This window comes from Neorhizobium petrolearium (assembly GCF_017873175.1).
Taxonomy (GTDB): Bacteria; Pseudomonadota; Alphaproteobacteria; order Rhizobiales; family Rhizobiaceae; genus Neorhizobium; species Neorhizobium petrolearium.
Window position 1 is genome coordinate 1 of the sequence record NZ_JAGGJW010000004.1, and the last position, 115343, is coordinate 115343.

Annotated in this window: 100 protein-coding genes, 1 tRNA gene and 1 pseudogene (1 of these 102 running past the window's edge); 44 read left to right on the plus strand and 58 right to left on the minus strand. The window is 59.4% G+C overall.

Annotation, left to right across the window (positions count from 1 at the left end; all coding sequences use genetic code 11):
- The 8 genes from J2046_RS08415 to J2046_RS08450 all read right to left on the minus strand — a co-directional run.
- A partial coding sequence (locus J2046_RS08415) for a phosphohexomutase domain-containing protein (RefSeq protein WP_459213532.1) occupies positions 1 to 834 on the minus strand: 834 nt, incomplete at its 3' end.
- A 30-nt stretch (positions 835 to 864) separates the two neighbouring features.
- Positions 865 to 1923: a hypothetical protein gene (locus tag J2046_RS08420; RefSeq protein WP_210050886.1), complete on the minus strand. Its 1059-nt coding sequence runs from the start codon at positions 1921 to 1923 to the stop codon at positions 865 to 867.
- A 24-nt stretch (positions 1924 to 1947) separates the two neighbouring features.
- Positions 1948 to 3282, minus strand: coding sequence for a glycosyltransferase family 4 protein (locus tag J2046_RS08425; protein WP_210050887.1), 1335 nt, complete (start codon positions 3280 to 3282; stop codon positions 1948 to 1950).
- A 40-nt stretch (positions 3283 to 3322) separates the two neighbouring features.
- Complete coding sequence (locus J2046_RS08430; RefSeq protein WP_210050889.1) at positions 3323 to 4186, minus strand: FkbM family methyltransferase; 864 nt, start codon at positions 4184 to 4186, stop codon at positions 3323 to 3325.
- A 132-nt stretch (positions 4187 to 4318) separates the two neighbouring features.
- Positions 4319 to 5320 carry a polysaccharide biosynthesis/export family protein gene (locus tag J2046_RS08435; protein WP_233469639.1) on the minus strand — a complete coding sequence of 334 codons (1002 nt, stop codon included), beginning with the start codon at positions 5318 to 5320 and terminating at the stop codon, positions 4319 to 4321.
- Positions 5321 to 5551: 231 nt separating this feature from the next.
- Entirely contained in the window at positions 5552 to 6562 is a 1011-nt protein-coding gene (locus J2046_RS08440; protein ID WP_210050891.1) for a helix-turn-helix transcriptional regulator, read from the minus strand.
- 610 nt (positions 6563 to 7172) lie between these two features.
- Positions 7173 to 7904, minus strand: a complete 732-nt coding sequence (locus J2046_RS08445) for an ABC transporter ATP-binding protein (protein ID WP_210050892.1) — start codon at positions 7902 to 7904, stop codon at positions 7173 to 7175.
- Positions 7901 to 9106: a capsule biosynthesis protein gene (locus J2046_RS08450; protein ID WP_210050893.1), complete on the minus strand. Its 1206-nt coding sequence runs from the start codon at positions 9104 to 9106 to the stop codon at positions 7901 to 7903. Before J2046_RS08450 ends, J2046_RS08445 begins: the two co-directional genes overlap by 4 nt.
- A 515-nt stretch (positions 9107 to 9621) precedes the next feature.
- Here J2046_RS08450 and J2046_RS08455 point away from each other — a divergent pair.
- The 3 genes from J2046_RS08455 to J2046_RS08465 all read left to right on the plus strand — a co-directional run bounded on the left by J2046_RS08455 (position 9622) and on the right by J2046_RS08465 (position 13265).
- Positions 9622 to 10974 carry a glycosyltransferase family 4 protein gene (locus J2046_RS08455; protein WP_210050894.1) on the plus strand — a complete coding sequence of 451 codons (1353 nt, stop codon included), beginning with the start codon at positions 9622 to 9624 and terminating at the stop codon, positions 10972 to 10974.
- Positions 10975 to 11039: 65 nt separating this feature from the next.
- On the plus strand, positions 11040 to 12080 hold the full coding sequence (locus tag J2046_RS08460; protein WP_210050895.1) for an FkbM family methyltransferase: 1041 nt from the start codon (positions 11040 to 11042) through the stop codon (positions 12078 to 12080).
- An 87-nt stretch (positions 12081 to 12167) separates the two neighbouring features.
- Positions 12168 to 13265 (plus strand): DUF6270 domain-containing protein, encoded by a 1098-nt coding sequence (locus tag J2046_RS08465; RefSeq protein ID WP_210050896.1) that lies wholly within the window; start codon positions 12168 to 12170, stop codon positions 13263 to 13265.
- 28 nt (positions 13266 to 13293) lie between these two features.
- On the opposite strand, the gene J2046_RS08470 is transcribed toward J2046_RS08465, so the two are convergent.
- Complete coding sequence (locus J2046_RS08470) at positions 13294 to 14433, minus strand: ABC transporter permease (RefSeq protein WP_233469640.1); 1140 nt, start codon at positions 14431 to 14433, stop codon at positions 13294 to 13296.
- Between J2046_RS08470 and J2046_RS08475 the strand changes: the two genes are divergently transcribed.
- Positions 14432 to 15472 (plus strand): capsule biosynthesis protein, encoded by a 1041-nt coding sequence (locus J2046_RS08475; protein WP_233469641.1) that lies wholly within the window; start codon positions 14432 to 14434, stop codon positions 15470 to 15472. The genes J2046_RS08470 and J2046_RS08475 overlap by 2 nt on opposite strands.
- Positions 15473 to 15504: 32 nt before the next feature.
- On the opposite strand, the gene J2046_RS08480 is transcribed toward J2046_RS08475, so the two are convergent.
- The 10 genes from J2046_RS08480 to J2046_RS08525 form a co-directional block, all read right to left on the minus strand.
- On the minus strand, positions 15505 to 16347 hold the full coding sequence (locus J2046_RS08480) for a tetratricopeptide repeat protein (RefSeq protein ID WP_210050897.1): 843 nt from the start codon (positions 16345 to 16347) through the stop codon (positions 15505 to 15507).
- On the minus strand, positions 16347 to 17324 hold the full coding sequence (locus J2046_RS08485; RefSeq protein WP_210050898.1) for a hypothetical protein: 978 nt from the start codon (positions 17322 to 17324) through the stop codon (positions 16347 to 16349). The genes J2046_RS08480 and J2046_RS08485 overlap by 1 nt, the downstream gene beginning before the upstream one ends.
- A complete protein-coding gene (locus J2046_RS08490) occupies positions 17302 to 19620 on the minus strand; it encodes a glycosyltransferase family 4 protein (RefSeq protein ID WP_210050900.1) in 2319 nt (772 codons plus the stop codon). Before J2046_RS08490 ends, J2046_RS08485 begins: the two co-directional genes overlap by 23 nt.
- A gap of 155 nt (positions 19621 to 19775) precedes the next feature.
- Positions 19776 to 20963, minus strand: coding sequence for a Hint domain-containing protein (locus tag J2046_RS08495; protein ID WP_210050901.1), 1188 nt, complete (start codon positions 20961 to 20963; stop codon positions 19776 to 19778).
- A gap of 32 nt (positions 20964 to 20995) precedes the next feature.
- Positions 20996 to 21682: an outer membrane protein gene (locus J2046_RS08500; RefSeq protein ID WP_210051609.1), complete on the minus strand. Its 687-nt coding sequence runs from the start codon at positions 21680 to 21682 to the stop codon at positions 20996 to 20998.
- A gap of 458 nt (positions 21683 to 22140) precedes the next feature.
- Entirely contained in the window at positions 22141 to 23352 is a 1212-nt protein-coding gene (locus J2046_RS08505) for an alpha/beta hydrolase (RefSeq protein ID WP_210050903.1), read from the minus strand.
- Between the two features lie 223 nt (positions 23353 to 23575).
- Positions 23576 to 24940 carry a DUF1254 domain-containing protein gene (locus J2046_RS08510; protein WP_210050905.1) on the minus strand — a complete coding sequence of 455 codons (1365 nt, stop codon included), beginning with the start codon at positions 24938 to 24940 and terminating at the stop codon, positions 23576 to 23578.
- The gene (locus J2046_RS08515; protein WP_210050906.1) at positions 24937 to 25959 is read right to left on the minus strand and encodes a DUF1214 domain-containing protein; all 1023 of its coding nucleotides are present in this window, start codon (positions 25957 to 25959) and stop codon (positions 24937 to 24939) included. Before J2046_RS08515 ends, J2046_RS08510 begins: the two co-directional genes overlap by 4 nt.
- Positions 25960 to 26010: 51 nt before the next feature.
- Positions 26011 to 26802: a DUF481 domain-containing protein gene (locus J2046_RS08520; protein WP_210050908.1), complete on the minus strand. Its 792-nt coding sequence runs from the start codon at positions 26800 to 26802 to the stop codon at positions 26011 to 26013.
- Positions 26803 to 26850: 48 nt separating this feature from the next.
- Complete coding sequence (locus J2046_RS08525; RefSeq protein WP_233469642.1) at positions 26851 to 27687, minus strand: transporter; 837 nt, start codon at positions 27685 to 27687, stop codon at positions 26851 to 26853.
- Positions 27688 to 28073: 386 nt separating this feature from the next.
- Between J2046_RS08525 and J2046_RS08530 the strand changes: the two genes are divergently transcribed.
- The 5 genes from J2046_RS08530 (at position 28074) to J2046_RS08550 (ending at position 33238) form a co-directional block, all read left to right on the plus strand.
- Positions 28074 to 28763 (plus strand): Crp/Fnr family transcriptional regulator, encoded by a 690-nt coding sequence (locus J2046_RS08530; RefSeq protein WP_325169739.1) that lies wholly within the window; start codon positions 28074 to 28076, stop codon positions 28761 to 28763.
- 84 nt (positions 28764 to 28847) lie between these two features.
- Entirely contained in the window at positions 28848 to 30023 is a 1176-nt protein-coding gene (locus J2046_RS08535; RefSeq protein WP_325169743.1) for an MFS transporter, read from the plus strand.
- Between the two features lie 397 nt (positions 30024 to 30420).
- Complete coding sequence (locus J2046_RS08540; protein WP_210050912.1) at positions 30421 to 31443, plus strand: ABC transporter substrate-binding protein; 1023 nt, start codon at positions 30421 to 30423, stop codon at positions 31441 to 31443.
- Positions 31440 to 32480 (plus strand): FecCD family ABC transporter permease, encoded by a 1041-nt coding sequence (locus tag J2046_RS08545; RefSeq protein WP_210050913.1) that lies wholly within the window; start codon positions 31440 to 31442, stop codon positions 32478 to 32480. Before J2046_RS08540 ends, J2046_RS08545 begins: the two co-directional genes overlap by 4 nt.
- A complete protein-coding gene (locus J2046_RS08550; RefSeq protein WP_210050915.1) occupies positions 32477 to 33238 on the plus strand; it encodes an ABC transporter ATP-binding protein in 762 nt (253 codons plus the stop codon). The genes J2046_RS08545 and J2046_RS08550 overlap by 4 nt, the downstream gene beginning before the upstream one ends.
- 128 nt (positions 33239 to 33366) lie before the next feature.
- Here the strand turns inward: J2046_RS08550 and J2046_RS08555 are convergent, their stop codons facing one another.
- Positions 33367 to 33750 carry a hypothetical protein gene (locus J2046_RS08555; RefSeq protein WP_210050916.1) on the minus strand — a complete coding sequence of 128 codons (384 nt, stop codon included), beginning with the start codon at positions 33748 to 33750 and terminating at the stop codon, positions 33367 to 33369.
- A 526-nt stretch (positions 33751 to 34276) separates the two neighbouring features.
- On the opposite strand from J2046_RS08555, the gene J2046_RS08560 reads away from it, so the two are divergent.
- From J2046_RS08560 to J2046_RS08585, 6 genes are all read left to right on the plus strand, one after another.
- On the plus strand, positions 34277 to 34717 hold the full coding sequence (locus J2046_RS08560) for a helix-turn-helix domain-containing protein (protein WP_210050917.1): 441 nt from the start codon (positions 34277 to 34279) through the stop codon (positions 34715 to 34717).
- A 12-nt stretch (positions 34718 to 34729) separates the two neighbouring features.
- Positions 34730 to 36541 (plus strand): peptide antibiotic resistance protein, encoded by a 1812-nt coding sequence (locus J2046_RS08565; RefSeq protein WP_210050918.1) that lies wholly within the window; start codon positions 34730 to 34732, stop codon positions 36539 to 36541.
- A gap of 29 nt (positions 36542 to 36570) precedes the next feature.
- Positions 36571 to 36789: a hypothetical protein gene (locus J2046_RS08570; protein WP_210050919.1), complete on the plus strand. Its 219-nt coding sequence runs from the start codon at positions 36571 to 36573 to the stop codon at positions 36787 to 36789.
- A gap of 18 nt (positions 36790 to 36807) precedes the next feature.
- Positions 36808 to 37959 (plus strand): YcaO-like family protein, encoded by a 1152-nt coding sequence (locus tag J2046_RS08575; RefSeq protein ID WP_210050920.1) that lies wholly within the window; start codon positions 36808 to 36810, stop codon positions 37957 to 37959.
- A complete protein-coding gene (locus tag J2046_RS08580; protein WP_210050921.1) occupies positions 37956 to 38651 on the plus strand; it encodes a TfuA-like protein in 696 nt (231 codons plus the stop codon). The genes J2046_RS08575 and J2046_RS08580 overlap by 4 nt, the downstream gene beginning before the upstream one ends.
- Before the next feature lie 89 nt (positions 38652 to 38740).
- Positions 38741 to 38968 (plus strand): hypothetical protein, encoded by a 228-nt coding sequence (locus tag J2046_RS08585; protein WP_210050922.1) that lies wholly within the window; start codon positions 38741 to 38743, stop codon positions 38966 to 38968.
- A 194-nt stretch (positions 38969 to 39162) separates the two neighbouring features.
- On the opposite strand, the gene J2046_RS08590 is transcribed toward J2046_RS08585, so the two are convergent.
- Positions 39163 to 39450 carry a hypothetical protein gene (locus J2046_RS08590; RefSeq protein ID WP_210050923.1) on the minus strand — a complete coding sequence of 96 codons (288 nt, stop codon included), beginning with the start codon at positions 39448 to 39450 and terminating at the stop codon, positions 39163 to 39165.
- Between the two features lie 720 nt (positions 39451 to 40170).
- Between J2046_RS08590 and J2046_RS33770 the strand changes: the two are divergent.
- A pseudogene (locus J2046_RS33770) lies at positions 40171 to 40260 on the plus strand (IS6 family transposase); the annotation flags it as partial.
- 431 nt (positions 40261 to 40691) lie between these two features.
- Here the strand turns inward: J2046_RS33770 and J2046_RS08595 are convergent.
- The 5 genes from J2046_RS08595 to J2046_RS08615 form a co-directional block, all read right to left on the minus strand.
- Positions 40692 to 41306, minus strand: coding sequence for a biliverdin-producing heme oxygenase (locus J2046_RS08595; protein WP_210050924.1), 615 nt, complete (start codon positions 41304 to 41306; stop codon positions 40692 to 40694).
- 22 nt (positions 41307 to 41328) lie between these two features.
- A complete protein-coding gene (locus J2046_RS08600) occupies positions 41329 to 43899 on the minus strand; it encodes a TonB-dependent receptor domain-containing protein (protein ID WP_210050926.1) in 2571 nt (856 codons plus the stop codon).
- Positions 43900 to 44038: 139 nt separating this feature from the next.
- Entirely contained in the window at positions 44039 to 44971 is a 933-nt protein-coding gene (locus J2046_RS08605; protein ID WP_210050927.1) for a FecR family protein, read from the minus strand.
- Positions 44964 to 45494 (minus strand): RNA polymerase sigma factor, encoded by a 531-nt coding sequence (locus J2046_RS08610; RefSeq protein WP_210050928.1) that lies wholly within the window; start codon positions 45492 to 45494, stop codon positions 44964 to 44966. Before J2046_RS08610 ends, J2046_RS08605 begins: the two co-directional genes overlap by 8 nt.
- A gap of 3 nt (positions 45495 to 45497) precedes the next feature.
- The gene (locus J2046_RS08615) at positions 45498 to 45878 is read right to left on the minus strand and encodes a hypothetical protein (protein WP_210050929.1); all 381 of its coding nucleotides are present in this window, start codon (positions 45876 to 45878) and stop codon (positions 45498 to 45500) included.
- 111 nt (positions 45879 to 45989) lie between these two features.
- On the opposite strand from J2046_RS08615, the gene J2046_RS08620 reads away from it, so the two are divergent.
- On the plus strand, positions 45990 to 46775 hold the full coding sequence (locus tag J2046_RS08620; RefSeq protein WP_210050930.1) for a metallophosphoesterase family protein: 786 nt from the start codon (positions 45990 to 45992) through the stop codon (positions 46773 to 46775).
- A 13-nt stretch (positions 46776 to 46788) separates the two neighbouring features.
- Here the strand turns inward: J2046_RS08620 and J2046_RS08625 are convergent, their stop codons facing one another.
- The 4 genes from J2046_RS08625 to J2046_RS08640 all read right to left on the minus strand — a co-directional run bounded on the left by J2046_RS08625 (position 46789) and on the right by J2046_RS08640 (position 57927).
- Entirely contained in the window at positions 46789 to 47571 is a 783-nt protein-coding gene (locus tag J2046_RS08625; protein ID WP_210050931.1) for an SDR family oxidoreductase, read from the minus strand.
- A 32-nt stretch (positions 47572 to 47603) separates the two neighbouring features.
- Positions 47604 to 48962, minus strand: a complete 1359-nt coding sequence (locus J2046_RS08630; RefSeq protein WP_233469661.1) for an aminotransferase class I/II-fold pyridoxal phosphate-dependent enzyme — start codon at positions 48960 to 48962, stop codon at positions 47604 to 47606.
- 71 nt (positions 48963 to 49033) lie between these two features.
- Positions 49034 to 56485: a type I polyketide synthase gene (locus J2046_RS08635; protein ID WP_210050932.1), complete on the minus strand. Its 7452-nt coding sequence runs from the start codon at positions 56483 to 56485 to the stop codon at positions 49034 to 49036.
- A gap of 254 nt (positions 56486 to 56739) precedes the next feature.
- Complete coding sequence (locus J2046_RS08640) at positions 56740 to 57927, minus strand: polysaccharide biosynthesis/export family protein (RefSeq protein WP_210050933.1); 1188 nt, start codon at positions 57925 to 57927, stop codon at positions 56740 to 56742.
- A 455-nt stretch (positions 57928 to 58382) separates the two neighbouring features.
- Between J2046_RS08640 and J2046_RS08645 the strand changes: the two genes are divergently transcribed.
- Positions 58383 to 59255: a DUF6030 family protein gene (locus J2046_RS08645; RefSeq protein WP_210050934.1), complete on the plus strand. Its 873-nt coding sequence runs from the start codon at positions 58383 to 58385 to the stop codon at positions 59253 to 59255.
- On the opposite strand, the gene J2046_RS08650 is transcribed toward J2046_RS08645, so the two are convergent.
- Both J2046_RS08650 and J2046_RS08655 read right to left on the minus strand, forming a co-directional pair.
- Positions 59233 to 62685, minus strand: coding sequence for a YhaN family protein (locus J2046_RS08650; RefSeq protein WP_210050935.1), 3453 nt, complete (start codon positions 62683 to 62685; stop codon positions 59233 to 59235). The genes J2046_RS08645 and J2046_RS08650 overlap by 23 nt on opposite strands.
- Before the next feature lie 3 nt (positions 62686 to 62688).
- The gene (locus J2046_RS08655; protein ID WP_210050936.1) at positions 62689 to 63924 is read right to left on the minus strand and encodes a metallophosphoesterase family protein; all 1236 of its coding nucleotides are present in this window, start codon (positions 63922 to 63924) and stop codon (positions 62689 to 62691) included.
- Between the two features lie 105 nt (positions 63925 to 64029).
- Here J2046_RS08655 and J2046_RS08660 point away from each other — a divergent pair, with 105 nt between their 5' ends.
- Positions 64030 to 65016 carry an aldo/keto reductase gene (locus J2046_RS08660; RefSeq protein ID WP_210050937.1) on the plus strand — a complete coding sequence of 329 codons (987 nt, stop codon included), beginning with the start codon at positions 64030 to 64032 and terminating at the stop codon, positions 65014 to 65016.
- Between the two features lie 47 nt (positions 65017 to 65063).
- Here J2046_RS08660 and J2046_RS08665 read toward each other — a convergent pair whose 3' ends face one another.
- The 6 genes from J2046_RS08665 to clpP form a co-directional block, all read right to left on the minus strand.
- A complete protein-coding gene (locus tag J2046_RS08665) occupies positions 65064 to 65528 on the minus strand; it encodes a GNAT family N-acetyltransferase (RefSeq protein ID WP_210050938.1) in 465 nt (154 codons plus the stop codon).
- Positions 65529 to 65594: 66 nt separating this feature from the next.
- Positions 65595 to 67787 carry an esterase-like activity of phytase family protein gene (locus J2046_RS08670; protein ID WP_210050939.1) on the minus strand — a complete coding sequence of 731 codons (2193 nt, stop codon included), beginning with the start codon at positions 67785 to 67787 and terminating at the stop codon, positions 65595 to 65597.
- 180 nt (positions 67788 to 67967) lie between these two features.
- The gene (hupB, locus tag J2046_RS08675) at positions 67968 to 68243 is read right to left on the minus strand and encodes a DNA-binding protein HupB (protein ID WP_007753405.1); all 276 of its coding nucleotides are present in this window, start codon (positions 68241 to 68243) and stop codon (positions 67968 to 67970) included.
- 200 nt (positions 68244 to 68443) lie between these two features.
- Positions 68444 to 70864, minus strand: a complete 2421-nt coding sequence (lon, locus tag J2046_RS08680; RefSeq protein WP_210050940.1) for an endopeptidase La — start codon at positions 70862 to 70864, stop codon at positions 68444 to 68446.
- Between the two features lie 422 nt (positions 70865 to 71286).
- On the minus strand, positions 71287 to 72564 hold the full coding sequence (gene clpX / locus J2046_RS08685; protein WP_210050942.1) for an ATP-dependent Clp protease ATP-binding subunit ClpX: 1278 nt from the start codon (positions 72562 to 72564) through the stop codon (positions 71287 to 71289).
- A 272-nt stretch (positions 72565 to 72836) separates the two neighbouring features.
- Positions 72837 to 73469 (minus strand): ATP-dependent Clp endopeptidase proteolytic subunit ClpP, encoded by a 633-nt coding sequence (gene clpP / locus J2046_RS08690; protein ID WP_037150763.1) that lies wholly within the window; start codon positions 73467 to 73469, stop codon positions 72837 to 72839.
- Positions 73470 to 73833: 364 nt separating this feature from the next.
- Between clpP and J2046_RS08695 the strand changes: the two genes are divergently transcribed.
- The 3 genes from J2046_RS08695 to J2046_RS08705 all read left to right on the plus strand — a co-directional run bounded on the left by J2046_RS08695 (position 73834) and on the right by J2046_RS08705 (position 78199).
- A complete protein-coding gene (locus tag J2046_RS08695; RefSeq protein ID WP_210050943.1) occupies positions 73834 to 75084 on the plus strand; it encodes a GGDEF domain-containing protein in 1251 nt (416 codons plus the stop codon).
- Positions 75085 to 75151: 67 nt separating this feature from the next.
- Complete coding sequence (ggt, locus tag J2046_RS08700; RefSeq protein ID WP_210050946.1) at positions 75152 to 76909, plus strand: gamma-glutamyltransferase; 1758 nt, start codon at positions 75152 to 75154, stop codon at positions 76907 to 76909.
- 42 nt (positions 76910 to 76951) lie between these two features.
- Positions 76952 to 78199 (plus strand): cytochrome P450, encoded by a 1248-nt coding sequence (locus J2046_RS08705; RefSeq protein ID WP_210050948.1) that lies wholly within the window; start codon positions 76952 to 76954, stop codon positions 78197 to 78199.
- 6 nt (positions 78200 to 78205) lie between these two features.
- Here the strand turns inward: J2046_RS08705 and J2046_RS08710 are convergent, their stop codons facing one another.
- Complete coding sequence (locus J2046_RS08710) at positions 78206 to 79021, minus strand: SDR family NAD(P)-dependent oxidoreductase (protein ID WP_210050950.1); 816 nt, start codon at positions 79019 to 79021, stop codon at positions 78206 to 78208.
- A 154-nt stretch (positions 79022 to 79175) separates the two neighbouring features.
- Here J2046_RS08710 and J2046_RS08715 point away from each other — a divergent pair, with 154 nt between their 5' ends.
- On the plus strand, positions 79176 to 79652 hold the full coding sequence (locus tag J2046_RS08715) for a MarR family winged helix-turn-helix transcriptional regulator (RefSeq protein WP_411828481.1): 477 nt from the start codon (positions 79176 to 79178) through the stop codon (positions 79650 to 79652).
- Between the two features lie 2 nt (positions 79653 to 79654).
- Here the strand turns inward: J2046_RS08715 and J2046_RS08720 are convergent, their stop codons facing one another.
- Positions 79655 to 79999: a cupin domain-containing protein gene (locus J2046_RS08720; RefSeq protein ID WP_210050954.1), complete on the minus strand. Its 345-nt coding sequence runs from the start codon at positions 79997 to 79999 to the stop codon at positions 79655 to 79657.
- Between the two features lie 8 nt (positions 80000 to 80007).
- Positions 80008 to 81291, minus strand: coding sequence for an O-acetylhomoserine aminocarboxypropyltransferase (locus J2046_RS08725; RefSeq protein WP_210050956.1), 1284 nt, complete (start codon positions 81289 to 81291; stop codon positions 80008 to 80010).
- A gap of 131 nt (positions 81292 to 81422) precedes the next feature.
- On the opposite strand from J2046_RS08725, the gene J2046_RS08730 reads away from it, so the two are divergent.
- Positions 81423 to 81851 (plus strand): DUF6455 family protein, encoded by a 429-nt coding sequence (locus J2046_RS08730; RefSeq protein WP_210050958.1) that lies wholly within the window; start codon positions 81423 to 81425, stop codon positions 81849 to 81851.
- A 5-nt stretch (positions 81852 to 81856) separates the two neighbouring features.
- On the opposite strand, the gene J2046_RS08735 is transcribed toward J2046_RS08730, so the two are convergent.
- The gene (locus J2046_RS08735; RefSeq protein WP_210050959.1) at positions 81857 to 82285 is read right to left on the minus strand and encodes a CoA-binding protein; all 429 of its coding nucleotides are present in this window, start codon (positions 82283 to 82285) and stop codon (positions 81857 to 81859) included.
- 86 nt (positions 82286 to 82371) lie between these two features.
- On the opposite strand from J2046_RS08735, the gene J2046_RS08740 reads away from it, so the two are divergent.
- From J2046_RS08740 to rpsI, 4 genes are all read left to right on the plus strand, one after another.
- The gene (locus J2046_RS08740; protein WP_210050961.1) at positions 82372 to 82725 is read left to right on the plus strand and encodes a hypothetical protein; all 354 of its coding nucleotides are present in this window, start codon (positions 82372 to 82374) and stop codon (positions 82723 to 82725) included.
- Between the two features lie 422 nt (positions 82726 to 83147).
- The gene (locus J2046_RS08745) at positions 83148 to 83573 is read left to right on the plus strand and encodes a PaaI family thioesterase (protein WP_210050963.1); all 426 of its coding nucleotides are present in this window, start codon (positions 83148 to 83150) and stop codon (positions 83571 to 83573) included.
- 255 nt (positions 83574 to 83828) lie between these two features.
- Entirely contained in the window at positions 83829 to 84293 is a 465-nt protein-coding gene (gene rplM / locus J2046_RS08750; RefSeq protein WP_037150730.1) for a 50S ribosomal protein L13, read from the plus strand.
- A gap of 2 nt (positions 84294 to 84295) precedes the next feature.
- Positions 84296 to 84763: a 30S ribosomal protein S9 gene (rpsI, locus tag J2046_RS08755; RefSeq protein ID WP_210050964.1), complete on the plus strand. Its 468-nt coding sequence runs from the start codon at positions 84296 to 84298 to the stop codon at positions 84761 to 84763.
- 76 nt (positions 84764 to 84839) lie between these two features.
- Here rpsI and J2046_RS08760 read toward each other — a convergent pair whose 3' ends face one another.
- The gene (locus J2046_RS08760) at positions 84840 to 85301 is read right to left on the minus strand and encodes an Lrp/AsnC family transcriptional regulator (protein WP_210050965.1); all 462 of its coding nucleotides are present in this window, start codon (positions 85299 to 85301) and stop codon (positions 84840 to 84842) included.
- A gap of 151 nt (positions 85302 to 85452) precedes the next feature.
- Between J2046_RS08760 and J2046_RS08765 the strand changes: the two genes are divergently transcribed.
- The 4 genes from J2046_RS08765 (at position 85453) to J2046_RS08780 (ending at position 89124) form a co-directional block, all read left to right on the plus strand.
- Positions 85453 to 86244: a phenylalanine 4-monooxygenase gene (locus tag J2046_RS08765; protein ID WP_210050966.1), complete on the plus strand. Its 792-nt coding sequence runs from the start codon at positions 85453 to 85455 to the stop codon at positions 86242 to 86244.
- An 84-nt stretch (positions 86245 to 86328) separates the two neighbouring features.
- Positions 86329 to 87279, plus strand: coding sequence for an agmatinase (gene speB, locus J2046_RS08770; protein ID WP_210050967.1), 951 nt, complete (start codon positions 86329 to 86331; stop codon positions 87277 to 87279).
- Between the two features lie 73 nt (positions 87280 to 87352).
- Positions 87353 to 88285: an N-acetyl-gamma-glutamyl-phosphate reductase gene (gene argC / locus J2046_RS08775; protein WP_210050968.1), complete on the plus strand. Its 933-nt coding sequence runs from the start codon at positions 87353 to 87355 to the stop codon at positions 88283 to 88285.
- Positions 88285 to 89124, plus strand: a complete 840-nt coding sequence (locus J2046_RS08780; RefSeq protein ID WP_210050969.1) for an aminoglycoside phosphotransferase family protein — start codon at positions 88285 to 88287, stop codon at positions 89122 to 89124. Before argC ends, J2046_RS08780 begins: the two co-directional genes overlap by 1 nt.
- 5 nt (positions 89125 to 89129) lie before the next feature.
- On the opposite strand, the gene J2046_RS08785 is transcribed toward J2046_RS08780, so the two are convergent.
- Together J2046_RS08785 and J2046_RS08790 are read right to left on the minus strand one after the other, a co-directional pair.
- Positions 89130 to 89546, minus strand: coding sequence for a DoxX family protein (locus J2046_RS08785; RefSeq protein ID WP_210050971.1), 417 nt, complete (start codon positions 89544 to 89546; stop codon positions 89130 to 89132).
- Positions 89547 to 89632: 86 nt separating this feature from the next.
- Positions 89633 to 90733 (minus strand): COX15/CtaA family protein, encoded by a 1101-nt coding sequence (locus J2046_RS08790; RefSeq protein ID WP_210050972.1) that lies wholly within the window; start codon positions 90731 to 90733, stop codon positions 89633 to 89635.
- 149 nt (positions 90734 to 90882) lie between these two features.
- On the opposite strand from J2046_RS08790, the gene J2046_RS08795 reads away from it, so the two are divergent.
- Positions 90883 to 91095, plus strand: coding sequence for a DUF2842 domain-containing protein (locus tag J2046_RS08795; RefSeq protein ID WP_210050973.1), 213 nt, complete (start codon positions 90883 to 90885; stop codon positions 91093 to 91095).
- Positions 91096 to 91199: 104 nt separating this feature from the next.
- Entirely contained in the window at positions 91200 to 92447 is a 1248-nt protein-coding gene (locus tag J2046_RS08800) for a GNAT family N-acetyltransferase (protein ID WP_210050974.1), read from the plus strand.
- A gap of 5 nt (positions 92448 to 92452) precedes the next feature.
- Here the strand turns inward: J2046_RS08800 and J2046_RS08805 are convergent, their stop codons facing one another.
- On the minus strand, positions 92453 to 94660 hold the full coding sequence (locus J2046_RS08805; RefSeq protein WP_210050975.1) for a GumC family protein: 2208 nt from the start codon (positions 94658 to 94660) through the stop codon (positions 92453 to 92455).
- Positions 94661 to 94845: 185 nt separating this feature from the next.
- Here J2046_RS08805 and J2046_RS08810 point away from each other — a divergent pair, with 185 nt between their 5' ends.
- The 6 genes from J2046_RS08810 (at position 94846) to J2046_RS08835 (ending at position 100325) form a co-directional block, all read left to right on the plus strand.
- Positions 94846 to 95421, plus strand: a complete 576-nt coding sequence (locus J2046_RS08810; protein ID WP_210050976.1) for a polysaccharide biosynthesis/export family protein — start codon at positions 94846 to 94848, stop codon at positions 95419 to 95421.
- Positions 95422 to 95434: 13 nt separating this feature from the next.
- Positions 95435 to 96595: a glycosyltransferase family 4 protein gene (locus J2046_RS08815; protein ID WP_210050977.1), complete on the plus strand. Its 1161-nt coding sequence runs from the start codon at positions 95435 to 95437 to the stop codon at positions 96593 to 96595.
- A 79-nt stretch (positions 96596 to 96674) separates the two neighbouring features.
- Positions 96675 to 98228: an undecaprenyl-phosphate glucose phosphotransferase gene (locus J2046_RS08820; protein ID WP_210050978.1), complete on the plus strand. Its 1554-nt coding sequence runs from the start codon at positions 96675 to 96677 to the stop codon at positions 98226 to 98228.
- Positions 98225 to 99481 carry an O-antigen ligase family protein gene (locus J2046_RS08825; RefSeq protein ID WP_233469644.1) on the plus strand — a complete coding sequence of 419 codons (1257 nt, stop codon included), beginning with the start codon at positions 98225 to 98227 and terminating at the stop codon, positions 99479 to 99481. Before J2046_RS08820 ends, J2046_RS08825 begins: the two co-directional genes overlap by 4 nt.
- A 31-nt stretch (positions 99482 to 99512) precedes the next feature.
- Complete coding sequence (locus J2046_RS08830) at positions 99513 to 99809, plus strand: helix-turn-helix domain-containing protein (RefSeq protein WP_210050979.1); 297 nt, start codon at positions 99513 to 99515, stop codon at positions 99807 to 99809.
- Between the two features lie 327 nt (positions 99810 to 100136).
- The gene (locus J2046_RS08835) at positions 100137 to 100325 is read left to right on the plus strand and encodes a hypothetical protein (protein ID WP_037150696.1); all 189 of its coding nucleotides are present in this window, start codon (positions 100137 to 100139) and stop codon (positions 100323 to 100325) included.
- A 340-nt stretch (positions 100326 to 100665) separates the two neighbouring features.
- Here J2046_RS08835 and J2046_RS08840 read toward each other — a convergent pair whose 3' ends face one another.
- Complete coding sequence (locus tag J2046_RS08840; RefSeq protein ID WP_210050981.1) at positions 100666 to 101463, minus strand: class I SAM-dependent methyltransferase; 798 nt, start codon at positions 101461 to 101463, stop codon at positions 100666 to 100668.
- A 574-nt stretch (positions 101464 to 102037) separates the two neighbouring features.
- Between J2046_RS08840 and J2046_RS08845 the strand changes: the two genes are divergently transcribed.
- Positions 102038 to 103336, plus strand: a complete 1299-nt coding sequence (locus J2046_RS08845; RefSeq protein WP_210050982.1) for a hypothetical protein — start codon at positions 102038 to 102040, stop codon at positions 103334 to 103336.
- Here the strand turns inward: J2046_RS08845 and J2046_RS08850 are convergent.
- Positions 103333 to 104586 carry a glycosyltransferase family protein gene (locus J2046_RS08850; RefSeq protein ID WP_210050983.1) on the minus strand — a complete coding sequence of 418 codons (1254 nt, stop codon included), beginning with the start codon at positions 104584 to 104586 and terminating at the stop codon, positions 103333 to 103335. The genes J2046_RS08845 and J2046_RS08850 overlap by 4 nt on opposite strands.
- 366 nt (positions 104587 to 104952) lie before the next feature.
- Between J2046_RS08850 and J2046_RS08855 the strand changes: the two genes are divergently transcribed.
- Entirely contained in the window at positions 104953 to 105663 is a 711-nt protein-coding gene (locus tag J2046_RS08855) for a class I SAM-dependent methyltransferase (RefSeq protein ID WP_210050984.1), read from the plus strand.
- A 208-nt stretch (positions 105664 to 105871) separates the two neighbouring features.
- On the opposite strand, the gene J2046_RS08860 is transcribed toward J2046_RS08855, so the two are convergent.
- Positions 105872 to 106561, minus strand: coding sequence for a class I SAM-dependent methyltransferase (locus J2046_RS08860; protein WP_210050985.1), 690 nt, complete (start codon positions 106559 to 106561; stop codon positions 105872 to 105874).
- Between the two features lie 547 nt (positions 106562 to 107108).
- A tRNA-Pro gene (locus J2046_RS08865) sits at positions 107109 to 107182 on the minus strand.
- Positions 107183 to 107443: 261 nt separating this feature from the next.
- Between J2046_RS08865 and J2046_RS08870 the strand changes: the two genes are divergently transcribed.
- Positions 107444 to 107743, plus strand: coding sequence for a hypothetical protein (locus J2046_RS08870; RefSeq protein WP_210050986.1), 300 nt, complete (start codon positions 107444 to 107446; stop codon positions 107741 to 107743).
- A gap of 133 nt (positions 107744 to 107876) precedes the next feature.
- On the opposite strand, the gene J2046_RS08875 is transcribed toward J2046_RS08870, so the two are convergent.
- The 7 genes from J2046_RS08875 to J2046_RS08905 all read right to left on the minus strand — a co-directional run bounded on the left by J2046_RS08875 (position 107877) and on the right by J2046_RS08905 (position 112875).
- Positions 107877 to 108311: a BA14K family protein gene (locus J2046_RS08875; RefSeq protein ID WP_210050987.1), complete on the minus strand. Its 435-nt coding sequence runs from the start codon at positions 108309 to 108311 to the stop codon at positions 107877 to 107879.
- Positions 108312 to 108415: 104 nt separating this feature from the next.
- The gene (locus J2046_RS08880; protein ID WP_210050988.1) at positions 108416 to 108952 is read right to left on the minus strand and encodes a MerR family transcriptional regulator; all 537 of its coding nucleotides are present in this window, start codon (positions 108950 to 108952) and stop codon (positions 108416 to 108418) included.
- Between the two features lie 156 nt (positions 108953 to 109108).
- On the minus strand, positions 109109 to 109447 hold the full coding sequence (locus tag J2046_RS08885; protein WP_210050989.1) for an integration host factor subunit alpha: 339 nt from the start codon (positions 109445 to 109447) through the stop codon (positions 109109 to 109111).
- A gap of 119 nt (positions 109448 to 109566) precedes the next feature.
- Entirely contained in the window at positions 109567 to 110538 is a 972-nt protein-coding gene (locus tag J2046_RS08890; RefSeq protein WP_210050991.1) for a beta-ketoacyl-ACP synthase III, read from the minus strand.
- Positions 110539 to 110558: 20 nt separating this feature from the next.
- Positions 110559 to 111605 (minus strand): phosphate acyltransferase PlsX, encoded by a 1047-nt coding sequence (gene plsX / locus J2046_RS08895; RefSeq protein ID WP_037150950.1) that lies wholly within the window; start codon positions 111603 to 111605, stop codon positions 110559 to 110561.
- Between the two features lie 148 nt (positions 111606 to 111753).
- Positions 111754 to 112320, minus strand: coding sequence for a YceD family protein (locus J2046_RS08900; protein ID WP_210050992.1), 567 nt, complete (start codon positions 112318 to 112320; stop codon positions 111754 to 111756).
- A 6-nt stretch (positions 112321 to 112326) separates the two neighbouring features.
- A complete protein-coding gene (locus J2046_RS08905; protein ID WP_210050993.1) occupies positions 112327 to 112875 on the minus strand; it encodes a ubiquinol-cytochrome C chaperone family protein in 549 nt (182 codons plus the stop codon).
- 224 nt (positions 112876 to 113099) lie between these two features.
- Between J2046_RS08905 and J2046_RS08910 the strand changes: the two genes are divergently transcribed.
- On the plus strand, positions 113100 to 113624 hold the full coding sequence (locus tag J2046_RS08910; RefSeq protein ID WP_210050994.1) for an outer membrane protein assembly factor BamE: 525 nt from the start codon (positions 113100 to 113102) through the stop codon (positions 113622 to 113624).
- Positions 113625 to 113697: 73 nt separating this feature from the next.
- Here the strand turns inward: J2046_RS08910 and J2046_RS08915 are convergent, their stop codons facing one another.
- Positions 113698 to 115343 carry the 3' portion of a sodium-translocating pyrophosphatase gene (locus tag J2046_RS08915; RefSeq protein ID WP_210050995.1) on the minus strand. 496 nt of this gene lie beyond the right edge of the window, so the window shows 1646 of its 2142 coding nt (coding positions 497–2142); its start codon lies off the right edge, out of view; it ends in the stop codon at positions 113698 to 113700.

A 115343-nucleotide genomic window follows, 5' to 3' on the forward strand; every position in this document is an offset into this window, starting at 1 on the left:
GGAGGTGACCGGCGTCACCACCACCTTCGCCTCCAGGAACCGGGCGGCGATCAGGCCGAGAAGATCGCCGCGTAGCACCTCTCCCGTCTCGTCGGTCATCAGCGGCCGGTCGCCGTCGCCGTCGGCCGAGACGATCGTATCGAGCTTGTGTTCCGCCGCCCAGCCCTTCAGGAGGGCAGCGGTCTCAGTCGAGACCGCTTCCGTGTCGACGGGAATGAACTCCGCGGAGCGGCCGAGCGGCACGACATCGGCGCCGTGACCTTCAAGCATCGTCACCAGCAGGTCGCGGGCGACGGTGGAATGCTGGTAGACGCCGATCCTGAGGCCGGCGAGCGCGCGCTCCGGCAAGAGCCCGGCATAACGGGCGAGGAACAGCGCCTCGGCCTCCGCCGAGTGATCCGGCGCCGTGCCGGGTGTCGCATCGATCTCCTGCTCCTCGAACCCGGCCGCGATCGCGCCGATGCGGGCCTCGTCCTGCTTGTCGATCTCGCCGTCGGGGCGGTAGAACTTGATGCCGTTGCGGTCGGCCGGGATATGCGACCCGGTTACCATCAGCGAGGCGGCGCCGAGCTTCAGCCCGTAAAGCGCCAGCGCCGGGGTCGGCACCGCGCCGCAATCGACCGGCGACAGGCCGGCACGCTGCAGGGCGCCAACAACGGTCGCGGCAATCCCCGGGCTCGATGCCCGGAAATCGCGACCGACCAGCATGACGTCACCCGCCTTTGCCGCACCCGTTTCGATCAAATGCCGCGCAAACGCTTGCGTATAGAGCGACGACGCCCGGCCCTCCAGGGCCGCCACAAGTCCACGAAGACCACTTGTGCCGAACTTCATGAAGTACCGCCTAACAGAAAGAGAGAGAGATCATGCGGCCCGGCGCCAATCAGCCGACCAGCGTGAGAGGCGACCCTCAATCGCGCCACCGTCCATCAATACCCGGACTTCGATTGCCGTCCTGGGCTCCACTATCTCCACAGGGATGACCGCTTCGAACGAGCCGACACCCTGTGGGCAGACTCGACGCGTGGCGAGCAGGTCCGACGAGTGGACCTCGATCGAAAATATCTGGCCATAGCAGTCCTGTTCGACGTCGAAGAGCAGCCTGACATCCCAGTGCCCAGCGGGAAGATGGAAATAGGGGCCATAGACGAGGCAGCGGGCGCCACCGGTAAGATCGATCGTCTCACCAATTAAATAGTCTCCAGGCCGATCACCCGAAAAAAATGTCCAGGCGGGCCACGAGACGGTTCGCGCCTGCATTTCCGGGCGCCCGAGCTCCAGCGGAAGCAGAACCTTCTCGGCAGCCTCACGCAAAGACGGATCGAGATCAGCGCCATTTCCTAGCGGTGGCATGTATCCCGCAATGATTGCCGCAGCAGCCTCTTCAAGCCTCGGCGGAGCCAGGGGCCTTGCCTCGCCCGACACCGCCAATCCGATATGCTGCAGGGCCGATGTCATTTGATTGCGGGTGAGGCCGATACCGTAGTGCTGATCTATTCGCTGCAACAGCCAGTCGATACCACCCATTCCCCTAGCGTCGTTACGACGCATGACGAGTGCGGCGGGCGCCGTGGCAAAGGGCTCCAGACAGGCCAGACTCGCCGAAACCGCCCTGACCAGCGCCAGATCCTGCTGATCGGAGGAACGGGCAAGGTAGGATACGGCGTCGACAGGATTTTCAAGAAAAAGCAGGAACGGCACGTTCATTCGCATAATCAGTTCCGACAACCTCGCTTCCGGAAACTGGGAGAGAAGAAGGGCATGCTTTTTCTCTCGCTTCTGGACAAAATGCCTGAGGTCCCCGATCGTGTCTGCGGATATGATCGCATAGTCTCCGAAGACTTCACGCGCCACGGCATGCAGTGCGGCAAACCCCCAGGACGACATCACACCCGGCATGCCGAAACCACAAAGGACGGTCATGATGAGACTCCTTGCGCCATGGTTCTAGAGCGATCCCCGAAACAGGGAATCATAAAACGTTCCTACTTTCTTTTCATATTGATCGGCGGAGAAGCGGTCTGCCTGCGCCGGTCCGGCGCGGGATAGCTCGAGGCAGAGATCATCGTCACCCGCGAGGCTGGAAAGCGCCTTGCGCATCTCGTCCGTATTATATGGATCCACAAGCAAGGCGCCTTTGCCCGCTATCTCGGGAATCGATCCTTCCGTCGAGCTGAGAACCGGGGTTCCAAGTTGCATCGATTCCAAAACGGGCAGGCCGAACCCTTCATAAAGCGAAGGAAAGACAACGGCCCGCGCCCCTCTTATGAGGCTCACAAGCATGGGATAGGATACAAAATCGAAGCGCTGGATACGGCGTTGCGGAATGATCCTGTCCCTGTCACGCAAAAAGAAGCGGAACCGCTCCTCCTCGATGAGCTGTTGGGTTTCGGCTCCCTTCCAGCCCGGCGCGCCGACGATGATAAGCGGCAGGTCCACCTTAGCCGACAGATAGGCGTCGACTAGACGCGAGATGTTCTTCTTCGGCTCGAAAGCCCCGAAGAAGAGGAAATATTTCTTCCAGTCCAGACGGAAGATTCCCGCCAGCTCATCCGCTACCATGTCTTCCGGTTTGTCGCGCAGCGCGTGCGGCACATGAACAGCCTGGTAGATGTTGCTGACTCGTTTTTCCTCCACGCCGAGCACCTTGATGATGTCGGCACGGGATGTCTCGGACACCGTGACAATATGGTCTGCCTTTCGTACCAGCGCGCGCAACATCTTGTAATGATAACGTTTATCGTCTTCGGTCAGGTAGGGCAACCTGAGCGGAACGAGGTCATGGATCGTATAGATATTCAGCGCCTTCCTGGCCGCGAGAGGCATGGGATAAGTGCAGTGTAGGAGATCCGGCTGCTTCTCGAAGCTCATGGTGAGTCTGCCGCCGTAGCGCTTGAAGTGACGGCGGGAAAGACTGAAGAGATCGCTGGCGGCATAGAGGAATTCGGCGTCGCCGATCTGCGCCTTAAGCGACTTCAGGATGACCGTTCCGTTCAAGGGTATGGGAACAGGCCTGATACCGAACGGAGCAGCGACGCGTCGTCTCAGCCAGCGCCGCGTCGTGGAAAGCGGCCCGGCCGGCTCCTGCTGCGCATTGTCGTCGAAAAGAACGATCTCCCGCAACATCGGGTCGCGCGGGATGTTGCTCTGAATACCGTAGACGACCCCCGTATGGTAACCGAGCGCGCGGGCGGTCGTCAGCAGGCTCCTGGCGTAAGTGGCGACGCCGGTGCCCTTCTTGAGCGAAAGGTTGAGCCCATCATACAGGATCGTCCGGGACATCGTGCTTTCTCCTACGCGTTCTGGCTGCCCCGATGTCATCTCAGGCCGGCTCATCACGGGAAAGGACCAGAAGGCAATCATCCTTGGCATAAATGGACAGGAGATCGCCTCGCTGAACCGAAACGGCCTTGCCGCTGAAATCAAGGCGCCGGAGCGTGCCATACACGGCCGCAAGCCGGTCGATGAACCCGCCCGGATCCACATAACGCGCGGCGTTGAATTCCACGACGATGATCGGTTGATGACGGGTGATGGTTTCCTGCATTCCCTCAAATATGCCTTCCTCGGCACCCTCCGCATCGATCTTGATGAAATCGATCCGCGATGACGCAGAGCTAAGCCTGTCGAGTGTCGTGAGGGGAACCCTGACGATCTTTCCGTGCTCGGCGCCAGTAGTGAAACCTTCGGAAACGATCAGAGCATTCTTCGGCTCGTTATGCGGGACGTAAAGCGGAGCCCAGCCTTCCGCAGAACGGCCGAGAGCGGCCCGCTCGATCCGTGTGCGCCCAGAAAACCCGTTGATTTCGATGCTGCGGCTCAACATGTCCGCCGCATGAGGGTTGGGCTCTACCGAAATAAGCCAGCCGTCCTCCCCCGCAAGCTCGGCCAAAAGAACCGAGTAGTAACCGAAATTCGCGCCTACATCGACGGCGGTCATCCCTCGTTTCACATTACGGGCGCAAAAGAGCGTCAGCCAGATTTCCCAGAAACCATCCAGGAGAATATGTGAGCCAAACCCCCTGTCGCGCGTGTCGATATAAAGCTTGTAGCGGCCGAGCACACGGACTAGGGCCGTATGGTCCCCGAGATAGGCGCTCGCCACACGCTGCAGGATCGCCGCCTCGGCCTGATCTCGATCGAAAGCCATGAGCTCATGGAGATGAAGCAGGGTGGAAGAGTTCATGTCAGGCCTCCATCGCAATCGCCTGCCCCAGGCATGCAACAAGCCCATCGTCAATGCGGTCCCTTCCTTTCGCTCCGGCACGCGTCTCGGCACTCTCGATCGATAAACCCAACAACCTGGCCTCCATTGGCATCAATTCGCCGCAGCTATGCCGATAGACGTGGCGGAGAGTGCAGGTCCGCTGATCCCCTGGAACAGCGAAAGAAACTTCTGCAGTTCGATACCGGACGCATTGGAAACATAGATGATATCGCGCGGCTGAATGTCGAAATCCTGCATAGCAAGCAGCGTCGCCGCGCTCTTCAGATTGAAGCGATAGACGATCGGAACCGGATCGGCCCGGTGCAGGATCGGGTTTCCGGAAGGTACAACGCGGCTTGCGATGGCACGCGGTTCGTAGCGAAGAAGGAATACACCAGCCGCATCGGCACGATTGTCAAGCAGCCCACCTGCGCGCGCCAACGCGTTCGCCATGGTGACGCGCAAGGAGCTGAACTGCACTTCGGCATTTTGGCCGGTTGCTCCCAGAATCGTATAGGTCCGTGGCTCCTGCACGACCGTCACCACGTCACCCGGGCGTAACCGAACATTCTCATGCGGATTGCGGACAATCGCCTCAAAGGGGATGCTGAGCGTCGTGCCCTTCCGCGTCAGGTATACGACGCTTTCGTTCACGCTCGCCCGCAATCCTCCGGCGGCGGCAACCGCGTCTAGTATGCGATCTCCCGCCGGCGACAATGCCACGCGGGCGCCACCTGCAACCTCGCCCGTGACCGTTACCGTGTTGGCCGTGCTCTGCTGTACCGTCACTAGAGCCTGTGGCATCACGGCCTTGCCGGCCAGTGACGATACCACAAGTCGTTCGACCTCGGCAGGTGTCCGACCGGCGGCGACGACGCGCCCCACATAAGGCACGGCTATCGTCCTGTCGCCATTGACGACCTGCTGCGGAATGGTCACAGAACCGCCCGACGCTTGCTGTTGTCCCGCCGCCGTGGCCGCAGTGCCAAAAAGGGTGCCGGGCGGGGCCTCCCAGAGACTGACCGAGACCACATCCCCGACCGAAATTCGAAGACCCGGATCGCGCGCGCCCTCACCGAAATGGGCAACCAGGCTCGATTTCGGTCGCGCCATGTTCCTCACCTGCACCTGCGATGTGACATCGACCATGGCGAAGGCTGGCGGTGTCCCGCCTGTGCCGCTTTTGGCCTCTTCCAAAACGGCGGCGGTTTTCGGGCCAGCCGCTGGTAACGCGCAACCTGTCAAAAGGGAGGCGGCAACACACAAGACAACTAATAGTAACTGCATCGCCTATCCTGATAGGTCACGAGAGGTCGCGGGGTGGGAATGCGGTCCTGAACGTAGTCAGGTCCCGATCTCGTCTTGATACCCCCGAGCGAAGCGGAGATTGGATGAGGGGCTGAGGCCGTAAGCGCTTTTGTAAAGGACAGAAAATCTTCCAGGATTGGAGAACTGCAGACTCATTGCCAAATCGGTTATGCTTTCCGCCTGACCGCCTCTGATTGCACCATGAGCAGCGGCAAGCCGGTAGTTACACAATATGCCCATCGGCGTATCTCCGCGATAAATCCGGAACATCCTCTGCAACGCCCGGGGGCTGCACCCTGCTGCATTGGCCAAATCTTCCAGCATGACGGCATTGCGGAGATTGTCCCTCATGAAAGCTTCCGCCTTCAAAAGCTGTCGCGGCGCTTCCTTGAGTGCCGCTCGGCCGAAGGCGTACGCCAGATTATGAGGGAGTTTGGCGAATAATTTGGCTAGGATAAGCTGCTTATAGGCTTTGGCCAGCATCATCCTTTCGGCGGGGCGGGCGAGTTTCAAGTCCTTTTCCGCCTGACGGAGGGTCTGATAGAAGCCTTGAGCGTCGCCCTGGCGGAAGTTTGTCGGCGGCAGCGCGAACTCCTGCACGTAAGGCGCCCCTGTCAATTCCTCGAAATGCTCCCGCAGCCCCGTCGTCGATATCCGCAGCAGGAGCCACGAACTTCGTGATTGAATGCTGACCCGGCTCCCAGCCAACTCGTTGACGCTCGCGACCTGGTTCGGCGCGACACGCAATATCTTGCGCGTTCGCCTATTATGCATTTCAAGGCCACCCGCCAGCAGGAACACGATACTGACACGAGGCGCATCACGCTTGACTACGGCTTCAAGACGGGAGGAATGCTCCGCACTGACTATCGCTACCGACTCGACGGACTGCCGATCGATCTTGAAAGAGTAGTCCCCGCCCTCCTCCTGAGGCGCCGTCCATCTCCAATTCGGCTCAAAAACCTCAAGGTTACGAACAATTGCATCGCGCGAATATGCCTCAAAGCCGCTGACGCACTGCTCGACAATTCTCCCCAATTGGACCATTGTGCTATCCCGAATAAAATCTGACGTTGCAGCCTTTTCATCGCCGCCAACAGTTTTTCGACTAGGTCAGATACCGCATATGCTGTCATGACTAAGTCATATGCGCAGCCCCCCCTGACAACCTCACATGCAATATACCAAGCAGCTAAACTCCATAATTTATTGCTGAATTAGCATGGGCTTTCGGCTTTGACAGTACAAATAATGCCGCGACTATACAGATTGGTGCCTCTCGGCTTTTCCCCGGCGATTTCAAATTACGATCAACAAAGGGTAAAATCAGCTGCACTTTCTCCACCTCATGCAAAGCGACCGAAAAACATCTTATAGTTGTATTTACTATGCAAATATAAGAGAAACTCGAGCTGGTAAGTTCTGTCCCAGCGCGAGGCCGCAAAAAAAGAGCCCGCATGCGCAAGAGGAGTGGCCGACATCAATATATCTGACCAACTCCTCTATCGAGGGAAATGAGATATTGATCGCCCCATGGCGATCAAAGTATTTACTTAAATATATATAATATTTCCTGATATTTTTACATAATAACACGCAATAAGATTGACCTTTTTTGGGTCGATCTTATTTCCCACTGACAAAATTCAGAAGATACTTATAAAGTGGAATAGATGGCAAATGCCTGTTCGATATTTTTAAACACGCGGCCCCGGCCGTTTCGCAACACCAGAGCCGACGTGCAGAGATCACCAATAACATTGAGGTTATGACCGACAATGATCATTGAGCGATCCTTGCGCTTAACGAAAAGCTCCTCGAACGATCGAGTCTGAAACCGCCTGTCACCGACGGCAATCACCTCATCGATAAGATAACAGTCGAAATCAATGGCAAGCGACATGCCGAAGGCAAGTCGTGCACGCATTCCTGACGAATAGGTTCTGATAGGCATGCGCAAGTATTTGCCAAGCTCGCTGAAAGTTTCTACCGATTCGCGAATTTCTTCGAATGGCTTGTCGTATATGCGGCACAGAAAGCGCATGCAGTCGAAACCCGTCATCGATCCGCTGAAACCGCCGCTCAACGCGATCGGCCAAGACATGGACATGGTTCGCACAATCCTGCCGGACGTGGGTTCTTCTATGCCGGCCAAAAGGCGGACCAGCGTCGACTTGCCGGCACCATTGTGGCCCAGGACCGCGATCTTCTCGCCGCGCCCAATCTTGAAGGTTATGCCATCCAGCACGCGACGCATCCGCCCGTGAACCGGGTACTCCTTGACGAGATTTAGGACGCTGATACCCCCTTGGGATTCTGGCAGGTCATTTTTCCCGACCGGCTCGAAGGCCGGCGCGAACTTGGCAAGACTTGTGGGGATATCGTTCATTGCGAAGCCGCATGCTCCAGAACCTGAGCAATCCAAAGACGCACGATCCAATAGGCTGCCCCACACAAAGCAAGAAACATCAAGAATGACACTATGCGCTTTGGGTACAATGGATGGTCAGGCAGGCTTGGATCGGCGATGCGCTCGAGATAGAGTTGCTGACGCTGCGCATCGATTTTTGCGTTTTCCAGCGAAGCCGTTGCAGATGTCAGCATTTTGGCTGCCATCTCGCGCTCCAGCAAAAGCTGTTCGTACTGAGCGATCCTTGGCGCCATGGAATTGTCGCTCCCAACAATTTGGGAGCGTTCGTTACTGATCTGCCTCTCCACGGCATCCACGCGCGCGCGCAACGCTTCTCTCTGAGGGCTCTGCGGTGCCTGCTCGTCAAGGGCCATCAGGCGCGCCTTATTGGCGGCCACTTCGTCCGAAAGTCGTGCAATCAGGTCAAGAGCTGTGGCCGATTGCTTGGTCGGATCGACAAGCGCTTCCCGATTCCGAAAATCCGTCAGGCGGCTTTGCACAAGGGCCAACTGAACTTCGCTGTCTTCCATCTCGGCCTGCGCATAGCGGATGGCATCCAGCCTTGCCCGATCGTTGAGCCGATTGATAAGCGCCTCGGCGTGCTGAAGGAGGGCCTCGCCCAGATTGCGGGCATCTTCCGCCCGAAAGGCACGCACCTCCAAGGTGCTTACGCCACTGCCGCTATCGGTCTGAACCTTGACAAAGCGCAGGTAGTGCCGGAAGAGATTCTCACTGTTCTCTTCACCCCAAGGCAGTGGAAAACGTGTCAGGAAATCCGCCTCGGGACGCGATAGAATATCCTTCAGCCCGTTGTGTTCTATCAATTGATCCAGGGCAGCCCGAGACAACATGAACTCGCTGACGATATAACTGTCGTCCTGGGCCCGAACAAAACCCGTGCTCTGCAACAAGCCGCTCAACAGCCCCGTTGCGTTCCGATTGGGGCTTCTTATCACGAACTGCGTTTCGGAGACATATTGATCGGCACCGATGAAGGCATAATAGGCGCCTGCGGCCACTCCCGGAATGATGACCATAAGAAGGAGGAGGAGGTGGTCGCGAAGCCATCGCAAGGCCAGCCTCCATGGAGCGATCTGTTCGCTTGGCGCCTTGTCCAAAGAGCGCAGGCTTACCAGCGTGACAAAATCGGTGAATTCCTTGTTGTTCTCAATACGGCTCATCAGAAATCCGTCGGTTTCACCGCAATCTCGCCCCTGCCTCGATCCGCCTATGGTGACATTCCCATTGGATGCAAATCTTCAATGTCGAACGGGGCATAATTCTGAAATTTTTGCACGCCCGAAACGAAAGTCAAATATATTTTGCATTTTCCGTCAGGAAATTACATGAAATGTCGCAATATATACTTACAAGTCGCAATATGTATAGAAACAATCAAATATGGTCGCAATAAATTCCACGACAACATGTTCCTCTTATTGTGCTGAATTAGGGAATTCGGAATGTTCGAAGGTGCGCGGGACGGCGGCGGCACATCTACTGACCGATACGAACACACGGCTCCGGCCGCGTTTGGCTCTCAGCCCACCGACCGCCATGCGGCCCTGTCAGGATGCCCCCCCTCGTTGCGACGCCCTCCGCCTGGCCCGTTCTTCCTTCACAAGAGGAGGTGTGATGCGTCGGTTTGCCCACAAGCGCAACTTCGGCTGCCCGATGCGCAAAACGGAAGACCGCAATGAATGCGATCGTGATGGATATTTCCCGGCTGGTCGAGCGGGAACATTATTCGACGCCCACCGGCATCGATCGCTATGCGCTCCATTATGCAAATTGGTTGAACGAGCGACGAAAGCGGGGGGCAGATACTCGGCTTCCACAGTCCTTGTGGTTCATTGAGACCGGCTATCGCGGAGCGATACCTGTCGGAACCAACCGAGCTGACAGGCTGATCTCAACTGTCAATCGCCGCTGGGCGACAACGGAACTGTCGCCCTCACAGGCTGCCCTTCTGGAACAGATTTTCGCGGCCATTGATGGTAAATCCGCTTGGCATGCAGCAAAAGAGGAAACGCCGGCGAGCAGGGTCTCCCTGGAACGGCTGCGAAAGAACGCGCGCCTAATTGCCGGCAGCCTCTTCGACCGGCCGGCCGTTCCAGGCAACACGTCGCTTATACACGTTTCTCATAGCCGACTCGACTGGACTTCCGCTTTCTCCTGGCTCCAGGAGCCGGGTCGGAAGGGCATTTTCTACGTGCACGATCTCATTCCCTTGTCGCACCCGGAATACGTTCGGCCCCATGAGCCTCGGCGCCATCGCCATCGAATGGAAACGGTGCTCAACCACGCAGCGCTCGTTCTCTGCAATTCGCAGCTCACTGCCCGCGACCTATACACTTTCGCCCAGGAGGAAAACTTGCGGCTGCCGTCGATAGCCGTGCTTCCACCAGGGGTGGAAGAGAGCTTTATGAATGCGCCGCAGGACGTGCCCCGCCCGTTGACTCCCTATTTCGTGGTCGTGGGGACGATCGAACCGCGCAAGAACCACATGCTGTTACTCCATCTGTGGCAATATCTGGCGGAGCGCGACGGCTCCCGGGCTCCTCGTCTCGTCATTGTCGGCAAAAGAGGCTGGGAAAACAGCCAGATCCTGGCAATGCTTGAACGCTGCCGTGCCTTGCCGGGACTCGTCATCGAGGTCCCGGGGCTTGGGGACGCCGCGCTGGCAAGACTGCTCGGTGGCGCTGCCGCGCTGCTTTCTCCATCCTTCGTAGAAGGATACGGCATGCCGGTAACGGAAGCGCTTGCCCTGCATATACCGGTCATCGCTTCCAATATTCCATCGCATCGCGAAGCTGCCGGCAACGGAGCGATCCTTCTGGACCCGCTCGACGGCCGCAGTTGGCGCGCGGCGATTGATGCAGTCGTTGCCTCGCCGCGCCGCCTGTCAACCCCCAGCGCGATCCATCGGTGGGAAACACATTTCAGCGATCTGGAAGCCCTGATCGAAAACGATGTCGCCACACGTCGTTATGCAGCTCAGCGCATGCCCCAAAGGGCCTTTGCGATGCCGAACAATGTAATGTCTTGACATCAGCACGGAGCTCTTCCGTGCCGCATGCCAAGGAAAGAATCTGCCGGTGAGGGATCAGCAAGGTGACAAGCTATTACGATATTGAAAATTGCTACAAGTTCATCCTGGGCCGCTCACTGAACAAGGATGAAAAGGAAGCTATTGGCCGCAATCTCCTGCAGCTTGCGGACATACCACTCGAAGAACATCGCAAGCGCTTTCTCTCTTCGGCGGAATTTCACCAACGCCACGGGGAGCTTCTCTTTAACAATTTTGTTCCCAAATCCGTAATTGTTCTTTTTGAGACAAAAAACGATTTCAAGATGTATCTGGACCTGCGACAGTATCACATCTCCTTCGGCATCATGAGCGGAGAGTACGAGAGGTTCGACATCGATCTTATTAAGTCGATCACGCCGGATGACGGTCACTTCATCGATGTCGGCGGGAATGTCGGCTACTATTCGCTCTCTATGGCCGCCCGTCCTTCCTTCCGCGGCAAGATTCTGGCATTCGAGCCCCTCCCAACGCTCCACAGCCTTTTCGAACGTTCCGTTATGGAGAATGGTTTCAATGCTCGGATCAATGTTCGCCGGCTGGCACTCGCCGAGGCGCCAGGCAAGATGCAACTCAGTAACGCCGAGGAAACCGTTAACGCCGGCGCGACAAGACTGATTGCCAAAGCCGTCAATGATGGCGCCGAACGGGTGGCCCAGGTGGAGACACTCGATCGCGTCGTAGGCGAATTACGTCCGGACACATTGAAAGTGGATATCGAAGGTGCCGAAGGGCTCTTCTTGAAGGGAGCTACCCTCACCCTAGCCAAGCACAGACCGACTCTGTTGATGGAGATCAACCGCGACATGCTCACTGTCCTGTCAAGGATGGCGCCAGGGGAAATCCACCAGGGATTGCAGGAATTGGGTTACAATATCTGGAATTGCTCCAACCGCAGCCTGAAGCCGGTCGCAACAGCCTCAGCACTCGATATTGACTTTCCCAACGGCGCGGTGGCGAACATCCTCGCCGTCCATAAGGACCGCATGACGCAAGTAAGGGAGCGGCTTCAATCTCTCAATATCGAGCTGGAGCGACCGCGCAGCAGGCGGGGCAAAAGAAAGTGACCTCGACAATCAATCCTCAATTGAGACCGCTACGGCTGTAAGGAGCGCTGATTTGAAAGCAATGGTCAATACAAATGAGTCGAACGCATGAGCATCATCGCCTATTACGGCTCATGTCCCAGTGAAGAGTTCGTGAAATATGCTTTTCCCGAAAGCAACCTGGCTTTCTTCTGCTACGGGATAAATACTGCCAGCTTCATGGATGACACCAAGATTGAGCTTGAGGGGATAGAAAAGTGGCCTGAGCCGGTCAGAAAGAAAATGCTGTTCGAGGCCAAGCGCGGCTTTCGCGAAAGACTGAAGAACGCCAATCCCCATACGCTTGTGATCGATTTCACACGCGCCTCGCGTGCTTCTCTCATGCGTTTCAAGAACAGTCTCCTGACGGTCCCATATGAACTGCTTGAAGCAGGTGCAGAGGCTCAGCGCCAAGCCTTCACTCTCTTTGAAATCATACCTTTCGGCAGCCGTGAATTCTGGGCGCTCGTGATCGATTCTCTGATGGAATTCTGCCGTTTCATGTCCCGCGAACTGCCGAAGACAGAGGTGATTTTTCTCGATGTCCCTCCTGCATCCGAATATCGAGGAGTTATTGTCGACAGCGACACCTACGCGATGGATTTTTGCCGCTGGCAAATCCGCTATCCGATCTGCCGCATGCTGATCGATTTCTGCCTCCCGCGTATCGAAAACAGCCGGATACTGATGCCGTTCATCACCCCTTTTTCCGATGACGCAGCGGCCTACGGCCCCGCTCCGATGCATTATTCACCACAGGTTTGGCAGGAGACGGCGAGGCTTTTCCATGCCAATGGAGGCTTCGCAGGGCTGGCGCGCTCCAGTGATCCTGTCGTGACGCTTACTAGCTATTCCGGACTTATGGATGCTTTCACCAGGACGGCCTCTTCGTCCCGTCCGGACCTTCGCCGTTTCGGCCTTGACATCCTGCACGGCGCGCTGCCCTTCCTGTTTGCTAAAATCAGAGAACCTGCCGACCGCTATTTCCGCGATCCGATCGATTCCCAGGACGTCGTTGCGGCCTTTCGATGGATACTTGGGCGAGAACCGGAGTCGGCGATGACGTTCCTGAACCACTACGCCCTGGCCGACCGCAGGGAATTGCGCAACACGCTATTGCGCTCCACCGAATTCCAGAATCAGGTCAAACACTATGCGCAAACCTAGCTTCAATGGAGATGCGCTCGATGGCGTATCATTCGAATTTGATGTGATGGCGCGCCTCCTTGACGAAGTAGAGGCCCGCGGCGGTCGTGAACAAGCACGCTTTGAAGAGATAACCAATGTCGTAGTAGGTCTTGAGCGTATCTCCGAATATTCCGGCCCGAAAAAGCTCGAAACAATGGACGAGCGGCACGTAGAGCGCCAGCTTCTGTGCGTCCGCAGGCAGCCAGGCGACCATGAAAAACATACCCGAGATGGGAAGCATAAGATACTGAAAGGGCTGAACAAGCTTGTCGGCGAACTCGAACCTTTCCGACGCTGCGGCGAAGATCAGCCCTACAGCAAAGGCAAACCAGGCCATGAACATCCATCCCGCAAGGATCAGACCCAAATCACGGTAAGGTTCGATGAATCCCAACAGCCGGACGATGACATAGGTGATGATCAAGGCGGCGGTGATCCCGCCGATCTCCATGAGAGCGCGGGCGATGAGTGCGTCATGCAGGCGGATCTGCCGATAGTACATCAATGGCAGATTCTGGCGCAGGCAGGAGACAGAATGAGATGTCACATGCCTCCAAAGGGTCAGGGGCATGTATCCACTGAGCGCGAATGCGACGATGACAAGCCCATGCGATTCGTGCTTCAGCAAGGACCACATCGCCATGACGCCGCACGTCAGAATCATGGGCTCGACGATCAGCCACAGGAAACCGAGGTTTTCCCGACCATAGCGCGCCAGCACTTCGCGCATGATGAGCGCGCCGAGAACACGCGCCTGAATTTTCAGCCCCACGATGAATTGCGTGGAGCTACGCGCAGCGCCGTAGTTCGTGTTCATGCAGGGAGTTCCCCTCTTCGGTTCAGCTTCGGTGACGGCACCGTTCCACGATACCGGCGCCGCCCCCTCGCTCAATCTTCTTTGCGTCAGCTTTGGACAATTACCGCACCCGGCAGAAAGGCCTGGCCGGCGAGTGCCGGATCGTTTGCGGATAACCGACAGGAAAGGTGCCGCCATGGCACAGGTAGTTGACAGAACTAAATCGCAGGACTGGCAGACGCTCAGCCGCAGAATCTCGCGACTAGCTCCAGGACAGTCTGGAGTGGGAAAGGGCCCAAAACGCCCGGGGCGGCTGGCTGTCTTCCTTACCGTCGTGGGGCTGCCGGTCATGTTCGTAAGCTTCTACCATACCTTCATCGCCGCTCCGATCTTCGTCTCGGAATCTTCCTTCGTGGTCCGAATGGCAGCGCCGCCATCATCGAACGCCTTCGGCTCGCTGCTGCAGAACAGCGGGATTACCCGTTCGCAGGACGATACGTTTTCGGTGCAGGAATTCATGCGTTCCAGGCAGGCCCTCAAAGAGCTTGGCGAACGGCTTCCGGTGCGCGCAATTTTTGGGAGTCCCGAGGCCGACTGGTTGATGCGCTATCCCCGTTTCTGGGAGAGTAACAGCGAGGAGGAACTCTACCGCTACTATTCCAACCGTATCTCCGTCATACACAACGATACGACCGGCATCACCTTGCTGCGCACCACCGCTTTTCATGCAGAAGACGCGTACAACCTCAACCAGACGCTGCTTGCGCTCAGTGAAAGCCTCCTGCAACGCATGAACGAACGCGCGCATAACGATGCCGTCGAATTCGCCGGCAACGAGGTGCATCAGGCTGAACTGCGGATGATCGCGGCACAGAAGAGCATCACAACCTTCCGCAATAGGGAACTGATGATCGATCCGAACGCGAGTTCCACTTCGATGGTAGAACTCATCGGCCAACTGTCCGCCGAACAGGCAAACATGCGAGCCCGCCTGGCGGAAATGCGGGAGACGACCCCCGACAGCAACGCGATACCCTTCATGGCCAGCCAGATTGCCGCGCTCGAGCGGCAGATCGAAACGGAGCGTCAAAAGATGGTCGGCTCCGATAACTCCATCGCTCCGAGAATTGCCGATTACGAGAGCCTCGTGCTGATGCGGGAATTCGCCGACAAGGCGCTCGTCTCGGCCCTCGATGCCCTTGACATCGCCCGATCCGATGCGCGGCGGCAACAGCTTTATCTCGAAGTTGTCGTGCCGTCACACCTGCCCGACGAGGCGGAACTGCCCCTGGCTTTGAAGAATATCTTCATCACCTTCCTCGTTATGTCTTTCGCCTATTTGGTAGGCTGGCTGCTGGTGACAGCCGTCCGCGATCACGACAACGGCTGAAGATATGCCCTGCGGAAATGCCGTCGAGCATCTCAGGCGGCATGCCAGAAGCAAGTGTAGATTTCGGCCATGCAGGAGCGGATTTCATGGCCGCTGACGGAATCCGGCGCGACGTGATCGTAAAGCTCGAATTCCGTATCCCGGGCGCGGATATAGTGCTGCAAGGCGGAACGGAAGTCGCCCATTGCCTTGTGAAGGTGACCGATCTGTATTTCCACGTCGATAAGGGCCTTCGGATCGTTCGCCTGGGCGTAGCTGCGGTAGTCGCCGTAGAGGCCTAAGGCCTGTTCGAAGGCTCCGGTTTCTTTCGTCACATTCGCATAGATGGCGATCAGATCGGTTTCCCCGTCAACCGTCACCAGTTCCCGCAGCAACTCACGCGCCGGCTGCCAACACCGGGCTCGCACGAGTTCCAGGGCTTCTTCGCGCTTGCGCTCGACTTGGAGGCGGGACAGACGCAAACCGGCCGCCGCGAAATGATGCCCCACTTCCGGATCAGCAGGCGCCAAAGCCTGCGCCCGGCAATACCATTTGAATGCAGTTTCGGGCTCGCCCATCCGGTTGTACAAATGGCCAAGCTGCAGATGAATATCCGCATCGTGCGGCTGCTTGTCGAGGAACTGTCGGTAGGCTTCGAGGGCCGCGTCAAAATCCCCCAATTCCTTCCAGGCATGACCAAGCTGAACGAGCAGCTCGATACGCAATGGGTCATGTTTCACCGCCTGGCGATAGTACAGCGCCGCATTCGCCCAATCCTGCCGATCGCGGGCTGCATCAGCCGCAGCAAGCGCATCGGCTAACGGCAGAAGCTCCGTTGTTTCATCGGCACGACGACCGGCCCAACGGAGTGGAGAGGTCAGACGAAACTCACGCATCACGACGACTGCCGCAAGGAAATGTTACGGGGACGCAACCAGGCATCTTCAGGCGCCCGCTCGTGAATTCTGATACGCAACTCGATGAACCGGTGTTCCGGCCTAATATTGACGCACAATGCACCTGAGAACGGCCCCGCTATCGTTAGCTGTTGCAAGAAATCCAGGCCGGAATTGGCAACGATCTCCACGTCTAGTCTGGCGTTCGCCGGCTGAACGAGATCGAGATCCAGCAGCCAGATGCCTTCCGCGAAGCTACGTTTAGGGCCGACCAGAAGCCAACCGGGTTGCACATTCCACCCCTTGTCCGTGACCCGGAGCGGCTGGCACAGAAAGTCGGCGCCGATCATCCAGCCAACCCTCTCGACCTCGCGCACAAAAACTGCCGTCGCTAGGCCTTCCATATCGACAAGGAGCCCGGCCGGCATGATGCGGGCATCGGAGGGGTCGATGCTCTCGGGGAGATCGTCTTCGTCTCTCGGCAGCAAGGTATCCCAGAAGGCGGCCTGCCCATTCCTTCTCGCGATGGCGACGATCTTCTTTACAACCTTCGCACGGGTGGCCACACCACGCCTGAGATCGAATTCAAGTCCAAGACGTTCCGCCGAGTCTGGCTCACGCCCGCATATGCGCGAAAAGCTGTAACGGAGGAACGCCGCGTCATCGTCCGGCGCGAAGCGGGTGAAATTCTCCAGGATGGCGAACTGGTCCGGCTCGCGCTGGAGGGCTTGCAAAGCCGAGCGGTTGCCCAATGCCACCGGCACGGGGCGCCGCGCCTTCAACGCATCGACGACACGCAATCGGTTGGTTCCCTCGCGGATCGCGTTAGCAAGGGAAGATCTGTCGTCCTGGGAAAGCTCGCCTTCGGTCAGATCCAATGCCTTCGCCCAAGCATCCACGAAGGATTCCGCCGGCAACGAGAATACGTCCCTTGGCAGTGCCTCCAAGGGTTGTCTATGCAACTCGGCGATGGTCAATATTACCCCCTAATATCTGTTCGATCGCTATTACATGCCGTTCCGCCACGCGCGGATAGGAATACCACTGCGCTGCCTTGCGCCGGTCGGCATCGCGCATATGCCGCAATTGCGAATTCTGGGAGAGGCTCACGAGAGCTTCTGCGACACACTCCACTTCGGTGCTTTTCACGACATGACTGATGGGCCACATGTCCCGCAAGACCGTAGAACGCGAGCAGAGCATCGGCCGATCCACGCTCATGGCGATGCGTGCCGCGCCGGTCGCCGTTTCCGTCGAATGCCCGTATAGGAAAGCCAGCATGTCACAGGTGACGAGTTCGCTTCGCAGTTCCTGCTCGGAGATGAAATCGAAACGTGCCGTTACATGATCCGACAGGTCCAGATAATCGATCAGATTTTCAACGGTCGCGCGCGCCGCGCGGGATTCATCGTTCGGCACCATGCAGTTGAGCAGCTTCAGCCGCAGCCTCAGATCGTAGGTGCGCGCTTCGGCAAAGGCGAGTACGAGCCGGTCGATATTCTTGTGCGGCATCAGGAAACCGAAGGAGCCGATAGTAAACAGCGAAGGATCCGGCGCCAAAGCATTCTCCGGCTCCGGAAGAATGCCGTGCGGAATCACCACCGCATTGGGGTGCCCGGCGGCTGAAAGGGCGCCCGCATCCTCCGACGAATGCACGAACACGATGTCGAATGCCTTCGTCCACTGCAAGGAGCCGCCGCGCAGAGCTTCCTTGATACTGTGCATCGTGACAGCACGCAGCTTGTGGCCGGTCGACGGCAGCGCCTGCACCAGCAATTCCATGTCGGGCGTGGAGAAATGGCCAGGATGATGTTGCATCCAAAGGACATCTGCGCGCCCTTCATCCAGCTTGGCGACGAGACGCTTGAGGGAGACCAGATCGTATCCCCAAAGTCGGGAAAGCCTGCGGGGTACCGCGCCATCCTTCTGTGCCGGAGCTTCCGGCAAGGCATCGTTCATGATCCGACGCGCGAAGACGTGGTCGAGCCTGCCCGCGAATGCCGGCGTGGCATAGAGATGCTCTGAGTAGGTAGCGATGCCACATTGCTGCTGCCACGACGAGATCAGGTCGATGCTCCAGGTCCGCTCGGGCTCGGCGGTGACGGGAGCAGGCTTGGCAAGGGCAGCCAATACGCGGCGAGCCACGGCGGACCATGTGAAATGAGCGGCAAGCAGCTTCTGCGCCTGCCGGCTGCGGGCCTGGGCCTCTTCAGGCTGACTGAGCACGGCGCGCATCTGCGCGCCCAGATGTTCCAAGGAAGGTTCCGCCCAAAGGCTAAAGGAACCGGCGACATGCGCACGCGATGCCGACATATGGCAATCAACCAACCACGCGGTGTCGGCACGGCAAAAATCAAGCTGCCCGCTATAGTTCGTCGTCACAACGGGAACGCCGAGCCGCATCGCTTCGGCGAGAGGCAAACCAAAACCCTCACCTCGGCTGGGCGCGACGACCATGGCAGCTGAATGATAAAGTGCCAGAAGCTGCTCATCGTTATAGTAACGATTGATGACGGTGACCGGAGGAGCGCCGGCGAGCCGCTCGTGCCTCTCAGCAAGCACGGCCTCCAGTATATTGTCGGGATTGGGAAAGGTCTTGATGACCAATTCCACCGGCTCATCCGATCGGAAGGCGCGGAGAAACGCCTCGACGAGGACATCGATGCCCTTGCGTGCGAAGCAGGAGGAAACATGAAGGATGCGCGTACGCTGATGCTCCTGTGGCGACCTCAACGTAGAATCGACGGCAACGTTCACGTGATCACAGCCATTCCCGATTACTTCGATCGGGATCTTCACGCCAGATTGCACGAGCGCATCGCGGACGAAATTCGCCGTCACCATCACGAGGTCCAAATCGCGATTAAACCGGTCCACCAGGTATTGGGGAAATTCAAGCTCTTCCCATGCGAATCCCACATAGGCATTCATGTTCCCGACCATATCGTGGGTCGCGGGTGGCCAGGTGTTTCGCAGGTGAATGTCGAAACGCTCCGTCCCAGGATAGGCTTCGCGCATCCGGCGCTTGATGTCTGGGACAGCACCGAGACGAGCATCCGTCTGCCAATCCTCCTCCGCCGTATAGCAGACGACGTTCATACCGAGCGCGATTAGTGCCTGAGCCAAATGGCGGTTGACGATTGCCAAGCTGTAGTCGCCCTTGAACACACCGTCGAAGAATATCGTCTTGCCTGAAAATTTCTCAACCAGCAATTTTTCATCGATGTCCCCTGCATCAAGCGTATAGGGCGACACGGTTGCATCGACGTGCATACACTACTCCAAAGCCGTTGCTATCTCTAAGACAGAGGACGCCTTGCCACAAAGCAAGGCCGTAGACGAACAAGATGGTATCCTTGCGGCTCGCCTCGGCTGCTCTCGATTCGAGGCGGGCGACTTGCGCCGCCCACCTCTCCCCGCGCCGCAATTTAGGAGGCCTTAGCCTCTTCAACGATGTAACCCAGTTCTGCAGCACGCTGGGTAAGGGAGTGGCGTACCTTTTCGAGGACACCCCCGGCATAGACCGGCGGATAGCACCAGTCGTTCCAGGAGCGCGTGGCAGTCAGTGCACCAAAGCGCAGAACACCCGGCTCAAGGAAGGCGACGCGACCTCCGAGATCGAGATAGGTCTCGGTAAGCGCGCCTTCAGCAAGAATGATGTTATGACGTTCAAGTTCGATATGGAAATACTCGAACGGGGTCAGCATCGTATCCTGAGTGATGGTCGTACCGTTGACCAGGAATTTCGCCGGAATGAGCGAATCCTCGAAGAACATGCAGTGGTCCGGGGAGACAAGCAGATCTCGTTCGGGAACATTCTCGGCGATCGCACCTGCCTTGATGCGGATCGGCATCGTATCGCGCGGCTTGTCCAGTGCCTTCGGGTCGAGCATGCGGCGACCAACCCACTTGATTTCCGACACGCCTTCGCCGTTATAGGTCACGACAAGATCGCCAACCCGCAGTTCTTCGACAGGCACTTCTCCTTCCGGGGTCCGGATATAGGTGCCGCGCAGGAAGCAACTGGTGAACGTCAAAGTGTCGGTGCCGCCGTCGTAGTTGTATGTAACGCCATCCGGGATCGAATAGGAGCCCACCGGGAGGAGGTGCAGCGGATCTGAGTAGAACGTTACGACATTTCCGATCTGCCCGACATAGTTGGAACCAACTACCTCGATCCGGTCGCCGGCGCCGACATTGATGACATTCGGCGGGGTCGAAAGGTTCAGGTTGATCAACCCCGAATCATAAGTGAACAAGCCGGTTCCGCCGGAACTCGCGAAATCGACCGTAACGCCGTTCAAAAGGCCGAGATTGAGCGTGCTTGCCTGCACTTCAATGCTGGAATTCGCACCGATGGAATAGGTGAAGCTCGAACCTGCCTGGACGCCCGCAAGACCCGAGTCTACGACGACGTTAGCCCCATTGATGGCCTGGATCGTCGTGTTCGACAGAAGGCCACCCCCGACAATGCTGGTCAGGTTGACATCGACGCCGTCGACAACCAGCGTGCCGCTGGAAACGAGCGAAAGCTGGAGCGTGTCGGCACTGTCCCAGTTGCTGGAATCGATGACCGTCGTGCCCTGGTCAAGCAGATCAATATTAATCAAAGCCATGCTACTACCCTCTTTTTACAGTGATGCGGTTTTCAGAATTTGTAGTTCAGACCCACTCGAATGCTGTGGAAGTCAGGAGTTGCCCTTGTCCAGAAGGCGTCGCCTTCAGCATCGAATTTGTCGAATTTCACGTATTGGTATTCGAACTTCGCAGTCAGATGGTCGGTGAATGCGTGCTCGACGCCGGCACCGAGAGCCCAACCGACACTGGTCTTGTCGTCATCGATCAGCGTCACCCCTCCGAAGGAGGTCTTGTAGTCGATGTGTCCGTAGGCGAGACCGCCCGTGCCGTAGAAGAGCGTTCGGTCAACGGCGTAGCCCACACGAGGTCGAAGGGTGCCGTACCAATCGATTTTGGAAGACGTATGCAGGCCGCTCTCCGTCACGGAGTCGCTAATGTCCGCCCCTTGAAAATCAGCCTCGATCCCAACGACCCAGTTGTTGTCGAACTGGAAATTGTAGCCGATCTGCCCCCCACCTGCGAAGCCTGAGACATCCACGGAACCGAAATCACCGATATGGACGTCCCCTGAATGAAGGCCCACCTTGTCGTCACCGGCAAAGCCTCCGCCGGCATTCGCCCCGAGATAGAATCCGGTCCAGGAAAATACAGGCTGAACAGGTGGTTCAGAGGGAGGGTTCACTACTGTGGGATCTGCAGCATACCCCTCTCCTGCTGCGCCTATCGTCAGTACAAGAGCCGCAAAAATGCGCTTCATATACACTTAATCCCCTCCAATTAAAGTTCAAATGGCGACCAATGTATCAAATAGATTGGCCTCGCCTATAATATATCGACATCAATGCGTGTAAATTGAATCTGAAAATAATTTTTTGCGTAAATTATACCTTATGTGTATAATGTAGTCGCATTTTGTATTGATTTATACATCAGTCGCATGCGCCGGAGCCGACTCATAGAAAACGGACGGGATCCGGTTTCTGTTGACGGATTAGGAACTCGTGGGAGCCGATATCGTGTCAATCGCGTCGTAACGAGGTCTGCCTCGCTTTCGATGATCGCCTTATCGCCTGGCTGAACAGAATGACCAGCGGTCCGTCAGGTCGGAGACTTAGCCTCTCGGCCAATGCAATAACCACTTTCCACTTAGACCGGCGATGGACGGTGAGCCGTGCCGCTCATCAACCCGACGCAGATATCGTTGATGGCGAAGAGTCAATCGATAAGAGGTTTGGAATCGGGCGCTTCAGTGAGCGTTTGAGCGATATCCGGCAGCGGTGAAGCTTGTTGCCGCTTCTCCACGGCATTTAATGGCGCGGAGATTGTTGTTGCCGCAACGGCGCCGATCGTGCGTGCCGTGCCTCCGATGACCGCAGCCACCCCATCTCCCAAGGTCACGTTGGAATCCGTCAACGTCTGTCCCTTCATCAGCCGCTCGCCAATGAGCTGGACGATTTGCGGACTTTCCGCAAATTTCCCGTGATTAAGGCGATCGCTGGTATCGAGCTTCGTCAAATCAACGACGGTAATGCCTGCCTTCTCAAATTTCGAGCGGTAGACTTCTTCTGCCGGATTGACTGCGCCAAGACGCTGCACCTTGCCGGTAAGGAGGCTGGAAACCGCGAGCGCTTTGTCGTCTTGTGATACGAAAATCGTGAATTTCGCGGTGTGTGGCCCCATCTCGACGAACTGCTTCGCAAAAACCTGTATGTCGATATCGGGCGAAGCAAGGATGACATTGGCAATTTTCGGATTCACGCGACCGTTGCGGATGCCCATCTGACGCAGTGCCTCCATCGTGAGCCACGTTCCCATCGAGTGGGCAAGGATGGTAATGTCCTTGACATCTGGGTTCGACGCCAGAACTTGCAGTGATTGCTCCAAGGCCGTGCGGGAGTAGTTGGCGCTCTCCTTGTCATATTCATACGCCATCAGTTGAGCCCGCGATGGCCAGGTGAAAAGGATCGGGGTGGCCTGCATGCGGCTGTCATGGACAATTTGGGCCAGGCGGAAAACAGAATCCTGATATCGATTGTTATATCCGTGAACGAAGACCAGAGCATGACCGCCTGCCATGTGCTGCCTAAACCATGCAGTTGCCTCGGAGAGGGTCTCGACCTGCTTGACCTTCATAACCGCGAATTCGCTGGCCGGGTTCGGCGGCAGTTGCCGAGGCCACTGAACAGCGCCTTGCTTTCTCTCCTGCGGGATGGAAACGGCGACCTCCGTCAGATACGGCTTCGGGCTGCGCTCGCCGTTAAACAGTGTCTCCGGGTCACCAGAAGGCTGACGGTTGGTCGCGACCAGCATCTCCACCTGGGATGTTTTCTGGGCATTTGCGGCCAGCGTGACGGGTTGCATGACACCGAGGGGATGGCCGCAGCTTGAAAGAGTAAGCAAGATGCCGAGGAAAAGCGCCTTGTGCATGGCCACTCCGTCGAGGAGCCACCCACGATCCGGTGACCCAGGTTTTGAGCAAGAAGGTTCGCGCGGCGTGCTTCGAACCGTCGAGCTCGCCGCGGACCACGAATTAAAAGCGCTACTGATGCTAACCTTGGACGGCAAGTTGGAGTGGAAGCGAAGACCCCCCCAACGCCTTCGAGGACGTTTGGAACCGGCCGCTGGTCAAGGGAGCGTCTTGGCCTTGCGACTAAAGCGTTTCGACTGCCGGCGGCTTCCAACGGCCGTCCAGCGCCTCGGGCTTCGGCAGATACAATCTCATGACCGCGTAGAAAGTTTCGCTCGGCGCGGGGAGCCAGTTCGCTTCCAGTTCCGCACCCGGGCTTTCGTGCTGCAGGTAGAGGACAACATCGCCCTTGTCGTTTTTCTTGAGGTCGGCAAGCATCGGCGAGTTGATCAGGTAGCGATCAATTGGATTAGGCACCAAAAGCTGCTTGGGCTTGTCATACATTGTGATTGACCAGAAAGCGTCGACGGGAGGTAGCGTGTCGGCGGAGAAGGTTAGCGTATATTTTCCCTTCCTGCCGTCCAATAGCTGACGATTCCCGTCGAAAGCGTAGATGACGTAGAGTGCCTCCTGCACGGAGTTGCCATAGATGCCGCCCTGCGCCGCTGCGGCGCGAGTCATGTATTGGCCTTTCATGAACTCGGGCGTACCGAATATCTTGGACGAATCCGTCAGCCTGGCAGCGACGTCACGGATTTCCTTTTCCGTGGCAACCACCACCTCTTTCATCAACGCTACGATATCGGACGAAAGCGCCATCCCCGGCCACGTTACATTTTCCTGGATACCGAGCTTGGCGAGGTTTTCCCGCTGTGCATCATCGCCCGGATAAGGTGGAGCGAACTGCAGCAGGAAGGCAGCAAGCGGCCAGTAGTTCGTGGCCATCAGTTCGTCCGAGATAGGCATCCAGTCGACCGGCGGCGGGGCGGCGGGGGCCGGCGTGCCGGCATAGACGGAAAGCGGCTGCGCCTTATAGCCGGCCTGAACCTCCTTTATCCTCTCAAGATCGTCGGGCGAAAAGAGCTGCGTCCTGATGATGCCCATGGCGAGCGTCGTCGGCATTTCGATCACGCGCTTGATGCCCTTCGGCATGTCGCCCTTCCAGCCTGGGCCGGCGATCAAAAAGTCGCCGCCGCCATTGCCGTCAACCCGAGTTCCGGGATAGTCGACATTATTGGTGTAGAGGTCGATGAGTTGTAGCGAATAGTAGCGCTTCCTCTCGATCGGCGGCATCGTCACCACGACGGGCTCGGCTCTTAGATCGAAGACGATGAAGGAATAGGGCGTGTCGGAATTCGGCGTGATGATTGCCGTGTCTTCGGGCGTGTAGACCCTGGCGATACTGACCAGGGTGTTGAGCGGCCCCTTGTATTGGTGGCCGTCGGGCTCCAATGCGTACTGATACATCGTGAGGTAGTTCTTCACCATCGGATAGGTATAGATATACGCCTCACGGGCGGCCGCCCTGATGTCATCCTGCGCGAAAGCCGGAAGTGACGGCAGCGCCATTAATGCAGCGGTGCCCGTCAGAAAGCGACGACGTTTCATTTCATTTCCTCCAAAACGGGGAATTTCCAGCTTCCGTCGAGAATTTGCGTCTCGGGCCGATACAGGCGAACCATGTAGTTCCAGCCCTCGGGCGTCGGCAGACAGTTGGCTATCTTGCCGTCGCAGCCTCCGAACTGGATCGTGATCGAGCCATCCGTGCTCTTCTGCGCGGTTACGTCATTCAGCGAGTAGGCATTCAACTCGTTCGGCGTGAAGAAGCCGTCCTTGTTGTAGACCGTGACCGACCAGAAATCTTTGACCGGAACATCCTTGACAGTCAGCCGATAGATGCTCTTGCCATCGTTCTTTTCCGGCGTCACGTTGAGATAAAGCGCTTCCTTATCCGGGTTTCCGCCCCATCCGAGCGCTGCTCCAATCAGATGCCGGATCGGATCCACTTCGTCGCGCGATCCGAACATCTTCGCAGTGTCCGGGAGGAGCGCGCCGAGATCCAAGAGCGCGCGGCGGGTCTTGTCCCGGCTTTTGCCGTCCCACTCGGGAATCTCGAAACGACCCCCTGCCGGCTGCTTGACCGTAACCGCATCCTGAAGCGCATGAACCTTCTTCATGTCTTCGGAGTTGTTGGGATCAGCAAAGAAACGGAAGGCAGCCACGACATAGCGGGTCCCTATGTCCTTGCGCGTCAAGGTGTACGAACCAGCGCCGTAATATACCCCATGGGCATAGTGATCCTGGTCGATTATAAGAAGCGACACGAACCGGCTTCCGGTATCCGGCACGTTGATCGTCACCGGTCCCGCATCCAGATCAAACACAGCGGAAGAATAAAGTGTGTCGCGGTTCAGGCGGATGACCGTCTGCTTGTCAAGCGGCGCCATTTCCCGCGTATGGTCGAACTTGGCGAAGCCTCCGTTCGCGGCGATGCCGGAGAAGTAAAGGTCGCTCTCGGCGCGCACGAAGTTGTCGCTATTGACGAGGATTGGATCGGCTGCAACCGGCAACGCATGAAGCATTGCCGCCGTCGCAATTGTCGTAAAGCTCAATCTTGCAAGAAACATGGAAGCCCTCCAAGGCTAGTTCTGTAAAGAAGCGGATTGATCGACGAACGGTCAGAAGCGCACGACCAGGCCGAGAATCGGGCCTTGCTGCACCACATCGAAGACAAAGCCGTCGTGGCTGTAATCGACGCCTAGTGCGCGATAGCCGGCCACCGCCGAGATCCTGTCACTGAACTCGTACCCGATACCGGCAGCGAGATCCCAGTCGAGGTCTGCCTGCCCGGCCCCCACCAATGCCCAGGCGCTGAGATAGAGATTGTCCGTCAGGAAGTACCGGCCGCGAACACCCGCCATCGCGTCGACCCAGGTGGCGCTGTCTTTGGCTGAAACGCCATCCAGAAGACCGCCGGAAAACGAGATTTCCGTGCTCGCGTGCCAGACGCGCGCGCCGGCGACGAGATCGAGATTGCCACGGCCGTCCTGAAAGACAGCATAGCCCGCGCCGACAAGTCCGGCGAATGTCTCCGACGTGGCGTCGACCCGTTCTGCGACGATGCCGAGCGGCGTGGATGCCCCCGACGAGACCTTGGTGTAGATGACATCGCCGAAGATGCTGAACCGATCGTAACGCGCTTCACCAACCGCCATGAATCCGAAATCCAGATCCTTTAGGATGTCGCCGAAATCGGATTCAAGATGAACGGCCGGCAGACCGAACTGCCCGACATCGCCAGAGATGCCGGCGCCCCAGAAATAGGGGCTCACCGCAAAGGTCCAGCCGTCACTCACAGCCGGCTTAGCCTCGGGGATGATAAACGGCGACTGAAGGTCTGCAGCGCTTGCGGCCGAACCCGCTGACGCACTGATCAGTACCATCGCCGTGAATATTCTATGGACTTTCATTGACTGGTCCCTCTGCCAACAAATATCAATCTCGATCCGGCTCCGCATTTATGTCGGGAACAGGAATGTGAGCGTGGTCCGCCCTCGCCATTCCGGGCCGCCCGACGGTGCGTCGGCGTAGTACCGTCCTCCGATCGGGAAGCTCCTGGCCTGAGAACCCAAGGTGAAAATCTGGGAAACGCCGAAATTGACCGGAATAATCCGCTGTTCGTTGTTCCCGTCATGATTGGCGTCAACGCTGAGGGACACCGACCTTCCACCGCCGAAATTATGAGATGCGAAGGGCTGCAGGAGACTGACGCTGACGTCGGGCCGATCATTCGGTCCTGCGATCGAACAGATATGGTTGGCGAGTGCTCCGACCATCCAAGGACCCTGCTGAACAAGACCGACGGCCGTCGGTCCAAGGCCAAATATTCCTGATCCGAGGAAGTCGTCCGTGGCTGTCGGCAGCAAAGCAACGGGGCCAGCACCCCAGATCAGTCCGCCGGGTCCTGGATCCTTGGGCGAAAAGAAGAAGCTCGCATTGACGTCATCCAGACCCGAGACATCTGCGCCGGGCAGATAATCGCGATAGCCGACGGGGATTATGGTGCGTGTGATCAGGTTCCAGTCGTCATTCAGCTCGAACGGTATGACCGGCTGGATATTCGACGTATAAGCGAAACCCTTGCCCTCGACGCTTGCGCCGAAATCGACGTTGTTTTGGAGCGGAACGCTGGTCAGACCTGCAAGTGGATTGGCCAGTTTCTGCGAAAGGTCGTCCGCAGTTGCCTGCGCCGTGGCACTGCCGCTAGAGAAGCTGACGAATAGGAGAAAAACGGAAATAAACGCGGGTTCACCGCCGCTGTATTTGCGAATCACGAAGGGTGAATGTCCCGACATTCCAGAATTCATCTGCCGCCCCAAAAGTTCTTTGGCATAGTTTGGTCGGCGAGAATTGGTAGGAAGATCTCGCGAAGCTCACCGAAGGTCCGCGCTATTTCCTGACGGTAATGGTGTGTCGCGATCTAAGGAGTTTCGATTTCTTCTCTACAAATCAATGCTTGCGCCACACCATGACAATTCATCATCGACGGGGTCAGATTGCATATTCGCCGACATCAGATTGTCCGGATTCGGACATTCTCAGAAAATTTGGACAAGTATATCATCACCGGTATTCCCCGGCTGCTTTATTTGCGACCGTGGTGCAAACGGATGTGTTCGAGTGCTTTGTAGCTAATCGGCGACATCTATTCTGTCCGGATTTTGGCAATGTGGAGGAAATCGTGCTGGATCTGACGCGAAAAAAGGCGGAAGAGGTCATGAGCCAGGGCGCCTGGCTCGCGAGCATGAGCGAGACCTTTAGGACAGAACTGCTGCGTAACGCGCATTTGCAGAAGTTCACTGCCAACCAGATCATCTACCGATACGGCGATCCGGTCGGTGGCATGTATGGGCTAGTCGCCGGCTCCCTTACCATCAATTCAGCACCACCGGACGCGACCCCCCGGCTGATCCATCTCGGGATGCCGGGGGCATGGACAGGTGAAGGCCCCTTCTTGACCGGCCAGCCACGTAGGGTCGAGATGAGGGCGCTTGGTGGCGCGTGGATGATGCATGTGCCGCTCGATGCCTTGGAGCAGATGGCGGCACGCGATCCTGGTGTATCGCGTGCAATTGGAATGAACACTGTATTTACAGTTGATGTTCTGCTCCGCATTGTCCACGATTTGCAAAAGCGTGATGTTGGGCGCAGGATCGCATCGGTGCTTCAAAGAGCTGGCTGGCTCGGCGACATGCCTATCGGCCTGTCTCAGAGCGATCTTGGCGTCATGGCGAATGCTTCACGGCAGCAGGTGAACATGGCAATGCAGCGTTTCGTTGCCGCTGGTTGGGTCGACTACACCTATCGATCCATCACCGTCGTCAACCCGCAGGCGCTGCGACAGTTTTCCGAAGGCGACGGTTCGGAATAGTAATAGGTGGGAAAGCGTTAGCTGGGGGAAGCTTTGGACGTTGAATCTCGGACATCCAGGACGCAAACGCAATTGGCACTCTTTGTGAGCTTGGCGGTCTTCACCACCGGGCAATCCTTTCTTCTTGTCGTCCTTCCTCCCTTGGGTCGGCGTCTCGGTTTTGCGGACCTCCATATCGGCAGCATCCTCAGCCTGTCTGCCTTGCTGATCATGATATCGGCGCCCGCTTGGGGCTACCTCAGTGAGCGTGTCGGGCGCCGCCCGGTTCTGCTGATTGCTCTTGCTGGTGCCGCGTTAGGGTCGATCGGCTTTGGAACAATCGTCCACTTTCGGTTGTCAGGCGCTTTAAGCGTATTTTCTGCGCTCATGTTGATAACCTTCGCTCGGGCGGCCCAAACCCTGGTCACGAGCGGCATCTTGCCCGCTGCACAGGCCTATATGGCGGATATTACCGCTCCAGCGCAGCGGGCGAATGGCATGGGTACCCTTGGAGCGGCTATCGGCGTTGGCGCCATCGCGGGAGCGGCGCTTGCCTGGCGCGTTGCGGGAACCAGCCCAATCGTCGCTTTCGCGGTGATTGCGATGCTAGCTGCCATCGCCTGGCTGGGCATCCTCTGGCTTGCAAAAGAACCCGCTCGCAAAGTTATAACAGTCGTCTCGGATGCCTGTCTGCCTCTTCGGCGCATATGGCCATTCCTGGCGATCACGCTGGTCTCGATCTCCGCCTACAGCATCCTGCAACAGGTGACGGCGCTTCGCCTGCAGGATTCGCTAGGTTTTACGGTTGAGGAGTCGATCTCGGGCGGAGGCGCGGCGCTGATGGCAACGGCGCTTGCGATGATCGTGGTGCAGGCCTGTGCGGTCCGGGTTTTCCGCTGGAAGGCTGCTCGCTTGCTGGGGGTCGGAGCGATCACGGCGGCCATTGCCATGTTGATCTGCACGTTTGTGACAACGTATTCGGGGATTTTCGCCACATTGATCCTGCTCGGCATTGGTTTGGGCCTGATGTTGACCGGCAATCTCGCTTCGCTTAGCTTGCAGACCGGGAGTGGCGCCCAAGGCAAGGTTGCGGGCGTCAACGTCCTGGCACAGGGCCTCGGACAGGCAATCGGTCCAATCGCCGGCGCGGGCCTTCACCGGATATCGCCACAGATCCCGTTTTTCGCGGCAACAACCTTGCTTTTCGTAGCGTGTTTCGTTGCGGCTATTTCATGCAGATCTACCGCGACAGACCCGACAATATCCGCGGAATTCTCCTAAATGGACATAGGGAAATGTCAGCCATATCAACGGACTGTCATCAGCGCCGATAAAATTCTGCCGCGGACATGATTCGACATCGGAGAGACTTTGCAACTGGCGCAATCATCGAACAGCTACCACTTGGAAGCGTTAGAGAAGCGTACCGGTTGGAACTGTTGATGACAGCGAAGGGCTGCATGCGGTCTGATTGTCAGAGTCTTAATGGCCGCCACATACCGGCATACCATTTATACCCTCGGTATCCCCTTTAAGAGCAATCCTGAACACCATCGGCAAGTGCGACGGAGTGGAGGTTGCGGAACAAATACTTGACTTCAACAGTCTTGTTCAAGCGGGTCGTTCACGTTATAGGCTCAGCACCACAACTAAAAACTCCACTGATAGGAACATGAAAGTGTCTGCGTTCAGACCTCTTCTTGCCGCTGGCCTCGCAGCTGTGCTCGGTTTTCCCTTAACCGAAGCTTCAGCAACGCCGACGAAATATCCCCTGGTGCTCGACAATTGCGGAGCCCAGGTTACGATCAACAAGGCGCCGCAGCGGGCGATTGGACTTGGCCAGAACAGCGCCGAGATCATGCTGCTGCTCGGCCTGGAAGACAAAATGGCTGGCACGGCATTCTGGCCGAGCAAGGTTCTTCCGCAACTGGCCGCAGCCAATGCGAAGGTCAAGCTCCTGACTGTCGAATTCCCGACTTTCGAAGCGATTCTGGCCGAGAACCCGGATTTCGTCGCCGCAGCCCTCCCTAGCCTGCTCGGCCCGACCAGCAAGGTCGCAAAGCGCGAGGACTTCGATAAGGTCGGCGTGCCCAGCTACATCTCGCCCAGTACCTGCCTCAGCACCGAAAAGGCAAACGATCAATATGGCAGCCGTGATCAGCTATGGAGCATGGACCTGCTCTATAAGGAGATCGACGAACTGTCGCAGATCTTCGACGTCGCCGATCGCGGCCAGGATTTGATCGCCGACTTCAAGAAGCGCGAGGCGTCCTTGCGCGCTGGCGTCTCGAAGGACGGGGAGAAACTCTCCTACGTCTTCTGGTTCTCCAGCCCGTCACCGACAGCCGACGCGTATCTCGGCGGCAAGAATGCCGCATCGGGCTTCATCGCCGATCTTCTCGGCGGCAAGAATGCGATCATGGCGGAAGCCGAATGGCCGACGCTTGGCTGGGAAAGCATCATTGCAGCCAATCCCGACGTCATCGTCGTCGCCAGTCTCGACCGCAACCGCTGGGAACTCGACAAGCCAGAAGCCAAGATCAAGTTCCTGAACAGCGATCCCGCAGTCAGCCAGCTGCCGGCCGTCCGGAACAATGCGATCGTCGTCATGGACGGTCAGGCTATGAACCCCACGATCCGCACGGTATACGGTGCGGAGCAGGTGGCCGAACAGCTGAAGGCCCTCGGTCTGCTCAAGTGACTGCCTCTCACCGCCCTCTCCCGCAGGCTGTCGTCTTTGGTGCCCTCCTGCTGGCCTCCCTTGCGGCGATCGGATTTGTCGTAGGTGTCAGTGTCGGGATTGGCGACCTGCCGATCCCACTCGCCACGACGTTCGCCGCCGTCACGAACAGGCTGGGATGGACGTCGGTGGAACTGAACCGCATCCATGAGACCGTGATCTGGGATTATCGCCTCAGCCGTGCACTCGTTGCCGCCTTCTGTGGCGCGGGCCTGGCGCTTTCTGGCGCGATCATGCAGTCGCTGCTGCGCAATCCGCTGGCAGAACCCTATGTGCTGGGCATTTCCGCCGGCGCATCGACCGGGGCCGTCGCCATCGTCATCCTTGGCGTTGGCTCGGCGGCCGTCTCGTTGTCGGCGGGGGCCTTTGCTGGGGCGTTTGCCGCCTTCTTCTTCGTGGCCCTCCTATCGAATGGAACCCGCGGGGGCGCCGACCGGACAGTCCTTGCCGGCGTTGCCGCGTCACAGTTGTTCAACGCCGCCACGTCCTATGTCGTGACGACGTCTGGCAATGCTCAGCAGGCTCGCGACGTGATGTTCTGGTTGCTTGGCAGCTTCGGTGGCGTGCGGTGGCCGGAATTCATGCTGGTCTCGGTCATCGTCGGCCTCGGGCTTGTCGCTTGCCTTGCCTATACCCGGGTTCTGGATGCCTTTGCCTTCGGCGACGAGGCTGCCGCTTCACTTGGCGTCGATGTCGGGCGAGCGCGCATTGTGCTCTTCGCCCTGACCGCGATGATGACGGCGACGATCGTCAGCATGGTCGGCTCGATCGGTTTTGTGGGATTGGTGGTGCCACATGCAGCACGCTTCGTCGTCGGGCCTCTCCACAGCCGGCTGCTTCCGGCCTGCGCCGTCGTGGGGGCTATCTTCATGGTGCTCGCCGACATAGCCTCGCGCGCGCTCGTCCCTCAGCAGATCCTGCCGGTCGGCGTCGTCACCGCACTCGTAGGCGTTCCCTTCTTTTCCGTCATTCTGTACCGGTTCCAGCGCGCATCATGAGCATCAGGACCCAAGATCTCGTCTGGAAGATAGGCAAGAAGACCATTCTCGATCGCGTTTCCTTCGAAGCGCGGCCGGGAAGAATGCTCGGCCTGCTTGGCCCGAACGGGTCCGGTAAAACCTCGCTCCTGCGGCTTCTCGCCGGCCTGAAGCGGCCGCACTCCGGCGAGATCACGCTCGACGGGAAGGATATAGGCAGCATCGGTCGCCGCAAGATCGCGCAACGCGTCGCCTTCGTCGAACAGCATGCGACGACCAACGCGAACCTCAGGGTCGTTGACGTAGTCAAACTCGGACGCTCTCCGCATCGCTCGATGTTTTCCGGCTGGACACTCGCTGACGACCGGGCTGTCGAGCAAGCGCTTGAATGCGCCGGTATGATCGATAAACGAAATGCCCCCTGGCAGAGCCTGTCCGGCGGCGAGAAGCAGCGCGCTCATATTGCCAGAGCTCTTGCACAGTCGCCAAAAGAGCTGATCCTCGATGAACCGACCAACCATCTCGACATCCAACACCAGATCAGCCTCATGCGGCTTGTTGCCGATCTACCAATTACCAGCATCATCGCTCTGCACGACCTCAATCACGCAGCGATGTTCTGCGACGAATTGATCGTCATGCAGCGCGGCAGGATCGTTGCGTCGGGCACACCCGACGAAGTCATGACCGAGACGGTTTTAAGGGACGTTTTCGCGGTAGATGCGCGTGTCGAGACCTCACCGCATCACGCACGGCCGCATATTCACTATCTTCCCTGAGCTGCCCACCCAAAATATCAAGGTGAAAGAGATTGCGTCCCGTTCGCCGATCGTGCTGGAGGCGAGAAGGAAAACCCGACAGCCTTGAAAGACAGCCAGGTAAATCGTGATTTATCGGCGGCGGCGCATTAAGTTGCTGCCTTCTTCGCCGCCGTACCCGGCTTCACCGGCACCGGCGATGAACTGCATCCCTTGCTCATCATCGCGGACTGAATTGCCTGGACTTTCCCCTTGGCAACCGCCACTTGCCCTTCCTTGTCACCGCCGAACGTCGAGGACATCGGGACGCCGAGGAGGAAAACGCCAAAGGCATCGCCTGTCGCGGCGTCGTGCTGTTGTTTGGATACACTTGCCAGAGCCGTTTGCTCCTTGAACATCTCCTGGCCAAGCTGTTCGCAAGACAAGTTGGTATATGCCGCCATCGGAATGTCGGCAGGCACAATTGCGTCAGGCCTTTTTGCGCAGCCAGAAACCGCCAGCACAACCGCCAGCGGCATGATATGGATTTTCATGTAGTCCCCCATGTTGCCCGCGGGAGGATAAAGCATGTTTCAGCCAGAAGTGGAAGCGTCCACGGCAAGACATGGACCAAAATACATCCGCGTCATGGTCGATCGAAGCGCCTCTGCGAGCCATCCCGCCGGCTCCTCCGCCTTGCCTCCCACCAAAGCCGAATTTCTTTTAAAATTGCGGGCATCACGGGGATCGCTACGACCGCCAACATCAACCAATCCATCTTAGTCATCAAACCGATCTCCAACGGAGGATTTAAACACTCTGGGAGGGTATGACAGAAATGACCGAGGGGGATTTCCGGCTGCTAGAAAATCAGGGCGGCTTTATTCAAAACATTGATATGTCTGCCTTTATCGCCAGAAAATGTTGCCCTCAAGCACGCTCAACGTCCCCGGGAGCTTGCGAGCTCGGCTATTCCAGTTGCTCAGGCGCCAAGCTCAAGCCCGGAATAAACCCTCCAGTAATAGTTGCATGAAGGTCACGTTTGTATCACTCTTGTGATCGCGACGGAGGGCTGCAGTGATGGATCAGAAAAAACCAAATCCCATTGACATTCATGTTGGATCACGGATCCGGCTCAGGCGCACGATGCTGAAGATCTCTCAGGAGAAACTGGCCGATGGGCTGGGGATCACCTTTCAGCAGGTGCAGAAATACGAAAAGGGAAGCAATCGGGTCGGCGCCAGTCGCCTCCAGAACATCGCAACCCTATTGAATGTGCCCGTCAGCTATTTCTTCGCGGACGCCCCGAATGGTTCGCCGCTGGTCGACGGGAAACCCGTGATGCAAGAGGAAGACGCGGTCACCGCGTTCCTGATGAGCCGCGAGGGGATGGAGCTCAATATCGCCTTTCAAAGGGTGGCAAATGCGAAGCTGCGCCAGAACATTGTTCAGCTGGTCAAATCGTTGGGGAGCCCCCAAGAACTGGATCGCGACCGCGCGGATTCAGACGCGACGCGTTGACGGATCGTTCCGGTGCTCCGGCTTGTAACTTTTGGCGGCCTTCGGCTTGCCGACGACGAACGAGGGACAGTCCCGCTACCGCAAAAGGCGTTGTTTGCTGTTGTCTATATGCTGGCCAGCCGTGAGTTCGAGCTGCCTCGAGATTATCTCGCGAGACTGCTTTGGGCAGGCGACCAGGATGCCGCGAAGATCAACCTCCGCAAGATGATCGAGCGTGTCCGCAAATGCGCCACGGAGGGCTGGCCCATTCCTCTGGATTTCACGGCATCGACTATACGCCTGTCAGCAGAAGCCATTGACCCGGACTTTTCTCTCTTTTCCGCTGATCTTGAACCGCTGCGGCGACTAACCGTGATATCGAAATTGATGAGGCATCAATTTCTAGACGAGGCGAACTTACCCGTCGGACTAAAGTCATGGGTTGGGAAGCAACAGTCGGCCCAGTGGGAACACTTCAGGGTGGCATTCTTCGATGCGCAAGCCGCGGCGGCAAGCCGGTCGCATTGGGCCAGCGTCAAGGATAGTGCCAAACAACTGCTTGAGCGCTATCCGGATGATACCGCTGTTCGCGAAGTGCTGCTTCGGGCACATCGCCACGGCGACCAAACTGGCCCCCCGATGCACGCCACACTCCAGGTCGAATTCCCGTTGTCTGGAGAGACTGCCGTCGTCCCTTCGACACTGATAGAACTCCCCCGGCTGGTTTTGCTTCCTCCCCAGGAGGCTCGGGAAAACCCTGCTTACCCGGCCCGGGCACTGATGGAAGATATCACGATAAGCCTGTGCGCCTTGAGGACGGTCGCGGTCGTCGCCCCTTATACGGCTGCCCGCATTCGGCAGGATGCGGACAAGGTCACGCAGTTGGAGAGACATTCCATCTCCTATGTGATCGATACGACCATCAGTGGCGAGGGCCTCTTTGTTCAGATGATCTTCCTGCCATCCGACAGTGTTTTGTGGGCCGAGCGTTTTCGCCTCAAACCCGGCTCACTTGCTTCACATCGCAAGCAAATTGCGCAGATGATCGTCAATGCAATCAGCAATCATCTTCAGCGCACCGAACCGGTGCTCGCCGACTTCCGCGCTCACCCCGACGTCTACCGTTCCTATCTTGCAGGCGCTCAGCATCTCAACAGGTTCACACTCCCTGACCTGCGCCGGGCCAGAAATGCCTTCAGGGGAACGCTGAAAGCGCGCGCGGATTTCGCGCCAGCATTGGCGGGCCTGTCACGTACCTATTCCTGGGAATGGGTGTTGACGGCTCAAGGGGAGAGAGAGCTGCTGGTTAAAGCAGAAGAGGTCGCCCAAAAGGCAATCGCACTTCAGCCGGAATTGGCATCGGCGCATCGAGAACTTGGGCTATCAAAGCTCTACCTTGGCGATGTCGACGGCAGTCTGGAGGCATTCGATCGGGCGGAAGGACTGAGCCCGCATCTCGCCGACGCGATCTGCGGGTATGCCGATGCCCTGGTTCATGCATCGAAGCCCGCCGACGGTTTGGCCAAGATCGGCAAGGCTATCCGTCTCAATCCCATCTGCCCTGACGACTACTTCTGGATTGCGGCCGGCGCCAGCTATTTCCTGGGCGAATTTCGTCAGGCGATCAGCTATATTGACCGAATGGGCGACTCCTCGTCGGCCCGGCGATTGCTTGCGGCAAGTTACGCGATGGCGGGCGATGCCGCAAAAGCGCGTATCCATCGGCGCAAGGCTCAGGAGCTCAATCCGCAGTTCGATCTCCATACATGGCTTTCCGTGCTTCCGGTGAAGGAGCAATGGCAAAAGGACCTTTATCGCGAGGGCTTACTTAAAGCTGGATTTTAACTTTAATACCAAACCTGAGGGGGTAAGTGATGGCAAGAGTGGTGATAATCGGACTGCCCGGAGACGATCAGCTCTATGTCGCGGACATCGACGCGGGAACCGTTCAGCCTATGCAGCCGCCGGCCTCCGGACCGCTGGCCTCGGCAAACGATCTTCGAAATGTCGGAGGGACGATCGTCAAGGACGTCAATCTGGCCGTTGCGGTCTCCTCCTCCGAACAGGCTTTCTCCGGCGTCTTCGACGGCTAGGTGGCAGGTGCGTCAGCAATGGAGCGCGCCTACCCTCCCGACGAGACCTATGAGCGGGTGCGTCCTTTTCTCAAGACGCTGGGGATCACCCGCATAGGCCGGCAGACCGGACTTGATCATATCGGCATTCCGGTCTGGTGTGCCTACACGCCGAACGCCAAGTCGATCGTCGTTGCCCAAGGCAAAGGGCTTACCGATGCTGACGCGAGAACATCGGCGGTCATGGAGGCGATCGAACGGGCTGTAGCGTGCGATCCGTTCCTGGCCCGCAACGATACATGCGCGTCAGCTCTAGCGGATGCCGGCGAGCGGGTAGATCTCCTCGTTCCGCTGATCGCCAAAGGCCAGCCCCCTCCCCATCAGACCGACAACATGACATTTGCTGCGGGAGAGGACCTACTGAACCATGGCCGGGTCTTCGTCCCGGTGGAAGCCGTCTCAATCGACCGGACGCTGTCGAACTGCCGCTACTGGCAGTCTTCGGATGGCCTTGCATCGGGCAATACCCGTGACGAGGCGATTGTTCACGGCCTTCTTGAGCGTATCGAACGCGATGCCCATGTCTTGTGGCAGGTTCTTCCTGAACCGAAGCAGCACTTAAGATGTCTGGCACCTGACGCATTTGACGACGAGAATGTAAGCTCCCTTGTCACAAGGATCGAAGATGCAGGTGTCATGCTGCGCATGTTCGACATGACAAGCGATGTTGGCATACCGTGCATCGGTGCCTTTCTTGCGGCCAAGACCGCGCTTGCGTCCCCGGCGCCGCGTTATATTGACGTGACTTTCGGCTGCGGTGCCCATCCATCTCCCGAGCGGGCAGCCATACGGGCGTTGACGGAAGCCGCGCAATCTCGTGTCACCTATATCAGTGGCGCGCGCGATGATGTGTTTCATGAGACATATCGACGATCGCTGCCGGAGCGATTGCACAGGCTGTTTGATGCCGATCCTATAGGCCGTCTGCCCTCGTCCGGCCCACAGACGCTTCCAGGAATCCTGACGAATTTGAAGGGGGCGGGTATAACTCAAGCGGTTGCCATACAGTTGAGCGCACCGGCACTGCCGTTTGTGGTCGTCAAGGTTCTGGTGCCTGGACTGGAAAATCCGCAGGGAGAGCGACGGCAAAGATTTGGCAATAGGGCGATGGCAGCGTCGTTCGCATTATGAAAGTCATCTTCGTCGGCCCAAGCCTTCCGGACGCGAGGCGTTTCGTTGCGGAGGATGTGATTATAAGACCACCCGCGACGCAGGGCGATGTCCGGCTGGCTGTCGATGAGGGTGCACGAGCCATCGGATTGATCGATGGCGCTTTCGAATATGTTGCCCCCGTCTGGCACAAGGAAATTCTTTATGGCCTCTCGAAAGGTGTGGCGATCTTTGGGGCAGCAAGCATGGGCGCCTTGCGGGCGGCTGAGTGCCATCCCTTCGGAATGACCGGCATTGGAGAAATTTTCAAAGCCTACGCGACCGAAACTCTGGTCGACGATGCGGATGTCGCGCTGCTGCATGGACCGGAAGAGCTTGGATATGTTGCCATCACCATCCCCATGGTCAACGTGGACGCGACCCTCGCCCGATGTTGCGCGGACGGTCTTGTCTCGGATCGGGAGGCGCGGTGGCTCAAAGAGATCGCCCGTTCCTTGTTCTTCAAGGTCCGCACCTGGAACACGATCGTGAGAAATTGCCCGCAAATCGGCAACACCCGCATCGAAGAATTGTTGCGAATTCTGAACGACAACTATGTCGATCAGAAGAAGGCAGACGCCATAGCCTTGATTGAAGCTCTGCGTCGGAGTGATGGACGTTCACCACCTCCGTCGTTCGTCTTCAACCAAACATCTCTTTGGGGTGACGGCTGACGTCATCAGCCATGCGTTGTGTCACGCTGATGTCACACCCGTCGCCCCCAAATCGTTTTACGCTGGGGCCTCAGTCGAGGGTGTGATTCATGGAATGTCTGGATTTTGAAGGCGTTGACAGGAAAGCAGAACTCGTCGCTTTGGCGAGATTGGTGATTTACGCGCGAGAGACCGCAAAGGGTCTCAAATCAATAGAGGTGGAGGCAGGGCTTTCCGTGACGCTCGAAGCGATCACCAGGGAGCTCACCGACAACATGGATATAGACGTGGGGGCGATCGAGCGATCATCCAAGACGCCGGGCCAAACTTACCAATGATAGGAAAAGATGCAGTATGGGGCGGCACGAAGGGCTCGACAAGCGGCATTGAGAGAGCCTGTCGAGCCCTTGCCGCAGTGGGGGTAACCGCTGGAGCGGCCTGCGGCAGTGGAACTGTCACGGTCGTGGGCTTCGTCCAGTTCAAAGAGCAAATTAAGCGAGCTGTGGACAAATTTCCACTACGGCGAGTAGCTTCACTGGGCCAGTCTCTCCAGCCGGGTAATCTCATCAGCGCACCGAATGAGCACGACAGCAAGCAGCTCCGGCGGAATCCTGTCAAGGTTGGCGAGGAGTTTCGGGAGGTCAGCCGTAAGATCTTGCGTCAACGGCACGACATTGGTGGAGACCGCCAACCGTTCGCGCTGATCGTCAATAGTTGTTGCTGCCCGTTCAATGAGACGCTGGGCTTCCAACCGAGACATCAGATGGATCTGGTTAGCTGCGGCAAAGAGTTCACGGACAAAGTCGGATGAAACTGGCATGAATGGAAGACTATCAGACGTAGCTTCGGCTGAGGAGAGCGGAACGGCCGTTAGGGTTTCAACGTTTTACAGGCAAGGGACCACCATAGGCCTGCGAGTTCATCCTCAAGGCGCGTGCCTTGAGGGGACGTGAGAGGTGTTGTTGACCCCTTCCTGTCTAGCCGTCCGACGGGCATTCGCCAGCACCGCGTTTGGGAATGGATTGAAGACCGCCCTTGCCCACGGTCACTCTAACGCTGCCCAACTTTTCCCCCGCGGTGGATGTCAGCCGTATTCCTTTGATGGACATCGGATCATAGGAACGCTCGTGGAGCGTGGCCTCGGAGAAGCTATGCGACCGAACTTTTCGCAAGATACGTCATCAGAGTTCCAGCGCATTTTGAGACTCATCCTCTTCGGATTGCTCGCCATTCTACTCTCGGTGATAATCTACGGCAGCGGTCTTGCGGCCAGGTCCCGATGCATCGTCAATGACCAAGTAACCAGCGAGAACGGCGAACGCTTCTATCACGCGCCATGGCAGCAACATTCCGAGCGGTTCCATTTCAATCCATGGCGTGCGGAACAAGGGTATTGTACGCCATCGGAGACTCACGCCGCGGGTTGGCGACCGACAAATGCGTGAGTACCTATGCGCTTGATGCCGGCTGCCGCGTAGATCTCAACTTAACGAAATACCCGCATCGATACGAGATGACGGGCCATGACGAACCGTGATCGCTGTATCGTCGCCATCGCTTTCCTGCTGCGATCATCGCGCACGCAGTGCGGATTTATTTACCCTTCCCTCTGAGCCTGCGGATGGTCGAGCAGTCCGTTCTGCACGAGGATCGTGGTTCCTCGAGATATTCGATGCCATTGAGGTTGCCTAATAAGCGGGTTGCGATTCGACAGCGTATTCTTTCTTCGGATTCGCCGAAATTCGAGGGAGTTTACGATGTCGCAAACTGAAACTACCCGCCTGACAACATGCCCGGCGAACCGCACGCGACGTAAGCGATATGACGGATCGGGAGTGGGTGCTGCTTCAGCCTTTTCGGCCGAAGCCCGTCGCTAGTTGTCGACGCCTCCAGGGCAGTGACGTCAGTTTTCGTGCTAACCCGGTAAAAACCAAGCCGGGGCCGGATTTCACTTGCCCATGCCGCATCACTCCATGACTGTGCTGGAAAAAGCCAACAAACCCTGGAAGACGTGCCTCCGACAGAATTTTGTCGAATCATTGCGAATTCGCCACAGGCCATTCAGTGCCTCAGCGACCGGATTGGATCACTCAAAATCTGCTCCACCAGGACATGCACGCGGCGGAAAGCCGCTTTAGCGGCCTCGGCCATTTCCATTTCATCGGCATCGGAAAGATCGAGCGCATTGAGGGCCGAAACAAAGGTGCGCCAATGCAGACCACGCCCGCTCGGATGCGGCGCGAGGTGACGGGCGCCGAATTCCACCGACAGGCCGAGCCTTGCCGCCTCCTTCAGAAGGAAAGCCGCGCCGAGGTTGGAGCCCTCGGCAACGTAGAGCCAGCCAAGCGCGACTGGTACCGTCTGAAGCGGAGCCGTGACGCGCGAAACCGCCGGCATCGTGCCACGGATATCGGCGATATCCTGGCGGAGAAGCGAAAGCCGCGCACGGCTGGCAAGATCCGGTAGCAGTCGGTTGAGCCGCGGGTCGTTGTAGTGCGGATCGACATCTGCGTGGAAATGATGCTGGACGTCCAGGAGCAGCGCATAGCGCTCACGGTCTTCAAATGGGTTCGCCGCCATGATGCGCTTGTCGAGGCGCTCATGCGTGGCGGCAGTAAGGGCATTGAGGCGCTGGGCCCGACTCGGGGTTGCAGGGGTTTCAAGTTCGATCTGCATCGTATTCCTTGTGTCTGGATTGTCAGAACTTGGCGGTCAGCATGGCCCGGATCGTCCGGCCCGGCGCGGGGTTCCAGCCGTCGAGAGCGTCGATGTAATAACGGTCCGTCAGATTCTCAGCCTGGAGATCGAAGGTGAGGTTGTCGGTGATCTTATAGGTCGCGAAAGCATCGACGACCGTATAGGGCACCCACATGCCCGTATACATGCGCGCGCCCGGCGTGACCGGCGAGAGACGATCCCCGGCCTGGGTGACGCGGATGCCGGCTGTCAACTTGTCATCGAAGAGCCGCGTGCCGATCGTCAGCCGCTTCATGATCTCGGGCGGCATGTGGTTCGCCGCATAGTCCATGTCGACCGTCGTGTCGGCGCAAGTCGAGGACGTGCGGCAGAACGCATAGTCGGTATAGTAGGTGAGCATTCCCTCAACGAACAGGAATCCGACGTCATAGGACACGGATGCCTCGACGCCGGAGAAGCGCGCTTTCTTGAGGTTGTCGAAGGTAAACACCGGCTGGCCGGGACCCGCATTCGACGGCACGCGAGAGATGTAGTCGAAGTAATTATTATCGAAATAGGCGAGCTTGATCCGTACCGAATCGTCCGCCGTGAAAATCCCGTCCCGGCTATAGTTGATCCCGATCTCCCAGTTCTTGGCGATCTCCGGCTTCAGATAGGGGTTCTCGATGACATTGCCGTCGTTGCCCATCGTCTCGCGCATGGTCGGCGGGCGCATGCCTTCCGCATAAAGCGCGTAGAGCTCGAACCCGTCGATGGGCTCGATGACCGCGCTGATGGAGGGATTGAGGCGACCACCGTCTCGCTCGCGCACGCCCGTTCGCGAGGTGACGCCGCCGTCTTCGAGCCGGTAATGGTCGTAACGCAGACCGGCATTGAACTTCAGCCAATCCGTTACCTGCCACTCACCTTGCGTAAAGGCGCTGGCGATCGCGCGACTGCCGACGCTCGGGTTCATTAGCACGCCGATGTCGGTCGCGTAGCCGCGGCTGCGGTAAGGCCGCGAATCGATATCTTCTAGCAAGTAGGAGACACCGTAATTGACGTTGAACTTACCATGGGCGGTATCGAACGTGCTCGCGTTGGATATGTCGCCACCATAGGTATGCGTCATGGCATAGCGCGGATCATCGCCCGGCGGGCGGGTCTCCGGCGTGATCCACGGCGGCAGGTAGAATGCGAGGCCGGTCGAGATGTTGGTCTGGTCGACGATACTCATCCAGGCATTGACCTTGAGGTCGACCATGTCGTCTGGATTGTAGCGGTAGCGGGCGGTGAAGGTGTCGGTCACCACATCGGAAAGAGCTGCCTGTCGGAAGGTCTGATCCTGAGTGAAGAGCAGCGATGGCAGCGCCTCGCCGAACGTGCTCTCATAGCGCACATAGCCGAGTTCGAGGCTCTGGTCGTCGTCGAGACGCAGCGTGCCCTTGGCAAGGAAGGACGTCGATTCGTCCGACGTATTGAACACCTCCTCGCCCGGCTTCGTATAGGAGAGCGGATAGTCGCGGCCATTGAAATGGTAGGTCGTGGGACCATCGGAACCGGCGAAATAGTTGCCGCGGTAGCGGCGTGCGGCGGCGATGATGAAATCGAAATTGTCCTGCACGGTGGCGAGCGCGACGCTGCCCGAGCCGTTCTTGAAATCGAAGAAATCAGCGGGCTCCGTCTGCTGCGTCATGGAGTTGATGGTGAAACCGGAGGTCGTGTTATCCTGCGCGCCGATCCGGATGCGGCCGCCGTACCGTTTGCCGTCCTCGACGATGTCGGTGGCGCTCAGCGTGCGGATGCCGACAACGCCGCCGTTGACGCCAGCACCGGCTGCCCCGCCCGAAGGACCCTTGGAAATGGCAACGCCGCCGATCAGGTCCGGATCGATGTAGGTGCGGTCGTCGACGCCGGCGTAACCGCGCCAGGTGGTGGTCGTCTGCTGCGTGCCGTCGATCGCAACACGGACGCGGTTCTGCCCCTGCAGGCCGCGGATATTGACGTTGACAGCGCCGCCATTGTGGTTGTTGGCGGAAATGACGCCTGGTGTGTTCTTGAAGACATCGCCGGAGGTGGAACCGCGAAAACGCGCGATCTGCTCGGACGAGATATAGCTGGTCGAACCGGCCGTTTCATAGGGCTTGTCGGCGGGATTGTCGCCCCCATTGCGAAGTACGATCGGTGCGAGCGTCGTATCGCCGCCACCGGGCGCCGCCGCATCCACGCCCGCGGCCTCAAGTGTAACGGTGTTGCCGCTGCTAAACCGGTACGAGACGCCAGTGCCGGAAAGCAGTTTCGCCAGTGCTGCGGCAGGAGCCAGCGATCCGGTGGCGCCGTCCGTCACCTTTCCCGCCGTGATCTCACTGCGATAGACAAGGCGCAGGTCGGTCTGACGCCCGAGGGCGAGAAGTGCTGTCTCTAGTGACCCGGCGGGAATGGAGACGGCCATCGCCCGCGACGGCATGCCTGGCGGCACAGCCTGTTGCGCGACTGCCGGCAGTATGCCGCCAAGCAAGGATACACCGGCAAGCGCAACCGTGACAGGCTGCCACAATATCGACCCAGCCGGACCAATTTTGACCAAACTCATTTCCACCCCCTGCACTCAAAGCAACATCCGCTCTCGCCGCGGTCCTGATGACTACGAGCAAAGGAAGGCCTCGCCTCCTGAGGTCGATTCTCAAAAAAATGATTTTTCTACTCAGTTTTTTCTCTGACAGGCGCTCCAGTCAGCGCGAACGCACGAGCGTGACCCAGCCCGCAAGCCGCGTGATACGGATCGGCAGGCTCTGCTCCAGTGCCCGAAGGATCTGGTCGATATTGCCCGCGCCGAACACGCCGCTGACCCTAAGTCCCGACGCCCGGTCATCGAGCACGACGATGCGGCCACGGTGATAACGGTCGAGTTCGGCCAGCACCTCGCCGAGCCGCTGCCCGGAGAAGACGAGCTTTCCGCTGCGCCAGTTCGTCAGGCCGGCGACATCGCCGGTGCGCGTCCTCAGACGGCCATTGTCGTCGAGTTCGGCCATGCCGCCCGCCTCCAGCACTGCGCGCTGCGATCCGAAAGTGACCGCCACATGCCCCTCTTCGACCATTACCTCATCATGCCTGCCGACCTTGACCGCATAGTGAGTGCCAAGCGCGATCGCCTCGGTTCGATCACCCCTAACGACGAAGGGCCGCGCCGGATTCGGCGCCACATCGAAAAAGGCTTCGCCTCGCAGGAGAATGATTTGCCGCCGCGTCTGGTCATATTTCACCTGGATGGCACTATCGGTGTTGAGGGTGACGATCGATCCGTCGTCAAGAGCGAACCGCCCGACCGTACCTACCGGAGTATGGAAGTCGGAACGATACCGGTCGATGACACCGGTTTCATCGGCCATGTAGCCAAGACAGCCCAAAAGAAGGAGCCCGGCGACGCCTGCGCCCGCAACGCGCCTGCCGCGATGGGGAGCGACGGATTTCGGCACCTGAGCGAGATCGCGCCAGAGGATGCTCATTTCTTCGAAGGCAGTTGCATGAGCCAGATCTTTCGCCTCCCAGTGCGCGAAACGCCGGCGATCTTCGTCCGTCGCGTCGCGCGAACTCAACCGGGCGACCCAGCCAGCCGCCTCTTCGGCAATAGTCTCCTCCCGTTCCTCGTCCGACATATCAGCCATGCACGCCCTTCTCGCAAGCCGACAGAGTTGTCTGACGGGCCTGACGGCACGCCATCAGCGCGCGGATGATATGCTTTTCGACCATGTTTCGGGAGACGCCGAGCTTTTCGGCGATCTCGCCATTGGAGAGCCCCTCCAGTCGGCTCAGCACGAAAACGACGCGGCACTTCGGCGGCAGTGCCAAGATCGTCTCGATCAATAAGGCCAGTTGCTGGCGCGCGGCGACCACCCGCTCGGGGCCTGGCGCCTCATCGGCAACTTGTGTCTGATCTAAGTCTTCGCAGAATAGCGCACTATCGCGCATCAGCCGCGCGGTGATACCGTGGGCGACGGACTTCGCCACCTGGAAGAGGTAGGCATGCGGATTGCGCAGGTCCTCCTTTGGCGCTGCCGTTAGCAGCCGCAGAAACGTCTCCTGTGTCGCATCCGCTGCATCCTCCCTGTTGCGCAGGCGCCGTAGAAAGAACCGCCGCAACCTGCCCTCCTCAGTCTGCTGCAACTGCTCGACAAGACTGATATCCAAACCTCAAACCTCAAGGCGGCACGAAAAGCTGATTGACCTGCGCTTAGATCCCCTCAAAAAGTAATTCAATGTCAATGATTTGGAATGAATCAAAGCTAACGCATAAAAAAGATGAGTTTTATAGTCATCTTTTTGTGCAAAATCAGCGGGTTGTCTACTTAGCCAACCAATAGGCGGGCAAATGTCGCTTCCTTCAATATGCAGGTGCCGTTGCATATTGGCAACGGTTTCGCCCGGGCCCGAAGAATGTCTCATGTCATCTACCAATGGGTTGAAACCGGCATTTACGAAGTCGCGGGCCAGTTCGATGCCCTGTGCCTGTGACAGCCCGTGCGGAATGGTGAACTCCGGGCCGTTCGCGATTGCTCCAAGGGTCGGGCGCATCCCCGCTTCACGACATGATTGACGCTGTCACCAACATTAATGTTAAGACTCCTTTAGGCAGCTATCCCCATTGTCGGATTCATTTCTTTTAGAGGCTCGGCGGCAGCGCGCATGCGCAAATTCATTGACTGGTTTTCGAGGCGCGGCGCTGAGAGCCCCAGTTCCCCCAAACGCCGCCGGATCGACCTCGGTTCGACTTCGCCCAGCTATCCGATCTATGTCATCGGCGACGTTCACGGCTGCGTCGACGAGTTGAAGGCGGCCGAAACGCGGATCATAGCGGATATGCAGGCAACGAAACGCACCGGGCTCGTCATCCTGCTTGGCGATTATGTCGATCGGGGGCCGAGCTCGCGCCATGTCCTTGAACATCTTATCAGGCCCAGCGAACTCGGCCTGAAAAGGCTCCCGCTATGTGGCAATCACGACGACATCTTCGCCAAATTCCTCAGGGAGCCAGAGCTCTATTCGGATTGGCTGAGTCTGGGGGGAGAACAGACCCTGATCTCCTATGGGATCGATCTTCATCACCTGAGAGCCCGCGGACGAGGCCGCAGTGCGGAACTGAGCGACCTCTTGGCAGAGGCAATTCCGGCATCGCACAGGCAATTTCTAGCCGACCTGCCAGTCTGCCTGAGCATCGGCGAACTGCTTTTCGTTCACGCCGGAATAAGGCCCGGCATCCCGCTCGACGAACAGCATGACGAGGATATGCTCTGGATCCGCGAACCGTTCCTCACAGAAGGGCCTCGGCTTCCGCTTCTGGTCGTCCATGGCCACACGCCACAACCTGATCTCGATCTCGGGCCAGGCAGGATCGGCATCGATACGGGCGCCTATTACACCGGCAAACTCACCATCCTGAAAATAGACGAAGGGCGCGCCACGGTGCTCTGAGCAATGGCGGGCCTTATGCCGGTTTTCGCCGATACCACCACGTCACAAGCGGCTTGACGAGCGAGCCGAAGAGGCCGAGACCGGTGATCGAAAAGCCGAAGTAAAGCCTCGGCGTTCCCCGGTCGATCGCTCGCACGATGCGCCTCGCGACGTCCTTTGCGGGCCAGGGCGAAGCCTTGCCTATGAGGGCCTGCGCCTCAGGCGGACGTTTTTCCAGTTCCCGTTCGAGCTGCGGCGTGAACGTATCGGGGGGAAAGCAGATCGCGATACCGACGCCTGTTCCTGAGGCCTCCATGGCAAGCGCCTCGGCAAAACCCGTCAGCGCCGATTTCGAGGCGCAATAGGCGGTGTAGCCATAGATGCCGATGAGGCCCGCGCCGGAGGATACGATCATGATGCGGCCGCGGCCGCGCCCCTTCATGCCCGGGTAGACAGCCCGGACGGCATTGGCCACACCGAGGAGATTGGTCGTCACCTGTTCGGCGAAGGCGCTGCCCGAGAGCTTTTCAAAGATCTCAGGTTCGACGACACCCGCTGCCGCGACCAGGATGTCGCAGGGTCCGAAATCGGTCTCCGCGGCTGCAATCGCGGCGGAAAGAGCGGCATCGCAACCGACGTCGGCCGCGGCGAAACCGATATCCGCCTGCACATCTCCCGGCTGGAGAAGGTCCTGGCAGGCCTCCTCCAGCTTTGCAGGATCGCGTGCGATAAGCGTCAGCCGCGCACCGCGGGCCGCATAAAGCCTTGCGACCTCCAGACCGATCCCACTCGATCCGCCGGTGACGATGACATGCATTTGATCCCGCTCGTCCGGAATTGGCATTAGGTTCAGGATTTGCCGGCCGCCTGCAGCAAAGGCGCAAGCTGCATCACCTTGTCCATGTCCAGTGAGGCTAGGCCGAAATTGCGATCCTGTAAATCTTTGAGCTTGCGGGCCGTGACCTCCACGGAATGACGGATCTGCTCTTCCGTATGGTTGCAGGTGATGAAAAAACGCAGCCTCGCCATACCTTCCGGCACCGCCGGATGGATGATCGGCAGGACGTTGATTCCCTCATCCAGCAGATCGTTGGAAAGCTGCACGGCGCGCAGCGAATCGCCCACGATCACCGGCACAACGGAAAAGCCGACGCTCAGGCCCGTGTCGAGGCCCGCCGCCCTGGCGCATTCGAGGAAGAGCGCGCCGTTGCGGTGCAGCCTTTCGGTCCGCTCCGGCTCGCTGCGCAGTATATCGAGGCCCGAACGCGCCGCGGCCGCCAGGACGGGCGCCAGGCCGACGCTGTAGACGAACCCACCGGCCTCCGCCTTCAGGATATCGACAAGAGCCTGGGAGCCGGCGATATAACCGCCGCAGCTCGAGGTCGTCTTGGAAAGCGTTCCCATCCAGATGTCGACATCGCTCGGGTCGACGCCGAAATGCTCGAACGTGCCGCGACCGCTCTTGCCCAGCACGCCGAGCGCATGGGCCTCGTCCAGCATCAGCCAGAAGCCGTAGCGAGAGCGCAGTTCCAGAAGCGCCGGCAGGTCGGCGATATCGCCGTCCATGGAGTAGACGCCTTCGACGATCACCAATATCCGCCGGAAATCGGCAGACAGCGTCCGCAAGACTGATTCCAGATTGGCGATATCGTTATGCCGGAAAAGCCGCCGGGTCGCCCCGGACTGCTTGATGCCCGCAAGCGCGCTGTTGTGGATGAACTCGTCATGGATGACGAGATCCTGCGGTCCCATGAGACAGCTTATCGCAGCAACATTGGTAAGATATCCGCTGACGAAGCAGACGGCGGCATCGACGCCGTAGACCGAAGCCAGGTCCTGTTCGAGTTCGGTATGAACCGGCCGTTCACCGGCGACGAGCCGGCTCGCCGAAGCGGAAATGCCGAACCGGTCGATCGCCGCCTTGGCCCTCTCCTTCGTCTGCGGATCACTATTCGTCGCGAGATAGTCGTAGGATGCGAAGTTGATGAACTGCCGTCCGCCCATGGTCGTGGTCGCACCGGCCGCCCCGTCGTGGGAGCGGTAGAAGGGATTGGCAACCCCCGTCAGGTCGCCGGCCATACGCTGAAGCTGAACACGCTGATATTCCGGCAACTCATCAAAACGCAGGGCCTGGCGTGCCGGAGGCTGAGACTGCCGGCTCAATCGTGCGGCCCGGTTGCGCCCGGACGATTCGCTTGCCTGACGCATCTTGTCCAACAGACCGCGTTTTCCCTCAACGCCGAGCCCTGAGGAAATTTCGTCGTCCGGACCTTCGTTCTTCACTGCGTCGCTGCTTTCTGCTCTCGGGAAACCGAATGGCTCTTCACAAGCCTGTCGACCACCTCGCTCTGGGCGGGGGACGCGTCTTCGGTCTCATCGTTGTGCTTCGACACGCGCTCACGCAGGCGCGTGACGACATCGCCGACGGTCGTATCGTCACCGACGCCGCTTAAAGGAATATCGAATCCCGTCTTCTGTTGGAAGCCCATGCCGAGTTCCATCGCCATCAGGCTGTCGAGACCGATCTCCTTCAGGACCTTTTCTGGCGTGATGGTATCTTCCGCCACGCGCAGGATCGCGGCGATCTCGGCGGCCACCAGATTATGAAGGATCTGCTGCGACTCCTCCGCCGATTTGCCGTGGATCATTTCCTCCAGATCGATCGTATCGCCGTCGGCCACGGCGCTGTTGCTGCCGGCCTGGCGGATGATCGTCTCGAAGATCGCACCTTTGGCGATCGGCAGCATACGCACGGCGCTCCAATCGACTTCCGCGATCATCACGGTGGCCGCATCGATGCTGCCGGTATCGGCGACCATGTAACGCTCGACCTGTTCCAATGCCTCGCGCGCCTTCATCGCCGTCTTGCCGATGCGCTTGGCAAGTATCTCGTTGACTTCGGCATTGCGGGCGAGGAAGCCCGTATCGGCGATCGCGCCGAAGCCAACCGCCAATGCCGGAAGGCCAGCGGCACGGCGCGCGCGGGCCAGGCCTTCGAGGTAACCGTTGGCGATGACATAGTTCGCCTGGCCCGGATTGCCGATCATCGTGGTGGCGGACGAGAAGAGCAGGAAGAGTTCGAGATCGTCTCCGGCGGTCAGGCGGTGCAGAACCTCGGCTCCCCTCACCTTCACGTCCACGACCGGCTTGTTGCGGTCGGGCGTCAGGTTGGCGAGAAGCGCGTCGTCGAGCACCATCGCCGCGTGGACGATGCCCTTCACGGGACCTTCGGACCGCAGGAGTTCCAGAAGCGAAGCAGTCGCGGCCTCGTCGGTAATGTCGCAGGCGTGCACGGTCGCATTGACGCCCTTCTTCTGCCATGCGGCGATTGCCGCATGCGTCTCGGCGTCCGCGACCCCGCGGCGCGAGCAGAGCGCGATGCGGAGCGCACCTTTTGCGACCAGCCAATCCGCAGCCACGAGGCCGAACCCACCGATGCCGCCGGCGACCAGGAAGACGCCGTCGCCGGAAAAGCGCAGCGGCTTGCCCGGCGCGGCAAGAACCTTGTCCCTGCCAATTGCCGGCGGCCGGACCACGATCTTGCCGATATGGCCGGCATTCTGCATCAGGCGGAAGGCGCTGCCGATCTCGTCATGGGCGAAAGCGCGATAGGGCAGCGGCGTCAGCTTGCCATCGGCAAACAGGCGCCCGATCTCTGCAAAAATCTTGCCGGTGACCTTCGGCAGGCTGACCAGAAGCTGGTCCGCATCGATGCCGAAATAGCTGATATTGCGGCGGAAGGGTCTGAGCCCGATCTTGCGGTCGGAATAATAATCGCGCTTGCCGAGCTCCAGGAAGCGGCCGAACGGCTTCACCAGTTCGATGCTGCGTTCCATGGCCTCCGAAAAGAGCGAGTTGAGCACCAGGTCAACGCCCTCACCGTTGGTGACGCCCCGCACGCGGGAAACGAAGTCGAGCGATCGCGAATCGAAGATATGATCGGCGCCCAGCGCTTCGAGGAACCGACGCTTCTCGACAGTGCCGGCAGTGGCGATAACGGTCGCTCCCTTCAGCTTGGCGATCTGCAGCGCCGCAAGGCCGACGCCGCCGGCGGCGCCGTGGATGAGGATCGTCTCGCCCCTCTCGATATGGCCGAGATGGACCATGGCGTAATAGGCAGTCAGAAAGGTGACTGGCACCGTTGCAGCGGCGCAAAAGCCCATCCGGTCAGGGAATTTCGTGACACCGTCACGGCGGACCCGGACATGGGTCGAGAAGGCAGCCGGCGCAATCCCCATGACCCGGTCGCCCGGGGCGAGATCGGTCACCGCCGAGCCAACTTCAACGACGCGTCCGGCCAGTTCCATACCGATCGTCGCGCCTGCGAAGCCGTCTTCGAGCGCCTCTTCCGGCAAGAGGCCCATGGCCCACATCACGTCGCGGAAGTTGAGGCCGGTCGCCTCGACCGCAATGACCACCTCGTGCTTGTCCGGCACCGGAAGATCGCATGCCTCCCAGGCGATGCTGTCGACGCGGCCGCTAACGAACTGACGGATGGTCGCCGCCGGATAATCGGAACGCATGACGTCGGAAGACGGGAACGGGCCGGCAGCGGCGCGGACTTCCCGAACGCGGTTGTCCACCACCATCCATTCGCGATTGGTCGTGGATGCAGCAAATATCTCTGCGGGAAGTGACGATGCAGTGATCTCGTCGGTTTCGGCATCCAGCAGGTGGACATCGAAGGCATCGTATTCGTTCTGCAGAACGCGGGCGAACGTCCACAGGCCGGCATTGGCTCCGTCCGTCCTGTCACCGGCAAGCGGAGAACCGCCCGGCGCGACGATCAGAAGCGTCTGCCTGACAGCCGCCGTCCCGATATTGCGGGAATATGCCGATAGCGTTTCCGCCAGAAGGCCCAGCCTGCGCAAGCGGTCCTGCGCAAGCGCCGAGGCGTCGCGGGCCCCCGTGCGCTCCGCAACATAGACCAGCCGGAGCGTCTGGCCTTCAAGGCGCGCGAAGGCATCGGCAAGCGCGGCCTCGTCGGCGTCGATATCGACGGCCTCGATCGCTGCTTCGTCAGCGGCGATGCTGCGATCGGCTTCGGAAAGCATGAGGATCGGAGTGGCGGCTTCGTTTGCGGCATCTTCCTGCGGCAATGCTGCCGATGTCGCCATCGCCAGGATGAGCGCGCCTTCCGGGTAGGCCCGTTCCTCCGCATGCGGCCTTTCGAAGCCGAGGGTGGCGATCAGGTCTTCCACCTGACGCGAAGCCCCAAGCCGGCCGATCGGGAATTCCGAAGGCTGGCTGCTTTCGAACCAGCCTTCCGATTGGCCGAATACGAAGTCGTTGAAGGCGGACGGCGCACGATCGGCAAATAACAGGGCAGCGCCTTTCGCGGATGCCAGCCGGATCGCCGCACGGACTTGCTCGTCGCTCGCCAGAAGTCTCTGGCTCTCGGTGCCCGCGGCAATCACCAGGTCGACAGTCGGCTGTTCGCCAAGCTTCTCGATCTCGGGAAGGACGACATGCACGTCATGCTCGAAGGCGATTTCGAGGGTCCGGCGCACGCCTTCGCGGGGCTCGGCGATGATCAACATCGCCCCCTTTTCCGCGGCGATCGCCGCCAGGCGGCGACTGAACGCCACGGAGGTCGTTCCGGCTTCTAGGATGGAGCGAACCGCGTCATTCCGTTCGGCAAGAGCCGCTTCAACCGCTTCGACCACGGCGGAAAGGCGTCGTTCAGCGAGCGGCGAATGCACCAGCACGTGGTCGAGCATCGCCTCGCTGGTCGTCTCCGCCTTTGCGACGCTTTCATCGCCACCGCGCAGAGAGGCGATGGAGAGACGTGCGAGCGCATCCCGATAAGCGTTTTTGACGAGCACCGCTTCCGCGACGCGGCCGGCATCTTCGCGATAGATCTCCTGCAGGATCTCGCTCACCGGCGGCAGGGTGAATTCCCGCGGGATATGCCATTCGCCTTCATCCGCCATCGCAATGCCCGCGTCTTCCAGAACGAACAGGCAATTGGTCAGGAAGGAGCGGAACTCCGCATCTCCCGGCAGACGGCGAGTGGAAATAACGCCTCTGTTATCCGCGAGCATGGCCGCGATCTCGTGACAGGCCCGGTAAATGGCCGCATCCAGAAGCAGCGTCGCATTGTCAGACGACTGGCCGCGTGCCGACCCGAAAACGGTGGCGAGGCCGGGCCGGTCTCCGCTTTCCGATGCGAACAGCGTCGACGGAACGGACTCATAGTGAAACGCGACAGAGGCCAAGGTGTGATGACGGCGCAGCGACGTGCGGCGGAAACGGCAATCGTCGAAGGTTGCGACGACGTTTCCCTCCGTGTCGAACATCCAGAACCGGACCTTGAGGGAAAATCCGCTGAACCGCTCGATCTCGATCATTGCCCTGGCGATAGGCCCGCCCGTGCCGGAAACGCGGATCGAACCGAAGCGCACAGGAATATAAGGCGCGCCCGTCTCATTGCCGGAAAGCTGGTCGAAAAGCGCCACAAGGCCGTGGAACGCGGCATCGACCGAGAATGGATTCAGATTGTATTCGACAAAGGGATGGGCCGGCGCCTCTGCCGGTTTCAGGTTCACCTCGACAAAGGTGCGGCCATAGGCGGTCGCACTGGAAAGAAGCTGGAAGCGGGCGCCATACTGGAGACCGAAGCGCTCTGCCGTCTCATAGGCTTCGCCGGAGGTCACGACCGTACCCTGTCCGCCTTGCGGCAGTTCCATCGGCACGCCGTTCTCGCCGTCGACGGGGCGGCGCGAGCGTGCGATCGCATGCACCGTCCAGTCGTCATGGCTCAGCCTTTCGCGCGAGCGAATCTCGATATAGCCGGTCTCCGGCGACAGCAGGGTCGACAGCTCGACCATGCGGTCCTGGCGCAGTTCCAGCGGCCGGACGATCTCCAGATTGGAGATTTCGACTTCATCTGTGCCGTGATAGCGCTGTGCCGCCGTGACGGCGATCTCGATAAAACCGCTGCCCGGCAGGATGGCGCGCGAATCCACCACATGCTCGGCAAGGTCCGGGAAAAGCCGCGCATCGATATGATTCTTCCAATGCGGGGCATTGGGGTCGCTCCGCCAGCCGAGCAGCGTGTAGGGTTTTCTGTTGTTGCGCCCGAAAACATCGATTTCGTCGGTTGTCGGCGGGCTTTTCAGCTCGATCGGCTCGAACGGCAGGCTCGGCAGATCGACGGAGGCGTTGCGCTTGCCGCTGTGGCGTGACTGGAGCGGCGAAGCACCGTGGGCGACCGCGCGCGCGAAGGATTGCGCGACCGGGTCCCGGCCCGGCATCGGCGCCTCGCGCTGCAGCGTCGCGCTGACGACGGCCTGGACGGACTGATGCTTGGCGATATCGCTCAGATAGTTCGACAGGATCGGGCGCGGCGAAATCTCGATGAAGAGGTTGCAGCCCATCTCCATCGCCACCTGGGCTGCCGCCTTGAACAGAACCGGTTCGCGGACATTGTGCCACCAGTATTCGGCATCCAGCCCACGACCATCCTGAATTTCACCGGTCACAGTCGAGATATAGGCGCAGGTCCCCGTTTCCGGCTCGATCTGCGGCAGGTCGGCGAGGAAAGCGTCTCTAGCCTCGTCGATAATCGGATGATGGAACGGATAGTTGATGTCGAGGACGTGGGCGACGATCTGCGCCTTGCGGGCCGCATCGCGGAATGCATGGATCTCTTCGGTCGGACCGGAAATCGTTACCGAATTCGGCGCATTGATCGCCGCAACGCAAATGTTGTCGAGGCCCTGCGATTTCGCAAAGGCGCGTGCGGCCTCCTCGTTCAGGACGACCGCCGCCATCTTGCCCTGGCCGGCGAAAATATCCTGATACTTGGAGCGCTTGGCAACAATTGCGACCGCCTCGGCCGCCGTCAGGGCCTTGGCCGCATAGGCAGCTGCAATCTCGCCCACCGAGTGACCGAAAACCGCGTCCGGTCGAACGCCGAGCGCGACCAGGCAATCCGAGAGCGCGGCCTGGACCGCGAACAGCAGGGGTTGGGCGATCTTGGTATCGCCAAGCCGAAGCGCAAGATCCGAAGCCTCGAGGAGGTCGGTGAGCTTTTCCCCGAGGTGATATTCGAAGAGAGCGCTGAAGGATTGGAAACACTGCCGGAAATGCCGGTTTTCCCGGTAAGCCTCGACGCCCATACCCGCCCATTGAGCACCATTGCCGGAAAAGACGAAGGCGATTTTCGCAGTCTGAGCCGGCGCCTCGCCGCGCTCACCCTGTGAGGCCTCGCCAGCGAGGTGGGCCTCGATCGCCGTCAGCACGCCTTCGCTGTCCCTGGCCTCGACGGCGAAGCGATGGCGCAGGATTTCCCTGTTGGCGGCCGTGGCGCTGATGATGCGGCGCGCCTGCTCGGGCTTGGACATGGAAAGACACGTCTTGTAGTCTTCGAGGAGCCTCGACAGCGCCGAAACGGTGTGGGCGCTCGCGACAAACAAAGAGCCTTCCGTTTTAGGCGTATCGAGAGGCGCCTGCCGCTCCGGATCGCTGATCACGACATGCGCATTGGTTCCGCCGAAACCGAAAGAATTGACACCGGCGAAACGGGCCTCCTTGGCCGGCAGCAGTTTCACCGCTGATGTGTTGACTCGGACGTTCAGGCTATCGAAATCGATATCCTCGTTGACCTTTTCTATATGCAGTGAGGCCGGCAGGAAATTTTCCTCGAGCGCGATCATCGCCTTCAAAAGGCCGAACAGGCCGGATGCGGGCTCGGTATGGCCGATATTCGTTTTGATCGACCCGATCGGAACCGGTGCACGGCGGTTTTGCCCGATCACCGTACCGATCGCCCATACTTCAGCCGGGTCGCCGACACGCGTGCCCGTGCCATGGCCTTCGATAAAGGCGAGACGGTTCACATCGATCGCATTGTTCTCGTAGATCGAATGCAGGAGCGCTGCCTGGGCTTCACGGGACGGCAGGCTGATAAAGTTCGTGCGGCCGGAGGAATTCACTGCAACCGCATGCAGACGCGCATAACTGCGATCCTGTTCAAGCCGCGCCCTGTCGGACCGGCGCAGTACGATCGCGACGCCACCTTCCGAGCGTACATAACCATGACCATTGGTGTCGTAGGCACGGCAGAGCCCTTCCGGCGACAGCATGCGCGCCTGAGCAAAGCCCACGAAGGACAGCGGGTGGACGAGCAGATTGACGCCGCCGACGATGGCCGTATCGATATCCCCCTTTTCAAGGGCAGCGGCGGCCTGATCGAGTGCAACGAGCGAGGAGGAACAGGCCGTGTCGATCGTCATGCTCGGCCCCTTGAGGCCGAAGACATGCGAGATACGGTTGGAAACGATCGACAGCGTGTTGCCCGTCATGAAATACGGACTGCCGGAGGCAGGGTCTTCCGAGATCAGGTTGCCGGCTTCCAGGCTGGAAGCCCCGATATAGACGCCGACACGCTCTTCCGAGAGCTTGCTCCAGGGCAGATTCGCGTCTTCCAGCGCCTGCCAGACCAGGTTGAGAAGAACACGCTGCTGCGGGTCCATCTGCATCGCTTCGCGTTGCGACAGACCGAAAACTGCCGGATCGAAGGCGTAGATATCGTCGAGAACACCGGCGGCAAAGGTATAGGTCTTTCCGAGAACGCCCTGGGCCGGGTGCCAGAAGCGGGCACATTCCCAACGATCATCGGGAATCCGAGTGATTGTGCAGCGCCCCTCACTCAGAACCTTCTGTAGCTCCTGTACAGAATTTGCGCCTGGGGCAACGCAGGCCCTGCCGATGATTTCGATCGTCATGGTCACTCGGTGTTCGTCACATTTACCGTGGCAAAGCAGTCGCGCCATCTCGCCAGATGACTCTAACAACACACTTATTAAGGGTTGTCACGAAAAAAACTGCATATATTCAACCTTTCGCATAAAACAGGCATCGCCTATTCATACGCCATTTGCACAACAAAAATCCACATGCAGCATCAAAAGCCGACGAATCCTGTCCGTGACTGGATAGATCCGAAAAATTATTCCACTCACTCTAGGCTGTGAACAGCCTAGTCACTGATCCGCTCGAGATTGTAGGCGACTCCCGCCCCTTGCGATGCGATGCCGATCGGTGCGCCGATGAGCGCCAGGAATTTCCGCAGATCGACGGAAGTATGACGGGATGCATAGATCACGTCACGGTTCTTAACCGGGAAGGTCTGCCCCACGAGCAGGCTATCCGGGTGGGTCATGTCGAAACTATAAACGATCGGATAACGGCCCAGCCTATCAGGCTTCATCCCCTTGGTCAGCAATTCGTTGAAACGTTGTCTGCCGAGCAGGCTCATCACGATATCCGCTTCCTCATAACGGAAGAGGAAATAGCCCTTGGCGTCAACCGCTGCATCGTTGCCGCCGCCGCCAAGCGCCACGGCTTCAAGCAGGTTGAGGTCGCTGGCTCCGAAATTGATGCGGGCGTTCGCCCTGACAGCACCGAGCAGAGTAAAGGTCCGCGGATCGCGGGCTACGAAAATCTGATCCCCCGGCTGGACATAGATGTTCTCGCTCGGATTATCGATGACCGACGACAGAAGCGCCGTACCCGTCCTTTTGCCGCGGACAAGCGTGACATAGGTCTCGTAGGGCTGGCCGCTGGGACCGCCCGCCTTGGCAATCACGTCGGTGATCTTTTCTCCGACCAGGCCAAGCGGCACTTGCGAGGAACTCCCCACAGCTCCCGAAACGGTGACCTTGCGCGATGCCGTGTTGACGCTGGAAACAATGACGTCCGGCTCGACGGCTCGGCTCCTCAATGACGAGAGAATCTCCTGCCGAGCCTCCTCAAGCGTCTTGCCTGCAAAACGAATGGAACCGACATAGGGGATGGCCGCCGTACCATCCTGCTGCACGACGACATCAAGACTGGTCTGTTTCGATTCCGTTGTGGAAAACAGGCCATCGGCCCCCGCTTCGAAGATGCTGATCTTCAGTTGGTCCCCCACACCGATGACCGCACGGCCGGCGCCGCCGCCAAATCCGAATCGGCGATTGAGAGCCGTGGCGATATAGTCGGACACAAGCTTTGCCGTTCGGTTGTCGACATTGACGATGTCGAATACTGCCGCATCGATCCGTCCGATCTGGGTGGGAGATTGACCTGCATCCTTCTTGATATCCGCCGTCAAAGGTCCTTCACCAGGTACGGCCTGGCAACCCGCCAAAACCGCACAGATCATGATTGCAGTCATTCGAACCAAATTCGATACTCCAAGTCAGGCCCATGTGCCCAAAGGGCAACGCGGACACTTCGGGGATTCCGACCGCCTTTCAAAAGCACACCAGGCTCTCGACAACAAGCCGGATCGCACCGCGCCGTCGAAAATAAAATTTCTGTGCGCTTTTAAGGCCATAGTCCGCGGCACCTTAATATTCACGGGCGAACCTAAACAAGTTGAGTTAAATGCCTTCTAATGAATTTGGTTAACAGGCCGGCGTCCGATATTTCCATCCAGCAGCTATAGAGCGTTGCGTATTCCGGGCTCGTTTCCGGCCATCCCGAGAAAGCTTGCCGCCAGTATGCACCACCATTTTTCCGTCCCGATCCGGAGTAATCTTGCCTTAACCGGACCGACACGGAGCAGTTTCCGGTTGTCCGGTAATGTGTTATGCGCGTGGCCACCCGCCAGAGATTCCTCGATCGGAAATGGAGCCCATGCCGGAAGAGGACCAGGCAAGAATCCTGACGCCAGCCGACCGACGCCGCAGACAGCGCACGGCAGCCTTCGCCTTCAGCCTCTTCCTTGCCGGCGTGCTTCTAGCACTTGCGGCGACCGTGCTTGCCGTCAACAACGGCCGCAATTTCGAACGCCTCGTCCGGCAGGTCGGCCTTGAGGACTATCTCCTTGCCGCGCCGCCGGCACTGCGCATCGACAGGCAACGCCGGCAGCCGCCCGCTAGTCGCTTTCCGCCCTGGCTTCTCAGAGCAGGGCTGGAACGCATGGCGCTCTTCGAAAAAGCAGCGACTTTTTCCGCCGAAGAACGCTGCAATCTCCTGCGAACCGAAAAGGGTACACAGCCAACCTTCACCACCTCGGACGATGGCTGGGAGTGCCTGATCTTCGAGGAATTCGATACCTCGCCCGAACCGGCCTCCTTCTTCATCCAGGCGAGAGGCGGCTTGCCGGATACCTTTCGCAATTTCCGGCTCAAGTTCAGCCTGACAAATCCGCTGACGGAGACCGTTGTCCTCAACGAGGCGATCGCCGCGATGCAGCGCTTCGACCTGCCGATGGCGCCGGAGACCCGTGCCTATCTCGCGGAAAAGCTCTCCGCCCGCGTCGAGTTCACATCGACCTCGGAAAACTACTGGATGTCTTTCAGACAGGAAATCATCGACAAGCGGCGGTACAATCTCGTCATCCTGCCTCTGCCGCAGACGATCACCTGCGGCGACCCCGAATTACCGCCGCCGGACAGGGCAAACAGGCCGATCTATGGCATGACCGTCGGTTGCCTCTCCCTGCAATCCGCCTCTCCTCAGCCCCAACCTGCGTCTTCGCCGCCTAGCCTCTTTCCAGCTGGATGAGATCGAGCTCACCGCCGATTTCGCGGCGGGCAGTTTCGACAAGGCTCATCTGGTGGGTGAAAAGGATCGTCTGGAATGTCTTGCCTGCCGCAGCCAGCGTGCGCAGGCCGGCCGCGGTGCGCTCGTCGTCAAAGGTCTGGAAGATGTCGTCGAGAACGAGCGGTGCGGGTTCGTTGCGACTGCAATAGTCCTCCAGGAAGGCGAGCCGCAGCGCGAGATAAAGCTGATCACCGGTGCCTTCGCTCAAGCCCTCGAGCTTCACCTTTTCCCCGGTGCGCCGTTCGACGGCAAGCTGCAGTTCGTCCTCATCGTCGTAAAGCTGGACGAGACGCGAAAAACGGCCGCTGGTGAGATCGGAAAAGACCTGCCCCGCCCGCTTCATCACCGGATCGGCCTGCCGTTCGCGATAAGCCTCCATCGAGTTTGCAAGGAGGCCCGAAGCAAGCTTCAGCACCACCCATCGTCGCGCGAGTTCCTTCGCTTCGGCCTCGGCCGCGAGCTTCTGAAACACCGCGCGTTCCGCGCCAATGCTCGTCTCCAGCTCCCGCCGGCGGCGGAGATTATCCGCTTCGGCAGTCCGCAGCGCCGAAATCCTGTCGACCTGACGACCATCTTCAGCCTCCAACCGTTCGATGTCCAGCCCGGCTGCCACCCGATCGAAGCCGTCAAGCGCCGCACGCACTCCCTCTTCATCCAAACCATCCGCCTGCTCGGCAAAGCGCACGCGGCACTGGTGAAGGCTGGCTTCAATCCGGGCGCGCTGCCTTAGATCTTCGAGCACGGCGCCGAGATCGGAAGGGGATTTCGAAACCGACCCGGCAAGCTCTGCGAGCTCCACCTCAAGTGCCGCCCCTTCTGCGGCGTGCCGCGCCAGCGATGATTCGGCACGCTCCAGCGCCGCCGACAGCGTGGCCCGCTGGTTTTCGGCAGTCTTGGCGGCCACGGCCCGTTCGTTCAACAGGCCTGCCGCGACATCGGCCGGGACAGAGGCAATATCCGGCGCGATCTCCGTACAAAACGTCCGGACTTCCTCCTCGAACGTCTCCATATCGCGCGCCATGCCGCGTACCCGGCGGTTGCGGTTCTCCCGCTCGGAGAAGAGATCGGGCACCGTGCGCCAGACATCAAGCGCGGCGAGCGCCATATCGACTGTCGCATCCTCCGAAAGACCTGACAGAGCAGCAGCGTTGGTGAAGTCCACACGCCAGCGATCGATCTCGCAGCGCAATTCAGCTTCCCGCTGCTCCAGCCGCTGCAATGCCTCCTCGGCGGAATGGCGCTTGCCCTCCAGAGAGCGGCTTTCCGTCCAGCGATCGGCGATATCACTGATCCGGCGATCGAGCGCCCGTGCAAGAGCGGGCGACGGCAAGGCCGCGGAGTCCAGGCCGATGCCATCGGCCAGGGCCAGAAGCACGGGCTTCAGCTTCTCTTCCTTGAGGCGAAGCGCCTCAAGCCCGTCCCTCGCCTCGTCCAACGCTTCCGCCAAATGGGAAAGCCCGTCCACGGCGCGGCGCCATTCGATCATCCGTTCCGGCGTCGACGGCGAAACGGGCGCCGCATGGAAAAGGTCCTCGAATTCGGTCACTGCATCGGAAGCTGCGATCTCGGCCTCTTTTGCCGCGGCTTCGGCTGCCGCAACGCTTTGCTCCAGTTCCAGCTGCCGCAGGGTAAGCTGTGCATGGCGGGAGACGCGCTCGGCATCGGCAAGTGCCGCATCGGCAAGCCGGTCGGATTGGTCGATTGCCGTTTTCAGCTCTTCGAGCTTGTCCGCGGAGGGCTTTGCACCCAACATTTCGAGGAGCTCGTCGCGTCGGGCTCGAACGGCTTCGATATCTTCGCGGGAGACGATCTTGCCCTGCCCTTCCAGTGCCGCAAGCTGCCCGGCAACCGCTTTCGCCTCATCGCGCAACGCCGTCCGCACCTGTTGCACCTTGGCGCTTTCTGCCCTGGCTTCCTCGATCAGGCGGCGATGGCTCACCAGTGTCGCGATATCCGGCATCGGCACGGTCCGGAGCTTTTGGATGTCGCGTACGGGCGGGTCGAGACGGTCGGCTGCAGCGTTGAAATTCGCCTCGGCCCTGGCCACCCTTACCTGCAGGTTTTCGAGCTCCGTCATCGCATTGATATCGGGCCTCAACGCCGCAAGCTGTTCCGCCCACGGCTTCGGATCGATGAGGCGACCATCCGCCCCGGCCGTCTCCAGCCGCCGCAGCGCGTCGCGTTCTTCCTCGATGCGCTGGCGGAGCTGCTTCAGGCTACGGTCGAACTCGCCTCCCTCTTCCATCAGCTTTTTCAGCCGCGCCAGATCGGCATCGGCCGGCTGGGCACGCTCAAGTTCCTGGGCGCTTGCATAACCAAGCCGACGGGCGGCCTGAAAAAGGCGCAGGTCGAAGTCATCGACCTCGCCGCGCACCCGGGCAATGTCCTCCCGTGCCTTCAGGTATGCGCCCTTTTCCGCATGGGTTGAAAGGATCTTCGGTGCCGCGGCGATCAGCGCCTCGTCCACATGAACGGCCTCGATCTCCTCCCTGAGCCGCGCCACGTCCGCTTTGGCCGCGCCACGGGCCTCACCGTTCCTCCTGCTGGCTTCCAGCGCCTTCTCAAGCCGCTCCTCAAAACCGTCCGGTAGTACGGCAAGCGCTTCGTATTGGGCAAGAAGCTGCTGCTCCCGGTCGATCTCGCGCAGCAACGGCTCCAGCGCCAGAAGCCTGCGCAACCGGTCGAGCGAGTGCCTGGTCTCCTGCCGTTCGGCCCGGACCGCCGCGAGATCAGCGTCGATCTCCACTTGTTCGGCCAACAGCTTCTTCCAGTCGCCGGATCTCAGCTCATTGTCGCGCTCGGCCTTGCGGGCTTCATCATGTGCGTCGATTACCTGATAGAAGAGGCGATCCTTCGAACGGCGTTGCGCATAGATGCCATCGGCCTCCGCTTCCAATTGCTTCCGCAGGCCAGAAAGCCCAGTCAGACCGGACGCCGCGGAAAACAACAGACTGCCGATCTCACCGCCGCTTTTCAGCATGGTTTCCCCACCAGCCCGCAGCGACAGGGAATCGAGCCCGAAGGCGCGCTCGAAGACATCGCGGGACAAGGTGCCGAGAAACGGCGCCAGCGCATCTTCAGGCAGCGCCTCTTCCGCCTCCGTCGAAGAAAGCAGCGTATTTTTGCGGCCGCGCCGGCGGCGAAAAGCGAGCGTCTGTCCTTCGCGCGCGACGATCTCGGCGCCGACCCTCAGCGAAGTCGGATCGTGCAGGAAACTCATTTCGGCGGTACTCGGGAAACCGAAGAGCAGATCGGAAATTGCCGAAAGAGCCGAGGACTTCCCGGCCTCGTTGGGACCGTAGATCACATGCAGCTTCGCATCAGGCCGGAAGGTGAGAGCCCGGTCGGTCAGCGCGCCGTAGCGCATAATGTCGAGACGGTTGAAACGCATCTGTCAGCCAGCCCTCGCCGCGCGCGCGAGCAAAAGATCGCGGGCTTCGGCCAGCAGCGTTTCCGCGTCGTCACCCAGGGCAAGATCGCCGGCGCCGATGCCACCCGGCAGACGCGCGGTGATCTCGGCGATCCTGGCTTCCGCGTCGGCCAATAGTTCCGGCGGGAATGTCCCCATGGGGATGAGGCCTGCCAAGCCGAGCATGTCCACCGGTACCGCGGCACCGGCTGTTTCCGGCTCCAGCCGGACGTCCAGCTTCTCCAGCCAGATGTCCGCGTGGCAGCGATGGCAGGCGGCCTGCACCTCGTCGCGGAAATCGTCGGCGCGCGCCGTCAGCTCGTTGCGGAAACGGCTCCTGCCGGTCAGTAGGATACGGAGCGCCAGCGGCCGTCCTTCCATCTTCTCGGCAACGGATTCCAGTGCATTTTCCAGTCGCCGGAGAATGGCCGGGATATCGTCGTCCGGTTCGACCATCGCGGCAAGCTCGCCGAAACGGGCGCTGTCGGTGATGATCCGCTCATGGGTGACGCGACCGTCCTCGACCGTGACCAGCACGGCGCCCTTCGCCCCCTGCTCGCGGATCGAACGGCCCTGCAGGTTGCCCGGGAAAACCACCAAGGGGTCTTTCGCGACGATCTCGAAATCATGCACATGGCCGAGCGCCCAATAGTCGTAGCCGCGCGAGCGCAGATCTTCGACCGAGCACGGCGCATAGGGCGCATGCGGCTCGCGGCCGGTCAGTGAGGTATGCAGCACGCCGACGTTGAACCAGCCGGGCTCCGGTTTCGGATAGGCAAGCGCCAGGTTTTCGGTTGCCGAGCGTTCGGCAAAACCTTGGCCGTGCAGCGCCACCTTCAAGTGTTCCAGCTTGAACGTGCCGGGCTTGTTGACCGGAAATTCGCTGACATTCTTCGGCAGCGTGATCGTCCTGGTGATCACGCTCTCGGCGTCGTGATTGCCCTTCAGGAGGAAGACTGGGATGCCGGCGCGCTCCAGCCGTGCCACCTCGCGGTTGAAGAACAAGCCGATCTTGTTGTCCTTCCAGTCACCGTCGTAAACGTCACCGGCGACGATGAAGAAATCCACCTTGCGCTCCACCGCCTGATCCACCAGCGCCGAAAAGGCCTTGCGGCTCGCCTCAATGAAGAGTTCCGCGATCGCCGCGTCCTTCATCGCCAGCCCCTGGAAGGGACTGCCGAGATGCAGGTCGGCGGCATGGATAAAACGGAAGGACGTCATCGAATCGCTTGTTTTGATTGCCCAGCTTGAGCATGTGTTTTAGGCAAATGCCGGGCGCGACGGAAGCTCCGGCTTGAGCGGCCTGTGGATATATCGGAGGACATCATGAGACAGCACGCGTTCGGACGCACATCCTTCACCGTCAGCGAGGTCGGCTTCGGCGCCTGGCAGATCGGCGGCTCCTGGGGCGATGTCAGCGAGGCGGATGGCCGGGCGGCGCTGGAAGCCGCGCTCGATTCCGGCGTCACCTTCATCGACACCGCAGACGTCTATGGCGACGGCCGTTCGGAAAAGATCATCGCGAGCGTTTTGAAGTCGCGTGGCGGCACGCGCCCGATGGTCGCGACCAAGGCCGGACGGCGGCTGAACCCGCACGTCGCCGACGGTTACACCAGGGCCAATCTCGAAGGCTTCGTCGACCGCAGCCTCAAAAACCTCGAAGTCGACTGCCTTGACCTCGTGCAGCTCCATTGCCCGCCAACCGAGGTCCTTTACCGCCCGGACGTCTTCGGCGCGCTCGACGATCTTCGCCGTGCCGGCAAGATCAGGAATTACGGCGTCAGCGTCGAAAAGGTCGAGGAGGCCTTGAAGGCGATCGAATATCCCGACGTCGTCAGCATCCAGATCATCTATAACATCTTCCGCCAACGGCCGGCCGATCTGTTCTTCAAGGAGGCCAAGCGGAAAAACGTGGCGGTTATCGTCCGTGTGCCGCTCGCCAGCGGTCTGCTGTCCGGTAAGATCACCCGTGAAACTGCCTTCGCCAGGGACGACCACCGCAACTTCAATCGCCATGGCGAGGCCTTCGATGTCGGCGAGACCTTTGCAGGCGTGCCCTTCGAGGTGGGCCTTCAAGCCGTCGACGAGGTGCGCAAACTGGTGCCGGCCGGCGCTGCCATGGCCGCCTTCGCGCTGAAATGGATCCTGATGAACGAGGCTGTCACAGTCGTCATCCCCGGCGCGCGCAACGCCGAACAAGCCAGGGCCAATGCGGCGGCGGCCGATCTTGCCCCGCTTTCCGACGACGTAATGACGGCGGCGAAGGAAATCTATGCGCGGCTCATCACCCCGCATGTGCATCAGCGCTGGTGAGGGATCGGATGAGGGGCTATCGCCGACGGTATTTAGCCTTTCTTCCGTTAGCCGATCCTAAACCGGTAAATCGTCTCGCTATCCGATTTCACCCGCTCCAAGGCCCCTCCTCCGGCAGCATCGATCGCCCGCGGCCAAAAGGCTTGGGCCGGTGTGTTCAACGCCATGACGCTCAATTCCCAGAGGCCAGGATGGGCGCGCAGAACGGCGGTGGCGGCGGCGCGTCCAGCACCATGCCGTCGCGCGTCCGGAACGATATAGAATTCGGCTATCGAGAAATCCGTGCCTTGGCCCGACGGGGACCAGGTATTGACGAAGGCCAAGCCGATGCATTCGCTGTCTCGTCGTATGAGATAGGGCCAGCGGCTTTCGGTCTCCTGCCAATAGGCATCGAAATACGGGTAGTCAGGGGCGGAGCCACCATATCTTTCGAACTCTGCGAGATATTGGGAAAGAAGATCTCTCAGCAGAGGCTTTTGCGCCGCGGATGCCAGCTCTATACCAATATCCATCACATCTCCTTACACGAAAAGGCCGGATAAAACCCGGCCTTTCCTTATCTTGGCATCCGTGGATGCTTAGTTCGTAACCTTCAGCTCAACCGGGAAGAACAGCGTCTCGCCGGAGCTATCGTCGACGCCGTCGTTGTCGGTGACGGCAAAGGCCTTGCCCGACTTGTCAAAGGCAAAGCCTTCGAGCTTGTCGAGAACATAGCCGTTGGTCGCTTTCAGATCCGGGATGAAGTCGTGGACTTCTTCCTTCTTCACCAGCGGCAGTTCGCCGCCGAGCTTCACCGGCTTCAGGTCGGCGATCGCGACGCGATAGAGCTTCTTCAGCCTGGCGTTGTCGCCGATCTGGTTGTCGCGCTCGACGATGTAGACGTGGTCACCGTGCGCGGTGATTTCCGAAAGGCCGACCCAGCCGGCATCTGCCTTCTCCAGCGGATAGCGGACCGCGCCCCATTCCTTGCTCTTCGGCTTGTAGGAAACGAGTTTTACGGTGCCCTTGGGATCGTCCTTCCATTCGCGCTGGATTGCCATCCAGAGTGTCAGGTCGTCGCCGGAGCCAACGGTGGTGATGCCTTCAAAGCCGAAGCGGGTCTCGCCGGAAAGCAGTTCGGCCGGCAAGCCGATCTCGGCCTTGATCTCGCCCTTCTTGTCGACGTTGTAGAGTGCATGCGGCACAAGCTTGGCCGCGTCCCCTTCCGAGGCCAGCCAGAAGCCACCCTTACCGTCCGTAGCCAGACCCTCGATATCGAGCTTCTGGGCCGGCTGGCCCTGACGGCTCACGCGCAGGACACCGGTGATCTCAGCGGGCGTCTTCGTCGTGTCGATGGTGAAGATCGAAGGCTGCATACCGTAGAAGGAATCGTTTGCGGCATAGAGGATGCCCTCCTTTTCCGGATCGCCGGCCAGCGCGGACATCGCACCCCAGCCGATGATCTTGCCGTCCTGATCCTTGGAGACCAGCGTCGGATAGGCTTTTTCGCCCTCCGCATATTCGTAGATCATAACATGCGAGCGGACGCCGCCGTCCTTGCCGAGATCCACTTCGTTGGCGGTGGCGAGGAGGTTGCGCCCGGGAATGGCGACCGCTCCTTCGGGGGAGACGCCGGAAGGCAGGAGCTGCGTGAGCTCGGGCTCGGCGCCGGTGTCCTTGTAGACGCCGACAATGGATGCGCGCTCGGACAGAACGAAGAAATACTTGCTGGCGCCGAAGGTGGCCGCCTCCAGGCCCTCGGGCTCGACACCCTTGGACTTGGCGCGCTTGTCCGGAAAGTGGCCGATGCGGGCAATCTCGTGCTCGAACGAGGCGCCGGCTTCATAAAGAACCTTCCCGGATTTGTCGAAGATCGTGAAGCCGCGCGAACCGCCTTTCCAGTCGCCTTCGTTGGCGACGACGAGGCGGTCATTGTCCAGCCACTTCACCGCATCGGGCTCGCGGGCGACATTCTCCACCTTGCCGGTGAAGGTCAATGCACCGTCGGACTTGGTGTCCACGCCTTCGACCGTCGTCGTGCCGGCAGAGAAATGCCCCTTCACCGCAGCTGTCCTGCCGTCGATGATGACGATCTCATTGTTTTCCTGGAGCGTCAGCGCGATCTCGCCGGCATCGTTGATGGCAACGAATTCCGGCTCCGGGTCTTCCGGGGCGACGCCAGCAAGTCCGGTCAGCGTGACGTGCTTGATGGAGTCGCAGTCGACGGCACCATCCTTCAGCGATACGATGACCAGATCGCCGGCCGGCATCTGGGGGATGGCGCCGTCGTTCACGTCCTCGTCGCGCTCGTTCTCGATGGCGATTGCGGCAAAGGTCTTGTCCTTCGAAATAGCGATCGAATCCGGCTGACCGCCGAGGTCGCAGGTCGCCTCGATCTTCTTCGACGCGATATCCACGACATTCAGCTTGCCGGACGGCTTTGCGTAGCTTTCCGACGTATTGACGGCGGCAAAAACCTTGGAGCCGACGGCGGCTACGGATGTCGGCTCGCCGTCAAGAGACAGCGCGCCGAGCGCCTTCGGAGTCTTGGGATCGGTGATGTCGATGAAACCTATCGCGCCGAGCGGGCTGTCGGAATAGATCAGCGTCTTGCCGTCCTCGCTGGCGGTGATGATTTCCGCCGACGTGGTTGCCAGCTTATCCTTGTCCGCAGGAAGATTGCTGGCAATGGGGAAGGATGCGATGCGGTTGAAGACCTGCTCTGCGCTGGCAGGCGCTGCGACCGAGGCGAGAAGCACTGCCGTCAGCGCGGCGTGAATACGGAATGTCATAGGAGCCCTCCTGTCCATAAAACCGTTGGTGGTTATTGGAGCATGCGTATGACAGAGGGATGACGGTTCTCACACGTTGGAGCTGTCCAACCTACGATGTTCTGAGAAAACGAAAAAGGCCCGGGAAACCCAGGCCTTTCCGTTATTGAGACTGCTACAGGGTTGCCCGGAGGCAGCGCGTTAGCTGTTGACGGCGTCCTTCAGGCCCTTGCCGGCCGAGAACTTCGGCACGTTGCGTGCCGGAATGTCGACTTCGGCGCCGGTCGACGGGTTGCGGCCCTTGGATGCCTCGCGACGGGAAACGGAGAAGCTGCCAAAGCCGGCAAGACGAATGTCGCCACCCTTCTTCAGCTCAGCCTGTACGGTCTCAAAAACGGCATCAACAGCAGATGCGGCATCAGCCTTGGAGAGACCGGCTTTTTCGGCCACTGCGGATACCAATTCGTTCTTGTTCATGTTTCCACCCCTTTCAGCGGTTTTGGAACGACTCATGTATTTCGGCGCCGACAATAGTTCGGTGTCGGGCCTTGGCAACCCAAAAGCTCCGCAATCGCCTGAAAAACAAGGGGTGTCCGGCAGTTTTCACAAAAAAAGCCGGCTTGAAACCGGCTTTTTCCGTGGATAGTGCCAATTTGGCATGACCAAAAGACGATCGATCAGTGGGCGATCGCAGTTCCGACGTCGTCGACCCCTTCGACGGTCGCAATCACCGGCGTTTCCACCGTGCCGTCCCATTCGATCGGCTCGGGCTGGCGGACAAGCGCCTGGCGGATCACTTCACCCATACGCGAGACAGGAATGATCTCCATGTTGTTCTTCACATTGTCCGGAATCTCCGCCAGGTCCTTGGCGTTTTCCTCCGGGATCAGAACCTTCTTGATGCCGCCGCGCAGCGCCGCAAGGAGCTTCTCCTTGAGACCGCCGATCGGCAGAACACGGCCGCGAAGCGTGATCTCGCCGGTCATGGCGACGTCCTTGTTGACCGGAATGCCGGTCATGACCGAGACGATCGCGGTGGCCATGGCGACACCCGCCGAGGGCCCGTCCTTCGGGGTCGCCCCTTCCGGAACGTGGACGTGGATATCCGACTTGTCGAAGCGCGGAGGTTCGATGCCGAAATCCACAGCGCGCGAACGGACATAGGATGCCGCCGCCGAGATGGATTCCTTCATGACTTCCTTCAGGTTGCCGGTGACCGTCATGCGGCCCTTGCCCGGCATCATGACGCCTTCGATCGTCAGGAGCTCGCCGCCGACTTCCGTCCAGGCAAGACCGGTGACGACACCAACCTGATCCTCACGTTCGGCCTCGCCGTGGCGGAAGCGCGGAACGCCGAGATAGTCATTGATGTTGGCAGCCGTGACCTCGACCGACTTCGTCTTGCCCTTGATGATCTCGGTCACCGCCTTGCGGGCGAGTTTCATCAGTTCACGTTCGAAGTTACGGACGCCCGCTTCACGGGTGTACTGCTGGATGATCGCCATCAGGGCATCGTCGCTCACCGAGAATTCGTTCGGCTGCAGCGCATGCTCCTTGATTGCCTTCGGCAGAAGGTGACGCTTGGCGATCTCACGCTTCTCGTCCTCGGTGTAACCGGCGATGCGGATGATTTCCATACGGTCCATCAGCGGTGCCGGGATGTTCAGCGTGTTTGCCGTGGTGATGAACATCACGTCGGACAGGTCGTATTCGACTTCCAGGTAATGGTCCATGAAGGTCGAGTTCTGTGCCGGGTCCAGCACTTCGAGCAGCGCCGAAGACGGGTCGCCGCGGAAGTCCATGCCCATCTTGTCGATCTCGTCGAGCAGGAAGAGCGGGTTGGACTTCTTCGCCTTCTTCATCGACTGGATGACCTTGCCGGGCATCGAGCCGATATAGGTGCGGCGGTGACCGCGGATTTCGGCTTCGTCACGGACGCCGCCGAGCGCCATGCGGACATATTCGCGGCCGGTCGCCTTGGCGATCGACTGGGCAAGCGAGGTCTTGCCGACGCCCGGGGGGCCGACGAGGCACAGGATGGGTCCCTTGATCTTGGTTGCGCGCGCCTGGACGGCCAGATACTCGATGATGCGTTCCTTGACCTTGTCGAGGCCGAAGTGATCGGCTTCGAGGATCTTTTCGGCGTTGTTGAGGTCGGCCTTGATCTTCGACCGCTTGCCCCACGGAATGCCAAGCAGCCAGTCGAGATAGTTGCGCACGACGGTGGCTTCCGCCGACATCGGGCTCATCTGCCGAAGCTTCTTCAACTCCGCATCGGCCTTCTCGCGGGCTTCCTTCGAAAGCTTCGTCTTGGAGATGCGCTCCTCGAGTTCGGCCATCTCGTCGCGGCCTTCCTCGCCGTCGCCGAGTTCCTTCTGGATCGCCTTCATCTGCTCATTGAGGTAGTATTCGCGCTGGGTCTTCTCCATCTGGCGCTTGACGCGGGAGCGGATGCGCTTTTCCACCTGCAGGACGGAAATCTCGCCTTCCATGAAGCCGAGCGCCTTTTCGAGACGCAGCTTGACGCTGACGGTCTCCAGCATTTCCTGCTTCTCGGTGATCTTGATCGACAGGTGCGAGGCGACCGTGTCTGCCAGCTTCGAGTAATCCTCGATCTGGCTTGCGGCGCCGACGACTTCCGGCGAGATCTTCTTGTTCAGCTTCACGTAGTTCTCGAACTCGGAAACCACCGAACGGGACAGAGCCTCGACCTCGACGGCGTCCTCTTCGGGCTCGTCGAGAACATTCGCCGTTGCCTCGTAAAATTCATCGCGGTCCGTATAGCCATCGATCTGGGCGCGCGCGCGGCCTTCGACGAGCACCTTCACGGTGCCATCGGGAAGCTTCAGGAGCTGCAGCACGTTGGCAACCGTGCCGACCTTGTAGATTGCCGAGGGTTCGGGATCATCGTCGCCGGCATTGATCTGGGTGACGAGCATGATCTGCTTGTCGGACCCCATCACTTCTTCGAGCGCGCGAATGGATTTCTCCCGTCCGACGAACAGTGGCACGATCATATGCGGAAAGACCACAATGTCGCGCAGAGGCAGCACCGGATAGGTTTCGCCGCCAGGTGCCGCAGACGTTGAATTCGTCATTTCAATTCCTTTCCATCGTCCCGTTTCCGGGATACGTCGCCTGGGCAGATCACAGGGCAATCACCCAGGCACTTCACTCCCGCCCAAAGTGGCGTTTCCGAAATTTGATTTCAAGCCTTGCAGTGCTGCCGTCGCATCAGCATTGTGACAGTAGCATTACAAAGCGCGCACTCGAAACGCTCATACGGGACGCCAAGAACACAGCACGCGGTCACCGACCGTCAACAACTATAACCGAAGCAGGCCACGCCGCTATAGAGCAGCGGCTAATCTTCCTGCGCATTTTCTAATGCAAGATGCACCAGGCGCAACTCTTCGCAATGCGAAAATGGTGGAATAAATAAAAAAAGCAAGTGTGTATATCGGCACGAAAAGAGGCCCCTGTCAGGGCCTCTCCAAGATGATCATCCAGCTTGCGTAGCTCAGGCCGAGACGTTGGCCTTTTCTTCCTGCCGGTCGGCATAGATGTAGAGCGGGCGAGCCGTGCCTTTTACGACGTCTTCGGAGATCACCACCTCGCGCACGCCTTCCAGCGCCGGAAGCTCGAACATCGTATCGAGCAGGATCTTCTCCATGATGGAGCGCAAGCCGCGTGCGCCGGTCTTGCGGACGATCGCCCTCTTGGCGATCTCGCGCAGTGCATCCTCGTGGAAGGTCAGTTCCACGTCCTCCATCTCGAAAAGCCGCTGGTACTGTTTGACGAGAGCGTTCTTCGGTTCCGAAAGGATCTGGATCAGCGCATCCTCGTCCAGGTCTTCGAGCGTCGCCAGGACCGGCAGACGGCCGATGAATTCCGGGATCAGGCCGAACTTGACCAGGTCTTCCGGCTCCAGTTCACGCAACACCTCGCCGACCCGGCGCTCGTCCTGGGCGCGCACCGTGGCGGCAAAGCCGATCGACGTCTTCTCGCCGCGGGCGGAGATGATCTTGTCGAGACCGGCAAACGCGCCGCCGCATATGAACAGGATGTTCGTCGTATCGACCTGCAGGAATTCCTGCTGCGGATGCTTGCGGCCGCCCTGGGGCGGGACCGAGGCGACCGTGCCTTCCATGATCTTCAGCAGCGCCTGCTGGACGCCCTCGCCCGACACGTCGCGGGTGATCGACGGGTTGTCGGACTTGCGGGAAATCTTGTCCACTTCGTCGATGTAGACGATGCCACGCTGGGCGCGTTCGACATTGTAGTCGGCCGCCTGAAGGAGCTTCAGGATGATGTTTTCGACGTCCTCGCCGACATAGCCGGCTTCGGTGAGCGTCGTGGCATCCGCCATGGTGAAGGGCACGTCGATGATGCGGGCGAGCGTCTGGGCAAGATAGGTCTTGCCGCAGCCGGTCGGGCCTACCAGCATGATGTTCGACTTCGCGAGCTCCACATCGCCCCCCTTGGAGGCATGCGCCAGGCGCTTGTAGTGGTTATGCACCGCGACCGACAGGATGCGCTTGGCCTGCTTCTGGCCGATGACGTATTCGTCGAGAACCTTGATGATGTCTTGCGGTGTCGGAACCCCGTCGCGGGACTTGACCATCGAGGTCTTGTTCTCTTCGCGGATGATGTCCATGCACAGTTCGACGCATTCATCGCAGATGAACACCGTCGGCCCGGCGATCAGCTTCCGGACTTCGTGCTGGCTCTTTCCGCAGAAAGAGCAATACAGAGTATTCTTGGAGTCGCCGCCGTTGCTGCCGCTGACTTTGCTCATATCACTTTCCTTCCAGCACTCCGCGCTCAAGTCAGAACGGGCGCGGTCCACTCTACAAGCCCGCCAAACCCATCTGACGGGCTTCACGTGCCTGCCTGCCCTTAAGGGTACTCTACCGATCCGGGCACATCATGCAGATCGACGGCAACGAAACCCTCAGGAAACGCATGCTATGTCATAAAAGTTCAACACAGCATTAATAGCGCTTTCCGTGCGACTTGAAACCCTTTTTTGCTCACAACGGGGTGAGACGCACAGGTTCACGCTTCCACTCAATCTCCCGAGCCGCCTTCGATTTCCTGACGCGAAGTCAGGATCTTGTCGACGACGCCCCATTCGCGGGCCTCGTCGGCATCCATGAAGTGGTCGCGGTCGAGCGTCTTTTCGACTTCTTCGTACGTGCGGCCGGTATGCTTCACGTAGACCTCGTTCAAACGTCTTTTCATCTTCAATATGTCACGGGCGTGGCGTTCGATGTCGGAGGCCTGTCCCTGGAACCCGCCGGATGGCTGGTGCACCATGATGCGGGAGTTCGGCGTCGCAAAGCGCATGCCTTTCTCGCCGGCCGCAAGCAGAAGCGAGCCCATGGACGCCGCCTGACCGATGCAGAGCGTCGAGACAGCGGGCTTGATGAACTGCATCGTATCGTAGATCGCCATGCCGGCAGTCACGACGCCGCCGGGCGAATTGATGTAAAGGGCGACTTCCTTCTTCGGGTTTTCCGCTTCGAGGAAGAGAAGCTGGGCGCAGACGAGCGACGCCATCTGGTCCTCCACCGGACCGGTCAGGAAGATGATCCGCTCCTTCAGGAGGCGCGAAAAGATGTCATAAGAGCGCTCACCGCGATTGGTCTGCTCTACGACCATCGGCACCAAGGCCATTGCGGTATCAATTGGGTTTCTCATGTCCGTCCTTTGTCAAGCACTTGCCGAAGGCAGAGAGGCGCTCCGGAATCAAATGGAATAGGTCATTCCCTACATAGAGTGTCAACGCCCGGTACTTCAAGACGGAGCACCTGATATCCTTAACTGCCGCGTGGGATGCGTGAGATCGAGCGCTAGTATGATTCCTCCGACATTGCAGCCGGCCGGGATTCGTTTCCGCTCGCATGCACAAGTTTTTGCCCGATCACGGTAAAGTGTGTGTGAACACATTCGGGCATTGCTTGTTCCGCTTCGCGGCCGGTCCCGGATTCTGTCATCCCGGCAACCTCGTTTTAAAGAGTCTCAGCCATGCTGCTCCTGCCCAAAGTCGGGCGCGGAGGGGCAAGTGGACATTTTGACGGGCCTGATGATCTGGTCAGTGGAGGCGATGACGCTCGCCGTCCTCCTGTTTTCGCGCTGGTTTCACGAGCGGGACAACTTCTATCTGACCTGGGGCTGCGGCTTTGCGCTGCATAGTCTGGGCGTCGCGCTGGTTGCCTTGCGCGGCGACATTCCCGACTTCCTTTCCATCCAGATCGCCAATACCGTCATATTCGTGGCCATCGGCCTGTGGATCGCCGGGCTCCTGCAATTCGATCGCAAGCCGGTCCAGGGTTTTGTCGCCATTCCGGCACTTATCTGGATCGCCGGCATGTTGCTGGACCCGATCCGGGAGAACTTTGCGAACCGGGTGGTGCTCTACAATGCCGCGGCCATGGTCGGCTATGCGATCATGATCGGCACCCTTGTCAGGAACAACGGGCCGTCCCGGTCCACACGCCGCTTCATGGCCAGTTTCATCAGCGTCCAATTCCTGGCGAACGGCGCCAGCGCCATCCTTGCCGTCGTCAATCGCCCGACCTCGTTTGCCACCGCGCCGAATGCCATATGGCTTTTCTTTCCCGCCGCCTTCTGTTTCGTCGCGGGCATCATGAGCGGCGCAAAACTGCTGACAGAACGATCGGAGGAGAAACTGAAGATGCTCGCCGTGACCGATCCGTTGACCGGCGTGCTCAACCGTCGCGGCCTCATCGATGAATTCCATGGCCTGCGCATGGTCCAGAAGGCTAAGAAGCCACTGATTGCGTTCCTGCATTTCGACCTCGACGGCTTCAAGCAGATCAACGACCGCTGCGGACACCAGGCCGGCGATGCGGTTTTGGTGGCATTCTCGCAGGTCGGCCAGACCTCAATGCGCGGCCGCGGCTTCTTCGGGCGCATGGGCGGTGAAGAATTCGCTTCGATCCTGCGCGTCGGCGATATGATCGAGGCCGCCAGCATAGCGGAGGCGATCCGCCTCACCCTAAAGCGTCAGGTCATCACTGCCGGCGAGCATCGGATCAGGGTCACGGTGAGCGCCGGCATCGCGCTTGCGACAGCCGACGAAGCCGATCTCGACCTGCTGCTGAGCGCCGCCGACCGAGCTCTCTATGCCGCCAAGGAAAGCGGCCGCGACCGCACGGCGATCGATACAGGTGCGGAGGCCTCCATCATTCCCGCCGCCGACCGGCAGGGCGAAGACGAAGCACCGACCGATATCCGCGCCAACCGACAGGTGGCGGCCCTCAAACGCCTCGCATTGCTCGGCAAACGCTGACCCTCTTGTCCTTCCTTCCGTAAGGTCCACATTCTCCGTCAGGGATCAATGGCGGAGGGAGTGCCATATGCGAGCGACATTTTTCACGAGCCTTGCGCTTTCGCTTGTGCTTTCGGCAGGTGTGATCGGGGCTCAACAGGCATCCGATACCCTCGCACCGGAACGCGCGACGGGGATGGCGACCGCAAAGCGCGTCGAAGCGAAGAATTTCATGGTCGCGGCGGCCAATCCGCTGGCGGCAGAAGCAGGGCGAGATGTGATCGCCAAGGGCGGCAATGCGATCGACGCCATGGTAGCAGTCCAGACCGTGCTCGGTCTCGTCGAACCGCAGAGCTCCGGCCTCGGCGGCGGCTCTTTCCTCGTCTTCTACGACGCAGCCGCCAACAAGCTTACAACCTTCGACGGCCGGGAAACCGCGCCGATGGAGGCAACGCCGAAACTGTTCCTCGATGCGCAGGGCCAGCCGCTGAAATTCATGGACGCCGTGGTCGGTGGCCGGTCGGTCGGCACCCCCGGCACCGTGCGGCTGCTGCACGAGATCCATAAGCGCTACGGCAAGGCGGAATGGACGAGCCTGTTCGAACAGGCGCAAACCCTCGCCACAAATGGTTTCGAAGTCTCTCCGCGCCTGGCCTCCCTGATTGCCGCCGAAGGTGACCGGCTGAAGAAATACGAAGGTCCGCGCGGCTATTTCTACGACGCTTCGGGTGCGCCATTGAAGGTTGGGGCCATCCTCAAGAACCCCGCCTACGCGGAGACGCTGAAGGCGATCGCCACTGGCGGTGCCGATGCCTTCTATAACGGGCCAATCGCCGAAGCCATTGTCAAAACCGTACGGGAAGCAGTCGGGAATCCGGGCGTGCTGTCGCTTACCGACCTCGCCAACTATCGGATCAAGGAACGCGAGCCGATCTGCTTCAACTATCGCGCGCTCGACGTCTGCGGCATGGGGCCGCCGTCTTCCGGCGGGGTCGCGGTCGGCCAGATTCTCGGCACGATCGAGAATTTCGACATCAAAGGCCTCGGGCCGCAAAGCGCCGAGAGCTGGCGGATCATCGGCGATGCGCAGCGCCTCGCTTTCGCCGACCGCGAACGCTATCTCGCCGATCAGGACTTCGTCCCCTCGCCTATCAAGGGTCTCGTCAAGAAGGACTATCTCGGCACGCGGGCTGCACTGCTCGACGGCGAGAAAGCGCTTGCCGCCGACTCCGTGAAGGCCGGCGAGCCGGAGTGGGACCACGCCCTACTTTTCGGGGACGGCGAGGCGATCGAACTCCCCTCCACCAGCCATTTCGTCATCGTCGACAAGGAAGGCAATGTCGTGTCAATGACCACGACGATCGAAAGCGGTTTCGGCTCGCGGCTCATGACCAACGGTTTCCTGCTCAACAACGAGCTTACCGACTTTTCCTTCAAGACCCACGACGGGAGCCTGCCGGTCGCCAACCGCGTCGAGCCCGGAAAACGGCCCCGCTCCTCCATGTCGCCCACCATCGTCATGAAGGACGGCAAGCCGCTTCTCGCCATCGGCTCGCCCGGCGGCAGCCAGATCATCGGTTACGTGGCACAGGCGCTGATCGCCTATATCGATTGGGGCATGTCGGTAGAACAGATCGTCGCCCAGCCGCATTTGATCAACCGCTTCGGAACCTACGACATCGAGGCCGGCACGGACGCGGAAAAGCTCGCCGAGCCGCTGCAGGCGCTCGGATACCAGGTGAAGGCCGGCGAGATGAACTCCGGCCTGCATGCGATCGAGATCACCGCGAACGGCCTTGTCGGCAGCGCCGATCCGCGCCGCGAGGGTGTGGCGGTCGGCGAATAGACGGGACTTCCCCGTTTCACGGTATTGCGCTAGGCATCGGGCATGCACGCTCTGCCCGATTTTCTCCGCATCGATTCCGAAACCCGCCGCGTCTTTCTCGACGGACGCAATCCCGCCTTCTATAGCGATCCGAACCGCGTCTACGCGCTTCTCCACGAACACTGCCCGACCTTCTACTGGGAAGAGCAGCGACAATGGTTCTTCACCGGCTACGACCATGTGAACGCGCTCTTGCGCGACCGGCGGTTCGGCCGGCAGATCCTGCACATCGCCGGCCGGGAGGACCTGGGGCTTCCCGCTCCTCAGCCGCATCTTGAGAACTTCGATCTTGCCGAACGCCATTCGTTGCTGGAACTCGAACCACCGGAGCACACGCGGCTCAGGACGCTCGTCAACCGCGCCTTCGTCTCCCGTCACATCGAAAGGCTGAGGCCCGAGATCGCCGAGCTTGCTGAAAAGCTGATTGATGGTTTCGAGAAGGACGGCGGAACAGAACTGCTCTCCTCCTTCGCCGACATCATCCCCGTGACGATGATCGCAAGGATGATCGGCATTCCCGACGAGATGGGGCCACAGCTCCTCGATTGGTCGCATGCCTATGTGGGCATGTACATGTTCAAGCGGACAGCAGAGGACGAACATGCGGCCGACCGCGCCGCGAAGGAATTCGCGGATTACGTCAAGGACTTGATCGCCGAACGGCGCAGGTCACCACGCGGGGATCTGCTCACCCACATGATCCATACGGAGCACAAGGGCCAATATCTCACCGACGACGAGTTGGTTTCCACGACGATCGTGTTGCTCAATGCCGGACACGAGGCGACCGTGCACCAGATCGGCAATTCGGTGAGGGTGATCCTGGAAAGCGGGCTGCCGCCATCGGAACTCTTCCGCGACGATGCAGCGACAGAACGGACGGTGGAAGAGACGCTGCGCATCTGCGCTCCGGTGCACATCTTCCAGCGATGGGCATTGGACGATGTCGAGATGGACGGCCTTTCCTTCAAACGCGGCGAGAAGGTGAGTCTCATCCTCGCCGCCGCCAACCTGGACCCAAAGAAATTCTCCGACCCGCTGACCTTCAAGCCGAACCGCCATGAGGCGCCGAACCTTTCCTTCGGCGCCGGTATCCATTTCTGCATCGGCGCGCCGCTTGCCAGGCTCGAACTCAATACCGTGCTGCCGATCCTCTTCCGTCGCCTGCCGGGAATGCTGATCGCGAAGACGCCCGTCGTGAAGGACGTCTATCATTTCCACGGATTGGAGAGGCTCGAACTTTCCTGGTGAAGCCGATCAAATGGTTTGCGAAGAGGGAATCCCGAAGCGCGCGGCCGGCTTGTTCAGCGACAGATGGGGCCGCAATTCACCGCGAGCATTTTCGAACGCCTCATAGAGCGTCTTGTCTGCGAGCGATGGGATGGTGATCAGTTCGCCCTGGTCGAAGCCCGCGAGCGCCGCATCGACGAGATCGGTGACATCCATCACCATGTTCGGGTCCATGTTGTCGAATGAGCCGCCAACACGGTCGAAGATTTCCGTCCGGGTGAGCCCGGGAAGAACCGCCTGGATGCGGACGCCGGTTCCGGCAAGTTCACTCGCCAGAGATTCCGTCAGGACAAGAACGAAAGCCTTGCTGGCGCTGTAGGTGCCGCTGAAGGCCTGGGGCCACAGCGCGACGACCGAGGCGGTATTGATGATCGCCCCCTCGCCCCGCCCCACGAAAGCCTGCGCGGCTGCTACGGCAAGCCGGTTCGCGGCAGTGACGTTGAGATCGACCATCTGGTCAAGATAATCGGCATCGCTCTGGAGCAGCGATCCCTTCGGTCCGATGCCGGCATTGTTGACGAAAAGCGTGATTGAACCGTCCTCGCGCAGGCGCTTTTCGACCGCAAGCACATCAGCCCGCTGCGTCAGGTCAGCGCGCAGCACCTCTGCCGTTACACCATGGCCCTGCGACAGGCGCTCTGCGAGCGTTTTCAGCCTGTCTTCATCGCGGGCAACAAGAATAAGGTCATAACCGCGCCTGGCCAGGCGGTCGGCGTAGGTCGCACCGATTCCGGACGAAGCGCCGGTCACGAGGGCAGTTCCGAGTTTGGATGACGTCGTCATTGGTTCATCTCCTTTGATTGGAATTTACTGGCATATGCCACTATATATGAAAACGGGGTTTCGAAGTCACAAGAGGAGAGCAGAAATTTTTATCGGGAGTGGAAGCGCCAGCCAAAAGCGGGCATCCTCTCCGCGGAAAGCAGGTAAGGACATGGTGAACGACGAAAAAATGCGGGAAGACGGCATCTGGCTTTACTGCAGCAACAGCGCAGTGCGCCGCGCTTCGCGGCAGCTCGGTCAGCTCTATGAGGATGCGATGGGTGACACGGGGCTCAAGGGCACGCAATTCTCGCTTCTGTCGCAGATCGCACGCTCAGGAGAACCGACCCTCAAGAGCCTGGCAGAGGCGATGGTCATGGATCTTTCCGCGCTTGGCCACACGTTGAAGCCGCTGATTCGCGACGGGCTGGTGGAACTGATGCCTGACGACAAGGACCGGCGGGCAAAACGCGTGGGACTGACGGAGACAGGAATTGAAAAGCAGAAGGATCTGACCACACGCTGGCAGATCGCTCAGGACCGCTTCGACAAGGCTTTCGGCAAGGAAAAGTCGGAGGAGATGAGGCGTACGCTCGCCTTCATCTCGTCGCCGGAGTTCGCAGAGGCGTTCAATAGCGACAAGAAGGACTGATTTCAGACCCGGATCACGTAATCCTTGCGAGTCGTTTCAACGACTTCCCAGGTTCCCTTGAAGCCAGCTCTCAGGACCATGCTGTCGCCGGCCCTCAGATGGATGGGCCGGCCGGCCTCTTCCATCACGATCGAATGGCCGGAGAGGATGTGGAAATACTCCCACTCGTCGTAGGCGATCCGCCACTTCCCCGGCGTCGCCTCCCAGATGCCGGCGTAGAGCCCGCCATCGGCCTCCTCGACATTCCAGGTGCGGAAGGTCGGATTGCCGGAAATCAGGCGGTCGGGCGCCGGAGCGCCCTCCTCCGGTTTGATGGCCGTGATGTCGAATCGAACCCAGGATGCCATGCCGCGCCTCAGACCTTCGACAAGGCCTGATCGAGATCGGCGATGATGTCGGCAGCATCCTCGATGCCGATCGACAGCCGCACCACGTCGGGACCGGCGCCGGCGGCGATCTGCTGCTCTTCGGTCAACTGCCGGTGCGTCGTGGAAGCCGGATGGATGACCAGCGAGCGGGTGTCGCCGATGTTGGCGAGGTGCGAGAAGAGCTTCAGACCTTCGACCAGAGCTTTGCCCGCCTCATAGCCCCCCTTGACACCGAAGGTGAAGACGGCGCCCGCGCCTTTCGGCGAATACTGTTGCTGCAAGGCGTGGTTCGGATCGTCCTCGAGGCCGGCATAGTTCACCCAGGCGATTTTCGGATGCTTCTTCAGCCATTGCGCCGCGGCGAGTGCATTATCGCAATGCCTCTGCATTCTGAGGGGAAGCGTCTCGATGCCGGTCAGGATCATGAAGGCGTTGAAAGGTGAGAGCGCCGGGCCGAGGTCGCGCAAACCCAGCACGCGGGCGGCGATCGCAAAGCCGATATTGCCGAAAGTCTGATGCAGCACGATGCCGGCATATTCCGGCCGGGGCTGTGAGAGCATCGGGTAATTGCCGGATTTCGACCAGTCGAACGTGCCGCCATCGACGATGACGCCGCCCATCGAATTGCCATGCCCGCCCAGGAATTTCGTCAGCGAATGGACGACAATGTCGGCGCCGTGCTCCAGCGGTCTGACGAGATAGGGAGTTGCCATCGTGTTGTCGACGATCAGCGGAATACCGCGCCGTTGCGCCACGTCGGCGATCGCCGCGATATCCACGAAGGTGCCGCCGGGATTGGCAAGGCTTTCGATGAAGATGGCGCGGGTGCGTTCATCAATCTGTTTGTCGAAGCTCTCCGGCTCGTCCGTATCGGCCCAGCGAACCTGCCAGTCGAAACTTTTGAAGGCATGACCGAACTGGTTGATCGAACCGCCGTAGAGTCTTCGCGCCGAGACGAAATTATCGCCGGGCTGCATGATCGTGTGGAAGGTCAGCATCTGAGCCGCATGGCCGGAGGCAACCGCAAGCGCAGCCGTGCCGCCCTCCAGCGCCGCCACCCGCTCTTCGAGCACCGCCTGAGTCGGATTCATGATGCGGGTGTAGATATTGCCGAACTGCTGCAGGCCAAAGAGGGCCGCCGCATGGTCCGCGTCATTAAAGACGAAGGACGTCGTCTGGTAGATGGGCGTCGCCCGGGCACCCGTGGCGGGATCGGGCTGGGCGCCTGCATGCACCGCCAGAGTTGAAAAGCCCGGATTGATCGTCGGCATGGTCTCTCTCCCTTATTGCCCAAGTGCTTTTTTCAACCTTTTATCACACCTGGGAAATGCGGCCTGGTTGATCTTGATCAACGATCTCCGCTTCTCCGCACGTATGCTCCAGGTGCGAAGAGGAGTATGCCATGAATAATCAAGCCTCCACCACACATGAAAACTTCGTTTCCCGGATCGCCCGCTGGTGTTCCACAACCTGGGACGCCATCGAGGAGGCAAAGGTCCTCGCGAGTCTTGATGAGGAAACCGTCAAGATTCTCGCGCATGACAACGCCATGTCCAGGGATGAGTTCATTTCTCTGATCAGGCGCGGACCTCACGCCGCCGACGAAATGGTATCACTGATGCGCTTGCTGAACATCGATCCGGAAGAGGTCAGGCTCGCCGAACCGCTGGAATTCCGCGACATGCACATCACCTGTTCCAAATGCCAGGAAAAGGCCCGCTGCCGCCGGGAACTCGTCGATGGCGCCGCCGTCGCAGACTTTGCTGATTACTGCGCCAATGCCGAGTTGCTCAACGAGATGCGGGCCCGGCCGGAACTGCTCGCCGACTGAAGGCATCAGGCGACAAGCCGGGGATATTCGATTGCCGGGCAACGGTCCATGACAACCTTGATGCCGGCAGCTTCCGCCTTGGCTGCCGCCCCGTCGTCGCGGACGCTGAGCTGCCCCCAGATCACCTTGGGCAAGGTCTCAAGGGCGAGTGCTTCATCGACCACGCCATCCAGGTATTCGGCGGCGCGGAAGACATCGACCATATCGACCGGCTGCGGCACGTCGGAGAGCGTCTTGTAGACGGTCTGCCCCTGGATCTGCTTGCCCGCCTGACCCGGATTGACCGGAAAGACTGTATACCCCTTCGACAGCAGAAAACCCATGACGCGATTGCTCGGCCTATCCGGATTGGGAGATGCCCCGAGAAGCGCGATGGTCTTCACGGTCCTCAAGATATCGGCGATATAGGCATTGTCGTAATGATCATGATTCATGGATGGCAGCCTCCCTGATGATGCCTCTGGCGGCACAATCCTCGCGCTCTATGTAAGTCCGTGTCTCGATAAAAGGGATGCAGGTCATGAAAAAATTTCTCGCAAGCCTCACCGTCATGGCTTGCGCCGCCGCCCTCCTGCCGGTCGAACCGGCCTTTGCCATTTCCCGGTATAATTCCACCAGCATGTCCTGTGCTGCCGTGCAGCGCGTGATCAGACGCGAAGGCGCGGTCATCCTGCGCTATCCATCCAGAAACGTGCGCGGCATGACCCTCTACGACCGCTATGTCGTCGACAGCAGCTTCTGCGACGGCCATGAATTTGCGGATCGCGTGACGGTGCCGTCGGCCGATACACCCCGCTGCCCCGTTCGCGCCTGCAAACTCAGGCCTGATCGGGAAGACTGCTTTCCGCTGCAGCCAGGCTGTCTCGGATTCTGACGTGCAGATTCCTGCCCGGCAACCGCGGCGGCCGTTCTAGGAACGTTCTTGCTATTTTCCGCTTCCGTACAACGCATATTAGCATCATCTACAGTTGAATTAGGGGAACCTACTATTCATGATCCGTGATAATTCGCAATCTCATCAACTGTGACAAAACCAGGTATCCATCACTGCGTCATGTTGAAACCACAGGGGATTTTTTTGATCAAGCCGCGGCTGCCAGATCGCTCTCTCCTCGTGCCGTTCTTGAGGCCTTGTAGACGGAGCCCAGACAAATGACCCCATAGGTTGTATACACAAACCTTCATCCCGCCCCACCAATGGGGCCATGCGCCTAATTACATAGCCCGAAAGTGGGGGTGTCGAAAACCTGTCTGTATTCATAAAGAAAACATTCCAGGCATCTCGAAAGGAAGAGAATGCGGCCTATCATGACAGCAGAGGAGATCCATGCCTTCCTGGATCGCGAATTTCCGCAAATCCACGTGGATGGACGAGCACTTGCCGTGACGGATGTTCGACCGGGTGAACTCTCCATGCGCTTTGATCCGAGCGACCGGCACCTGCGCCCCGGCAATACGATTTCCGGTCCGTCGATGGTCATGCTGGCGGATGTCGCGGCTTATGCCGTCATCCTTGCCCATATCGGACCGGTGGCGCTCGCCGTCACCACCAGCCTCAACGTCAATTTCCTGCGCAAGCCGCAACTCGCTCCGCTCTTCTGCGACTGCAGGCTTCTCAAGCTCGGCAAGCGGCTTGCGGTGATCGACTGCCTGCTGACCCAGCAAAGCGGCGGAGAGCCGGTCGCCCAGGCGACTGCCACCTATTCGATTCCGCCACGATAAATTGTGGTACCATAAAACCACATATGTAAACCTTTGATTTTGCTGTGTCTATTTTTCAATCTTGCAAATCCGTCATCTTGACGCTTCGCATCCGCACCGGTATAAGCCGCCACAGATTGCGGACCTTCATGGCCCGCATTCTTTTTGTCGGTCCTTCGCTCTTTTTTGGGGGATTTCGGCCGACAATCCAAGCAACAAGAAACGCCCTTGCATCCGGTTTTCGAATGCCACGGGTCCCAAATGAAAGAGAAAACCATGTCAACCTTCGTTCAGAAGCCCGCCGAGGTGGAGAAGAAGTGGGTGATCATCGATGCCGAAGGCCTCGTTGTCGGTCGCCTCGCCACCATCGTTGCAAACCGGCTCCGCGGCAAGCACAAGGCCACCTACACCCCTCATGTCGATGACGGCGACAACGTGATCGTCATCAATGCGGAAAAGGTTGCCCTTACCGGCAAGAAGTATTCCGACAAGAAGTATTACTGGCACACCGGCTATCCGGGCGGCATCAAGGAGCGCACCGCGCGCCAGATCATCGAAGGCCGCTTTCCGGAGCGCGTCATCGAAAAGGCCGTCGAGCGCATGATCCCGCGTGGCCCTCTCGGCCGTCGCCAGATGAAGAACCTGCGCGTTTATGCCGGTTCCAACCATCCCCATGAAGCCCAGCAGCCGGTCGCTCTCGACGTGGCTTCGCTGAACAAGAAGAATGTAAGGAGCGCCTGAACATGGCCGATCTCTCCTCTCTGAAGGATCTCGCTCCGGCGGCCGAAAGCCAGGCCCCGGTTCACGTCCGCAAGGTTGATAACCTTGGCCGTTCCTATGCGACCGGCAAGCGCAAGAACGCCGTCGCCCGCGTCTGGGTCAAGGCCGGCACCGGCAAGATCACCGTCAACGGCAAGGATTTCTCCGCCTATTTCGCACGCCCGGTCCTGCAGATGATCCTGCAGCAGCCAATCGTCGCTGCGAACCGTGGCGGCCAGTTCGACATCGTCGCGACCGTTGCAGGTGGCGGCCTTTCCGGCCAGGCCGGCGCGGTGCGCCACGGCCTTTCCAAGGCGCTGACCTATTTCGAGCCGGGCCTGCGTTCGGTTCTCAAGAAGGGTGGCTTCCTGACCCGCGACAGCCGCGTTGTCGAGCGTAAGAAGTACGGTAAGGCCAAGGCCCGCCGCTCCTTCCAGTTCTCCAAGCGCTGATCGCCTGCTGCGATTACGGATTTGCGAAGGCCGGGTTTTCCCGGCCTTTTCTTTTGCCGGCGCTTGCGGGCATTTCTCAGATCGGCAGTTCGGTCGTCGACTTCAGTTCGCGCAGGACGAAGCTGGAAACCACGTTGCGCACATGCGGATTGCGCATCAGGTGGCGGGTCATGAAAGCCTCATAGGCCTCGACGTCGCGTGCCCTGATCTTCAGCATGTAGTCGAACGTTCCGGACAGCGCATAGCACTCCATGATCTCCGGTCGGTCCCGCACGACGCCGGCAAATGCTTCGATCGCCTCCTCGTGATGATCCTCCAGGGTCACATGAGCGATGATGCAGAGCTTGAGGTCGAGCTTTGCCGGATCGAGAAGAGCAACCCTCTTCCGGATGACGCCTTCGGCCTCCAGCTCCTGCATCTTGCGCCAGGCGGTGCTTTGCGACATGCCGGCTTTCTCCGCCAGTTCGGAGAGCGACAACCCATCTCCGGTCTGCACGAGTTGCAGAAGCCTACGGGCGGCCTGCAGGTTTTCTTTCATTCCGGCCTCTCCTCCCGAAATATTCTCCCATTTTCAAATCCTACTCCGGCAATCCTGAAATGTTTACCCGCATTTTCCGAGATATAATGGTGATCTGACAGCCGAAGGCTCGAATGCCCGGCCCATTGGATCGATGAACGGGAGGCCGATCATGACCAAGGAAAGCACCTATACGGCGAACCTGCCGGATGCGGACGGCATCTATCACTACACGGCCGAGGAAGACCAAATCTGGAGCGAACTCTACCAGCGGCAGATGACGCTTTTGGCCGACAGGGCCTGCCGGGAATATCTGGACGGCGTGAAGACGCTCGGGCTGAAACCGGACAAGGTTCCGCAGCTTCGCGACGTCAATCGGCGGCTCAACGAGACCACCGGCTTCGGCGTGGAGGGCGTCCCCGCCCTCATCCCGCCATCGCGCTTCTATGAACTTCTGTCGCAGGGCAAGTTTCCGCTGGCGACGTTCATCCGGCGCCGCGAGCATATCGACTACATCGAGGAACCGGATATCTTCCACGAGGTCTTTGGTCATTGCCCCCTGCTGACCAACCAGAGCTACGCCAATTTCGTGCGCCGCTTCGGCGAGAAGGCTGTCAGTCTCGGCAAGGGCTATTCATGGCATCTGTTCCGGATATTCTGGTTCACCGTCGAGTTCGGCCTGATCAATACGCCGCAGGGGCGCCGCTGCTTCGGCGCCGGCATCGTTTCCTCTCCCAGCGAAACACGGGCCGCGATGGAAGGCAAGGAATGCGAATTCCGGCCGTTCGACCTGATGACGGTGCTCCGAACGCCCTACCGCATCGATATCGTGCAGCCGATCTATTACGTCATCGACAACTTCTCACAACTGGAGTCGATCATCGAGGAGGATATCGGCGCACGCATCAACGAAGCCAAAGCGCTCGGCGACTTTCCGCCGGCATTCGAAGCCAAGGCCTCCTGAGCAAAGAGGAATTTGTTTCACTCAGGCTTGCCTTGCCGGCTCTGATTGTCCAACGTCCCGGCCACCTGATGATGGAGGGACGCCATGGCAGAAAAGACGATCGATCACGCCTTCACGGCAACCAGCCTCACCTCCGCCGCAACTGATCCAACCTTTGCGGGCGCGCTTTCCTTCATGCGCCGGCGGTTTACCAAGGCGCTGACCGGCGTCGATGCGGTCGTCTGGGGCATCCCTTTCGACGCGGCGACGTCCAATCGGCCCGGCGCCCGCTTCGGGCCGCAGGCGATCCGCCGGGCCTCGGCGATCTTCGACAACGATCCGCAATATCCCTTCTCGCGCGATCTCTTCGTGGATATGGCGGTGATCGACTACGGCGATTGCCTGCTCGACTACGGCAACCACCAGGAGACACCGGCGACGATCGAGCGGGAAGCCGCGAAAATCCTTGGCAGCGGTGCTTTCCTGCTCACCCTAGGCGGCGACCATTTTATCACCTGGCCGCTGTTGAAGGCTCACGCCGCCAGGCACGGCCCGCTTGCCCTTGTCCAGTTCGACGCCCATCAGGACACATGGTTCGACGACAACAAACGCATAGACCATGGTTCCTTCGTGGCGCGCGCCGTACGCGACGGCATCATCGATCCCGCCCGTTCGATCCAGGTCGGCATCCGCACCCATGCACCGAAGGATTTCGGCATCCGCCTCCTCTATGGCCATGAGGTGGAGGAGATGACGGCGGCGGAGATCGCCAGGACGATCCTCGGCCATACCGACGGCAAACCCGCCTATCTCACTTTCGACATCGACTGCCTCGACCCGGCATTCGCGCCCGGCACCGGCACGCCGGTCGCCGGCGGCCCGTCGAGCGCGAAAATCCTCTCGGTGCTGCAGAAGCTCGGCCCCCTCGATATCCGTGGCGCCGATGTCGTCGAGGTGGCGCCCGCTTACGACCATGCCGACATCACCGCCATTGCGGGGGCGACGGTTGCAATGTATATGCTCGGGCTCCATGCCGAGCGACGCGCGGCGCGTTAAATTTCTGATTCAACTTGCTGGTAGACTGAATCCGGCATTCAATCCAAGGCACTGATCCCACAGGACAAAGACAATGACAGCGAAAATCTTCATCGACGGCGAACACGGAACCACGGGGCTGCAGATCCGCACCCGCATGGCCGGCCGCCGCGATGTCGAACTGCTGTCCATCCCGGAAGCGGAGCGGCGCAATGCCGCCATGCGGGAAGACCTGCTGAACAGCGCCGACATCGCCATTCTCTGCCTGCCCGACGATGCTTCGCGCGAGGCTGTCTCGATGCTCGCCGGCAACAACCGGGTGCGTGTCATAGACACCTCGACCGCCTATCGCGTTGATCCGTCATGGGCCTATGGCTTTGCCGAGATGGACAAGGCACAGGCCGATCGGATCAAATCCGCGCGTTGCGTCAGCAATCCCGGTTGCTATCCGACCGGCGCCATCGGCCTCATCCGGCCGTTGCGCGCCGCGGGTATCCTGCCCGACGGCTATCCGGTGACGGTCAATGCAGTTTCCGGCTATACCGGCGGCGGGAAACAGCTCATCGCACAGATGGAAGACCCGTCGAGAGACGACACCATCACCGCCAACAACTTCCTCTACGGCCTGACGCTCAAGCACAAGCACGTGCCGGAAATGAAGGTTCACGGCCAGCTCGACCGCGCCCCCCTCTTCTCGCCGTCGGTCGGCCGCTTCGCGCAAGGCATGATCGTGCAGGTGCCGCTCTTCCTCGAAGACCTCAAGGACGGGGCCACGGTGGAAAGCATTCACGCGACGCTCGTCGAGCATTATGCCGGGCAGGATATCGTCACCGTCGTTTCGCTTGAGGAAAGCAAGGCGCTGCCGCGCGTCGATGCTGAGGAACTCGTCGGTCAAGATACGATGAAGCTCTTCGTTTTCGGTACACCGGGCGGTGCACATGTCAACCTCGTGGCTCTGCTCGACAATCTAGGCAAAGGTGCCTCGGGTGCGGCCGTCCAGAACATGGACTTGATGCTTTCGGCGTGATGACCGGGAGTTTCCCCTTCCCTGCAGAGTGGGCCATCGAGAGCGCCCGTGAGATCGCGGACACCATCGTCGGCACCGTCTATGAAGTGACGCGTGCCGGTGGTGAAGTCGACATCGCCAAGGTTTTGAAACCGCGAGCACTGGGGGACAGTTTTCGCGGTGCCGATTTCATGGCATGGCGGGACGGCATCGGTTGTGTACGGCTCATCGCCCGATCCGAAAATGTTCTCCTGATGGAGCATGCGGGCAAGGTGACATTGCGTGATCGTATCGCCACTCATGGCGACCGGGACGCGACACGGATCGCGACCGAAGTGCTGACAGAATACCATCGCCCATCCGAGACCCCGCCTCCTGCGAGCCTCCAGCCTCTTCAGCGCTATTTCTCAAGCCTCTTCAAGAAAGCCGGGGAAGCTCGCCGCAACGGGATCACCAGCCCGTTCGTGGAAGGCGCCGAAATGGCCGAGGCACTGGTCGCCGACCAGAAAGACATCAAGCCGCTGCATGGCGACCTGCATCACGAGAACATCATCTTCGGGCCGCGCGGCTGGCTGATCATCGATCCGGCCGGCCTGATCGGCGATGCGGCACTCGACGTCGCCAACATGTTCTCCAATCCGCTCGACCGACACGACCTCACCCGCGACGAGGAGCGCATCGCCTTCATGGCCGGTCTATTTGCCGATACGCTCAAGCGGGACGTCCGCACCATCCTGCGCTATGCCTTCGCCTATGGCTGCCTGTCTGCAGCCTGGCACGAGGAAGACGGCAACGAAAAGGATCGCGACGACGAGCTTGCCGTCGCCGCCGCAGTTCGCAAAGTCTTGAAACAGGCTTAGGCAGTCTACCGCACCGGTGCGAATGCCTGCTTCAGCCCCAGATGGACGGCGAGCTTTTCGCCCGGTCCGTGCACGGCGGCAAACAGCAGGCCGGCCAGGAACGTGAAATGGTCGACGAAAAAGCCGAACTCCGCCTGATTGCCCTCCCAGTGGCTTGGGCCGTGGAAGGCGAAGGCCAGGAAAATCACGTAAGCGCCGGCCAGCAATGCGGCTTCCGAGAAGAACGCGCCGCTCAGGAAAGCCGCGGCCAGAGCGATCTCGAAAATTGCGGCGACCCAAGCCAGGAACAGCGGGAACAGAAACCCTGCGCCCGCAATATATGCGGCGGTCGTCTGCATATCGATGAACTTGAATGTCGTCGCCATGACGAACAGGCCGCCGAAGATCAGCCGTGCGACGAGAATTGCGATTGTCTTTGCCACTGTCCTATCCTCTCTCCTTGATGACTATGCTCCAAGGACGGAGGAACGGAACCGTTCCCGACATCAGGCGGAAATTTCTTGCTGCATTAGTTCCGAACTTCGACCGCCGTCTCCGGCGGATATTCGCCGATGAAGCCGCGCCAATGGGCAATTGCGAAGCCGAGGACCGCCAGTGCGCCGGCCTGATGCGTCAGCGCCAGGTCAAGCGGCACCTGCATGAGAAGCGTCGCAATGCCAAGCGCGGCCTGGAGGCAGATCAGGCCGAAGAGCACGACTGCGCGGCGGGCATGCGTCGTGCCGGGCGCGGTCTTCAACATCACCACCATATGCCACAGCGCCAGCGCGAGGAGCGCATAGGCACCGACGCGATGAACGAACTGCACCGTCTTCGGGTTCTCGAAGAGATTGATCCACCACGGCTGCTGGATGAGGAGATCGCCGGGGACCAACGCCCCGTCCATCAGCGGCCAGGTATTGTAGGTGAAACCCGCGTCGAGGCCGGCGACCAGTGCACCAAGATAGATCTGGAAAATGCTCATCGCCGCCAGTAGCACCGCACCGGCCTTCGCCCGGCCTTCCGGCGCGATATCGTCACTATGCGGAGACAGGCCGCGCATGATCCACACACAGGCGGAGAAGATGAGACAGGCGATCACCAGATGCGTTGCAAGCCGGTATTGCGAGACGCTGACAAGCTTGGTCAATCCTGAAGAGACCATCCACCAGCCGATGAAGCCCTGAAAGCCGCCGAGCGCCAGAACACCAGTGAGCGGCCAGCCCAACCGCCTTTCGATGCGACCGGTCAACCAGAAGAAAATCAGCGGCACAGCGAAGACGACGCCGATCGAGCGGGCCAGAAAGCGGTGCGCCCATTCCCACCAGAAGATCGACTTGAACTCGTCGACCGTCATCTCCTTGTTGACTTCCTGGTATTGCGGGATGCGCTGGTAGAGGCGGAACTCCTCCTCCCATTCCTCGGCCGAAAGCGGCGGGATGACGCCGTGGATCGGCTTCCATTCGGTGATGGACAGGCCGGAATCGGTAAGCCGCGTCGCACCTCCGACGAGCACCAGACAGAAGAGCGTGAAGACAACGAAGGCGAGCCAGATGCGCACCGCCTTGCGGTCGCGCTCGCGGCGCTTCGTCTGTTTCAAAACGTCGATGATCACGGCATCGGTCGCCGACATGGGGCACGCTCCTGTCGCTCACGCCAAAGACGCATCCATACGCCTTTTGTTCTTTCGCGTTGCTTTGCCCCATCGACCCGTGCAAAACAAGCCCCGGCGCTTTGCGGCATGCGGTCGCGGACAGGCGGTCGCCATAAAGGAGAAGCATTTTGGTCCCGCGTTTGAGAAGTTTCATCGGCACCATCCTGATCATCATCCTGGTGATCACATATGCGCTTCTCGCCACCACTTTCGCGACGCTGCTCCTCGCCACCTCGCCCTGGTGGGTGCATTTCCTCTATTTCCTGCTCTCCGGCCTGCTCTGGGTGCTGCCGGCGATGCTGATCATCAAGTGGATGGCGGGGCCGAAGCCTGGAAAATAACCTTTTTACCGCCGATTAACCAGCAGCAGCGGTTTTGTTGCCTATAAACCGATTGTTGGCGCTCCTTCCCTATCCTGCCGGCGAGAGGCAATAGCGGGCGCGCCATGCAGCAGCGGAAAGTCCAGTACGGGGAGCAGGCCATCGAGACGCCTGGGGAACAGGCTGGCGATGCCGTGATGCGTTTTTCCGAACTGACGCTTGTCATCTCACACGATCCGCGCTCAGTCGAAGCGGAATGGCGCCGCCTCGAAGGATTTACGAAGAACTCGCTGCATCAGGGCTTCGACTGGTGCCTCGCCTGGACAGAAGCGCATGAAAGCGCGCTTACGATCGTCCAGGGGATTGCCGGCGGACGTATCGTTTTGATCCTGCCGCTCGAAATCGTGCAAGAGAACGGCATCCGGATCGCCCGCTTTCCCGGCGATCGTTTCAACAACATCAACACCGGCCTTTTCGATGGCGACCTCGCTGCGCCGGATGCGGAGGATCTCCGGAATTTCGCCTCTGCGCTGCGGATCGCCTTGCGGAACGAGGCCGATCTCATCGTTCTCGACAATATCCCGCTCATGTGGCGCGACAGGCAGCACCCGCTGTCCGGACTCGCGACGATCGAGAACCAGAACCATTCCTTCCAGCTTCCGCTCTTTGCAAATTTCGAGGCGACGATCGCGCAGTTGAGCGCCAAGAGCCGCCGCAAGAAGTTTCGCTCTTCAACCCGCAAGCTCGAAGCGATCGGCGGTTATGAACATGTCATCGCCACCGAACAAAGCGAAAAGCATGCGCTTCTCGACCTCTTCTTTCATCAGAAGGGCGCGCGGCTGGCGATGTTCGGCCTGCCGGACGTCTTCTCGGCACCCGTGATCCGCGACTTCTTCCACCGGCTGCTCGATGTGCCGGTTGATGGCTTCGACACACCGCTTGTCCTGCACGCCATCCGCCTGCGTGGCGAGCATGAAGGCCATATTTGCGCGATTGCCGGCCTGTCGCGCAAGGACGACCATATCATCTGCCAGTTCGGCTCGATCGACGAAAGCATTTGCCCGGAAGCCAGCCCCGGCGAACTTCTGTTCTGGCTGATGATCGAATTGTCCTGCCGGGAGGGTGCTTCGATCTTCGACTTCGGCGTTGGCGACCAGCCATACAAGCGCAACTGGTGCACACAGGAAACGGTGCAGCACGATATCCTGTTGCCGCTGACATGGAAGGGGACATTCATACGTCCCCTGCGAGTGGTCGTGACCGGGGCAAAGGCGATGATCAAGCGAAATCCGCATCTTTATGCGATCGTGCAGCGTTGGCGATCCAACCGTTGCCAGAAGGCTCCGGAGCCTCCGGTCTCCGCCATGGAATAATTCAATCAGGCGGCGCGGCGACCGCGGCGCGGCGAATGCCGGTCGCCGGCTTCCGTCATGATCAGCAGATTGCGGTAACCTGCTCCTTCGAAATCCACAACCAGCTTTGCCACGTCCTCGTCCTTGAAACCCGGCACAGAGAGGATGATCTCCGGCGTCTCGTTTCGGGTCAGGCGCGAAATGCCGGATATTTCCGCCGGGCCGCATTCGATGAGCACGAGGTCATAGGCATCCGCCAGCGCATCGATGATCATCGTCAGGCGATCCGCGCCGCGCATCGCGCGGTCCGGATCGGAAATGCCGTGCGGGATGATATGGGCGTCGGAGAGCCGGTCTCGATGGATGGCGTCGCCAAAGGCGGTTTCGCCGCAAAGCAGATCGGTGATGCCGGGCAGCCTGGGATTGTCCGCCATCAGGCCAGTCGGGCAGGTCGAGCCCGTCATGTCGATCAGGACCACGGTGGAGCCTCGCTCGGATACCTCGCGGGCCAGCATGACGGTTGCGGCTGAGCCTTCGTCACCGGCCGGTGATATGGCAATCGCCACCGGAATGTCGTGGCGCAGGAGATAATGAGCGACCGAGCCGATCGTGAAGCTTCGTTCCTCGACCTCGCGTGCAAGGGCGTCCCCGACCACCTTGGCGCGGACTTTCTCGGCGGCTGCCCTAACCTCCTCCCGCGCTGGTGCGGGCCGATCGAACCGTGCGGCTTCCGCCTGCATCTGGTGGACTGGCAGAGGAGCAGCCGCCACGGGTTCGGCAGGCAGCGGTGCGCCGATCGGCGCGACAACCTCCCCCTCCTCGACCTCGTGCGCCCCGGACGGACGGAGCGCACGACCGCTGAAGAGTTCGATGATCATGACAATCAGGCAACCAAAAATGAAGGTCGCAAGCGATACGACGATCACGATCGGGATGATCTTCGGGAAATAGGGCTCGGACGGTTCGACGGCACGCGACACGATGCGGGCGTCTGCCGGAGCGGCATTGCCGTCGAGACGGGAGGTCGCCTCGCGATAGCGGGCGAGATAGGTTTCGAGAAGCTGGCGCTGGGCAGCCGCTTCACGTTCGAGCGCGCGAAGCCCCACTTCCTCTTCGCCGGCCTTGGCGGAATCGGCCTTCAACCCGTTGAGCTGCGCCATGAGCTGGCGTTCGCGCAGCCGCGACACTTCCGCTTCGTTATCGAGACTTGCGAGGATCTTCTTGGTCTCGGCGTCGATCTGCTGGCGGATGCCGGCGAGCTGGGCCCGCAAGCCTCTCAGCCGCGGATGGCCTTCGAGCAGCGACGTGGACAGGTCCGAAACCTGAGCCTGCAGATTGGCTTCCGCTTCCTTCAGGCGCTGGATGACCTGCGAGCCGACCACATCGGTCAGCGTATCGGACGCCCGGCCGGCTTTGAGCGAAGCGCGGACGTTTTCGGCGCGCGCCTCGGCATTCGCCCGTTCGGCCCGGACCCGGGCAAGCTCGGTGGAGATATCGTTGAGCTGCTGGGTCGAGAAGCTGTTGGTCTCCGTGGTCTGGAAGAGGCCGTTGGAGGAACGGTAGTCGGCCACCTTCCCTTCGGCTTCCTTGACCTTCTGCGTCAGGCTGGCGATCTCCGGTTCGAGCCATTTGGCTGTCTCCGAATGGGTATCGAGCTTGGCGCTGCTCTGGATCTGGAGATAGACCTCCGCCATCTTGTTCGGGATGTCGGCCGCAAGCTTCGGATCGCGCGAGGAGAATTCGATCGCAATGACGCGGGAGTTTTCGACCGGATAGACCTGCAGCTTCTCACGGAATTCCTGGATTACCCGATCCTCCGGATCAAGCGTCATCGGGTCCTGTTTGAGCCCGATCAGCACCAGGGGATCGGGGAACAGAGATTGCGCAGCCGGGTCGAATTCCTCAAGCTCGGCAAGTTTGAGATCGCGAACGACCCGATTGATGAGGTCGGTGGACTGCAGGAGCTGCGCCTGGCTGGTGATGTTGAGCGAATCGAGGATCGGATCGTTGGCCTGCGGGGCGCCCTCTCCGCCCGTCAGGTTGGGCGACCGGGACTCGATCAGCAGCCGCGTCTCGCCCCGGTAACTGGGTTTCATCAGGCTGGTTCCGACGAGGGCCACGGCGGCAGCAACGATCGTGGCGCCGATGATCCTGGCCTTGCGCTCCCAGACCGCCGAGATGATCCGTCCGAGATCGATATCCACGTCCTGACTGCTGCCGTTTACGCCTGACATCATACACTCCAACTCATCGATTTCGGCGGATGGTAAAGGATCATGGTAACGCGAGGGTTAATGCACTTTCGGGGTAGCACCGGCCACCTGACAAAGCGCAAACTTGCGGCCTCTTTACCGGGCATTAACCCTAACGGATCGATAACGGGCGCAATGGTATGAACAGCCGGAGCTCGGAAGCGGAAATGTCCTTCGCTCGCCCCCAACATGTGCTGGCGCTCGCACTTGCCGTGGCCGTGACGGCGATTGCCGGCTGCACGAGCAATGCGCCGGCGCCCAGAAGCTTTCAGGAAGCAACGGTCCAGCCCTACCGGCTCGACAGCGGCGACCGGCTGCGCATCAGCGTCTTCGAACAGCCGAGCCTCAGCAACACCTATACGGTCGACCAGGCTGGTTATATCGCCTTCCCACTGATCGGCCAGGTGGCGGCACGCGGCCAGACGATGCCGGCACTGGAAGGCGCAATCGCCGCCCGCCTCCGGCAGGGCTATCTGCGCGATCCGGACGTGACGATCGAAGTCGACCGCTATCGGCCCGTCTTCGTGATGGGCGAAGTGGGGCGGCCCGGACAATATTCCTACGTCCCCGGCATGACCGCCCAGAACGCCATCGCGATTGCCGGTGGCTTCACCTCCCGCGGCAACCAGCGTGACGTCGACGTCACCCGCAAGATCAACGAACGGGTGATCACAGGCCGCACAACGATCACCGCGCCGGTCCTGGCAGGCGATACGATCTATGTCCGCGAGCGGCTCTTCTGACCGGACCATAGATATGGCCGAGAGCGCCCCTTTAAGGATACTCCACTGCTTCCGATCGCCCGTCGGCGGAATCTTCCGCCATGTGCGCGATCTGGTCGAGGAGCATCGGGCCGCCGGCCACGAGGTCGGCATCCTGTGCGACAGCTCGACCGGCGGAGCGCATGAGGATCGGCTTTTCGAAAGCATCGAGCCGCAGCTTTCGCTCGGCCTCACCCGTATTCCGCTGCGCCGTGCGATCGTTCCTTCCGATCTCATGGCCATCTACAGAAGTTATAAACATATCAAAAGCTTGAAGCCGGATATCCTGCACGGGCATGGCGCCAAGGGCGGCGCATTGGCCCGGCTGATCGGCTCAACGTTGCGGGTCAACAAGTATCGCGTAGCCCGCCTTTATTCGCCTCACGGAGGCAGCCTGCATTTCGACCGGTCGAGCCTGTCCGGCCGGGTCGTGCTCGGCCTGGAGCGTTTCCAGGAGTATTTCGGCGATGCGCTCGTCTTCGTCTGCGATTACGAGCGGCGCACCTACGAGGCCAAGGTCGGAAAGCCGCGCACGCTCACCAAAGTCATCTACAACGGCATCAAGGATGCCGAGTTCGAGACGATCGCTACCGACCCGTCGGCTCCGCATTTCCTCTATATCGGCATGCTGCGCGACCTCAAGGGCCCGGATGTCTTCATCGACGCCTTCGCCCGGACCGAGCGAGCCGTCGGACACCCGCTTTCAGCCCTGATGGTCGGCGATGGGCCGGACCGGGACCGTTACGAGGCGATGATGGCCGAGCGCGGGCTTGGCCGCCGCATCGGGATGAAGCCGGCGATGCCGGCGCGGGAGGCTTTTGCGCTGGCGAAGATCGTCGTCGTTCCCTCCCGTGCGGAGGCCATGCCCTATATCGTGCTGGAGGCGCTTGCGGCCGGCAAAGCGGTGATCGCCTCGCGGGTCGGCGGCATTCCGGAAGTGCTTGGCGAGGCGAGTGAAGCCCTTGCAGTCCCCGGCAATGCGGAGAATCTCGCCCGCGTCATGACACAAGCGGTCACCACGCCCGGCTGGAAGGATCGCGTCATGCCGAAACCAGAAGCCTTCAAGGCGGTGTTCTCCGCCTCGGTCATGGCCCGGGAGATGCTGGAACTGTATCAAAATCTGCTCGATTCAAAACCTGTTGCAGGACGCCGTTAAAGGCTTCCTTCACCTCTTTTTGCTAAGCGGTTCCCATGCCTTCCAACCCCACAGGGGCCGAGGGTCGAAGGGATCGGCCATGAACCAGCCAAGCAAGTCCGAACAGTTTGACGTGGAAAACCTTCGCCGGAGGGCTTCCGAAATCCGCAGCGCCGGCGAGAGCCTTGATCCGGCAGACGCCACGGTGCTCAATCCGTTTGCCCGGCAGATCGCCGAGCAGTTTCGCAACGACAGCACCTCGCCGACCATGCTGATCGGCCAGTTCCGCCTGTTCGAGCTCGCGGTGCTGCTGGCGATCGGCCTGCTCGTCGGCGCGTTGATGGCGCCGATCGATACCGGCGATTTTCTTGCCCGCTTCGCCCTCATCACATCGGGGGCGACACTCACGGTCCTGCTGTTGCAGGTTGCCGATACCTATCAGATTCCATCTCTGCGCGGTGCGAGCCGTACTGCCAGTCGCGTCTTCACCGGCTGGACGCTCGGCTTTCTGGCGACGGCCGTAGTCCTCTATTTCGCAGAGCCTCGCCCCTACTCCATCGCCGCCCTTCTCGTCTGGTTCGTCGCCGGCGCCGGTTTCCTGTTCCTCGAACGCCAGCTCACCGCGTTTGCCATCCGAAACTGGGCCCGAAACGGGGTCATGGAGCGTCGCGCCGTCATCGTCGGCGGCGGCGATCCGGCCAAGCAACTCGTGCGCCAGCTCGAGCAGCAGCCCGACAACGATATCCGCATCTGCGGCATCTTCGACGACCGCAACAGCGAACGTTCCCCGACCGTGGTCGCCGGTTATCCGAAGCTCGGCACCTTTGCGGAACTGGTCGAATTCGCCCGGCTTGCCCGCATCGACATGCTGATCATCGCGCTCCCCGCCACCGCCGAGCAGCGCATCCTGCAGCTTCTGCGCAAACTCTGGGTGCTGCCGGTCGACATCCGCCTCGCCGCGCACGCCAACCGCCTGCGTTTCCGTCCGCGTTCCTATTCGCATGTCGGCGCCGTGCCGATGTTCGACCTTTTCGACAAGCCGATCCGCGATTGGGATTCGGTTGCCAAGCGTGTCTTCGACATCGCCTTTTCGCTGATCGCGATTGTGCTCTTCTGGCCGATCATGCTTGCCGCGGCAATCGCCGTGAAGGCCACGTCCAAGGGGCCGATCCTCTTTCGCCAGAAGCGCCACGGCTTCAACAACGAGGTGATAGAGGTCCTGAAATTCCGCTCGATGTACACCAACATGAGCGACCAGACCGCGATCAGGGCCGTCACCAGGGGCGATCCGCGTGTGACCCCGGTCGGCCGTTTCCTGCGTAAATCCTCGGTCGACGAACTGCCGCAGCTCTTCAACGTGCTCCGTGGCGAGCTTTCCCTCGTCGGCCCGCGCCCGCATGCGGTGAGTGCGCAAACGGGAACGCGCAAATATGTCGACGTGGTCGAGAGCTATTTCGCCCGCCACCGCGTCAAGCCCGGCGTCACCGGCTGGGCGCAGATCAACGGGCTTCGCGGAGAACTGGACAGCGACGAGAAGATCCGCGCCCGCACGGCCTATGACCTCGACTATATCGAGAACTGGTCGCTGCTCTTCGACCTGAAGATCTTGTTCCTCACGCCGGTCCGGCTGCTCAACACGGACAATGCCTATTGAGCGCACTCTCCCATGATCACCAGGCGCATTTCGACAGCCGGCTTGCGGCCCTAAAGCTTGCTGGTTCCGGCATGTTCGCCTTCGGCGTCTTCCTGTCCGGCTTCGTGATCTCGGAACCCGCGCCTTACGAACTGATCATGGTGATCCAGATCGCCATCTGGTTCCTGCTGGGCCTTGCCATATCCCGTACGGTCGCGCCGCTTCTGGTCATGCTGCTCATCTTCAACCTGAGCGGCCTCACCACCATGTTCGTCATGAAGGACATGAGCGGGGCGCCGATGTATTTCGCCGTCTCGACCTTCCTGGCGTTGAGTTCGGTCTTCTATGCCGCGATGATCGAAAGCGATCACCGGCGGCTCAACCTGATCTTCAAGGCCTGGGTGGCGGCGGCGATCATCACCGCGCTGCTCGGTATTGCCGGTTACTTCAACGCGTTTCCGGGCGCACATGTCTTTACCCGCTACAACCGCGCCATGGGCGCGTTCCAAGACCCGAACGTCTTCGGCCCCTATTTGGTGGCTCCCCTTCTCTACCTGCTCTACCGCCTGCTGACGGAGCCGCTCCTGAAGGCGCCGCTGCTGATCCTCGGCATCCTGATCCTGGCGCTCGGCATCTTCCTGTCCTTCTCGCGGGCCGCCTGGGGCCTGCTCGTCTTTACGGGCGCGGCACTCGTCGTCGTCATGCTGCTGAAAGAGCGGACGACCGCCTTCCGCTTCAAGATCCTGGCTATTTCCGTTGCAGCGACCGTCTTCCTCGTGCTGGCGCTGGCGATCGCGCTGCAATTCCCGCAGGTCTCCGACCTCTTCATGAACCGCGCCAAGCTGGTGCAGGAATATGACGGGGCGCGGCTCGGACGCTTCGAGCGCCACAAGATCGGCTTCCTGATGGCGATGGAACGGCCTCTCGGGCTGGGGCCTATGGCGTTCGGCAAGATATTCGGCGAGGACGAGCACAATATCTGGCTGAAGACGCTCACCACCTACGGCTGGCTCGGCGCGATCACCTATCAGGTCATGATCTGGTCGACGCTGTGGTTCGGCTTCCGCTACATGCTGCGCGAGCGCCCCTGGCAACCCTACCTGATGATCGCCTGGGTGATGATCCTCGGCCATGCGATCATCGGCAACGTCATCGACACCGACCACTGGCGGCATTTCTACCTCCTGCTCGGCATCGTCTGGGGCTGCGCCGCACTCGAACATCGCTACACCCGTTCCCGTCGGCCTGCCTCGCCTGCCACAGCCCGGGCTTGACTTCCGGCCTCTTCGCGCCAAATCTGTTCCCATGCTGATCGCATCTCAACTCCGCGCCGCGCGTGCCATGACGGGAATGACGGTGGAGGACCTTTCCGCCGCTTCCGGTCTTTCCAAATCCGCCATAGAGGAAGCCGAAGCCGCCCAGGTCTTTGCCGATGCAGAGGTTACCGAACGGCTGCGCATCATCTTCGAATCGAGAGGCATCCTTTTCCTCGGCGCCGGCGAGGGTGACGACCCCGGTGCCGGACCCGGCGTCCGGCTGCGCCAGCAGTTCCATGACGAAGGCATCCGACCGCAAAACCTCAATGCCGCCAACGACGGCTAGAGCGGGATGCCGCCTATGCCTCAAGAACCCCTTTGGCTTTTCGTGCGCGTTCCGCCATCCAGGCGGTGAAAGCGTCGCGCCTGACCTGCCCGACGATTGCCATCTCGTCACCGCCGGTTTGATCCTGATCATTGTCGGCCTCGGTTTCCACGTCTATCGGGAGAGCACCCGATCGGCGTCCGGACGACCTTCGTGAGGACAGTATAAAAGTCTAAGAGACCGGGTGGCCACTTAGCATGTACATTTTTAACAATAAAAGCGCAGAATTCCGGGAACAAAGAATCATCATGAACATTGGGGTTTGAATAAGCAAAAGAGGGGAAGGCCATGACGACAAACATCAACATCGGCGAAGTTGAGAACAAGGGTTTGAAGAAAGTCTGGAGCGTCGCCGAGTTCGCCAAGCGCTACCGCCTGGACAGGCAGGAGGAAGCCCGCCTCCTGAAGCTTCTCGGGCCCTTCGCGTCCCAGCAGGAACTTCTGATGAACGCCAGCCGGGCACCGCGCTTCCGTTGATTGCCGGCATCCACAATCTTGCATGATAAGCAGATACGGCATTCGTTTCCCGAAGTCCTGAGCAGGTCGCTTTTCGGTCTTGTCCCCGCGCCACCCCTCTGCCGGGCAGACACAGGAAAAACGATTATGACGGGGAATTCAAAGAGTTAAATGGTCGGGGCGGCGGGATTTGAACATTATATGGGGTCGAACAGTTCAGACCCTCTCGATTCAACGCGATACATTCGTCGAAATTTGCAGCGCTATTCACTGACGATTGTCCAGCAATTCAGCCACATCTACACACAGCTTCGATGAACACGGATTCCATACCGCAAGCTGCTCTCGTGTCGCTACTCCATTACCAGTTCAACCGGTGAATATTTCCATCGAATGAATCATCTAGCTCTTCGGATTCGTAGACTAGACTTTGAGGAAGGTATTCTCGGATTGTACGAATATCTCCCATGTCATAAACAAATCCGATTTGGTCTATGGCCTTCTTTCTTAAAATAATGCTGATGTTGTATCCATACTGAAGAATATGGGCTTCCGAGCAATCGAATCCCGCATGTACTAAGTGATATAAGAGAAGGCCAGCGTTCCAAAGTGTCACATGGCCACCCACAATCCTGTGTTTGAGCGGCGGAACCGTTATCGCAACGATACCACCTTCCTTTACGACGGCATGCATCCTTCTTAGAAAATGATGTGGATTGAGCTGATGCTCCAATACATGGGATGCCCAGGCGCAGTCGAATTGGTCAGAAAGTTCCATAGTGTTGAAGTCGCCGATCACGACATCAACGGTCCCGTTTCTCCAATGGTAGTAAGGTGACTTGCCGTAATCGAGAGCAGTCACGTTTTTTCCATGATTCGCCAATACAGCCGCGTGCCGCCCTTCTCCGCACCCGATGTCCAAAACAGTTTCGAAGGCGAAGTCTGAAACCAGCTTGTAAAGCGCCCTTGCACCAAGTCTGACGCTTTTGAACTCTTCCGGTAGCGGGTCTGGCACATCGTCCACGGGCATAACACCATCGAGCGTTCGATAGCGCAGTTCACTACCTGGACTCATTCTCAGTGCCCTGATCTCCGATTTGAGCACCCACCGCGCTGCAGGAGAAAGGACATGGCGGATAGCCTTTTTAAACTCCTTCACAGAATCATCCTTCAAAATGCGACGTATCGTTCGCTAGCTGTTAGCGCACTTTGGCCATGTAAGTTAAGCGGTAATCCGGAGATATGCCGAACTTCAAGACAGCGTCTTCAATGTGCGCACTATGGCGGCCCCGTTTTGCACCGTATCTGCCATGAGCGCCCACCTAAAGGTCTCGCGAGTATCTGAGATGAGATCCTCTTTACGCAGAATGGGCGATATCATGATCAGTGACGAATCTGGGCGGGATGATGGGTCAGAGATTTTTGGGGTGGACCATGCTCATCGAATTGAGTTGATAAAGGCCAGCGTGCGAAGGCTGTCGAGAAAACGGCATGATCCGCTCTGTCGATTCGAAGCCTTCCAGGATCACAGTTTAATCATGCCGCGCCACAACATAACGCCAAATCTGAAGCGATTGCCCTGATGAGCTGCCCTCTCCCGGGTAACCTTTGTCGCGCCGGTGAGTAAGATTTGTGATTCCTCTCGTGTGTGATAATCACCTCCGACCACTGTTTTTAGTCCGTGGGATCATGCAGACCGGAGCATCAGCTCTTCAATCCTAGGCACGAATGGAATGGCAAAAAAGAATAGACTCGTCGGATTCGCCAGCCGCGCCCTGCTTTCCATGGAGATGCCAACCCTCTTCTTTAGAAATATATTAACAGCCGATTCCTGGATCAAGCATTCTCAGTGGATACCGTCGGGGCTCGCCGAATTATCCGTCGCGCTTGCAGCGAAGGGTTGCGGCCTGAAGCGGCACAGGGTGAAGGCGAGATTAAATGGTTCGCTTAAGGCGGACTCCGCTTTGGTGGATGCTTTTTTTGAACGGGAAACAGTCAACGGGGTTAATCTGTTTAATGCCATTGCCTACTCGGTTTGTGCGGAGACTGAGCGATTGCCACACGAGCTGCAGAGGGAGCGAGATGCCGATGCGTTGTCTATAACTCGTTGGGCGACATACGCGTTGACCGCGTCGGAGGAGATCGAGCGGTCGATAAATAGGCTGTCTCCGCAGGCCGTTCTCTCTTGCCAAGGTTTTTTAGTCGAGAGTGCGATACTCCGTGATAAAGCTCGAAAGCTCGGGATACCCTCTGTCAATTGGGAGATCTCGATCGAACGAAGCAAGATGAGGGTCGATATTAACGACGGAAACGCAGTGTTCTTTCCAAAAATGCTGAAAAACGCTGCTGCAGGAGCTGCCATCGACAACCTCAATCTGCAGAAGCACTCTCACCACACCAGCGGAATTGAAGCTTTCCAATGGCCTAGTGGACGTTTCAGAATATTGTTTCTTGCTCAAGTTTATTCCGACGCTTCGATAATATTCAAGTCGAGCGGCTCCATGAACCCGGTTTCTTTGGTTCGTTCCGTGATGACAGCATCGAAATCGATGAACGGGTTTTTAGTCATCAAAGCACATCCAAAAGAAATATCAGGATCCTCGCCTATAGGTAAACCGCTTAGCAGTCTAACATTGAGGAAGTTGATGGATCACGGATTTCCTTGGTCGAGCCAGGGCGGAGAGGATTTCTTCTACGATACAAGTTCAAACCTTGATACGGCTAGACTGATCGAAAGTGCTGACATAGTTGTCGCGTTCAACTCCCAGGGAGCTCTCGAAGCGGCCATGGCGGGGAAAGAGACGATTATCGCTGCTGATTCTTACTTTTCCGAGCTGGACGTTTTCTGGAGGATAAGAGCGGTCGAGGATCTAGGCCCCATATTAGCTCAAATTGCTTCAGGTTGTCGGAAAGGTAACCACAATACCGCGCGGGCTGCAGTTCGAGACCATCTCGAAAGGCAGTGCATAGGCGCGGACGCGTCGTCAGTGGCCAAATTTTTGCTAGACGTTGCCAAGGGGCAAGGCGGCTAGACTGCAACTCCGGGTCCGGAATCAGAGTCCCACAGGAGGATAGCGCAAGCTACGGCCGCTCTCGATGCGCCCTCTAGGAAACTGGAATGCTCTTCAGCCATTTTGTGAATCGCATTCGCGAACTCCAGATCCGTCGTGGCAGCAATGGCGTTCCCATGGCGAAGGAACGAATTCATCGACATTCCCTCTGTGTGGATAATTGGCTTCCTGGCAGCAACCGCGTCTTGGACAACGCCGGAACCCTGGAGACCGTAGATCGACGTATCATATGGTAGGAGAATGGCATCGACTGACGCAAAGATATCCCGGAAAACGTGGGGCGGCAAACGATCTCCACTTGGGGAAACCAGTACCCCATCCTTACCCTCGAAAAACTCTGCCAGTCCGCTGTATACGCCCCCATTCCTGAACTCTTCTTCCGCGCCTTGGATCACAAACTCGAAACGACGGCCATTGTCCGGTTCGTTGCGACGTTTGACCTCCTCAACGATAGAGGCGATCCTATGGCTGCCTTTTTCGAGGCGAGGCGGTCCGAAAATACCGATGCGGAAGACAGTCCGGTCTGCCAGCGATTTCTGCGATGGGCATTCGATCTGCATGCTACAGGGAAGAAAAAAACCGCCCCGAATGCTAATACCGAATTTGTCGCGGAGATAGGCTGCGAGTTCTTCGGTCTCGGAGAAGAGAACAATCCGGTCGGGCAGTTGCGCGGTGGCTTCTCGCAGGCGGCATTCCCGAATAAGCTCGTCCTGCTCACCCAATTGCGGACTTAAGAAGCGGAGCCAAATGCGCGGAGTTGAAGGTCCGAGCAGATCCCACAACTCTCGTACCGACTCCAAGGAATCAAGTTCGGCTGTCGGGATGACGATCAAATCATTCGGCCCGAGATCAATGCGCTGACATACCTCGGCAAGCGACTGCCCATAACCTGATACCGGCAGCGACGCGCGTCTGGCCTTGATCATGCCGATTATGGCGGAAATCCGCTGTGGCAACGTGCCGTATCTTAGTCTGGTACGTAGGCGAGCAAGCTTGAAATTTCTCCCATCGAGTTGTTTAGCAGCAACTCCGAGGAAGCCGTCATAGCCTTCTCCCACCACAAGCGAGACGTCATGATCTGGAAACAGTGAAGTCAGAGCAGCGATTTGCGTGTGGTGATGCCCACGATTGGAGATGAGTTTACGCTCAACGATCAGGAGTTTGGCTCTCCTGGCCGTTTGCACCGCTCCCTCAGCTTTGGCGTCCTTCATGTAAGCTACTTCCGACCTTTTGCTCATTCTGTAGTCCCGCCTGGTCAATGGATTCACGCACGGCCATCGAATTGGCTTATTAAACGAACGGTCGGTGCGGCGAAAGTCGGATGCACGCCGTAAACAATACAGTCTGTACTGCAATGCGTGAGGATAACGTCTCAGTACGCCCCAATGTTCGACGGTAGGCTTGCTTCGATGAAGCCTTGTAGGGTAGTGGATTTGACTGCGTCACCACCGATCACGAAACTTGTGCTCGTCATCGCTTCGAACAACGGCAGTCATGTCATGGGCGGCGGTGAACGACTTACTGATCGATGATCAGGAGCAACGCTAACTGGAACCTGTGCCGGAGCAATCCCTGGGATGAGTGTCACGCGACGCCTTAAGAAAATCTTCTCGAAAACGAAAAAATCAGGAGAGCCCAAACCGGAACCTCTAACCGCGGCACAAAAACTCTACAATAAAATCAATGATGTAGCCATGGAGGAAGCGGCAGAATTCGTCCGGGCGAATATTGCCCAAGCGCTTATCTTTGAAGATATCGAGAAGATAATGAAGTATTCCCTGGATACCAGCGCAAAAAATGGTCTCCTCCTGGAATTTGGGGTGTTTAGGGGCAAGAGTATCAATTTGTTGGCAAGGCATCTGAAGGAGGCTGAAGACGCTAGACCCATCTATGGTTTCGACGCATTTCTCGGTCTTCAAGAAGACTGGAGCGGAACAGATCATAGATCCTTCAACCAATTCAACCTTCAAGGCGTGGCGCCTAAAGTCGAAGATAACGTTGAACTAGTTAAGGGATGGATTGAGGATACCCTCCCAACATTTTTAGAAAAACATCGCGGAGATATCTCTTATCTGCATATCGACACGGATACCTATACACCTTGTAAGACGATCCTCACTCTTTGCAAAGATCGCCTAAAAAGCGGATCGGTGATACTGTTTGATGACATGCTTTGCTATCCGGGATGGAAAAATGGAGAGTTCAAGGCTCTCGAAGAAACATTTAGTCCAAGCGAGTATACTTGGAGAGCGTTCTGCGGCTGGCGCGCGATGTTGGTGATTAATTAACCTTGGCGCTGCAGATGCTCCCCGCTACTCCGATAGTTGTTCCATCGGCGACCTGAGCCCCTTGTTTTCTGCCGTATTTTTGGAGCGCTTAGGTTTCTGGTCTGCTCTCAGGACGGCCGGTTCTCCATAGCCATTCTTGTCGCGAATTCACCGGAAGGAGGCCGGCTACGCTACCGAGGCTGCAAGGGCTTCGGAAATTCGTGTTTGGTTAGGCCTTGACACGTAGCATGGCCGCCCACCCCGCGAAGCCAACCCATTCATACGCCTGATCGTCTATTTCCTCTTTTAGCGCGCGATACTCTCCATCTTCCCAGCCGGGGTAGTCTATCAATTCGTCGAAAAGGATGAGTGATCCTGGCGTTAATCGATGCTTGCACGCGGCCAAGATCGCCTTTGCCGGCAGATATGTATCAGTGTCGATGTGGATAAAAGCGATCGAGTCGCTGTGGGCCTCAAGGAAGGCCGGTAGTGTTTCGTCAATCCAGCCCTTAACCAGCTCGACGTTACTCCCAACCTCGGGCGCTACGCCGGACTGATTGAAATGGTTCTCGCTGCGGTGGTAGCCAATTCCGTGCCAATGCTCCTGGAGACCTTCGAACGCATCAAATCCAAAGATTGTGCGAGTGTCTCCTCGGCGGCGCATCTCCTTGGCGAAAAAGTTGATGCTCTTCCCCTCGAAGACGCCAAACTCAAGAAGCAAGCCAGCCTTAGGTAGATCGTCGAACACAAAACGATGTAGGTCTGTCCTGTCGTCGAACAACATTGCAGTCTTGAGGTGAGGTTCGATGAAGTCTGCTGACCGCTCAGCCGCGCGCTGCCACAAGACAGCATTGACCGGAGGACGGTCCTTCTTCTTGATCGCAACCCGCTTCAATCCGAGAAATGTTCGTAACCCCATGATCCCTCAAAAGATTGTCTGTGATCGGTACGGGCGATGAAGATGTCAGGGGCCTACTGATGTCAAGGCTCAGTTGTCGATTTCCACCAAGAATTGTCCTGTGTTTGCGGCGAGAATTCCTCCGTTTCAGGTTTCCTCGATCGTCTGTTGCGTTGGCCACGTCAGCGCAATGGCGCAGAGCCGGCAACGACTCCGATGCCGTGTTGGATGAGCAAGGTCGGGATATCGGCGATGCCGCGACTGCTGTTCATTCCCGCTACGGGATAATCGCTGGCTACCTTGATTTGATTAACGAAGGCGAGGAAGTTGGTCGTCTGGAGTGCCTCCCGGATGGCGGCTCTCAGCGATTTGGCGCTGAGCCTGGGCTTGGATACGGAAGGAAAACGGCATCTGCCTGCGGCAGATCCTTCGTCCTGCCATGCGTGAGCAGAGAAGGTGTTCACTTCACACGAGAAACAGCCCGAATAAACCGAAAAGCCAGCTAGTCGTGAGACTAGCCGGCTTTCGATAACCAGCCTACCGCATAAAGTAAGCCCTTGAAAAAACCTCGGAATGGCCGGATTTGAACCGACGACCCCTTGACCCCCAGTCAAGTGCGCTACCAGACTGCGCTACATTCCGTCACTGCCCTCTGAAGCACGGTCTGAACATAATCACCGATCCAGTATAGTGAACCAGCGATCCCTTGCCCCTCAGCCAAGTACGCTATCGGGCTGCGCTACGCCCAGACCAGTTCTATGAGCAGGATTTCCCTAGTCTTTCGGACTTGCGGATGCAAGCCCTTATTTTCGCTCACGGAGAACAAATCGGTACAAAGGTCCCACATGGGACTTTGGAGGCGGAAAGCCGGATGTTCATCGTCTACCCAAGGAAGAAAGCCGCTTGCCACAGGGGCTGGATATTAAAGCCCTTTCCGGAAGAGGCGGCACGGAGGGAGGGGCCTGCCGTCACGCGCCGCATGCCGCCGTGGCCGGGCATTCTCTAAGAGCGGAAATCTACACCTCGCAGCGATTGAACCCGTTTCTTCCCTTCGTCGATCCCGATCTTGCCCGGCTGCCCTTTGTTCGCGGGTGCAGGCATACCCTCGCCTGGCATGTCGAAAACCTGGCGACGCGGCTTGGCCTCTATCGCTCACCGATGCGCGTGATCGGCAAGGTGCGCCCTCGCCAGCCTAGCTCATAGAACCGCTGACCGCCGGCTCCACCGAATGCCAGTGCAAGGGAAAAATCCACCGAATGCACGCGACACCTGCAAAGCCGCTCCGCAAACTGGAAACCGCCCCGCCTTCGGCGACGGAGCGGAGCTTTCCACGATCTCAGTAATATGGCGAGATGCATCGGCGGCGCGGGCCGTGATAGGGCTGGAACGTATTGTCATAAGCCCTGTACGACCGGTAGCGGGCATAGCACCAACGCGTATGGGCGCTTGCGCCTCTGTAGTATCGGCGCGGCGGCGCATAGCGTGGCTGTGCCAGCGCACCGCCGATGATCGCACCCAAAGCCAGACCACCGATGATCGCGCCGGCATCCGGACCGTGACGATGATGACGGCGGTAGTAGCGGTCGCGGTAATAGCGGTCGCGATAGTAGCGGCGGTCCCTGCGATCGCGATGTCGCCAGTATTGTACCTGTTGTACGGCCTGCGGCGCCTCGATCCTCGGCGCGCTCACCGACGGAAACGCCTGGGCCGGCGCGACACCTGTGAAAGCCGTGATCAGGGACAAGCCGATGATGGCAAGTTTCTTTTTCATGTTTCACCTCCTCTGATCCTTCCTATTGAAGAAGATGATCCTCCTTTCCGCCTTAACCAGAGGTGAATGGTAAATTCATCGTTATATGCGCAAAGATTAGTGCTCTACCTGACCTGGTCGAGCAGGCGCTTGCATTCCAGAAGATCGAACAGCGCCTCCTGCAAGAGCGCGCGATCCTCCTTGCCGACGCTCGACTTGCCGACCGAGACTTCCGGCACATCGTCGTCATGGGAAGAGCCGAAGCCGAAAAACCGGCCGCTTGGCTTGACCTTGGGACGCCCGACGATCTGATCTTCTTCGGTCGTGCTGACCTTCGGCTCGACATGCTTCTCGGTGTTTGCCGCCATGATCGCTTCCATGGTGGCAAGGTCGCCGGAAGCAATCGCTGCAACGAACTTGTTGCCATTTGTCTTCAGGAGCTTCTGGACGCCCTTGATCGTATAACCATGATCGTAAAGCAAATGGCGGATGCCCTTTAACAGATCCACGTCTTCGGGACGGTAGTAGCGCCGTCCGCCGCCACGCTTCATCGGCCTGATCTGTGGAAAGCGCGTCTCCCAGAAACGCAGCACGTGCTGGGGCAGATCGAGATCGTCTGCGACCTCGCTGATCGTACGAAAGGCGTCCGGGCTCTTGTCCAAGTGTCACTCTCCCAACAGCGAACTGCCGATTCTCGCCGCCGATAGGCATCCAGCCTCCGAGACATTCAATGATTATGCGGCGAATCGAACATATCTCAACGGTTTAAGCCGCGAGATTCAAGTATGTTCACAAGATTGGAGAAGACTGCAGCCGCGTCAGGCGACCGGGCTCGCCGGCTTCTGCTTGGCCTTGCGGGCCGTATGCGCCTTCAGAATGCGCTGCTTGAGGACATTGGAAGCCTTGAAAGTCATGACCTTACGCGGCGAGATCGGCACTTCCTCGCCGGTTTTCGGATTGCGACCGATCCGCTCGTTCTTTGACCGCACCTGGAATGTTGCGAATGAGGAAAGCTTGACGACCTCGCCCCGGATGATCGCGTTGCAAATCTCATCAATGACCGTCTCGACAAGCTCAGCCGATTCCGTCCGCGAAAGCCCGACCTTGCGGAATACCGATTCTGCAAGGTCCGCTCGTGTCACTGTCTTGCCGGCCATGATCCCCGCCCAATTCTCGATATTGATCTTTTCGAAGCCGACAGAGAGTATTTTGCTTGGGCGCGAGGGTCAAGCACCTGTGCTCAATCACTTATTTGGTTTGGCCGGACGGTAACGCCTTACCAGCGGACGAGAAGTGCACCCCAGGTGAAGCCACCCCCCATCGCTTCCAGCATGACCAGATCACCTTTCTTGATGCGCCCGTCGGAAGCCGCGACCGAGAGCGCCAACGGAATCGAGGCAGCAGACGTGTTGCCGTGCAGGTCGACCGTCACGACTACTTTTTCGAGCGGAATACCGAGTTTCTTGGCCGAGCCGTCGATAATGCGGCGGTTGGCCTGATGCGGAACCAGCCAGTCGAGATCTTCCGCAGTCGTACCGGTCGCGGCGAACGCAGCTTCGATCACGTCGGTGATCATGCCGACGGCGTGTTTGAAGACCTCGCGACCCTCCATCCGCAGATGGCCGACGGTGCCGGTCGAGGAAGGCCCGCCATCCACGTAGAGCTTGTCCTTGTGCGTGCCGTCGGAGCGCAGATGCGCGGTCAGTATGCCGCGGTCGGAGATTGTGCCCTTGCCTTCCTGCGCTTCCAGAACGAGCGCGCCAGCACCGTCGCCGAAGAGCACGCAGGTGGTCCGGTCCTTCCAGTCGAGGATGCGGGAGAAGGTTTCCGCGCCGATAACGAGCACACGCTTCGCCATGCCGCCACGGATATACAGATCGGCGGTCGCCATCGCATAGACGAAGCCGGAACAGACAGCCTGCATGTCGAAGGCATAGCCGTGGGTCATGCCGAGCCGCCTCTGGATGTCGACGGCCGTCGCCGGAAAGGTATTATCGGGCGTCGAGGTTGCGACCAGCACAAGATCGATGTCATCCGGCGTCAGGCCGGCATTGTCTAGCGCCGCGCGCGCCGCCTGCGCGCCAAGCGAAGCCGTGGTCTCCCCTTCGCCGGCGATGTAGCGCTGGCGAATGCCGGTCCGCTGGACGATCCATTCATCGGAGGTCTCGACGACACCTTCCAACTCTTTGTTGGTCATTACCCGCTTTGGGAGCGCTGCTCCGTGACCGCGAACCACTGAACGGATCATTTTATCACTACATCCTGTCGTCATGCCGCTTCGGGACCAGCCGGCGGCTGGCGACGGGCATGATAAAAATTCAAATCCTGCGCGATCTTTTCATTGAGATCATTGCGCGCCATGTCGTAGCCGACGTCGATCGCCGCGGCGAAACCCTCCGCATCCGTACCGCCGTGGCTCTTGATGACGATACCGTTCAGCCCCAGGAAAACACCTCCATTGACCTTGCGCGGGTCCATTTTCTCGCGCAACCGGTCGAAGGCGCCCTTGGCAAACAGGTAACCGATCCTGGCGAAGACGGTACGGGACATCGCCTCGCGTAAAAGCGTAGCGATCTGCCGCGCGGTACCTTCTGCCGCCTTCAGCGCGATATTGCCGGTGAACCCTTCGGTCACCACAACGTCGACGGTACCCTTGCCGATGTCGTCGCCTTCCACGAAACCATGATAGGCGATCGTCGGCAGGTTGGCTTCACGGATCAGGCGGCCCGCCTCCCTGACCTCTTCCTGACCCTTCACTTCCTCGACGCCGACATTGAGAAGCCCGACGGTCGGCCGTTCCACTTCGAAGAGCGCGCGGGCCATGGCGCCGCCCATCAGAGAGAAATCGAGAAGCTGCTGGGCATCGGCGCCGATCGTCGCACCGATGTCGAGCACGATGCTTTCCCCCTTCAGCGTCGGCCAGATGCCCGCGATCGCCGGTCGTTCGATATTGGCCATGGTGCGCAGACAGAATTTCGCCATCGCCATCAGCGCGCCGGTATTGCCGGCCGAGACGACGACATCCGCCTCGCCGAGCTTGACGGCTTCGATCGACCGCCACATGGTCGAGACATAGCGGCCGCGGCGCAAAGCCGCGCTTGGCTTCTCCTCCATGCTGACGGCCAACTCGCAGTCATGGAAGACCGACCTGTCCCGAAGCTTCGGATATTTCGCCAGCCACGGCTCGCATTGGGCTTTCAGGCCATAGATGAGGAACGTCACATCCGGATGGCGCTCCAACGCCTTGGCGGCACCGGGGATGACGACCTCGGGGCCAAAATCACCACCCATGGCGTCGAGAGAAATTCTGATCACGCGTCCCTGATCCTTAATCTTCGCCGAACGCATCACCCGATCATGGAGCCATGCGCCAGTTTATCGTTTCCAGCGACCCCGCTCATGCGCGGCCCTGCCGGCGAATTCGTGGCCAAAATATAGTTTTTGTTGCCGCTTACAACCGCCCTTAGTCCTTTTTCCAATCTTTCAGGACTGCGAAGGGGTTGGGTCGTGCCGGCGTCTCATCCGCATCGTCTTCCAGGTGATCGGCAAACTCGATACCGGGCTTGCGCGGATAGGGATCGATGGCAAGTGCTGCGAATTCCGCGACCACTGCGCCGGCATCGATCGTATCACCGGAAAAGGTCTCCGGAATATCCGGCCCCTCCGGATCAAGCACCATCTCGGCGGCATCGTTGGTGACAATCCGTGCAAGTTTCGAGCCTTCCGGCACGAAGATCTGTTCCAAATCCTCGTCAATCTTCGAGCTGACGGGCTCAAGCGTCACCACGCAGGCCTGGACGATATCCGCCGTGACCCGTCCTTTGAGGCGCACGCCATCTTTCTTCCAGCGGGCAACTTGGAGGTCGGCCTTCAGCGAATTGACTGCTAGAACCTGCCATAGGCTGGCCAGTTCCTCCAGCTCGCGCGCATTTGCCTCCAGATGCACCGTCACGGGATTGGCGGAGATGTGCCCGACTTTCACGGGATAGGAAAAGGGAGGCTTGTCGCCTCCGCCGTATCTGTTCTTCATGGAACCTCACTTTCCCGCCAAAGGCTGCGGCGGCGGCAGAACGACCTGCCCGCGGGAAATCTCGTCTTCGGACACTCCGGCAAGTGTCACTTCGGCCGCAATCATCCACTCCGCCAGCCCGCGCATCACGGGCGCATCTTCTCTCTCCGGATAGATATTGCGCCGGAGCGATGCCGCAAGTGCTTCGCCATCCCTCTCTTCCAAGGCTGCGGCGTAGGTCTCCAGGCGCCCGTAGAACATGCCGGCCAGCTTCTTCATCCGCTTCGGCACGCTCTGGTCGCCAATGCCAAGCTCCCGGATGGAATGGTCGATATCCTGGAAGAAGGCGTCAACGATCTCCTGGGCGAGTTCCTGGCCGCTGGCGTCGGATTTCGCCGTGCGGCGGAAGAACAGGATCATCACGATCGAAAGCATCTCGAAACGCCCCATCACCATGTCGGGCACGTCGAGATCGCTATAAAAGAAAGGAACGCGCGCGACAGACGTCAAGGCCGCGTATTGCCGGTCGACAATCGATTGATTGCGATTCTTCTTCTTGAAAAGGCCGAAGATCATCCGAATTCCTGTTCCTTGCTTCCGCGAATGACCCGGAGCGACGCCCGGCCATGTTGCATGGAAACGAAAGCTGGTTTACCGAAGCAGGCACGAATTGCAATGCCGTTCCGCCGGATCAGCGAACGGGGCGATGATCTTTGTGCCCGAATATCGGGAGCAAGATCAATCCTATGTCCCCGAATAGCCACAATGGTATGAGCAGCAAGGGCGCGTTGAGTTGGGGAATGCGGTTGAACAAGCGGGTTTTCGGGTACGAGATGACATTCTTGAATAAGACCGCGATGGCGATGGTCGTCGCATCCATCACCGTCTCGGGTTGCACGTCCATGCAAATCGGCGACACCATGTATAACGGCTATGTTATCGACCAGCAGTCGCTGAACCTCATTCCAGTCGGATCGAGTCGCGAACAGGTGCTGCTCACCATGGGCACCCCGTCGACAACGGCGACCTTCGACAGCGAGGTCTTCTATTACATCTCGCAGAAGCGCACGCGGGCGGCCGCCTTCATGAAGCCGCGGCTCGTCGAGCAGACGGTGCTGGCGATCTATTTCGACAAGGACGGCGTCGTCGCCCGCCGCGCCAACTACACGCTGCAGGACGGCAAGGTGTTCGATACGATCTCGCGCACGACGCCGACCGGCGGCCGCGACCTCACCTTCCTGCAGCAGCTCCTGTCCGGTGGTACCGGCGCCGCCAGCGGCGGTGCGGCCGCGGCCCGCAGCCTGTTCCAGAATCTCGGGAACTGATAAAACCGACTGCGAATTGAAAGGCCCGCGGGGATCGCTCCCCGCGGGCCTTTTCCGTTTCCGGTCGGCGATATCAACCGGCGAGAATCGCAAGCAGCAGCAGCGCCACGATATTGGTGATCTTGATCGCCGGGTTGACGGCCGGGCCGGCCGTGTCCTTGTAGGGATCGCCGACTGTGTCGCCGGTGACGGAGGCCTTGTGCGCATCCGAGCCCTTGAAGTGCTTGACGCCGTCCTTGTCGGTGAAGCCATCCTCGAAACTCTTCTTGGCATTGTCCCAGGCGCCGCCGCCCGACGTCATGGAGATCGCCACGAAGAGGCCGTTGACGATGACGCCCAGGAGCGATGCGCCGAGCGCTGCGAAGGCCGAGGCCTTGTCACCACCCGAGATCAGCAGAACGCCGAAATAGACGACGATCGGCGCCAGAACCGGAAGCAGCGACGGCACGATCATCTCGCGGATCGCGGCCTTGGTCAGCATATCGACCGCACGGCCGTAATCCGGCTTTTCCGTGCCTTCCATGATACCGGGCTTCTCGCGGAACTGGCGGCGGACTTCTTCCACCACCGCACCGCCTGCCTTGCCGACGGCGGTCATGGCGATGCCACCGAAGAGGTAGGGGATCAGGCCGCCGAAGATCAGGCCGGCGACGACGTAAGGATTGGACAGGCTGAAGGAAATTTCACCGATGCCGTTGAAATAGGGATATTCGGCGGCATTGGCGGCGAAATACTGCAGGTCGTTGGAATAGGCGGCGAAGAGAACCAGCGCGCCCAGGCCCGCCGAACCAATCGCGTAACCCTTGGTGACGGCCTTGGTCGTGTTACCGACCGCGTCGAGCGCGTCGGTCGACTTGCGCACTTCCGGCGGCAGGTGGGCCATTTCGGCGATGCCGCCGGCATTGTCCGTCACCGGACCGAAGGCGTCGAGCGCGACGATCATGCCGGCAAGGCCGAGCATGGTGGTCACCGCGATCGCCGTGCCGAACAGGCCGCCGAGCTGGTAGGTGGCGATGATGCCGCCAGCGATGACGATCGCCGGCAGCGCGGTCGATTCGAGCGATACGGCCAGGCCCTGAATGACATTGGTGCCGTGGCCGGTGACCGAGGCCTGTGCGATCGAATTCACCGGCCGCTTGTTGGTGCCGGTATAATATTCGGTGATCACCACGATCAGCGCCGTCACCACGAGGCCGAGCAGACCGCAGATGAACAGATTCGTGCCGGTGATTTCCATACCCGCGATCGTGCCGATCGTCCCCCAGCCGATGGTAAGCGAGGTTGCCGCGCCAAGGCCGAGGATCGACAGGAGGCCGGTGACGATCAGACCCTTGTAGAGCGCGCCCATGATCGAGCCGTTGGCACCGAGCTTCACGAAGAACGTGCCGATGATCGAAGTGACGATGCAGGCCCCGCAGATCGCCAGCGGATAGACCATGACGGTTTCCAGGATCGGCGCACCGGCGAAGAAAATCGCCGCCAGCACCATTGTGGCGACGACCGTGACCACATAGGTCTCGAAAAGGTCGGCCGCCATGCCGGCGCAGTCGCCGACATTGTCGCCGACATTGTCGGCAATCGTCGCCGGGTTGCGCGGGTCGTCTTCCGGAATGCCGGCTTCAACCTTGCCGACGAGATCGCCGCCGACATCCGCGCCCTTGGTGAAGATGCCGCCGCCGAGACGGGCGAAGATCGAGATCAGTGATGCGCCGAAACCGA

Bases quoted from the DNA above. Each gene is read 5' to 3' on its own strand.
- argC (WP_210050968.1), top strand. From the start codon at position 87,353: ATGACAGCGAAAATCTTCATCGACGGCGAACACGGAACCACGGGGCTG.
- J2046_RS08845 (WP_210050982.1), top strand. From the start codon at position 102,038: ATGGCAAAAAAGAATAGACTCGTCGGATTCGCCAGCCGCGCCCTGCTT.
- J2046_RS08575 (WP_210050920.1), top strand. From the start codon at position 36,808: ATGGAGCGCGCCTACCCTCCCGACGAGACCTATGAGCGGGTGCGTCCT.
- J2046_RS08450 (WP_210050893.1), bottom strand. From the start codon at position 9,106: ATGAGCCGTATTGAGAACAACAAGGAATTCACCGATTTTGTCACGCTG.
- J2046_RS08505 (WP_210050903.1), bottom strand. From the start codon at position 23,352: ATGCACAAGGCGCTTTTCCTCGGCATCTTGCTTACTCTTTCAAGCTGC.
- J2046_RS08495 (WP_210050901.1), bottom strand. From the start codon at position 20,963: ATGGCTTTGATTAATATTGATCTGCTTGACCAGGGCACGACGGTCATC.
- rplM (WP_037150730.1), top strand. From the start codon at position 83,829: ATGTCAACCTTCGTTCAGAAGCCCGCCGAGGTGGAGAAGAAGTGGGTG.
- J2046_RS08425 (WP_210050887.1), bottom strand. From the start codon at position 3,282: ATGTCCCGGACGATCCTGTATGATGGGCTCAACCTTTCGCTCAAGAAG.
- J2046_RS08440 (WP_210050891.1), bottom strand. From the start codon at position 6,562: ATGGTCCAATTGGGGAGAATTGTCGAGCAGTGCGTCAGCGGCTTTGAG.
- J2046_RS08635 (WP_210050932.1), bottom strand. From the start codon at position 56,485: ATGACGATCGAAATCATCGGCAGGGCCTGCGTTGCCCCAGGCGCAAAT.
- J2046_RS08620 (WP_210050930.1), top strand. From the start codon at position 45,990: ATGCGCAAATTCATTGACTGGTTTTCGAGGCGCGGCGCTGAGAGCCCC.
- J2046_RS08500 (WP_210051609.1), bottom strand. From the start codon at position 21,682: ATGAAGCGCATTTTTGCGGCTCTTGTACTGACGATAGGCGCAGCAGGA.
- rpsI (WP_210050964.1), top strand. From the start codon at position 84,296: ATGGCCGATCTCTCCTCTCTGAAGGATCTCGCTCCGGCGGCCGAAAGC.
- J2046_RS08630 (WP_233469661.1), bottom strand. From the start codon at position 48,962: ATGCGTCAGGCAAGCGAATCGTCCGGGCGCAACCGGGCCGCACGATTG.
- J2046_RS08430 (WP_210050889.1), bottom strand. From the start codon at position 4,186: ATGAACTCTTCCACCCTGCTTCATCTCCATGAGCTCATGGCTTTCGAT.
- J2046_RS08820 (WP_210050978.1), top strand. From the start codon at position 96,675: ATGAACCAGCCAAGCAAGTCCGAACAGTTTGACGTGGAAAACCTTCGC.
- J2046_RS08660 (WP_210050937.1), top strand. From the start codon at position 64,030: ATGAGACAGCACGCGTTCGGACGCACATCCTTCACCGTCAGCGAGGTC.
- J2046_RS08590 (WP_210050923.1), bottom strand. From the start codon at position 39,450: ATGCCAGTTTCATCCGACTTTGTCCGTGAACTCTTTGCCGCAGCTAAC.
- J2046_RS08850 (WP_210050983.1), bottom strand. From the start codon at position 104,586: ATGAAGGACGCCAAAGCTGAGGGAGCGGTGCAAACGGCCAGGAGAGCC.
- J2046_RS08455 (WP_210050894.1), top strand. From the start codon at position 9,622: ATGAATGCGATCGTGATGGATATTTCCCGGCTGGTCGAGCGGGAACAT.
- J2046_RS08760 (WP_210050965.1), bottom strand. From the start codon at position 85,301: ATGAAAGAAAACCTGCAGGCCGCCCGTAGGCTTCTGCAACTCGTGCAG.
- J2046_RS08890 (WP_210050991.1), bottom strand. From the start codon at position 110,538: ATGATCCGTTCAGTGGTTCGCGGTCACGGAGCAGCGCTCCCAAAGCGG.
- J2046_RS08655 (WP_210050936.1), bottom strand. From the start codon at position 63,924: ATGACGTCCTTCCGTTTTATCCATGCCGCCGACCTGCATCTCGGCAGT.
- J2046_RS08615 (WP_210050929.1), bottom strand. From the start codon at position 45,878: ATGCGCCCGACCCTTGGAGCAATCGCGAACGGCCCGGAGTTCACCATT.
- J2046_RS08600 (WP_210050926.1), bottom strand. From the start codon at position 43,899: ATGAGTTTGGTCAAAATTGGTCCGGCTGGGTCGATATTGTGGCAGCCT.
- J2046_RS08830 (WP_210050979.1), top strand. From the start codon at position 99,513: ATGCTGATCGCATCTCAACTCCGCGCCGCGCGTGCCATGACGGGAATG.
- J2046_RS08875 (WP_210050987.1), bottom strand. From the start codon at position 108,311: ATGAAAAAGAAACTTGCCATCATCGGCTTGTCCCTGATCACGGCTTTC.
- J2046_RS08475 (WP_233469641.1), top strand. From the start codon at position 14,432: ATGTTCGTAAGCTTCTACCATACCTTCATCGCCGCTCCGATCTTCGTC.
- J2046_RS08860 (WP_210050985.1), bottom strand. From the start codon at position 106,561: ATGGGGTTACGAACATTTCTCGGATTGAAGCGGGTTGCGATCAAGAAG.
- J2046_RS08645 (WP_210050934.1), top strand. From the start codon at position 58,383: ATGCCGGAAGAGGACCAGGCAAGAATCCTGACGCCAGCCGACCGACGC.
- J2046_RS08720 (WP_210050954.1), bottom strand. From the start codon at position 79,999: ATGGCATCCTGGGTTCGATTCGACATCACGGCCATCAAACCGGAGGAG.
- J2046_RS08855 (WP_210050984.1), top strand. From the start codon at position 104,953: ATGAGTGTCACGCGACGCCTTAAGAAAATCTTCTCGAAAACGAAAAAA.
- J2046_RS08705 (WP_210050948.1), top strand. From the start codon at position 76,952: ATGCACGCTCTGCCCGATTTTCTCCGCATCGATTCCGAAACCCGCCGC.
- J2046_RS08665 (WP_210050938.1), bottom strand. From the start codon at position 65,528: ATGGATATTGGTATAGAGCTGGCATCCGCGGCGCAAAAGCCTCTGCTG.
- clpP (WP_037150763.1), bottom strand. From the start codon at position 73,469: ATGAGAAACCCAATTGATACCGCAATGGCCTTGGTGCCGATGGTCGTA.
- J2046_RS08790 (WP_210050972.1), bottom strand. From the start codon at position 90,733: ATGTCGGCGACCGATGCCGTGATCATCGACGTTTTGAAACAGACGAAG.
- J2046_RS08525 (WP_233469642.1), bottom strand. From the start codon at position 27,687: ATGTCGGGACATTCACCCTTCGTGATTCGCAAATACAGCGGCGGTGAA.
- J2046_RS08805 (WP_210050975.1), bottom strand. From the start codon at position 94,660: ATGTCAGGCGTAAACGGCAGCAGTCAGGACGTGGATATCGATCTCGGA.
- J2046_RS08650 (WP_210050935.1), bottom strand. From the start codon at position 62,685: ATGCGTTTCAACCGTCTCGACATTATGCGCTACGGCGCGCTGACCGAC.
- J2046_RS08555 (WP_210050916.1), bottom strand. From the start codon at position 33,750: ATGAAAATCCATATCATGCCGCTGGCGGTTGTGCTGGCGGTTTCTGGC.
- lon (WP_210050940.1), bottom strand. From the start codon at position 70,864: ATGACGAATTCAACGTCTGCGGCACCTGGCGGCGAAACCTATCCGGTG.
- J2046_RS08435 (WP_233469639.1), bottom strand. From the start codon at position 5,320: ATGGCGCGACCGAAATCGAGCCTGGTTGCCCATTTCGGTGAGGGCGCG.
- J2046_RS08490 (WP_210050900.1), bottom strand. From the start codon at position 19,620: ATGCACGTCGATGCAACCGTGTCGCCCTATACGCTTGATGCAGGGGAC.
- J2046_RS08835 (WP_037150696.1), top strand. From the start codon at position 100,137: ATGACGACAAACATCAACATCGGCGAAGTTGAGAACAAGGGTTTGAAG.
- J2046_RS08570 (WP_210050919.1), top strand. From the start codon at position 36,571: ATGGCAAGAGTGGTGATAATCGGACTGCCCGGAGACGATCAGCTCTAT.
- J2046_RS08480 (WP_210050897.1), bottom strand. From the start codon at position 16,347: ATGCGTGAGTTTCGTCTGACCTCTCCACTCCGTTGGGCCGGTCGTCGT.
- J2046_RS08735 (WP_210050959.1), bottom strand. From the start codon at position 82,285: ATGAATCATGATCATTACGACAATGCCTATATCGCCGATATCTTGAGG.
- J2046_RS08815 (WP_210050977.1), top strand. From the start codon at position 95,435: ATGGCCGAGAGCGCCCCTTTAAGGATACTCCACTGCTTCCGATCGCCC.
- J2046_RS08625 (WP_210050931.1), bottom strand. From the start codon at position 47,571: ATGCATGTCATCGTCACCGGCGGATCGAGTGGGATCGGTCTGGAGGTC.
- hupB (WP_007753405.1), bottom strand. From the start codon at position 68,243: ATGAACAAGAACGAATTGGTATCCGCAGTGGCCGAAAAAGCCGGTCTC.
- J2046_RS08510 (WP_210050905.1), bottom strand. From the start codon at position 24,940: ATGAAACGTCGTCGCTTTCTGACGGGCACCGCTGCATTAATGGCGCTG.
- J2046_RS08580 (WP_210050921.1), top strand. From the start codon at position 37,956: ATGAAAGTCATCTTCGTCGGCCCAAGCCTTCCGGACGCGAGGCGTTTC.
- J2046_RS08550 (WP_210050915.1), top strand. From the start codon at position 32,477: ATGAGCATCAGGACCCAAGATCTCGTCTGGAAGATAGGCAAGAAGACC.
- J2046_RS08730 (WP_210050958.1), top strand. From the start codon at position 81,423: ATGAATAATCAAGCCTCCACCACACATGAAAACTTCGTTTCCCGGATC.
- speB (WP_210050967.1), top strand. From the start codon at position 86,329: ATGGCAGAAAAGACGATCGATCACGCCTTCACGGCAACCAGCCTCACC.
- J2046_RS08560 (WP_210050917.1), top strand. From the start codon at position 34,277: ATGGATCAGAAAAAACCAAATCCCATTGACATTCATGTTGGATCACGG.
- clpX (WP_210050942.1), bottom strand. From the start codon at position 72,564: ATGAGCAAAGTCAGCGGCAGCAACGGCGGCGACTCCAAGAATACTCTG.
- J2046_RS08605 (WP_210050927.1), bottom strand. From the start codon at position 44,971: ATGGCTGATATGTCGGACGAGGAACGGGAGGAGACTATTGCCGAAGAG.
- J2046_RS08515 (WP_210050906.1), bottom strand. From the start codon at position 25,959: ATGTTTCTTGCAAGATTGAGCTTTACGACAATTGCGACGGCGGCAATG.
- J2046_RS08725 (WP_210050956.1), bottom strand. From the start codon at position 81,291: ATGCCGACGATCAATCCGGGCTTTTCAACTCTGGCGGTGCATGCAGGC.
- J2046_RS08745 (WP_210050963.1), top strand. From the start codon at position 83,148: ATGCGGCCTATCATGACAGCAGAGGAGATCCATGCCTTCCTGGATCGC.
- J2046_RS08420 (WP_210050886.1), bottom strand. From the start codon at position 1,923: ATGACCGTCCTTTGTGGTTTCGGCATGCCGGGTGTGATGTCGTCCTGG.
- J2046_RS08520 (WP_210050908.1), bottom strand. From the start codon at position 26,802: ATGAAAGTCCATAGAATATTCACGGCGATGGTACTGATCAGTGCGTCA.
- J2046_RS08800 (WP_210050974.1), top strand. From the start codon at position 91,200: ATGCAGCAGCGGAAAGTCCAGTACGGGGAGCAGGCCATCGAGACGCCT.
- J2046_RS08910 (WP_210050994.1), top strand. From the start codon at position 113,100: ATGCGGTTGAACAAGCGGGTTTTCGGGTACGAGATGACATTCTTGAAT.
- J2046_RS08765 (WP_210050966.1), top strand. From the start codon at position 85,453: ATGACCAAGGAAAGCACCTATACGGCGAACCTGCCGGATGCGGACGGC.
- J2046_RS08470 (WP_233469640.1), bottom strand. From the start codon at position 14,433: ATGACCGGCAGCCCCACGACGGTAAGGAAGACAGCCAGCCGCCCCGGG.
- J2046_RS08900 (WP_210050992.1), bottom strand. From the start codon at position 112,320: ATGAAGAACAGATACGGCGGAGGCGACAAGCCTCCCTTTTCCTATCCC.
- ggt (WP_210050946.1), top strand. From the start codon at position 75,152: ATGCGAGCGACATTTTTCACGAGCCTTGCGCTTTCGCTTGTGCTTTCG.
- J2046_RS08595 (WP_210050924.1), bottom strand. From the start codon at position 41,306: ATGCAGATCGAACTTGAAACCCCTGCAACCCCGAGTCGGGCCCAGCGC.
- J2046_RS08885 (WP_210050989.1), bottom strand. From the start codon at position 109,447: ATGGCCGGCAAGACAGTGACACGAGCGGACCTTGCAGAATCGGTATTC.
- J2046_RS08710 (WP_210050950.1), bottom strand. From the start codon at position 79,021: ATGACGACGTCATCCAAACTCGGAACTGCCCTCGTGACCGGCGCTTCG.
- J2046_RS08445 (WP_210050892.1), bottom strand. From the start codon at position 7,904: ATGAACGATATCCCCACAAGTCTTGCCAAGTTCGCGCCGGCCTTCGAG.
- J2046_RS08585 (WP_210050922.1), top strand. From the start codon at position 38,741: ATGGAATGTCTGGATTTTGAAGGCGTTGACAGGAAAGCAGAACTCGTC.
- J2046_RS08905 (WP_210050993.1), bottom strand. From the start codon at position 112,875: ATGATCTTCGGCCTTTTCAAGAAGAAGAATCGCAATCAATCGATTGTC.
- J2046_RS08465 (WP_210050896.1), top strand. From the start codon at position 12,168: ATGAGCATCATCGCCTATTACGGCTCATGTCCCAGTGAAGAGTTCGTG.
- J2046_RS08810 (WP_210050976.1), top strand. From the start codon at position 94,846: ATGTCCTTCGCTCGCCCCCAACATGTGCTGGCGCTCGCACTTGCCGTG.
- J2046_RS08740 (WP_210050961.1), top strand. From the start codon at position 82,372: ATGAAAAAATTTCTCGCAAGCCTCACCGTCATGGCTTGCGCCGCCGCC.
- J2046_RS08670 (WP_210050939.1), bottom strand. From the start codon at position 67,787: ATGACATTCCGTATTCACGCCGCGCTGACGGCAGTGCTTCTCGCCTCG.
- J2046_RS08780 (WP_210050969.1), top strand. From the start codon at position 88,285: ATGACCGGGAGTTTCCCCTTCCCTGCAGAGTGGGCCATCGAGAGCGCC.